Genomic DNA, 114,951 nt, shown 5'->3' with positions numbered 1-114,951 from the left:
TCCAAGGCGAACTGCACGAACGACCCGCCGCGGTGCTGGGAGTAGAACACCCAGCTGCGGGAGTACTCGAAGGCGCTGAAGACGGCCACGACCGCCGGGACCAGCAGGAAGGGGGCCAACTGGACCAGTCGCGCTGGAATCCGTCCGGCCCGGTACGAGATCGCCAGGGCAGCCACGGCGACCAGCGGGATGAGCAGTTCGAGGACGGCCAGCCGCTCGGTGAGGAAGTAGGTGCGCAGCAGCGCCAGGAAGAGGACCAGGGCCAACCGGAGCTCCAAGCCCCGGTCACGGCCGCTGGACAGCAGAACAGCAGCCAGGACGACGTAGGCGATGCCGAGCTGGGTCAACGTCGTCACCCCCGTGACGGGGGCGAACTGCAACCGCAGGGTCGAGTCGAAGGCGTCCTGGTCGGTCAGCACCGTCAGCAGCTGAGCCGGCCGGGCCCCTCGTGCCACCCCGGCCGCCGCCATGGCCAGATACCCCACCACCGTCAGCCGGAACACGACCGTCGCGGCGCGGCGGAGCCGGGACCGCTGCGCTGCGGTGAGCTGTGGCCAGCCGCCAGCTGCGGAGGCCGGGCTTCGCAGGAGCGGCCACAGCGCCCCGAGGCAGAACAGTGCCGCCCCCAGGGCGAACAGCCACGCCGTCGCCGGCGTCAGCACCTTCGGCGTGCCCCAGCTCTGCCGGAAGTACGCGTCGTCGAAGAAGACGGCGAGAACCAGCGTGGCCGGTACGACCAAGAGGACCGCGCCCGCCGGGGAGAGCCACCACACGCCCGCCCGCCCGTCCGCGGCGCTCACCCCTCGCGTGCCGCACCGCCGGACCGGGCCCGCGCGAGCGCGAACAGGAGTCCCAGCAGCGCGCCGAGCACCAAGCCGGTGACCCCGGCGCGTGCGGCCCCACCCCACCGGCTGGTCTCGACCACCACCGGGGCCTGCACCACGGTGGAACCGACGGTCGCCGAATCCGCAGCCAGCGCCAGCTCGTTGCGCTCGGCCAGCAGCCTGCTGGCTTCCGTCCCAGCCGGGTCGGTGCCGCCGGAGGCCGCGGCGAGGGCGGCCAGCTGGTCGTCCAGGACGCCGGAGATCGCGTCTGCGCGGACCGTGAGTTCGGCCGCGCGGCGCTCGTCGTAGACGGCCAGGGCCGCGGTCACCGCATCGCGGGCGGTTGCCGCCGTCGGCGCGGACGCGCTGACCTCGATGACGTCGGTGACCCCGACCTGGGTCGCGCCGAGGTCGTGGACGGTGTCGTCCCCGACGCGGTCGCGCACAGCGGTCAGGACGTCCGGGCTAGCGATGAGCAGCAGTTGCGTCTGGATGAAGCGGTCGGGTTCGGCGGCGGCCTCCTGCTCCCCCGGCAGGGTCGGGTCGGATGCTAGAAGGACTCGAGCCACGGCTTGCGGGTTTGGGACACGCACAGCGCCCACGACGACACCGACGAGGGCGCCGAGGACGGCCAGCACGAGAACGGGGAGTGCCCAGCGCGCCGGCCCCCGCCGAGGAGTACCCACCCCGGTCGCCCCTCGCTGCCCGTCGAGCCCCGCCTCCGGAGGTGTCTGCGTCACCGTGGTCCCTTCGGGTGTCGATCCGGCCGGCGGAACCGGCGACAGCACTCACCAGCGTAGGCGGTCCGGTCGCCGTCCATGACCGGAAGTCGTGGACGCGCACAATGCATGCACACCGCCATACTGGTCTGCGATCATCCTGGTTCTAATCGTCCGACCGTGCCAACGGGGAGGAGTGCGTGTGCGCGCTGGCGCGTGGGTTCTCCTCCCTCAAGCCACCTCACGCCTCGTCTCCGTAGGTGTCTTCGCTGTCGCCGCCAACCGGTGCAGCGCGTCGGAACTGGGAGCGCTCGCCCTCGCGACCGCCGTGTGCTCGGCCCCTGCTGCGCTGGCACCTGCCATGATCGGCAAGCCGATGGCAGCGCTGACCGACGAGGACGGGCGCCGACGCGCCGCCCCACTGGCGCAGTCCGCGGCCCTGTTGGCCACGCTGCTGCTGGCGGTGGTGGTTGCGGCAGCGGCCTCGATCACCAGCGGGCTGACGCAGCTCGCCCTCACGGGTGCGGCCCTGGGCTTACCAGCCGTCATGCTGGTGGAAAGCTCCTACTGGCGACGTGTCTTCCTCGACGGGGCCCGTCCGGCGGGGGTGCACCTGGCAGTGGCGTACGCCGGCCAGGCCGTCCTGGTGGCCGCCGCGGCTCCCTGGTTGCCGAGCCGTTGGGTGGTGCTCGCCCCGTTCGCCGCGCTGCTGCTCGTCGCCCTCACGGGGTTGCTGCTGATGCGTGACCGAAAACTGTCCTGGTCCGGCGCCCGGGAGTGGTGGGGCCCCCGCCGCGGCTCCTGGTGGCCCTACGTCGTCGGGGTGAGCGCCGGGGTCGCCCTCGTGCAGAGCATCCCGGTCGTGCTCTCGGCGACAGCGGGCTACACCGCCACGAGCGTCTACCGCGCAGGGGAACTGGCGTTCGGCGGCACGAACCTTCTCATCGGAGTGGCCTCTCAGACCCTGCTCACGCAGGGCAGCAGCGCCCCCCGCCGCGCGTACTCGCGCGGGGCGGCGCTCGGTGCCGCGGTCGCCGGGCTCAACGGGCTGGTGCTGGCCCTCGCGCCCGAGGGGCTCCTCCGCGTCTTCCTGGGACCGGTCACCCCCCTCGTCCTGGAGATCCTGCCCCTGATGACCACGCAGCGCGCAGCCCTGGCCGTCAGTTCCATCGGAGCTATGCTCCTCATCCCGCTGCTGTCGGCACACCGCATCGGCGTGCTGGACGTGATCGCTGCGGGGCTCGCACTGTCGATGCTGGTCGTGGGGGGTCTGGTGGATGGGCTCGACGGTGCAGTGGCCGGTCTGGCCGCCGCCGAGGTGCTGCTGGCCGTGACCTACGTCGTACTGCTGCGCAGGGCCACGTGAGCGGCGCGGAACTGCCGACCGTCGGCCTGGCGATCACCACCATCGGCCGCCCGGCGCTGGCCGGGTTGCTGCGGTCGGCGGCGGAGTCGCTCGTGCCCCCGGTGGCCGTCGCGGTGGCCGACCAGTCACCGCCCGGGACGAAGCTGCCGACTGGTCCGGTCGACCCGCCGTACGAGCTGCGCGTGGTGCCCAGCGAGGGCGGTGCCTCGGCGGGGCGCAACGACGCCGTCCGCGCGCTGCTCGGGCGCGCCGAGGTCCTGGGCTTCCCCAATGACGACAGCAGCCTGCCCGCCGGCACCCTGGGGGCCGTGGCTGCGGCGTTCCGAGCACCTGACGTGGTCGCCGTGGCGTGCACCCTGGTGGAGCAGGGCACCCCCCGCTTCCAGCTGCCCCCCGCGGGCACGGCCCTGGACGACCGGTCGGTCTGGCGGGCGATCGAACCGTCCATGTTCATCCGGGCCGCGGCCTTCGACGCCGTCGGCGGGTTCCGGGCCGACCTCGGCACGGGGGCCCCCACGCCCTGGCAGTCCGGGGAAGGCACGGACCTGCTGCTGCGCCTGATGTCGGCGGGCGGGCGCGTTCTGAGCCGGCCGGACCTGGAGGTGGACGGCCCCGGAGAGCGTCGCTCCCTGGCCCCCGACGCCCTGGTGCGCAAGCACCGCGCCTACGCCCGGGGAACGGGGCACGTCTACCGCTCGCACCCCTACTCTTCGCTGGTGCGCTGGCGGACGGTGGCCGGGCCCTGGCTGCACCCGGCCTCGCACGACCCCGACCTGCGACTGTCGCTGCGGCTGGCCATCGCCCGCTCGGTCGGCCGCGTGGAGGGGCTCCTCGGCCGCGTCCTGCCGGGGAGCACGCAGCGCTGGCAGTGACTGACGGACCGGTGGCAGATGCTCAGGCGCGGTGCAGGACCGCGGTGACCAGCAGCGGCACCTCGGGGTCGTCGGTCAGCAGCGTCGCGCGCGGCAGCTCCTCGGCCGCGGCCCCCAGCAAGAAAGCCCGCGCGGCCGCGCCGTTGCCGACGGCCCGGACGTCCCCGGCCCCGCCCGCCGCCGCGACCAGGTCGCTGAACCCCCGCGCCGTCCAGCGCCAGCGGTCGCCCTCCCCGGCCAGCCGGCTCAAGCAGGGGACGGTGACGAGCAGCCGGCCCTGCGGCCGCAGGGCCACCAACAGGTTGCGCAGGGCGGCGCGCGGGTCGGGGACGTACTGCAGCGTCTGGGTCACCACTGCTGCGTCGTAGGTGCCCGCGGCCAAGGTCACCTCGTCGCAGAGGTCTCCGACGACCGTGGCCAGCGGGTTGGCGGGGTCGATGTCCAGGACGTCCACGGCCGAGGCTCCCGACGCGGTCGCGTACTGGTCCTCCTTGACCTCCAGGACGCGGCCGTGGACGTGCTCCCGTTGTTCCTGGAGGAACCGTTCGATGTAGAAGCGGTCGACGGGCGTCCCGCGCTCGAACCCCCACTCGCTGAGCGGGTCGGCGCGCCGCAGGTCCACCGAGCGCAGCAGCAGGGTCACCCGCCGGGCGAGCGCGGACCGGGCGACCGAACGGCGGCCCAGGGCTGACTTGGCACGACGCAACTCCTGCTTCAGCACCCTGTCGACAGTAGCCTGCGACGGTGCGACCTCGGGGGAACCGGCCCGCCTACCGGTTGTCGGTGGCGACCGACGCGCAAGTGCTGGGGGGCGCGGAGGTCTTCCTGCAGCACCTGCTGCGAGGACTGCCCGACGACGTCGAGGTCTCCGTCTTGGGCAGCTCCCCGTCCGTGCTGCGCGCCGTGTGCGCCGGCACCCCGGTCCGCTGGGCCGTGCCCGCCCCGGGTCCGGCCGGGACGTTGCGGGTGTTGCACGCGCAGCGTCCCGACGTCCTGCACGTCAACCTCACCGCCTTCACCAGCTGCCGTCCGGTGCTGCTTGCCGCAGCCGCGGCACGAGTGCCCAGCGTCCTGGTCGACCACCTGCCCACCCCCGGCCTGACGTGGCGCGGCCGGAGCCTGCAACGCCTGGTGACGACGTGGGCGGCAGCCCGGGTCTCGGTCAGCGCCTCCTCCGCCCGGGCGGTCGAGCAGCTGGGCGGGTTGCGTCCGGGATCCGTGCTGGCCATCCCCAATGGCGTCCCGGTTCCTCGCGTGCGGCCCGCGCCGCAGGTGCGGCGGCCCGCGCTGGGCGTGCTGGCCCGACTGGAGCCGCAGAAGGGGGTCGACGTCCTGCTCGAGGCACTGACCGCCCTGCCGGGAGTGGAACTGCACGTGGCCGGCGAAGGGTCTGGCTGCGCGGACCTGCAGCAGCAGGCCGCGGCGCTGGGGTTGACCGACCGGGTGCGCTTCCGCGGCCGTGTGCCTGACGCGGCGGACCTGCTCAGCGACGTCGACGTCCTGGTAGTTCCCTCCCGGTTCGAGGCCCTGCCGCTGGTCGTGCTGGAGGCGATGCACGGCGGTGTCCCCGTGGTGGCCAGCCGGGTCGGCGGCATCCCGGAGGCGGTCCTGGACGGGCAGACCGGTCTGCTGGTCCCCGCCGGCGACGCCGTCGCCCTGGCCGGAGCGTGCCGCACGCTGCTGGACGACCCCGGTCTGCGGGCCCGGCTGGCGACCCGAGCCAGGGTTCGAGCGGACGAGCTGTTCTCGGTCACCGCCATGGCGAGGCGCTACGACGGGCTCTACCGGCGGGTCGTCGGCCTCAGCGCGTGAGAGGGGCGCTGCGCAGGGTGCGACTGCCGCCCCGGACGGTCGCGGCAGCGGGCACGGCCGGGGTGGTGGCCGACAGCGTGTCGGCGACCGCGCTGCCGTTGACCGTCCAGCCGACGAGCGAGCACGCGGCCGTCCCGAGGTTGCTGCTGAAGGGCGCGGGGGCTCCGTGGACGTCGAACCGGGCGAAACGGAGGTCCTGCACCGAGCTCCCCCGCTCGCCGACGACCCCGACCTGCCAAGGGGCCGTGGTGCGGGTGCTGCGGACGGTGACCGAGGACAGGGAGATCTGGGACGGCGAGTGGTTGGGACGCCCCGCGTACACCAGGACGGCGCCGTGGCCGACCGATGCGTTGATGTTCGCGCCTTCCAGCAAGGCTCCCTCCACGGTCACCCGGCGCGGGGCGAACGTGAAGTAGGGAGCCCCTTCGGAGGCGATGTAGACGGCGGCGGCGTTGGAACGGCGGACGGTGACGTCGCGGTAGGTGATGTCCTCGCCGCCCACCACGGTCACCCCTCGCCCCCAGGTGGTGTCGGAGACGTTGGGGGAGTCCACCAGCACCCGGCGCACCGGGACGCCGTCGCCCTGGTAGGACACGACCGCCACGCCGTCGTCCCCGCTGCGCTGCACGACGGGCCGGCGCACGACGCCGTCGTGAGCTCCACCGGTGATGTGGATGCCGTCGGCACGGGTGCCGCGGACCACGACGTCCTCCAGGAGGAAGTCGTGGGCGCCGGTGCCGACGTAGACGCCAGCAGCGGCGGCGCCCTCCACGGTGACCCGGCGCACGACGACCCCGTTGGCGGCGATGCGCAGCTTCATCTGCTCAAAGGCGTCCCAGCGCCGAGTGGTGGGGCCTGCGCGCAGGACCAGCCCCCCGTCCAGGACGACCCGGTCGGCGGCCACGAGGACGGCCGAGCGGGACTCCGCGGTGGCCAGCAGCACGCCCGGACCGGTCACTCGCACCCCGGCCACGCCGATGCGCAGGACATCGGTGTGGCGGAAGGTGCGCCCGGCCGGCAGCGCGAGCGTGTCTCCGGCCCGCAGGGCGTCGAGGGCGTGCTGCAGGGCCGCCGTGTCGTCGGTGACACCGTCACCGCGGGCACCGAAGGTCAACGGCGAGAGCGTGCGTGCAGCCGTGCCGGTCGTCGGGGTCGCGCTGGAGGCGGCCACTGGGGCGGCTGCGGTGGCGGCGGCCGCCGGGACGCTCGAGATCAGGCCCACGAGGACCAGGATGGTGACCAGGCAGGCACGGCGCATGCTGAGAACCTCGGCGCCCCGGGACGCCGACTGGAGCCCTGGCAGCAACTCAGCCGCCTGGACGAGCGGTCCGGGCCGGCGCGGCTAGGGTGCTGAGGTGCCCACTGCAGCCCCCGGTGTCGAGTGGACGGAGAACTCGCCGGACCTCAAGCGCTCGTTCCGCCCGCTGCGGGAGCTCTGGTCGGCGCGCGAACTCATCGGCTTCTTCGCGTTGCGCGACCTGCGGGTGCGCTACAAGCAGGCCGTCCTGGGAGTCGTGTGGGCTGCAGCGCAACCCGCGGCCGCCGTGCTCGTCTTCACGCTCGTCTTCCACCACGTCGCCCGCACCGCGACCGATGGCATCCCCTACCCCGTCTTCGCGATGGCTGGTCTCGTCACCTGGACGTACTTCGCCGCCGTCGTCAGCCAGGGCAGCCTCGTCCTCGTCGACAACGCCTCGCTCATCACGAAGGTGCACTTCCCCCGGCTCGCGGCTCCCGCGTCCGCCTTGCTGCCCCCGCTGGTCGACCTCGGCGTTGGCCTGGCACTGCTCGCAGTGTTGGCCGTCGTGTACCGGCAACCCCCGACGTGGAACCTGCTGGCGCTGCCGGCGTGGCTGCTGCTGCTGGTGGTGACGGCCCTGGGGGTGTGCCTGTGGCTGTCGGCCCTCAACGTGCGCTACCGCGACGTCAAGCACGCCCTGGGCCCGGTCATGCAGCTGTGGCTCTTCGCCAGCCCGGTGGCGTACTCCTCGGGCTCCCTGCCCGAGGGAGTCCGTTGGGTCTACGTGGTCAACCCCGTGGCAGGGGTCGTCGAGCTCGGCCGCTGGTCCTTGCTGGGGACCCCCTGGCCGGGCTGGCAGCTGGCCGTCTCCGTCCCGGTCGCCCTGGCGCTCTTCCTCAGCGGCAGCTGGTACTTCCAGCGCGCCGAGCGATCCTTCGCGGATGTGGTCTGATGGCCGACCGCGTCGAGTTCCGCGGAGTCAGCAAGCGGTACGTGCTGGGGCGCAGTGGGACGACGGCTCGGGAGGCGATCTCGGCCGCCGCAGGCCGCTTGCGCGGAGTGCCCGCCCCCACCACGCGGGAGCTGTGGTCGCTGCGGGACGTCGACTTCGAGCTGTCCAGCGGCCAGTCCTTGGGAATCGTGGGTCGCAACGGGGCCGGCAAGAGCACGATCTTGAAGATCCTGGCCCGCATCACCTCCCCCACCCTGGGGGTCTCCCGCACGCGCGGACGGGTGGCAGCCCTGCTGGAGGTCGGCACCGGCTTCCACCCCGAACTCAGCGGACGCGAGAACGTCCTGCTCAACGGGGCGATCCTGGGGATGGGCCGGCGCGACATCATCCGGCGGTTCGACTCCATCGTGGAGTTCGCCGGGGTGGAGCGCTTCCTGGACACCCCGGTCAAGCGCTACTCCAGCGGCATGTACTTACGCCTGGCCTTCGCAGTCGCCGCGCACCTCGAACCGGACATCCTCGTCGTCGACGAGATCCTGGCCGTCGGGGATGCGGAGTTCCAGCGCCGCTGCCTGGGCCGGATGGCCGAGGCCGAGGCCGAGGGCCGCACCGTGGTGTTCGTCAGCCACGACCTGGAAGCGCTCAGCCGGTTGTGCGAGCGGTCGTTGTGGCTGGATGCCGGGCAGGTGCGCGAGGAGGGTCCCACCCGACAGATCGTGCGCCGGTACCTCGCCTCAGGGCTGGCGAGCGCCGAGGGTGGAACGGGACTGCTCGAGCGCGGTCCGGTGCGGGTGGAGGCCGTGCGACTGACTCCGGAGGGCGGGGTTGCCGGGGACCCGGTGCTGCGGGACACCAGCACCACGGTCGAAGTGGACCTGACACTGTCGGAGGAGGTGCGCGACCTGGACGCGGCGGTCATCGTGACCACGGCATCCGGGGTGCGCCTGCTCGATGAGGCCTTGGATCGTGACCAGGTCGCCCGGCGGCTGCCGGGCCGGTACCGGCTGAGGATGCTGATTCCGCCGGTGCTGAACGTGGGTGAGCACACCTTGGGGTTGTGGCTGGGCACCCCGTACAGCGACATGCTCGACGAACCTTCCCTCGTCCCGTTCACCGTCCACGGCAGCGACCAGGGGCGGCCGGCGCGGGTGGTGGCCCTGGAACTGCCCGTGACTCTGCGCCCCCGAGACGTCGGAGCGTGACGTTCCCCGTCCCCCGCTCCACCACTTGCATTCTCGGTGGCAGGGCGCGTGGGCTGTTGCGGAGGGTGATGCCGTGTGCACGTGTGTGGCTTGACTGCGGCGGCGGACTGACCGCGGCCCGTGGGGTGGTCCAGTCCGCGGTCAGTTCGACCTAGAGCCTGCCCGAGGGTGACAGCCGGCTTACCCCGATCGCCATTGGTCGTCCTGACGGGGGGTTGCTTCGAAGTCGAGAAGGACGTGTCGGTCTACACGGACATCCACGTCTGCGTGCACGGGGAGGACATCCTGCGCTCGGCAGCGGTTTCGCCGACGATGCACTGCGACTGTCGTCCCACCGGTGGATCGCGACGTCGCGGTCGGGGGACGGGTGACCGTGCAGGACGACGTAAGCCACCGGGTCCGAGACGAGCTGCAGCGATGATCACTTCTGGATGAGGTCAAAGGCCGCGGTCCTCGGGAGGTGACGATCGGCAAACGCTCGATCGTCGCAGCCCACGCCGTCCTGACGCGCGATGTGCACCTGAGACGTTGGTGGCCGTCGCCCCGGCTCGAGTAGCAGGTACGGGTCCCAGCTGAGGTTGAACGAGCTAGCCCGCACTACTCGATCAGAAGGATCCGACCGAGTAGTGCGGGGCTGCGGGCGGTCAGTCCAGGTAGTCCCGCAGGACTTGCGAGCGCGACGGGTGGCGTCGCCTCAACATCGTCCTGGACTCGATCTGGCGGATCCGCTCGCGGGTCGCGCCATAGACCATGCCGATCTCGTCGAACATCTTGGGCGGGCCGTCGGTCAGCCCAAGACGCTTGCCCCTCCTGCTCGGCGCGGTCCTCGGCGTCGTGGGGTTCTTCGCCGTCCCCGTCGTGGGACTGCCGCTGGGCTTCGTGCTCGGCGTCTTCCTCGGCGAGCTGGCCGGGACCGGCCGGGGCCCGCACCGGGCGCGCTCGGCCTAGCGCTCGACCGTCGTGGCCCTGAAGAACGTCGGGCTCGGCGTGGCGATCGAGGCGGGCGCCGGGACGCTCGCCGCGATCGTCTGGGCCGTCGGGGCGCTCAGCCTGCGCTGAAGGCCACGGCCTGGTCGATCACCCAGGTCACCCCGAACCGGTCGGTGAGCATGCCGTACAGCGGGGAGAACGGCGACGGCCCCAGCGGGGTCCGGACGTGCCGGGCCCCGCGGGCGAGCCCCGTGTAGGCCGCCTCGACCTCCTCGGCGCTCCCGCAGCGCAGCGAGACGTAGACCGCGTGCACGCCCGGGTCGAAGTCCCGGTCGGTCTGGACGTCGTAGGCCATGACGTGGAAGCCGCCCGGGCTGCGCACCTCGCCCCACAGGACGTGCCCCGGTTCCCCCTGCGGGTCGTGCGCCTGCCCGTAGGTGACGAGCGTCGGCTCCGCGCCGAAGACGTCGCCGTAGAACGCCAGGGCCTCGCCGGCCTCGCCGCGGAAGTTCAGGTGGGTGGTGGTGACGGTGCTCACGGTGGGCTCCTCCGGTTCGGCCGCCGGGTCTGTCCCGGGGTCAGGAGGAACTCTGCCGGGGGTGGCGGTCAGGTCCTGGCCTCTTCTGCGGCCATGATGGAACCGTGAGCGGGACCCCGGGACGTCTGCTGTCGCTGCTGTCGCTGCTGCAGGCACGCCGCGACTGGCCCGGCCCGGTGCTGGCCGACCGGCTGGAGGTCAGCCCGCGGACGCTGCGGCGCGACGTCGAACGGCTGCGCGGCCTCGGCTACCCGGTGCGGGCCACTAAGGGACCCGACGGCGGGTACCGCCTCGACGCCGGTGAGGACCTGCCGCCCCTGCTGTTCGACGACGAGCAGGCCGTCGCGCTGACCCTCGCGCTGCGGACCGCCGCCGCGGCCGGCTCCGGGACCGGCGAGGGGGCGGCCCGGGCGCTGACCACCGTGCGGCAGGTCCTGCCGTCGCGCCTGCGGCACCGCGTCGACGTCCTCGCCGAGGCCACCGTCGTCGACGACCCGGGCGCCGGGGCGGACCCCGGGGTGCTGCTGGCCCTCGGGCGTGCCGTGCAGGCGCGCGACCTGCTGCGGCTGGACCTGCGCGGGGAGCCGCGCCGGGTCGAACCGCACCACCTGCTGCACCGCCGCGGCCGCTGGTACCTGCTGGCCTGGGACCTCGACCGCGACGACTGGCGCACGTTCCGGGTCGACCGCATCACCCCGAAGCTGCCCACCGGTCCCCGGTTCACGCCACGACGGCTCCCCGGTGACGACCCGGCCGCCTTCCTCGAGGCGCGGTTCAAGGGGTCCGCGGTCCGTGACGCGTGGCCGTGCTCGGGGCAGGTCGTGCTGCGCCGGCCCGCCGCGGAGGTCGCCGCCCTCCCCGGCGACGCGACGGTCGAGGCGCTCGACGCGGACCGCTGCCGGGTCGCCCTGGGGTCCTGGTCGTGGATCGCGCTGGCGGCCGCCGTCGGGCGGTTCGACGCGCCGGTCGAGCAGGCCTCCCCCGCAGCGCTGCGGGCCGCGTTCGCGACGCTGGCGGACCGGTTCTCCGCCGTCGGGGGCCCGGTGCGACCGGGGCGGACGCACGACGGCCCGGCCGGGGAACCCGACCGGGCCGTGCGTGTCCCGGGCGATCAGTCCAGGTAGTCGCGCAGCACCTGCGAGCGCGAGGGGTGGCGCAGCTTCGACATCGTCTTGGACTCGATCTGGCGGATCCGCTCGCGGGTCACGCCGTAGACCTTGCCGATCTCGTCGAGCGTCTTGGGCTGGCCGTCGGTCAGCCCGAAGCGCATGGAGACCACACCGGCCTCGCGCTCGGACAGCGTGTCCAGGACCGAGTGCAGCTGCTCCTGCAGCAGCGTGAAGCTCACCGCGTCGGCCGGGACGACCGCCTCGGAGTCCTCGATGAGGTCACCGAACTCGGAGTCGCCGTCCTCGCCCAGGGGGGTGTGCAGCGAGATGGGCTCGCGGCCGTACTTCTGGACCTCGACGACCTTCTCCGGAGTCATGTCGAGCTCCTTGGCGAGCTCCTCCGGAGTGGGTTCGCGGCCCAGGTCCTGCAGCATCTGCCGCTGGACGCGGGCGAGCTTGTTGATGACCTCGACCATGTGCACCGGGATGCGGATGGTGCGGGCCTGGTCGGCCATGGCGCGGGTGATGGCCTGGCGGATCCACCACGTCGCGTACGTCGAGAACTTGTAGCCCTTGGTGTAGTCGAACTTCTCCACCGCGCGGATGAGCCCGAGGTTGCCCTCCTGGATGAGGTCCAGGAAGAGCATGCCGCGGCCCGTGTAGCGCTTGGCGAGGGAGACGACCAGGCGGAGGTTGGCCTCCAGGAGGTGGTTCTTGGCGCGGCGGCCGTCCTCGCTGATCCACCACAGCTCGCGCTTGAAGATCGGGTCGATGTCGTCGCCGGAGTGGAGCTTCTCCTCGGCGAACAGACCGGCCTCGATGCGCTTGGCGAGCTCGACCTCCTGCTCGGCGTTGAGGAGGGCGACCTTGCCGATCTGCTTGAGGTAGTCCTTGACGGGGTCGGCCGTGGCGCCGGCGGTCGAGACCTGCTGGGCCGGGGCGTCGTCCTCGTCGTCGTCGCGCAGGACGAACGCGCCGCCGGTCTTCTTGGCGGTGCCCTCCTCCTCGGGCGCGTCGGCGGCCTCGGTGGTGGTCTCCTCCTCCACCACGACCTCGTCGTCCTTAAGGTCCTCGGTGAGGTCCTCGAGGGGCTCGTCGGCCTCTTCGGCGGCGGGGTCGTCGTCCTTGGCCGTCTTGGCCGTGACCTTCGACGTGGCCTTGGTGGCGGTCTTGGCCGCAGCCTTCGTCGCCGTCTTGGCGGCGGACTTCGCCGGGCCCTTGGCCGCGGCCTTGGCGGCGGGACGGGCCGGGGCGGCCCCGTCCTCCCCGTCGACCGGCGCGGCGGCGCGCTTGGCGGCCGGGCGGGCCGTCTTGGTGGCCGTGGCGGTGGAGGTGGCGCGGCGGGCGCCGGCGGCGGCGACCGCGCGCTTGGGCGCGGCCTCGGGCACCTTGACGGTGATCCCGTTGTCGTCGAGGGCGCGCAGGACGGCCTTCATGCGCTGCACGGGCAGCTGGGCGTCCTCGCAGGCCACACGAACAGCCATCGCGTCGACGTAGCCGTGGGCGGTGCCGTGCGCGAGGAGCTCCTGGAAGGGAGCGGAGGCGAACTCTGGCGGGAGCGGCCGGGAGGTCGGTACCGACGACACGGACTGCCTTTCGTCGTGGGCGGAACGAGGCTGCGCGGGCAGCAGCCGACAACGTCAACACCGGCGGGCGAGTGCTTATGCCCACGTGGGAGACAAACCCCGATTCTTGCACGGATCGGCGCCGGGGGGCGCACGACACCACCCGTGCGCCCCAGCCGGGGCGCACGGCGGGCGGCTCAGTCCTCGGGCTTGACCGCCAGGACCGGGCAGGGGGCGTCGAGCAGGATGCGCTGCGCGCTGGCCCCCAGGATGAGCTTGCCGACGGGGGTCCGGCGGCGCAGACCGATGACGATGAGGGAGGCGCCGGTCTCCTCGGCTGCCGTGATCAGGTCGTCCGCCGGGTCGTCGGAGTCGGGGACGTCGCGCAGCTCGACGCCCAGCCCGGCCGCCGTGACCTGCTCGCGCACGCGCTCGTGCACGGCCTTCAACGCCTCGGCCTCCTCGGCGTCGACCTCGCGGCCGGGCCGCTGGCTGTGCACGACGACCAACGGCGCCGACAGCCGCACGGCGGCCGCCCCGGCGCGCTCGAGGGCCGCACGGCCCTCGGGGTTGGCCACGTACCCGACGACGATCCCCATGCCGCGCCCTCCAACGTCGTAGACGATGGGTGACCGTACTACGCCGCCGCGGGGGCGGCGTCACCGGTGCGGCGCCACGGCCCGGTGCACGGCCTGCGCGACCAGCCCCGCGAGGCGGTGCCGCGGGTCCAGCCGCAGCGCCTGCTCCACGCACGCCCCGGCGCGGGCCGACCGGCCCCCCTGCCACTCCAGCCAGGCCGCGGCGGCCCACGCGGCGGCCGCCCGCGGGCCCGCGGCGTGCCGGGCGACGTCGACCGCGAGCGCCGCGGCGACGGCCGCCCGGAGCGGGTCGAACTCCCGCGCCAGGGCCTGCTCGAGCAGTTCGCCGGCACCGGGCCGCCCCGCGAGCGCGGCGTCCTGGGCCGCGCCGGTGGCCGGACCGTGCCCGCAGGTCAGCAGGACGGCGTCGCGCACGCCGACGTCCTGCAGCCCCTCCAGGACGCGGCCGCACCAGGCGGCGGGGGGCGGTCCGGGGTGTGGGCTCTCCAGCCGTTCCCCGACGGCGGTCGCGAAGGCGTCGACGACCTCGCGGCGCGGACGCGCCCCGGTGCGGGCGGTCCGGGCGGCTCGGGCGGCGGCCTCCCGCCGGGTGGTGCCGACGGGCCGGGTCGGGGGCAGGGTCGCGTCGCGGTCGGGGGCGGCGGTCATCCCCCGCCAGACGGCCTCGGCGGCCACCCGCGCCGCACCGGCGTCGGTGCGCGGGCGGCCGGCGGGCGGGCAGCAGGGCCGGTCGCAGCTCAGCGACCGCCACCGCTCGCCCGTCACGAGCAGCACCTCGTGCAGCTCGCCGCCGGTCAGGGACGCCCGCAGGTGCGCGAGGGCGGCGGCCGCGCGGGGACCCGGGTCCAGGCTCCCGGCGCGCTCGGCGGCGTCGGGGTCGTGCAGCAGCACCCGCAGGTGCGTGCCGGGTTCCCGGTGCCGGTGGGCGAGGTCGAGCAGCGGGGCGACCGCCGCGGCGACGTCCTGGGCACGGGTCGTGGACGGCAGGTCGGCCCGGCCCAGGAGGAGCAGCGGCTGCCGGCCACCGGCTCCGGGTGGGCCCAGCGCCAGGACGACGAGGCTGTCGGCGGGGTGGAACCCCAGGGCGAAGGGCACCAGCGCCACGAGCTCGCCCGCGTCGCGGGCGACGACCGGGCCGGGTGGCTCCGGGAGAGCGGGAGGGAGTGCGGGAGGAGGTGCGGGGGTCATGCCGCCAGCCTGGGCGGCGTGGTCCCCCGGCCCGGCCCGCCGTCCACAGGCGGGGGCCCGGTTCAGCCCCGCGGCCCCCTGTGCACCCGCGGGTGGTCCCCCGCGGGCCGGCGCACGCGGTCCTGTACGTACTGCTCCGTCGCGGCACGGACCGAGGCGGCCACGGCGGTGGCCACGAGGCCGTCGTCGAGCCAGCCGACGAACGGCAGCCACAGCTCGGGCACGGCGTCGACCGGGGCGATCAGGTAGAGCGTCCCCGCGGCGGCGGCCGCCAGCCGACGGCGCCCGGGCCCGGTCCAGCGGCCGGTGACGGCGTCGCGGGCCATGGCCGGCAGGAGGCGCAGCCGGCCCGCGGTGCGGACGTCGACGACGGGCACCGCCCGCAGGGGTGCCCTCACGCGAGCTGCTCGGGGGTGCGCGGGGGCAGCGCGTGCTCGGCGGCCTTGGCGATGCGCCGGAACATGACGGTGTCGACGCCGGCCCCCACGACGCCGCCGACCACGGGCAGCGCGCGCTGCGGCAGCCGCAGCAGCCCCTGGGTGCCGAACCGGGCGATGATCCGGAACCCCACGCCCTTGTTGACGAGCATGAGGACGGGCCGGGGCACGCGGGAGGTGAGGAGCCCGGTGAGGCGGCCGCCGGTGGGCAGGCCCGCGCTCTTGAGGACGTCGGTGGCGTCGGCGCCGACCAGGGTCAGCAGGACCGTCGAGCGCACCTCGGGGCGGCTGGTGTCGTGACCGCGCAGCTCGGCGACGGCGGCGACGGCGCGCACGGCCAGGACGTGGAAGGCGAAGACGTTGGCCGGGAGCGCGACCGGCAGGGTCAGCAGCCCGCCGAGGCCGGTGACGAACCCGTTGCCGGCGATGAGGCGGGAGTGCTGGCGCACGACGGCGTGCACGGCCGACTCGGTGGTGGGGTGGGCCTCGCGCGCGGCGCGGGCGACCTCCGCGGCCCCGTCGAAGGGGCCGAGGCCGTCGATGCCGACGGCCAGCAGGCGCTGGACGAGGTCGGCGGCGCGCCGGTCCAGGCCGGAGGCCTGGGCGTCGGGGGCTGCGGCGGGGGTGGGTTCGTCACGGGGAACGTCGGGGCTCACGACTCCGACGCTAACCGCTGGCCCGCCGCCCGCAAGCACAGGAGCGGAGCGGACCGGGCGGGGCCGGGGTCAGCGCGCGGGGTCCTGCTCGTTGAGGTAGGCCGCGACCTCGGCGACGCCGGCGTCGACGTAGCGGCGGCGGGCCCACCCGCGGGGCAGGCGCTGCGCGGCGGCGACCGGCGGGCGGTCCAGCTGCGGGAAGCGCGAGGCGTCGAGGCGGCGGCGCATCGCCCGGCGGTCGCGGACGAAGGGCACGACGAACAGGGCGAGCAGGCACATCTCCAGGAAGGTGGACATGCTCAGTACCTCGGCAGGACGCTCGCCGGACTCAAGCGCCCCCCGCGCCTGGTTGGATCGCGGGGTGCCCGACCGCCCCTCCCCCCGCCGCCAGCGGGCCCCCCGGTCCCCCCAGCCCGTCCAGCCCGTCGAGGGCGAGGAGCCCATCGCGACGGGCACCGTCCGCTTCGAGCAGGACCGCGACGACCCCGACGGCTGGACGGTGCTGGTCAACGGCGTCCCCAGCTCCTACGTCGACGTGGGCGACCCGACGCGGCTGGTCTTCGAGTACCAGCAGTGGACGGCGGCGGTGATCGACGCGGTGCACCCGCCCGGGCCGCTGCGGGCGGTGCACCTGGGTGGGGCCGGGTGCGCCTTCCCCCGCTACCTCGCGGCGACGCGGCCGTCCTCGCGGCAGCTGGTCCTGGAGGTGGACGCCCAGCTCGTCGACGTGGTGCGCCGCAGCTTCGGCGCCGCCGGCGCGGCGGGGTTCAAGCTGAAGGTCGCCGACGCCCGCGCCGGGCTGGCGGCGGTGCCCGCCGGGACGCAGGACGTCGTGGTGCGCGACGCGTTCGCCGGCGACCAGGTGCCGGCGCACCTGCGGACGGTGGAGTTCCTGCGGGAGGTGGACCGGGTGCTGGCCCCGGGCGGGCTGTGGGTCGCGAACCTGGCCGACCGGCCGCCGATGCCGAACTCGCGGGCGGAGCTGGCGAGCGCGCTGGAGGTCTTCGCGCACGCGGGGGTGCTGGCCGAGCCGGGCGTGTTCCGGGGCCGGCGCTACGGCAACGCCCTGGTGGTGGCCTCGCAGGTGCCGCTGCCGGAGCAGGCCCTCGTGCGGGCCCTGTCGGGGGGTGCGGCGCCAGCGCGGCTGCTGCTGGACGACGACGCCCGGCACTTCTGCGCGGGGTCGGGCGTTCTGCGGGACGAGACCGTGCCCGAGCCCGAGCCCGATCCCCAGGAGGACTCCCCCGCATGAGCACCACGGCCGAGACCGTCAGCACCGACACGGGGGGCCTGACCGGGTTCGTCCTCGGCACCGTCGAGGCCCTCGGCGCCCCGGGGGTGGGGCTGCTGAGCCTGGCGGAGGTGGTGTTCCCCCCGATCCCCAGCGAGGTGGTCCTGCCGCTGGCGGGGTTCCTCGTCCAGACCGGCGCGATCGGGCTGACGGCGGTGCTGCTGCTGTCGACGCTGGGCTCGTACGTGGGGTCGCTGCTGCTGTACTGGCTGGGGCGGGCGGTGGGCCTGGAGCGGGCGGCCCGCGTCGCCGACCGCATCCCCCTGATGGACGCCTCGGACGTCACGAGGTCGGCCGACTGGTTCCACCGCCACGAGGGGGCCGCGGTGTTCACCGGCCGGTTCGTGCCGGGCGTGCGCAGCCTCATCTCGCTGCCGGCGGGGGCGGCGGGGATGAACCTGGTGAAGTTCTCGCTCTTCACGGTGGCCGGCAGCGGGCTGTGGAACGGGCTGCTCATCGGCCTGGGCATGGCCCTGGGCACCCAGTACGAGCTCGTCGAGCGGTACGGGCACTTCCTCGACTACGCCTTCTACGCCGCGATCGCCGGGGTGCTGGTGTGGGCGGTGGCGCGCCGGGTGCGCCGCCGCCGCGCCGAGCGGGTCGGCTGAGGCGCGACGACGGCGGTGGTCCCGGGCCGGGACCACCGCCGTCGTCGCGCGCTCCGGGAGCCGCGAGGGGTCCGGAGCGGGTCAGGGACCGGTCAGGACCGGACCTCGGTGCCGTCGCTGGACCACTGGACGTGGAAGGAGCCCTCGCGGTCGGTGCGCTTGTAGGTGTGGGCGCCGAACAGGTCGCGCAGTCCCTGCACCAGCGCGGCCGAGGACCGCTCGCGGCGCAGGCCGTCGTAGTAGGCCAGCGCCGAGGCGAACCCGGGGGCGGGGATGCCGGCGGTCACCGAGTGCACCACGACGCGGCGCCAGGCCTCCTGCCCCCTGGTCACGGCGTCGGCGAAGTACGGGTCGAGCAGCAGCGAGGGCAGCTCGGGGTTCTTGGCGTACGCGTCCTTGATGCGGTCGAGGAACTTGGCGCGGATGATGCAGCCCCCGCGCCAGATCGTCGCCATGGCGCCGGGGTCGACGCCCCAGCCGTACTCGAGGGACCCGGCGCGGATCATGTCGAAGCCCTGGGCGTAGGCGACGACCTTGGAGGCGTACAGGGCCGCGCGCACGTCGTCGACGAACGCGTCGGCGTCGGCCTCGGCGACGAACCCGCCGGTGCCCTCGGCGCCGGCGCCCGGGCCGGGCAGCACGCCCTGGGCGGCCCCGCGCTGCTCGGCGTGCCCGGACAGGGCGCGGGCGAAGACGGCCTCGGCGATGCCCGAGACGGGCGTGCCCAGGTCCAGGGCGGTCTGCACCGTCCAGCGGCCGGTGCCCTTCTGCTCGGCCTCGTCGAGGATGACGTCGACGAGGGCGACGCCCTCCTGGGTCGGGTCGTCCTTCTCCAGCACCCGGGCGGTGATCTCGATGAGGAAGGACTCCAGGTCCCCGGAGTTCCAGGAGGTGAAGACCTCGGCGAGCTGCTTCGGGGTGCGGCCCAGGCCGTGGCGCAGCAGGTCGTAGGCCTCGGCGATGAGCTGCATGTCGGCGTACTCGATGCCGTTGTGGACCATCTTCACGAAGTGGCCCGCGCCGTCGGGACCGACGTGCGTGGAGCACGGGGTGCCGTCGACGGACACGGCGATGTCGGCGAGGATCGGGCCGAGCTTGGCGTAGGCGTGCTCGGAGCCGCCGGGCATGATCGAGGGGCCCAGCAGCGCGCCCTCCTCACCGCCGGAGACGCCGACGCCGGCGAAGTGGATGCCCTTCTCGCGCAGCGCGGCCTCGCGGCGGCGGGTGTCGAGGAAGTGGGCGTTGCCGCCGTCGACGAGGATGTCGCCCTCGCTCAGCAGCGGGGCCAGCTCGTCGATGACCGCGTCGGTGGGGGCGCCGGCCTTGACCATGATGACGATGGTCCGGGGCGATTCCAGGGAGTCGACGAACTCCTGGGCGGTGTAGCCCGGGACGAACGTGCCCTCGTGGCCGAACTCCTCGACCAGCGCCTTCGTCTTGGCGTCGGTGCGGTTGTGCACCGCGGTCACGTACCCGTGCCGGGCGATGTTGCGGGCCAGGTTGCGCCCCATCACCGCCAGGCCGGTCACGCCGATCTGCGCCTTCTGCGTCGTCTCATCGCTCACCCGCCGCATCATGCCGTGCCCGCCCCCGCACGGGAACCACGACCTCGCAGCACGTCGCGCAGCCGCGGGACGACGACGCCGTCGCGGGCCATGAGGGCGCGCGTCTGGCGGCGGCTGACGAGGATGCCGGCCACGCCGACGGCCCACAGCGGGAACTGCACGGCGAAGGCCACCTTGAAGGCGTCCAGGGAGTAGGTGCCCGGGGTCCCGGCCCCCTGGGCGTCCAGCAGGACCCCCACGAGCAGGATGAGGACGACGGAGGCGGTGAACCCCATGACGTTGGTCATGCCCGTGGCGCCGCCGAGGCGGTGGGCCGGGTTGGAGGTCCGGGCGTAGTCGAACCCGATCATCGACCCGGGCACCCCGGTCGCGGCGACGACGACGAGCAGCCCGAGCAGCACCAGCGGGGCCGGTCCGGGCCACAGCAGCACGAGGGCCCACACGAGGGCCTGGGACCCGACGATCGCCAGGACCAGCCACGAGCGGCGCAGCGGGTGCCGGGCCACGAACGCGCCGAACAGCGGTCCGGTGCCGGCCGCGGTGACGGTGTACAGGGTGAGCACCGCGCTCGCGGTCCCGGTGCTCAGGCCCTGGCCGGAGACGAGGAACGGGTAGCCCCACAGCGTGGCGAAGGCGTTGCCGGAGAACGGCGTGGCCCAGTGCGACCACAGCCCCAGGCGGGTGCCGGGGTGGCGCAGGGCGGCCCGCAGGTCCCCGCCGACCTCGCGCAGCGTCTTGGTGGCGCGGGGGTTGTCCCGGCCCGGCGGCACGTCGCGCAGCACGATCACCGACAGCGCGGCGGCCAGCAGCGTGAACGCCCCCATCCCGGTGTAGGCCGGTCCCCAGCCCGGCCCGTGCAGGAGGGCGACGAGCGGGACGAAGCTGAACACCTGCCCGAGCTGGCCGAAGAGGCCGACGAGCTGGGTCATCACCGGCACCCGGTGCGGGGGGAACCAGTTGGTGACCACCCGCAGGACGCTGACGAAGGTGGCCGCGTCCCCCGCGCCGACGAGGACGCGGGCCAGGACCGCCTGCCAGGTGTCGGTGCTCAGGGCGAGCACGACCTGGCCGGCGCCCATCGTGGTGGCGCCCAGGACGACGAGGCGGCGCGGGCCCCACCGGTCGATGAGGACGCCGATGGGCACCTGCAGGACGGCGTAGACGAGGAACTGCAGGACGGCGAAGCTGGACAGGGTGCCGGCGGCGATGCCGTAGCGGTGCTGGGCGTCGAGCCCGGCCGCGGCCAGCGACGTGCGGTTGGCGACGGTGACGACGTAGGCGAGCGCCCCGACGGCGAAGACGACCCAGGCGCCCTTGACGGAGCGGGCGCTCACGCGCGCACCGCCCGCAGCCGCTCACCGGCGCGGCGAACGTGCCGGCGCACGAGGTCGACCCAGCCGTCCTCGTCGTCGCGGCCCAGCGCGGCGCGCAGCTCCTCGTGCTCGGCGAGCGCGGCCGCGGTCCGCTCGGGGGACCCGGCCACGCCGGCCACGCCCATGCGCATCTGCCGGTCGCGCAGGGAGTCGTGCAGGGCGGACAGGACGTCGTTGCCGGCGGCGCGGACGACCTCGGCGTGGAAGGCGCGGTCGGCCGCCGAGAAGGCCCAGGCGTCACCGGCCGCGGCGGCGCGGCGCATGGCGAGCAGGTGCGGGGTGAGCCGGTGGGTGAGTTCGCGGCGCGCGGGCCAGGCGCGGCGGGCGGTGTGGACCTCGACGAGCTCGCGGGCCTCCAGCACGTCCTCGACCTCCTGCGGGGAGACGGGGACGACGAGGGCGCCGCGCTTGGGGATGAGCTGCACGAGCCCCTCGGACTGCAGCTTGAGCAGGCCCTCGCGCACGGGGGTGCGCGAGACGCCGACGCGTTCGGCGATGTCGCCCTCGGTCAGCAGCTGCCCGCCGGGCAGGGTGCGGTCGAGGATGGCGTGCTTGACGTGGGCGTAGACCCGCTCAGCAGCGGGGAGCGCAGTGTCCATGGTGTATCCATGCTAGCCGTTTGTCAGCACAAGCCCGCCGCGGGTCAGCCCAGGGCGGCCGCCGCCGTCCGCAGGTCGGCGACCAGGCCGGCGTACGCCGCGTCGCGGTCGGCCTCGGGCACCCGCAGCACCGCCGAGGGGTGGATCGTGCCCATGAAGGTCTTCTCCCCCCGGGACGTGGTCTGCACGATCAGCTGACCGCGGTGCTTGGTCACCCGGAAGTCCTTGGGCAGCAGCGCCTTGGCGGCCGTCGCCCCGAGGCACACGATGACGTCGGGGTTGACCACCGCCAGCTCGGCGGCCAGCCACGGCCGGCAGGCGTTGACGTGGCCGACGTCCGGCGAGGCGTGGATGCGGCGGCTGCCGGGGTCCTTCTGCGTGAACCGGAAGTGCTTGACGGCGTTCGTCACGTACGTGGTCGCCACGTCGATCCCGGCCTCGGCCACGGCCTTCTGCAGCAACCGGCCCGCCGGGCCCACGAAGGGCACCCCGCGCCGGTCCTCCTGGTCCCCCGGCTGCTCCCCCACCAGCGCCAGCCGGCCGTCGGGAGCCCCGGCGGAGAACACGACCTGCGTCGCCGGTTCCCACAGCTCGCAGCCGCGGCACGCCGGGGCGGCCTGCCGCAGCTGCTCCAGGTCGGCGCCCTCGGGGACGAACCCGGCCGCGCCGGGACGTTCGGTGCTCACCCCCCGATCATGACCGCCCGCAGGCCGGTGCGCGCCTCAGAAGGACGCGCTGCCACCGGTGGGCAGGTCGTTGCGCACGGCCAGGGTGGCGCTGGCGCGCCGCAGCGCGCCCCGGGTGCTGGGGTGCCGCTTGAGGACGTCGTCGAGGAACCCGTACTGGCGCACCAGCTGCGACGTCGCCGACGTGCGCGGTCCCCGGCGCAGGTGCGACCACCAGTCGGCGATGTCCCCCCAGCCCGGCGCCGACAGCGACCCGCCGAACTGCTGCACCGACAGCCCCGCGCACAGGTTGGCGAACGAGAGCCGCTCGGCCAGGGCCCACCCCTCCAGGGTCGCGGTGAGGAAACCCGCCCCGAACACGTCCCCGGCGCCCGTGGCGTCCAGCGCCTCCAGGCGCAGCCCGGGCACCTCGGCGCGCTCACCGGTCCCGCCGTCCACGCCGACGGCCCCGTCGGGCCCGCACGTCACCACCGCCACCTGCACGCGCTCGGCCAGGGCCCCCACGGCCGCGACGGCCGAGTCGGTGCGGGTGTAGCGCATGGCCTCGACGTGGTTGGGCAGGAACGCGTGGCAGTGCTCCAGACCGGCCAGCACGTCGGGGTTCCACTGCGTGGAGGAGTCCCAGCCGACGTCGGCGAACACCAGCGACCCCTGCTCGCGGGCCCGCAACACCCACGGCTGCGGCACGGCGGCGAGGTGGACCAGGACGCTGCGGGCGGCGGGAACCGCCTCCGGCTCGTCCACCGGGGCCGGGTGCTCGTGGGTGACCATCGCCCGGTCCCCGCCGTAGGCCAGCGAGACCGTCACGGGCGAGTGCCAGTCGTCGACGCGGTAGGACGTGGACAGGTCGACGCCCTCCTGCTCCCCCAGCGTCTGCCAGCAGAACTGCCCGTAGGCGTCGGTGCTGAACGCCGCCGACAGCGACGTCGACAGCCCCAGCCGGGACGCCGCGACCGCCATGTTCGCGATGCCGCCGGGGCACGAGCCCATCCCCGACGTCCACACCTCGGTGCCGAGGCGGGGTTCGGAGTCGAGGCCGGTGAGGACGATGTCGAGGAACACCGTGCCTCGGACGTGGACGTCGAACAGGGGCGGCTGCGTCAGCACCCCCCGATGCTGTCAGGCCGGGCGCCCGGTGGCAGCAGGGGTCAGGATGCGGGCATGGAGCACAGAACCCTGGGCAACAGCGGGACGTCGGTGTCGAACCTCGCGCTCGGCACCATGACCTTCGGCAGCGAGAGCGACCGCGACGTCGCCTTCGAGCAGCTCGACACCTTCCTGGCCGCCGGCGGCACCCTCGTGGACACCGCCGACGTCTACTCCGGCGGCGTCTCGGAGGAGATCATCGGCGCCTGGCTGGCCGACCGGCCCACCGACGTCACCGAACGCGTCGTCCTGGCCACCAAGGGCCGTTTCCCCACCTCGCCCGAACCGAACGGGGTGGGCCTGTCCCGCCGCCACCTCACGCGCGCGCTCGACGCGTCGCTGCGCCGGCTGGGGGTGGACGCCGTCGACCTGTACCAGGTGCACGCCTGGGACCCGTGGACGCCGATCGAGGAGACCCTCGCGACGCTGGACTCCTTCGTCCGCGCCGGCAAGGTCCACCACGTCGGCCTGTCCAACTTCACGGGGTGGCAGTTGCAGAAGGCCGTCGACGTGGCCGACGCGGGAGGTTTCTCCCCGCCGGTGACGCTGCAGCCGCAGTACAACCTGCTGGTCCGCGAGATCGAGTGGGAGATCGTGCCGGCCGCGGAGGAGAACGGCCTGGGCCTGCTGCCGTGGTCCCCGCTGGGCGGGGGCTGGCTGTCGGGCAAGTACACCCGGGACCAGGCCCCGACGGGGGCGACCCGGCTGGGCGAGAACCCCGAGCGCGGCGTCGAGGCCTACGCGCGGCGGAACGCCCAGCAGCGCACCTGGGCCGTCGTGGCGGCCGTCCAGGACGTCGCCCAGGCCCGCGGGGTGCCGATGGCGCAGGTCGCGCTGGCTTGGCTGGCCGCGCAACCGGCCGTGAGCTCGGTCATCCTCGGCGCCCGCACCACCGCCCAGCTGGTGGAGAACCTCGGGGCGGCCGACCTGGAGCTCGAGGCCGCCGAGCTCGCCGCTCTCGACGAGGCCAGCGACCCCGAACCCGCCGACTACCCCTACGGCGGGCCGGGGTCGACCCAGCGGTCCCGGAAGCTCACCGGGGGCCGCTGAGACCCGTTCCGGTCAGTCCGCCGGCGCCTGCTGCCCCTGGGAACCGGGGTGGCGGGCGTCGTCGGCCTCGTTGATCGCGGGCAGTTCCTCCCAGCCCTCGCGGGCCTCCTGCGACAGCTCCCGGGACCTGCGCAGGTGCTCGGCGGCGCTGTCCGGCGCCGCGTCGTGGACCTGCTCGTCCGCGGGACGTTCCTCTGCTGCGGGCACGTTCTGCTCCCTCACCTCTCGTGCGGCTTCCGGTCGGCGGCCACAGCTTCGCGCTGCCCCATCGGCTCCGAGGGACCCACGGTCGTGTCGCGGTTCGTCTGCTTCTCCGACTCCGCGTTCACCTCGGCCCCCAGCAGGATGGCGTAGCTGGTCAGCCACAGCCACATGAGCAGGACGACGACCCCGGCCATCGAGCCGTAGTTCTTGGCGTACGACGTGCTCCCGGCGACCGAGACGTACACCGAGAAGCCGATCGAGACCAGGAGCCACAGGACGGTCGCGACCCCGGCGCCCACCGACAGCCACTTCAGCCGCGGCGCGTCGCGGTCGGGCGCGACCCGGTACACCACGCCCAGGGCGACGACGACGAGGGCCAGCAGCAGCACCCAGCGCAGCACGTTGACGACGAGCCCCACGACGGTGCCCGCCCCCAGCGCCTTGACCGCCACCGGGACGACCCCGATGAAGGCGATGGCCAGCAGCATGAAGACGATCGCGCCGACCGTCAGCAGCAGGGCGGTGCCCTTGAGCTTGACGAACCCGCGGGTCTCCTTCTCGTCGTAGGCGGTGTTGGTGGCGGCCATGAGGTTCTGCACGCCGCTGGAGGCGCTCCACAGGGCCAGGACGATCGCGACGACGGCCGTGATGCCGGCCGCGGACTTGCCGTTCGCGACGTTCGTCACCTGGCTGGTCACCAGGTCCCGCGCCGCCTGCGGGATCGCCTCGACGCCGTTGATCTGGTCGACGATGCTCCGGGTGTCCCCGAAGATCCCCCAGACGAGGAACGCGGCGGTCAGCGCCGGGAAGATGGCCAGGAACGCCTTGAAGGCGACGCCGGCGGCCAGCAGGGGGACCTGGTCCTCCTTCGCCTCGGCCCAGGCGCGCTTGGTGACGGCCAGCCAGCCGCGGGCGGGGATCTGCTGGGGGGACTCGGCCTCCTCACCGTGGTGGTGGACGGACAGGTCGTCTCGGCGAGTCGTTCTGCTCACACCCCCCACGATGCTCCGACCTGCGCCGATGCGCACGGCGAGGCGCCGGCGGGGGGTCCGGAGCCGCTCAGGCCGCCGAGGCCCGGCCCGCCACGAAGGAGGCCCACAACCGGGCGTAGTACCCGCCCCGGTCCAGCAGCTCGGCGTGGGTGCCCTCCTCCACGACCCGGCCGCGGTCCAGGACGACGATCCGGTCGGCGCGGGCCGCGGTGGACAGCCGGTGCGCCACGACGATCGTCGTGCGCCGGCTCGCGGCGGCGTCGCTGGCCGCGGCGATCGCCGCCTCGGCGGCCGGGTCGAGAGCCGCGGTCGCCTCGTCGAGCAGCAGCACGTCGGGGTCGACGAGCTCGGCGCGGGCCAGGGCGACGAGCTGGCGCTGACCCGTGGACAGGTTCCGGCCGCGCTCGCCGACGACGAACCCGTACCCGCCCGGCAGCGCGGCGATGGCCGCGTCCGCCCCGACCGCGACGGCCGCGGCCCGCACCTGCTCCGGGCTCGCGCCCGGGCGGGCGTAGGCGATGGCCTGCGCCACCGTCCCGTCGAACAGGTACGCCTCCTGCGGGACGACGCCCAGCCGCTGCCGGAACCCCTCCAGGTCCAGGTCCCGCAGGTCCCGGCCGTCGACGAGCACCCGCCCGCCGGTCGGGTCGTAGAACCGCGCGACGAGCTTGACCACCGTCGACTTCCCCGCGCCGGTCTCCCCCACCAGCGCCACCGTCTCCCCCGCCCGCACGTGCAGGTCCAGCCCGGACAGCGCCGGGCGCGCGCTGCCCCCGTAGTGGAAGTCGACGCCCTCGAACCGCAGGTCACCGGCCAGCCGGTCCACCGGCGCGGGGTGCGCCGCGGCCGGCACGGTCGTCGGGGTGCGCAGCAGGTCGCGCAGGCGGCGCAACCCGACCGCGGCCTGCTGGTAGCCGTCGAAGACCTGCGACAGCTGCTGCACCGGGGTGAAGAACAGGTCGACGTACAGCAGGAACGCCACGAGCACCCCCACCGAGATGCGCCCGTCGCGGACCATGAGGCCGCCGGTCACCAGGACCAGGGCGGCCGTGGCCTCGTTGAGGAACTGCACGAACGGGAAGTACGTCGCGATGTACCGCTGGGCGCGCAGCCGGGCCTGCCGGTAGGCCCACCCCCTGGCCCGGAACCGCTCGGTGTCCTCGCGCGTGCGCACGAACGCCTGCGTCACCCGGACGCCGGCGACGGACTCCTGGAACTGCACGTTGACGGCGCTGACGCGCTCGCGGGCCTCGGTGTACGCCGGGCGGGAACGGGACCGGAACAGCAGCGTCGCCACCACCAGGACCGGCAGGACGCCCACCACCACCAGCGCCAGCTCCGGTTCCAGCACGAACATCGCGACGAACACGCCCACGAGGGAGAGCAGGCTGACGAGGCTCTGGGCCACCCCGCTCTGCAGGAACTGCGACAGCGCGTCGACGTCGGTCGTCATCCGGGTCATGATCCGGCCGGCCTGCTCACGCTCGTAGTAGTCCAGCCCGAGGCGCTGCAGCTGCGCGAACGTCTTCAGGCGCAGGCTGAACAGCAGCCGCTCCCCGGTGCGGCCGGTGACGCGGCCCTGCCCCCGGGTCACGAGCCAGTCCAGGACCACGACGGCGGCGGCGACCGCCGAGGCCACGCCCAGGGCGTGCAGGTCCTCGCGCGCGACGCCGTCGTCGAGGCCGTCGCGGACCAGCTGCGGCAGGAACAGCTGGGCCAGGGCGTCCCCGGCGACCAGCAGCATCCCCGCCGCCAGCGCCCAGCGGAACGGGCGCAGCAGCGACCCGAGCCCGAAGGACGGGTCGGGCCGCTCGGCCGCCGCGACGTCCACGTCGGGCACGTCGCCGGTGGCCGGCAGCGCCTCGATGCGACGCAGCAGGTCGGCCGAGACGGGCAGCCCCGCGTCCACGGCGGCCGCGGCCGCGGTCCGCCCGCCCCGGCGCGGGGCCGGGACGGGGCGGGTGGCGTGCGGGACGCGCTCGGGGACGGGCGCGGCGCCCGCCGCGTCCGGGTCGAACAGCCGGCGGAACACCGCGCAGCGCTCGCTGAGCTCGGCCTCCGTCCCGGCGTCGACGACACGGCCCTCGTCGAGCACGACGACGCGGTCGGCCAGCCGCAGCGTGGAGCGCCGGTGGGCGACGAGCAGGACCGTCTGCCCGGGCTCGCGCTCGTCGGCCAGGGCGGTGAGGATCCGCTGCTCCACCGTCGGGTCGACCGCCGAGGTGGCGTCGTCCAGGACGAGGACGCGCGGGCGCGCCAGCAGCGCCCGGGCCAGGCCGATGCGCTGGCGCTGCCCGCCGGACAGCGTCAGGCCCTGCTCACCGACCAGGGAGTCCCAGCCGTCGTCGAGGGCGTCGACGAACCCCTCGGCGGCCGCCGTGCGCAGCGCCGCGCGGACCTGCTCGTCGGTGGCCGTGGGGACCGAGTAGGCGACATTGGCGCGCACGGTGTCGGAGAACAGGAACGTCTCCTCGAAGACCATCCCGACGGCGCGGCGCAGCTCCTCGGGGTCCAGGTCGCGCACGTCGACGCCCCCCACGCGCACCGCGCCGGTGCCGACGTCGTGGAAGCGGGCCAGCAGCCCCGTCAGCGTCGACTTGCCCGACCCGGCCGTGCCGACCAGGGCCAGGGTGCCGCCGGCGGGGATCGACAGGTCGACGCCGTCGAGCACCGGCCGGTCCGGGGCGAACCCGAAACCCACCCCGGCGAACTCGACCGACAGCGGCCCCTGCGGCAGGTGGGCGCTCGGGCGGCGGTCCGGGGCCAGGATCCGCGGGGCGGTGTCGACCACCTGCAGGACCCGCTCGACCCCGGCCCGGGCCTGCTGACCCATCGTCAGCAGACCGGCCAGCTGCCGGACGGGCGCCACGAGGCTGCCCAGGTAGGTGGAGAAGGCCAGGAAGGTGCCGACCGTCAGGTGCCCGGTCAGCGCCAGCCACCCGCCGAACAGCAGGACCCCCACCTGCCCCAGCGCCGGGACGGCCTGCAGCGCGGGCCCGTAGCGGGCGTTGTACCGCACCACGCGCATCCGCTCGGTGAACAGGTCCTGCACGACGCCCTCGAGGCGGCGCAGCTCGGCGGCCTCCTGGCCGAACCCCTTGACCACCCGGACGCCGGTGACGGCGGCCTCGACGTGCGCGGCGACCTCGGCCGCGCGCGCCTGCGCGGCGAAGTTCGCGGGGAACAGGTCCCGCCGGCTGCGCCAGGCGATCCAGAACAGCGCCGGGCCGATCGCCAGCGCCACCAGCGTCAGCGGCGGCGACAGCACGGCCATGACGACGAGGGAGACCACGAACAGGACGGCGCTGCCGGTGACGTTGGGCAGCCAGGCCAGCAGGCCCTGGACGAGCTGGACGTCGCTGATGGAGCGGCTGACGACCTGGCCGGTGGACAGGCCGTCGAGCTGGCGGCCGTCCATGCGCTGGACGGCGGCGTGGACCTCGTTGCGCAGGTCGAACTGGACGTCGAGGGACAGCCTCCCGGCGGTGAACCGGCGGACGAAGCCGAGGGCGTAGACGAGCAGGCCCGCCGCGACCAGCAGCGCGGCCCACGGCCACAGGGACGCGCCGGGCGTGCCGATGACGTCGTCGACGACGTGCCGGACGACCAGCGGCAGGAGGGCGGTGACGACGTAGGCGACGACGGCGGCGCCGAAGGACAGGACGAGGTCCCGGGGGTGCCGTGCGCAGTGACCGGCGAGCCGGCGCAGCCACCCCCCGGCCGGGACGGGGGCCTGGGGACGTGACGAGGGCACGGTTGACGACACTAACCGCGAGCTGCGACACATGCCCCCGTGAGTCCCGTGCCCCTGTCCGTCCTCGACCTCTCGCCCGTGCTCTCGGGGCGGCCGCCGTCGGCGGCGCTGCGGGCCAGCGTCGACCTGGCCCGCGCCGCCGAGCGCGCCGGCTACCACCGCTACTGGGTCGCCGAGCACCACAACTCCCCCGCGGTCGTCTCGGCCCCCGCCGTCCTCGTCGCGACGATCGCCGCGGCGACCACGACGCTGCGGGTCGGCGCCGGCGGGGTCATGCTGCCCAACCACTCCCCGCTGCAGGTGGCCGAGACGTTCCGGTCGCTGGAGGCGCTGCACCCCGGGCGGGTCGACCTGGGGATCGGCCGCGCGCCCGGCACCGACGGGCGCACCGCGCTGGCCCTGCGGGGCTCGCGCGAGGCCCTCGTGCGCGACGACTTCGAGGACCGGCTCGCCGAGCTGCGCGGCCACGTCGACGGCTTCGAGCCGGGGCACCCCTTCGCGGGCGTCGTCGCCCAGCCCACCGACGTGCCGCTGCCGCCGGTGTGGCTGCTGGGGTCCAGCGACCACGGCGCGCGGGTCGCCGCCGCGCTGGGGACCGGGTACGCCTACGCGGGCCACTTCGGGACCCTGGACCCGGTGCCGCTCCTGCGGGCCTACCGGGCCGGTTTCGCGCCGTCGCGGTGGCGGTCGCAGCCGCACGCCGTCCTGGCCGTGTCGGTCGTCGTGGCGCCCACCGCGCAGCGGGCCGCCGAGCTCGCCCACGCCGCGACGCTGGCGACCGTGCGGCTGCGGCTGGGGGCCGCGGGTCCGCTGCCGACCCCGGAGGAGGCCGCGGCCCACCGGTGGACCCTGGCCGAGCGCAACGCGGCCGGCCGGCTGGAGCCGCGTCCCGTCGTGGGCACCGCCGGCCAGGTCGTCCCGGTGCTGGCCGACCTCGTCGACCGCAGCGGGGCCGACGAGCTCATGGTGCTCACCCAGGTGCACGACCCGGCCGAGCGGGCCCTGTCGTACGAGCTGCTCGCCCGGGAGTGGTCGCTGCGCGCGGTGGCTTGATGCGCCGGACGGGTGAACCGCCGCCGGCCCACTCAGGCACCCAGCGTGAGCGCCGATGGGAGGACATGATCAGCCTCGAGAGCGCCACCTGGGGCTCGCAGGCCGTCACCACGCCTGCGCCCGCCTCCGCCCACGCCCCCGCCGACCGCGAGCGCCGGCGTCGTCCCGCCCTGGTGATCCGCCGCCCCACGGCGCGCGACGCCGTGGAGGTCGGGCCCGCCGACGACCTGCACCCGGCCGGCCGGGTGGACATCTACCTCTGACGCGCCGCCCGGCCCCGGGACACCGGCCGAGGCGGGACGCGGTGCAGCTCAACCGGCGACAGGGTCCCGTCACGAACGGTGAACTCCATCCACGTCCCGGTCGGCTGGCGCCGCCGGTCGGTGGGTGAGCCGGGGTTGAGCAGCCGCAGGCCGCGCGGTGTCGTCGTGTCCCAGGGGATGTGGCTGTGGCCGAACAGGAGCACGTCGAGGTCCTGCGCGTAGGCGCTGTCGCAGCGCCGTTCCCGGCCGGCCTTGTCCCCGGTCTCGTGGACGACCCCGAACCGGACCCCGTCGAGGGTGAACGTCGCGAACTCGTCCAGGTGCGCCCGGACGTCGGCGCCGTCGTTGTTGCCGGCGACGCCCACGAGCCGCCCCGAGCGCTCCCGCAGGGCCAGCACGGTCGCCGCGTCGCACCAGTCCCCCGCGTGCACGACGACGTCGGCCGCCTCGACCGCCGCCCACACCGGCGCGGGCAGGTCCTTCGCCCGCGCCGGGAGGTGGGTGTCGGAGACCACCACGACCCTGCTCATCAGCCGAGCTGACGCACCCGGACGGTCTCGGGCAGCTCGCGCAGCCGGCGGCCGACCTCGTCGGCGGCGGGCGCGGCGATGTCGGTCACCACGTAGCCGAGGTCCCCGCGGGTCGCCAGCTGCTGCCCCTCGATGTTCACCCCGGCCTCGGCCAGGACCGAGTTGATCGCCGCCAGCACTCCAGGGACGTTGCGGTGCAGGTGGGCCAGCCGGACCGTGCCGGGGGTCGTCTCGGTGCCCAGCGTGGGCAGGTTCACCGACAGGGTCGTGGCGCCGTAGAGGGCGTAGTCACGCAGCTTGGCGGCCACGAAGCGGCCGATGTCCTCCTGGGCCTCCTCCGTCGAACCGCCGACGTGCGGGGTCAGGATGACGTTGGGCAGGCCCCGCAGCTGGGAGTCGAAGCCGTGCCCGGACCCCTTGGGCTCGGTGGGGAACACGTCGATCGCCGCCCCGGCGATGTGCCCGCTCCTGACGTGCCGGGCCAGCGCCTCGTGGTCGACGACGAACCCGCGCGAGAGGTTGAGGAAGATCGAGCCCGGCCGCATGCGGGCGAACTCCTCCTCGCCGAAGAACCCGGAGTTGGACTGCCGGCCGTCGACGTGCAGCGTCACGACGTCGGCGATCTCGAGGACCTCGTGCAGGCTGCCGCAGCGGCGCGCGTTGCCCAGGGCGAGCTTGTCGGTGCGGTCGTAGAAGAACACGCTCATGCCGAGGGCCTCGGCGACCACGGACAGCTGCGAGCCGATGTTGCCGTAGCCGATGATGCCCAGACGCCGGCCGCGGACCTCGTGCGAACCCGCGGCGGACTTGTCCCACACCCCGGCGTGCATGGCCTGGTCCTTGACGGTCAGCCGGCGGGTCAGCGCGATGATCTCGGCGAGGGCGAGCTCGACGACGCTGCGGGTGTTGCTGTACGGCGCGTTGAAGACCGCGACGCCGTGGGCGGCGGCGGCGAACAGGTCGATCTGGTTGGTGCCGATGCAGAAGGCCCCGACGGCGCGCAGGTCGGGGGCGTTCTCCAGGACCTTCGCGGTGACCTGGGTCTGCGAGCGGATGCCCAGCAGGGACACGCCCGGGAGGCGCTCGAGCAGCTCGGACTCGTCGAGGGCCCCGGACGCGGTCTCGACCTCCCACCCGGCCTCGGACAGCAGCGTCCGGGCGTCGGCGTGGATGTTCTCCAGCAGCAGCGCGCGCCCCGTGCGGGCGGGCGTCAGGTCGGGGGCGGACACGCGTGTTCCTCCAGCTCAGCGACTCAGGTGGGCCCCCAGTCTCGCGCACGAGGACCCCCCGGCGGGACCGGGTTCGCGCCGCGGTCGACCCCGTGGGCGCTTCGGGTTGCGCGCCAACGCCTCACACCCGGGCGACGGCCTCCTCGACGGGCACGTCCCCAGCGGCCAGCCCCAGCACCGGCGCGGGGGCCGGGCCGGCCACCAGCCGGTCCAGGAGCCCCAGGCACACCGCGGCGACGTCGGCGCGCGCCACGCGGCCGGTGTCGACCGCCGGGTCCAGGAGCACCGACCCCGAGGGCGGGTCGTCGGTCAGCGAGGCCGGCCGCAGCACCCCGACCCGCAGGCCCCGGCGGGCCAGCAGGTCCTCCTCGGCGGCCAGCTTGGCGCGCAGGTACGCCACGAACACCTCCTCGACGCCGTCCGGGACCGCACCGTCGCGCACCCGGTCGACCCCGATCGAGGAGATCAGCAGGTAGGCGCCCACCCCGGCCCGCTCGGCGGCGTCGGCCAGCAGCACCGCGGCCCGGTGGTCGACGCTGTCCTTGCGGGCGGCGCCGCTGCCCGGGCCGGCCCCGGCGGCGAAGACGACGGCGTCGGCGCCGGCGAGGTCGTCGGCCACCTCCGGGCCCGTGGCCGACTCCAGGTCGCGCACGACCCCCCGCACGCCCGCGGCGCGCAGGTCCTCCAGGTGGCCGGGGTCGCGGACGAGGCCCACGACCTCGTCACCGCGCCCGGCGGCCAGCGCCCCCAGCAGCAGGGCGATCTTCCCGTGTCCTCCGGCGATGACGATGCGCACCGCCCGACCGTAGGCACGGGTGCGGCCGGCCGCACCCGCACGGGCGGGCGCCGGCTCAGACCTGCTCGTCCACCAGCGTCGCGGCGTCGGGCAGCGCCTCGAGGCGCTCGGGGGGGATGGGGCGGCCGGAGACGACGGACAGGCCGTAGGTGCCCTCGTCCAGCCGCTTGAGGGCGTCCTCGACGCTGTCGAGGCGGCGGCGCGCGCCTTCCAGCAGGCCCTCGTTCTCGGCGGCCTGCTGCTCGTGGGAACCCATGTCCCCGGCGTCCTGGCCGCCCTCGGCGGCGTCGGGGGTGCTCCCGGACTCCAGCCGTGCGGTGAGGTCGTCGATGCTGGCCCGCAGGTCGCGCTGCATGGTGAGCAGCCGCTCGCGGGCGGCGTCGAGGTCGAGGGAGCTGTCGTCCATGAAGGACGTTCCTACCGTGCCGCGGCCGTTCCAGCACGACGGGGGTGCCCCGTGGGTCCATGCTGGGCGGGTGATCTCCGTCGATCTCGCCCTGCGCCTCAAGCACGCCGGCCTGCCGTGGCGACCCGCCTCGGGCGACCGGTTCGTGATCCCGAACCGGGACATGGACTCGGACGTGTTCACGCTGTCGGACATGACCATCGAGGTCCACGACCACCCCGGCGGCCAGGTCATCGGCTTCAACGGCACGACCGAGTGGGCGCTGGACTCCGTGGACCAGCCCGAGGCGTGCTGGCTGCCCGCCGAGCACCAGCTGCGGGAGCTGCTCGGGGACCGCTTCACGCGCCTGGAGCGGCGGGACGTCGGCGACGGCACGGTGCACCGGGTGCTGCTGCTCGACGAGGCGGGCGCGGACGCCTTCGAAGCCGCCGACGCCTCCGACGCCTACGCGCTGGCGCTGCTGCACCACCTGTCGGGCGCCGACGGCGGCAGCGTGGGGACCGACGGCGCGACGCTGCCGGCCTGAGACGCCGCCGGCCCGGCGGTCCCCCGCCGGGCCTCACCCCTCGTCGGTGTCCTCCTCGTGCTTGGCCAGGAACCGCTCGAACTCCTCGCCCAGCTCGTCGGCCGTGGGCAGGAAGGCGCTGGCGGCGCTCGTGCCGCGGCCCTCGTCGCCGAAGGCGTCGTACTGCTCCTCCAGGGCCGTCACGACGGCCGCGGCCTCGGGGGACTCCGCGACCTGCCGGTCCACCTCGACGCGGGTCTGGGAGGCCGCCTCCAGCAGCGACTGCACCGGGACCCCCACCCCGGTGGCCCCCGACAGCGTGCGCACCAGGACGGCGGCGGCGTCGGGGTAGTCGCTGCCGCCGAGGTAGTGCGGCACGTGCGCCAGGACCGAGACCACGTCGCGGCCGGCCTGGGAGCCGCGCAGGTGCAGCAGCGCCGCGGCGTGACCGGGCACCTGGGCCTCGACGTCCCACGTGCGGTAGCCGTCCAGCAGCTCGGGGCGGCTGGCGCTGGCGGTGACGCCGCTGGGCCGCGTGTGCGGCACCGCGGTGGGCGCGGCCGACAGGACCATCGTCAGCCCGACCCCCAGCTCGTCGGCGAGGTTCCAGACGGCGGCGGTGAAGCGCTCCCACTGCACGTCGGGCTCGGGACCGGTCAGCAGCAGCAGCGAGGAGCCCTCCTCGTCGAAGACCCGCAGCACGCGCAGGCGCGGCGGTTCGACCTCCAGCCAGTTCTGGCCGCCGAAGGTCATGGTGGGGCGCCGGGCGCGGTAGTCGTGGAGCTGGTCGACGTCGAAGGTGGCAACGACCTCGTGGCGGCAGGTCTCGAGGAGGTGGTCCACGGTCTGCCGCACGGCGTTGCCGGCGTCGATGAAACCGGACAGCGCCACGACGAGAGGGGGTTCGACCAGGGACGGGCGCTCACCCTCGTAGGAGTACAGGGAGGCGGGATCCAGCATCCGGCCATCATCGCCCCCGCCCGGTGCCGGACGGACGCGGGGTCCGCGCGGGGCCGGCGCGGGATCAGGGGGTGACTGCCGCCTGCAACCCGGCCTGGCGCTCGGTGCGCAACCGGTCGATGGCCTTCTCGAAGTCGGCCAGGGAGTCGAAGGCCTGGTAGACCGAGGCGAAGCGCAGGTAGGCGACCTCGTCGAGCTCCTGCAGGAACGGCAGCGTGGCCAGCCCGATCTGGTGGGCGTCGATCTCCGCGGCGCCCTGGGCGCGCACGGCCTCCTCGACGCGGTGGGCCAGCAGGGCGATGTCGTCCTCGCTGACGGGGCGGCCCTGGCAGGCCTTGCGCACTCCGGAGGCGATCTTGGCGCGGCTGAACGGTTCAGGAGCCCCCGAGCGCTTGACGACGGTCAGGCTCGCCGTCTCGACGGTGCTGAACCGCTTGGAGCAGTTCGGGCACTGGCGCCGGCGACGGATGGACGTCCCGTCGTCGGTCGTCCGCGAATCCACGACACGGGAATCCTCGTGCCGACAGAACGGGCAGTGCACCCCGACTTCCTCCCCCGCGACCGGACGACAGCTCTGGTCCAGCCTCGACCGTACGTCGAGCACGGTGCACCGGGCAACCGGCGGGGTCCGGCGGGCGGGGGCGGGCACGGTTCAGCCTCGCGCCGGCAGGACCAGCCGCTGACCGGCCTGCACCGTCATCGAGGGCAGGGCGTTGAGCTCGACGATCTCGTCGGCGACCTCGCGCCAGTCCTGCGCGGGCGCCCACTGCGCCGCGATCCCCGACAGGGTCTGGCCGGGCAGGACGGTGTGGACGGCGGGGACCGGCGCGCGCTCGGCACCGGCGGAGGCCCCCGTCAGCGCGCCGGTGACCGCGAGGACGGCGCCGGTCAGCGCGGTGGCGGCCGTGCACGTCAGGAGGAAGCGACCGCGGCGGGTCAGGCGCAGCGGGGCGGCCGGGCGGAGCGCGGCGGTGCGGTGGGCGCGGACGGTGCCCCGGCGGCGCGCGCCGCGGCACGCCCGCGGCGGCGCGGGGGTCAGCGCCGTGGTGAGGACCGGGGTCAGGTCGCGGGGCGAGGTGGCGCGGCGGGGCAGGGGCAGCTGGGGGGCGAGGGCGGTGGTGCTCACGAGCGCGGACCTCCATCTCGGCGGCACCGCGATCGAACGGGTGTTCGAGGCGGCGCGTCTGTTCTACCACCGCTCGAACGGCGGGACGCAACCCCCGGGAGCGGGGGCCGACGCCGGTCGACGCTGCCACCGACCACCGACACGTGGCCCGACCTGCGCGGACGCCCGGCACCGGTGCCGGGGCGGGTGCGCGGGCGGGCGCCTCAGCCGGCCCCGTACCGCCGGGCCGCCCGCTCGCGGGCCCGGGACGCCTCGACCTCCCGGTCCTTGGGCGGGGCCGTCGTCACGAGCTCGGCGAGCAGGTGCCGGGTGGCGTGGGCCACCTCGGCCACCGCGCGCTCGAACGCCTCGGCGTTGCGGGCCGACGGCCTCGTCGTCCCGGCCACCTTCCGGACGTACTGCAGCGCCGCGGCGTGGACCTCGTCGGCGGTGGCGGGCGGTTCGAAGTTGTGCAGCTGGCGGATGTTCCGGCACATGCGGCGACCCTAGGCAGCGGGTCCGACGGACACGCCGACACGCCGCGTTCGAACACGTGTTTGAGCATCGCGGGTCCGCTGGCTACCGTGGCGGTACCGGGTCCGTCGCAGGGCCCGCAGGACCTGGGACGGGAGAAGGACGTGGCCGACGTGCTGGACGGAACCGACGACGGCGGACCCGCGGCGGAACGGCTCGGGACGGTCCACGAGTTCCCCGACCCGCCCCTGGTGCGCGACGGCCTGACCAACCGGCAGCGCCGCGTCCTGGAGGCCATCCGCGAGTGCGTCGAGCAGCGCGGCTACCCGCCGAGCATGCGCGAGATCGGCCAGGCCGTCGGCCTGACCAGCCCCAGCAGCGTCGCCCACCAGGTCAAGACCCTCGAGAAGCTGGGGTTCCTGCGCAAGGACCCCCGCCGCCCGCGCACCCTGGAGGTCGTGGCCCCCGCCCAGCAGTCCGGCTGGGGCGTCATCGCCGGTGTCGACGGCACCCCCCGCGACGGCAGGCCGGCCGCCACCTACGTGCCCCTGGTGGGCCGCATCGCCGCCGGTGGCCCGATCCTGGCCGAGGAGCTCGTGGAGGAGGTCTTCCCGCTGCCCTCCCAGCTCATCGGCGCCGGTGAGCACTTCATGCTCCGCGTCGTCGGGGAGTCGATGCTCGACGCGGCGATCTGCGACGGCGACTGGGTCGTGGTGCGGCGTCAGCCGACGGCCGAGAACGGTGACGTGGTCGCGGCCATGATCGACGGCGAGGCCACCGTGAAGGTGCTGCAGCGCAGGGACGGCCACGTCAAGCTGCTGCCCCGCAACCCGCTGTTCGACCCGATCGACGGTGACGAGGCCACCATCCTGGGGCGGGTCACCGCCGTCCTGCGCTCCCTCTGACGCCCACGGGCTCGACCAGCTCGACCGCGGCCTCGACCGCCAGCCGCGGCGACGTCAGGACGGGCACGCTGAGGTCGCGCAGCAGCGGCGCGACCTCGGCCATGCTCGCCTGCGCGAGCACCACGACGTCCACGGGCGGGTCCAGCGGCAGCACGGCCCGCCGCACCGCCGCGGCGACCCCCGCGGCGTAGGTCAGCAGGTCCCCGGACTCGAACGCCGACCAGGTGTCGGTGCAGCGGACCTCCACGAACTCCACCGCGCGCCCCGTGGTCCGGGCGCACTCGTGCAGCAGGGGCATCAGGGTCGCGGCCGCCTCGTCCAGGGAGGCCACCACGGCGATGCGCCGGCCGGCGAGCACGGCGGCCTCGGCCATCGGCCGGTCCACGCGCACGACGCGCAGCCCCTGCTCGGCCCCCACGGCCTTGGCGACGGGAGCCAGGGTCGAGCAGGTGCACACCACGACGTCGGCGCCCTCGGCGACGAGCCGGCGCAACCGGTCCCCGACGGCCCCCCGGACCGCGTCCGCGCCGTGCTCGCGGGCGGCGGCCAGCAAGCCGGTGTCCACCAGGTGCCGCTCGGCGACGGTGGCGTCCCGTTCGCGCAGGAGGTCGCTGAAGGTGCGCACGTGGGCGTGCGCGGTGTGCAGGAAGCCGACGGTGGCCACGGAGCGAGCATGCCACGCCGCCCCCGGCCGGTGAACCGGGACCGCGAACGTCACCCGCTCAGCCGACGCAAGGCCGCCAGCACCGTCTCCGTCGACGTCGTGGGCCAGAAGTCCGGCAGCGACCCGCGCAGGAACCCGCCGTAGCGGGCCGTGGCCAGCCGCGGGTCGAGCACCGCGACGACACCCCGGTCCCCGGTGGCGCGGATGAGGCGCCCCGCTCCCTGGGCCAGCCGGACGGCCGCGTGCGCGACCGAGACCGTGAGGAACCCGTTGCCGCCGGCGGCGTCGACCGCCCGGGACCGGGCCGACATCAGCGGGTCGTCCGGGCGGGGGAAGGGGATGCGGTCGATGACCACCAGGGAGCAGCTGTCCCCCGGCACGTCGACCCCCTGCCACAGCGACATCGTCCCGAAGAGCGACGTCGAGGGGTCGTCGGTGAAGGCGCGCACGAGCCTCGGCAGCCGGTCGTCGCCCTGGCACAGGACCGTCGTGCCCAGGCGGCGGCGCATGGCCTCGGCGGCCTCCTCGGCGGCCCGCCGGGACGAGAACAGCCCCAGGGTCCTGCCCCCGGCGGCCTCGACCAGCGCGGCGAGCTCGTCCATCGTCGCCTCGCTCGACGCGCCGCGCCCCGGCGGCGGCAGGTGCCGGGCGACGTACAGGATGCCCTGGCGGGGGTAGTCGAAGGGGCTGCCGACGTCGACCCCGGTCCAGGGCGTCCCCGCCCCCTTCTCCCCCCGGAGCCCGAACGCCCCCGCCACGGGGTCGAAGGAGCCGCCCAGGGTCAGCGTGGCCGAGGTGGCCACGACGGTCCGCTCGCTGAAGAGCTTCTCGCGCAGCAGACCCGCGACCGACAGGGGGGCGATGTGCAGGGAGGGCGGACGCGCCGCGGGGCCGGAGCCGGCCGTCACCCACGCGACGTCGAAACCGTCCCGCGCGCCGCGGCCGACGTCCTCGGCGAGCCGCTCGGCGACGGCGAAGACCTCCTGGACGGCCGCGCGCGCCAGGTGGCGCGCGCCCCGCGACTCGGGGTCCTCCTCCTTGCCGGCGGACTCCCCCGCGTCCTTGAGGTCGGTCAGGGCCTGCCGGGAGGCGTCGCGGACGGCCACCACGGCGTCGGCCAGGGCGTCGGGCCAGCGGTCCAGCCGGCCCGGGGGCGCCTCGTCGAGGGCGGCCTCCAGCGCGACGGCCGCGTCGTCCAGGGCGTCGGAGACGATCCCCGCCGAGCGCCGCAGCCGGCGCGAGGCCGTGTGCAGGACCGCGGCGGACAGCTCGGCGGTGGCGACGGCGGTGACGCGGTCGGCCAGCTCGTGGGCCTCGTCGACGACGAGGACGTCGTGCTCGGGCAGCAGCAGGCCGCTGCTCTCCATGGCGTCGATGGCCGTCATGGCGTGGTTGGTGACCACGACGTCGACCTCGCGGGCCCGGGCCCGGACCCGTTCGGAGAAGCACTCGGCGGCGACCGGGCAGCGCTGGGAGCCCAGGCACTCGCGCGCCGAGACCGACACCTGCCGCCAGGCGCGGTCGCTGACGCCGGGGTCGAGGTCGTCGCGGTCCCCGGTGTCGGTCGTGGCCGCCCACTCCCGCAGGCGCACGACCTCCCGGCCGAGGCGGCCGGTGTCCTCCGCGGCCCCGCCGGCCGGTGCCGGCAGGTCGAACAGGGCACCGTCGTCGCCGGGGAAGCCGCCGTCGAGCTTGTTGCGGCACAGGTAGTTGGCACGCCCCTTGAGCAGCTCCCAGGTCGGTTCCCGGTGCAGCGCCGGCGCGATGGCCGCGGCCAGCCGCGGCAGGTCCCGCTCGACGACCTGGGCCTGCAGGGCCAGCGTCGCGGTGGTCACGACCACCCGGTGGCCGGTGTGGACGGCGTGCGCGACCGCGGGCACGAGGTAGGCCATCGACTTGCCCGTGCCCGTGCCGGCCTGGACGAGCAGGTGCCGGCGGGTGCGGATGGCGTCGGTGACGGCCTGCGCCATCCGGGCCTGGCCCTCGCGGCGCTGGCCGCCGAGGGCGTCGACGACGGAGTCGAGGAGGTCGGCGGCCTCGGGGCCCTCGACGTCGTGCTCGACCTCCTCGGCGGGGGCGGGTGACTCGGTGGACGTGCTCACCGGGTCATCCTCCCCCGCCCCACCGACACGGCGGGTCACCGTCCACAGGCCGGGCGCGGCGCCCGGCCCGTGGACGCGTGGGTCCTCAGGCCGTGCGCGTGAGCCGGAACTGCGCCAGCTCGGCCGCCAGCCGCGGGCGCACCCGGGCCAGCAGGCGCGTGCCCTGCGCCGTGTGCTCCTCGTCCAGGACCTGACCGGTCGTGTGGACGCGGTGGACCAGCTCGCCGCGGTCGTAGGGCACGACCACCTCGAGCTCGACGTCGGGCACGGGGAGCATCTCGGCGATGCGGGCCAGGAGCTCCTCGACGCCCTGGCCCGTGCGGGCCGAGACGGCGACGGCGTTCTTCTCCTTGCGCAGCAGACGGTCGAGGACCTCGGGGTCGGCGATGTCGGCCTTGTTGATCGCGACGAGCTCGGGCACGCCCTGCGCGTCGACGTCGGCCAGGACGGCGCGCACGGCCGCGAGCTGACCCTCGGGGTCGGCGTGCGACCCGTCGACCACGTGCAGGACGACGTCGGACTCGGCGACCTCCTCCAGCGTCGAGCGGAAGGCCTCGACGAGCTGGTGCGGCAGCGAGCGGACGAACCCCACGGTGTCGGCCAGCGTGTACGGCCGGCCCTCGGGGGTCTGGGCCCGGCGCACGGTCGGGTCCAGGGTCGCGAACAGGGCGTTCTCCACGAGCACCCCGGCGCCCGTGAGCCGGTTCAGCAGCGAGCTCTTGCCCGCGTTGGTGTACCCGGCGATGGAGACGGCCGGGACGGCGCGGGCGTGCCGCAGGGAGCGCTTCTCCACGCGGGTGGTGCCCATGCCCTTGATCTCGCGGCGCAGCTTGGCCATCCGGCTGCGGATGCGGCGGCGGTCCAGCTCGATCTTCGTCTCACCGGGACCGCGGGAACCGATCCCCGCACCACCGGCGACCCGGCCACCGGCCTGCCGGGACATCGACTCACCCCACCCGCGCAGGCGCGGGAGCAGGTACTCCAGCTGAGCGAGCTCGACCTGGGCCTTGCCCTCCCGGCTCTTGGCGTGCTGGGCGAAGATGTCGAGGATCACGGCGGTCCGGTCGACGACCTTGACCTTGACGATGTCCTCCAGGCCGCGGCGCTGGGACGCGGACAGCTCCCCGTCGCAGACCACGGTGTCGGCGCCCTCGGCGGCGACCAGGTCGGCCAGGGCCTGGGCCTTGCCGGAGCCCAGGTAGGTCGCGACGTCGGGCGTGCTGCGCCGCTGCAGGACCCCGGCCAGGACGTCGGAGCCGGCCGTGGCGGCCAGGGCGGACAGTTCCTGCAGGGACACCTCGGCCTCGGCCCGGTTGGAGTCGGCGCTGGACCAGACCCCGGCCAGGACGACGCGCTCGAGGCGCAGCTGCCGGTACTCGACCTCGGTGACGTCGGACAGTTCCGTCGACAGGCCCGCGGCCCGGCGCAGGGCACGACGGTCGGCGAGGTCGAGCTGGTCACCGTCGTAGCTGGTGTGCCCGTCCGGGTCGTCTCCGTCCACCTCCTGCGCCGCGTTCTCCCCGTGACCGCGCAGGATGCGGGCGATGGCCCGGTCGAACTCCTGGTCGCGCTCGTCGGTCGTGAGCTCCGCGGACTGCTCCGTCGCGGAGAGGTGGCGCTGGTTCATGGACCTCCTCGGTCGTTCTCTCGGTGCGCCTAGCGTTCCACTGCAACCACCGGGGCAGCCAGTTCATTTCACGCCCTAGGCTTGACCGCCGTGTCGCAGCCCGAGCCCGAGCACTACTTCTCCGCCCGGCCCGCCACGGCCGACGAGCGCCGCGAGCTGACCGTGGAGCTGGCCGGTCGCGCGGTCGACGTCACCACGGCCCGCGGCGTCTTCAGCGGCGACCGCCTCGACAAGGGGACCGCCGTCCTGCTGCCGCTCGTCGAGGCCGACGAGGCCGGGGGCGACGTGCTGGACCTGGGGTGCGGCTGGGGCCCGATCGCGCTGACCCTCGCCCTGCTGCGCCCCCGCCAGGTCGTGCACGCCGTCGACGTCAACGAGCGCGCCCTGGACCTCGTGCGGCTCAACGCCGCCCGGCTGGGCCTGACGGTGCGGGCGGCGCTGCCCGACGACGTCGACCCCGCGCTGCGCTTCCGGGAGATCTGGTCCAACCCGCCCATCCGCATCGGCAAGGACGCCCTGCACGGGCTGCTGCTGCGCTGGCTGCCCCGCCTGGCCCCGGGCGGGGTCGCGCACTTGGTGGTGCAGAAGAACCTCGGCGCGGACTCGCTGCAGGCGTGGCTGGGCTCCGGCGTGCTGCCGGGCACCACGACGACGCGCACGACGACGTCGAAGGGGTTCCGGGTCCTGTCGGTCAGGCGGGGAGCCTGAAGGTGCCCGTCGCGACGAGCCGGGCGGGCCCGGAGAGCCAGACCGTGCCCTCCGCCAGCGACGACCCGGCCCCGACGGTGACGACGAGCCGCCCGCCGGGCACGCGCACCCGCCAGACGTCGGGCGCGCCCTCACCGGCCCAGGCGCGGGTCGCCAGCGCCGCCGCGCAGGCCCCCGTGCCGCAGGAGCGGGTCTCCCCCGACCCGCGCTCGTGCACGCGCATGGCGATGTCGCCGACGTCGGGGTCGCCGTCCCCGTCGACGTCGAGGACGTCGACGGGCACCACGAGCTCGACGTTGGTGCCGTGCGGCGGGACGGGCTGGACCTCGGGGGCGCGCGTGAGGTCGGCGGCCTCCAGCTCGGCGGCGTGGGGCAGGGCGACGACGGTGTGCGGGTTGCCCAGGTCGACCGACAGCGCGGGGCGGGCCACGCCGTCCAGGCCGTGGACCTGCACGAGGGCGTCAGAGCCGTCGGCGAGCGCCCGCCGCCCGCCGGTGAGGGACCAGGGGCCCATGTCGGCGGTCCAGGAACCGTCGGCCTCGCGCCGCAGCCGCTTCAGCCCGGCCCGGGTCGCCACGGGGAACCAGTCGCCGTCCCCGGCGCCGGCGGGCAGGAACCCGCCGCGCAGCAGGAACTCGGCGAAGACGCGGACGCCGTTGCCGCACATCTCGGCGATCGAGCCGTCGGCGTTGCGGTAGTCCATGAACCACTCGGCCTGCCCGGCCAGGGCCGCGGCGTCGGGGGCGGCGGCCGTGCGGACGGCGCGGATCAGCCCGTCGCCGCCGAGGCCGGCGCGGCGGTCGCAGATCGCGGCGACGAGGGCCGCGTCGGGGTTCCACGACCCGTCGGGGTCGGCGACCAGCACGAAGTCGTTCTCGGTGCCGTGGCCCTTGGTGAAGGAGATCTCGCTGGTCACGCGGCCGATGCTACGGGCAGCAGGGGCAGCACCCGGCGGGCCAGCTCGTCGGCCGTGGTGCCGTCCGGGGCCGGCAGCCAGTGCACGCGGGGGTCGCGGCGGAACCAGGACTCCTGCTTGCGGGCGAAGCGCCGGGTGAGGCGCGCGGTGAGCTCGCGGGCCTCGTCCTCGGTGCTCGTGCCGTCGAGGACGTCGAGCACCTGGGCGTAGCCGAGGGCGCGGCCGGCGGTCAGGCCCTCGCGCAGCCCGCGCGAGGCCAGGTGGCGCACCTCCTCGACCAGCCCGGCCGCCCACATCCGGTCCACCCGCGCGTCGATGCGGGCGACGAGCTGCTCGCGGGGCACGGCGAGCGCCACCTGGACCGTGGGGCGCAGGTAGGCCGGCTCGGGCAGCGCGGCCGCGAACGGCTGCCCGGTGATCTCCCCCACCTCCAGCGCGCGGACGATGCGGCGGCCGTTGGTGGGCAGGATCCTCGCGGCGGCCTCGGGGTCGGTGCGGGTCAGGCGCTCGTGCAGGGCCCGGGGCCCCACGCGGTCCAGCTCGGCCTCCCAGCGGGCCCGCACCCGCGGGTCCTTGCCGGGGAAGCGCAGGTCGTCGAGGGCGGCGCGGACGTACAGCCCCGAGCCGCCGACGAGGATCGGCACGTGGCCGCGGGCGGTGATCGCGTCGAAGGCCGCGCGGGCCCAGCCCTGGAACTGGGCGACCTCGGCGGTCTGGGTGACGTCGAGCACGTCCAGGAGGTGGTGCGGCACGCCCTGCCGCTCGGCCTGGCCGATCTTGGCCGTGCCGATGTCCATGCCCCGGTAGAACTGCAGCGCGTCGGCGTTGACGACCTCCCCGGGGGTGCCGAGGTCGGCCAGCCGGTGGGCCAGGGCCACGCCGACGTCGGACTTGCCCGACGCGGTCGGCCCCGTGACGGCGATCACCGGGAGGGTGCCCGGGAGCGCGTCGGCGGTGTTCGGCTGGCCCACGGCGTCATCGTGGCAGATCATGGGGACCCTCTCGAGCACTGGGAAGGGAGCGACCGTGGGGACCATCGACTACCTCAAGGGCAAGCTGGGCGAGGCGGCGGGCCAGGCCAGGGGGATCGCCGACGAGGCCCTGGCCAAGGCCGGGACGTTCGCGGCCGAGCACTCCGGCACGGCGGACGGCGCGATCGGCAAGGCCGGGGAGTTCGTGAACTCGCGCACGGGCGGCAAGTTCGCCGGCCCGGTCACGCGGGTCAGCGACCTGGCCCGCAAGGGCGTCGACCTGGCCGCCGAGCAGGCACCCGCGTCGACGACCCCGGACGGCGGGACGTCGATGCGCGGCGGCCGGGCCTGGGACGGCACGCCGATGACGGGGCCGGTGCGCCGGTGACCATCCCCACGCCCCCGCCCACGCCGGTGCCGCCGAGCCCGGTGCCGACCCCGGGCCAGCCCGGGGAACCGCCGCTGCCCGACCCCGGCCCCACGCCGGGACCCGACCCCGTTCCCGACCCGGCGACCCCGCCGGCGATGCAGGTCGGGCCCGGCGGCGCGTCGTAGGTCAGACCCGGCGGCGCAGGGACGGCATGCCCAGCCCCACGGGCCGGGGACCGTCGGTCTCCGGCTCGGGGCGGGCCTGCCGGGCCTCCCACGCGTCGCCCGCGCGGGTGCGGCGCAGCGCGAAGGCCGACAGGTCGTCGGCTTCGAGGTAGTGCGGCGCCCCACGGGTGACCTGCACGGTCGCGACGTCGCCGGGACGCAGGTCGGTGCCCGCGGGCACGGCGAAGTGGACGAGCCGGTTGTCGGGGGCACGGCCGGACAGCCGCTGGGTCGCGGCGTCCTTGCGCCCCTCCCCCTCGGCGACGAGGACCTCCAGGACGCGGCCGACCTGGGCCTGGTTCTCCTCGTAGGTGATGCGGTCCTGCAGCGCGGTCAGCCGCTCGTACCGCTCCTGGACGACGTGCTTGGGCACCTGGTCGCCCATCGTGGCGGCGGGCGTCCCCGGCCGCGGGGAGTACTGGAAGGTGAAGGCGCTGGAGAACCGGGCCTGCTCGACGACGTGCAGCGTGTCCTCGAAGTCGGCGTCGGTCTCACCGGGGAACCCGACGATGATGTCGGTGGTGATGGCGGCGTCGGGGATGCGCGAGCGGACGCCGTCGATGATCCCCAGGAAGCGGGACTGCCGGTAGGACCGGCGCATGGCCTTCAGGACGCGGTCGGAACCGGACTGCAGCGGCATGTGCAGGCTCGGCATGACGTTGGGCGTCTCGGCCATGGCGTCGATGACGTCGTCGGTGAAGCTGGACGGGTGGGGGCTGGTGAACCGGACCCGTTCCAGACCCTCGACACCGCCGGTGGCCCGCAGGAGCTTGCCGAAGGCCAGCCGGTCGCCGAACTCGACCCCGTAGGTGTTGACGTTCTGCCCCAGCAGCGTCACCTCCAGGACGCCCTCGGCGACGAGGGCCTGCACCTCCGCCAGGACGTCACCGGGACGGCGGTCCTTCTCCTTGCCGCGCAGCGCCGGGACGATGCAGAAGGTGCAGGTGTTGTTGCAGCCCACCGAGATGCTGACCCAGGCCGCGTAGGGCGACTCCCGCCGCGTCGGCAGCGTGGAGGGGAACGTCTCGAGGGACTCCAGGATCTCGACCTGCGCCTCGGCGTTGTGCCGAGCCCGTTCGAGCAGGACGGGCAGCGACCCGACGTTGTGGGTGCCGAAGACGACGTCGACCCACGGCGCCTTGCGGACGATCTCGCCGCGGTCCTTCTGCGCCAGGCAGCCGCCGACGGCGATCTGCATGCCCGGCCGGCGCTCCTTGACGGGCGCGAGGTGACCCAGGTTGCCGTAGAGCTTGTTGTCGGCGTTCTCCCGCACGGCGCACGTGTTGAAGACGACGACGTCGGGTTCGACGGGGGCGCCGCCGCCCGCCTCGTCGAAGCGGACGTACCCGGCGTCCTCCAGCAGGCCCGACAGCCGCTCGGAGTCGTGGACGTTCATCTGGCAGCCGAAGGTGCGCACCTGGTAGGTGCGCTGCGGGGAACCGGTCGTCGTGCTCATCACGGGCCAGTCTAGGCGACCGGGCGGCGGCCCCCCGGGATCACTTTCGGATCACGAAAGTGCCAGCGACCGCGCGGCTCTGTGGACATCCTGCGCCCCTGCTGTACGGTCCAGCGGCATGAGTGACCACGTGCAGGCCCCTCAGTCGCCACCCCGCACCGCTGGTCGTCCCCTCGTCCGGCTCGAGGGCGTGCAGAAGCACTTCGGCGCCCTGCACGTCCTGAAGGACGTGGACCTCGCGATCGCCGCCGGGGAGGTCGTCGTCGTCATCGGCCCGTCGGGGTCGGGCAAGTCGACGCTGTGCCGCACGATCAACCGGCTGGAGACCATCGACGCCGGGCGCATCACCATCGACGGGGCGGACCTGCCCGCCGAGGGCAAGGACCTGGCCCGGCTGCGCGCCGACGTGGGCATGGTCTTCCAGTCCTTCAACCTCTTCGCCCACAAGACCGTCAAGGAGAACGTCACCCTCGGCCCGGTCAAGGTCCGCGGGGTGTCGGCGGCCGAGGCGGGCCGGCGCGCGGACGCGCTGCTGGAGCGCGTCGGGGTCGCCTCCCAGGCCGGCAAGTACCCCGCGCAGCTGTCCGGCGGTCAGCAGCAGCGCGTCGCGATCGCCCGGGCGCTGGCCATGGACCCCAAGGTCATGCTCTTCGACGAGCCGACCTCGGCGCTGGACCCGGAGATGATCAACGAGGTCCTCGACGTCATGACCGGTCTGGCCCGCGAGGGCATGACCATGGTCGTGGTGACGCACGAGATGGGCTTCGCCCGCCGCGCCGCCGACCGCGTGGTCTTCATGGCCGACGGGCGGATCCTCGAGGACACCGACCCCGAGACGTTCTTCACCGCACCGACCCACGAACGCGCCAAGGACTTCCTCTCGAAGATCCTCACCCACTGACGACCCCGCGACGCGGAAGCGACCGGGACGCACGACGAGGAAGCAACAGGAGGCACCACCCATGAGAAGCATCCGCAACGCCGTGCTGGCCGGAGCGGCCACCGCCGTACTGGCGTTGACCGCCTGCGGCAACGAGGGCTCCCCCGAGACCGCCGGCGGCGCCGGCGGCGCCACCTCCGGCGGCACCCCCGCGGCGGCCCCCACCTACGCGGTGGCCACCGACGTCGCCCTCACCGGCAGCCCCACCTACGACAAGATCAAGGCCGCGGGCAAGGTCAAGATCGGCGTCAAGGCCGACCAGCCCGGGATCGGGCAGAAGGACGCCGGCTCGGGGCAGTACGCCGGGTTCGACATCGAGATGGCCAAGCTCATGGCTGCGAAGCTGGGGCTGACGCCGGACGAGATCGAGTTCGTCGAGACCGTCTCGGCCAACCGCGAGCCGTTCCTGCAGCAGGGCACCGTCGACATGGTCATCGCCTCCTACACGATCAACGACAAGCGCAAGCAGGTCGTCGACTTCGCGGGGCCGTACTACGTCGCCGGCCAGGACCTGCTGGTGCGGGCCGACGAGGAGGGCATCACCGGCCCCGACAGCCTGGCCGGCAAGAAGGTCTGCTCGGTGGAGGGCTCCACCCCGGCCACCCGCATCCGCGACGAGCACCCCGACGCCGACCTGGTGACCTTCGACGCCTACTCCAAGTGCGTCGAGCAGCTGACCTCGAACGCCGTCGACGCCGTCACCACCGACGACGCCATCCTGCGCGGGTACGCCGCCCAGCAGCCCGACGCGCTGAAGGTCGTCGGCGAGCCGTTCAGCGAGGAGCCGTACGGCGTGGGGCTGCCGAAGGGCGACACCGCCCTGCGCAACACGCTGAACGACGCCATCGAGGCTGCCGTCACCGACGGGGACTGGAAGAAGGCGTACGACTACACCCTCGGGGGCAGCGGCACCGACCCCGAGCCGCCCACGGTCGACCGCTACTGACGCACCGCTGCCCGGGTTCCGCGACGGCGCGGACCCGGGCAGCCCGTCACCCCTCACCCGCAAGGAGCTGACGTGCAGGTCATCGTCGACAACCTCGACGTGTTCGGCCGCGGGATCTGGGGCACGGTCACCCTGTTCTTCTGGGCGACCCTGGGTTCCCTGGTCCTCGGCACCGTCCTGGCGGTGTTCCGCATCGCCCCCAGCGCCGCGCTGCGGGCCTTCGGCACCACCTACGTCAACGTCTTCCGCAACACCCCGCTGACGCTGATCATCGTGTTCTGCGTGCTGTGCCTGCCGACCCTGGGCATCACCTTCGGGGTCGGCACCGCCACGCAGTACCGGCTCTACGCGGTCCTGGCCCTGGTGGCCTACACGTCCACGTTCGTGTGCGAGGCCGTCCGCTCGGGCATCAACACCGTGCCGGTCGGGCAGGCCGAGGCCGCCCGCGCCATCGGGCTGCCCTTCACCGGCGTGCTGCGGCTGGTGGTGCTGCCGCAGGCCTTCCGCGCGGTGGTGCCCCCGCTGGGCAGCGTGCTCAACGCGCTGCTGAAGAACACCTCGGTCGCCTCGGCGGCCAGCAACTTCGAACTGATCTCCGGCATGCGCAACCTCGTCGAGCAGAACGGCAACGCCGTCATCACCGTCCTGATCGGCATCACGGTGGCGTACATGGCGCTGGCCGCGGTGCTGTTCGCCGGGGTCGGCCTGCTGGAACGGTCGCTGTCGCGGACGGGAGCGCGCGCGTGAGCCAGGTCCTCTACGACGCCCCCGGCCCTCGGGCCCGGCGCCTCAACCGCGTCCTGACCGTCGTCGGCGTCGCCCTGTTCGCCGCCGTGGCGGCCGTGGTCGTGTGGCGGCTGAACGGCGCCGGGCAGTTCGCGCCCTCGAAGTGGAGCCCGTTCAGCTACACCGACATCCAGCGCGCCCTGCTGGGGGCGTGGTGGCGCACCATGACGGTCGCGCTCATGGCGATCGCCCTGTCGATCGTGCTGGGGGCGGTCCTGGCCAGCCTGCGGCTGTCACCGGCCGCCGGCCCCCGCTGGGTCGCCTACGGGCTCATCCAGCTGTTCCGGGCCCCGCCGGTGCTGCTGCTGATGTTCTGGTTCTTGTACGGCGGGTCCGGCAACATCCCCATCTACTGGTGCGGGGTGCTGGGCCTGACCGTCTACAACGGCGCGTTCATCGCCGAGATCCTGCGCGCCGGCGTCGAGGCGCTGCCCAGGGGGCAGAAGGAGGCGGGCCTGGCCATCGGGCTCACCCAGGGCCAGACCCTGTGGGCGATCCAGCTGCCGCAGGCCGTGCGCTCCATGCTGCCCTCGCTGGTCTCGCAGGTCGTGGTCATCCTCAAGGACACCGCGCTGATCTACATCGTGGGCTTCACCGAGCTGCTGCGCTGGGGCACCCAGCTGGGCTCGCAGTACTTCAACCTCATCCCGGCGATGATCGTGATCGCCGTCGTGTACGTCGGCACGAACATGGTCATCGCCGGGATCGCGAAGGTCGTGGAGCGGCGGATGCGGGGCAAGACGTCCGGCACGACGTCGGTCGGTGTCAACACCGCCCAGGTCGGCGCCTCCAGCGCGGCCGGGTCGGCCGTCTGACCCGCAGGGCCCTCAGAGGTCGTCGTGGACCGTGTAGCGGGTGAGCTCGCGGTCCGCGGTGACCGACCCGAGCCGGTTCGCACCCTCGGGAGTGGCGCGGAAGGCGCGGTAGGCGTCGTCCGCTTCGAGCGACTCCCACCGCTCCACGATCGCCACGTGCGTCGGGTCGGTGACGTCGAACGTCACCTCGCAGCCGAGGTTGCCGGCGAAGGCGCGCGTGGCCTGCAGGGTCTCGGTGATGATGGCCGGGGCCTGCTCGAGGGCGTCGGCCTTCAGGGTCAGTTCGAGGATCGCGATGACGGTCACACCCGGAACCTACGCCTCGTCGTCGAGCTCCTCGCGCACGACCCGCAGGACGACGTCCGTGGGGAACCCGCGCCGGGCGAGCATCCCGAACAGACGGCGCTCGCGGACCGCGCGCTCCAGCCCGGCGGTCGAGCGCAGCTTGCGGCGCACGAGGTCACGGGCGGCGTCGGTCTGGCTGTCGTGGTCGACGACCTCGAGGGCCTGCTCGGCCGTCTCGTCGTCGACCCCCTTGCGCCGCAGCTCCTGGACCAGGGCCCGCCGGCCCCGGCCCGCGCTGCGCGAGCGCACGAAGCCGTCGGCGAACGCGCGGTCGTCGACGAGCCCGACCTCCTCGAACCGGTCGAGCACCTCCACGACGACGTCCTCGGGCACGTCGCGCGCGGCCATCTTCTCGGCCAGCTGGGCGCGGGTGCGGGGAGCCATCGTCAGCTGCCGCAGGGCGATCGCGCGGGCGACCTCGCGGGGGTCGGCCTCCCGGTCCGGGTTCTCGTCCGGACCGGGAGGACGCTGGTCCCGTCGGCTCAGAAGTCGACCTTCTCGTCGGCCTCGGCCGGGGCGTCCAGGCGGGCGCCGATGCCGAGCTTCTCCTTGATGCGCTTCTCGATCTCGTCGCCGAGGTCGGGGTTGTCGCGCAGGAAGGCGCGGGCGTTCTCCTTGCCCTGGCCGAGCTGGTCGCCCTCGTAGGTGTACCAGGCGCCGGACTTGCGGACGAAGCCGTGCTCGACGCCGAGGTCGATGAGCCCACCCTCGCGGGAGATGCCCTGACCGTAGATGATGTCGAACTCGGCCTGCTTGAACGGCGGGGAGACCTTGTTCTTGACGACCTTGACGCGGGTGCGGTTGCCGACCGCGTTGGTGCCGTCCTTGAGCGTCTCGATGCGCCGGACGTCCAGGCGCACCGAGGCGTAGAACTTCAGCGCCTTGCCGCCCGTCGTCGTCTCCGGCGAACCGAACATGACGCCGATCTTCTCGCGCAGCTGGTTGATGAAGATCGCGGTGGTGCCGGAGTGGTTCAGCGCACCGGTGATCTTGCGCAGCGCCTGCGACATGAGGCGGGCCTGCAGGCCGACGTGGCTGTCGCCCATCTCGCCCTCGATCTCGGCCTTGGGCACCAGGGCCGCGACCGAGTCGATGACGATGATGTCGAGCGCGCCGGAACGGATCAGCATGTCGGCGATCTCGAGGGCCTGCTCACCGGTGTCCGGCTGCGAGACGAGCAGCGCGTCGGTGTCGACGCCCAGCTTGGCCGCGTAGTCGGGGTCGAGGGCGTGCTCGGCGTCGATGAAGGCGGCGATGCCGCCCTTGCGCTGGGCGTTGGCGACGGCGTGCAGGGCGACGGTCGTCTTCCCCGAGGACTCGGGGCCGTACACCTCGACGACCCGGCCGCGGGGCAGCCCGCCGATGCCGAGGGCGACGTCCAGGGCGATGGCCCCCGTGGGGATCACCTCGATGGGCGGGCGGACGTCGTCGCCCAGCCGCATGACCGAGCCCTTGCCGAAGTTCTTGTCGATCGCGGCGAGCGCGGCGTCGAGGGCCTTCTCGCGGTCCGCAGGAGCGGGCATGTCTCCACCTCGTGGTCTGGATCCGGTGTCTGTTCGACTGACTGGGGGGAACGTTAGGACGGACCTCCGACACGACCCCGCCGGCGACGGGCCCGTGTGGACGACACGCCGTGACGACCGCCCTGTGGACACCCCGATGGTATCCGTACACGTGTTCGACCCCAAGCCCTCCGCGACCCGGCGTGTCCGGGTCACTAGGGTTCGCGCCATGACGTCGACGTCCGGCCGTGAGCCCGTCCCCGAGGTCCTCGACCCCCGCGGCGCAGCCCTGCTGCCCGCCGGGGCCGTCCTGGAGCACCTGGGCTCGGGCAGCACCTGGGCCGAGGGCCCGGTCTGGCTGCCCGCCGAACGCGCCGTGGTCTTCAGCGACATCCCCGGCGACCGGGTCCTGCGCTGGGACGAGAGCTCCGGCGCCGGGGGCGGGCTGACCGTCCACCGCGACGGCGTGGAGTTCACCAACGGCCGGACCCTGGACCACCGGGGCCGCGTCGTCGCGTGCTCCCACGGCCGGCGCGCCATCGAGCGCACCGAGGCGGACGGAACCACGCACGTGCTCGTGGACCGCTTCGGCGACAAGCGGTTCAACTCCCCCAACGACGTGGTCGTCGCCTCCGACGGAGCCGTCTGGTTCACCGACCCGCCCTACGGCATCAGCGTCGAGGTCGAGGGCCACGAGGGCTCCCGCGAGTACGGGGACAACTTCGTCTTCCGCCTCGACCCGGCGACCGGTGAGCTGCGCGTCGTCGTGACCGACGTGGAGGAGCCCAACGGGCTGGCCTTCTCCCCCGACGAGTCGCTGCTGTACGTCGCCGACACCTCCGCGGCGCCCACCCCCGGCAACGGCACGCACCGGCTCATCCGCGTCTACGACGTGCTGACCGGTGTCCGGGGCGGGCGCGGCCCGCAGGCCGTGCCGTCCGGCCCCGTCGTGAAGAACGGCCGGGTCTTCGTCGAGGTCGACCGCGGGCTGGCCGACGGGTTCCGGGTGGACACCGGCGGCAACGTGTGGACCTCCAACGGCGACGCCGTGACGGTGTTCGCCCCCGACGGCACGCGGCTGCTCGAGGTGGTCGTCGGCGAGGTCGTCGCCAACGTGTGCTTCGGCGGCGCGGACGGGACCGACCTGTTCGTCGCGGCCTCCACCAGCCTGTACCGGCTGCGCACCACGGCCGTCGGGGCGGACCTGAAGTGGCGGTGAGCTTCCGCGTCCCGCCGGCCCCGCCGCGCGACGAGCCGCCCCTGGTCGCCGGTGAGCGCGAGACGCTCGCGGGCTTCCTGGACTACCAGCGGCTCACCTTCGCCCGCAAGGTCGAGGGGCTCAGCGCGCAGCAGCTGCGCCTGCGCTCGGTCGAGCCGTCGTCGATGTCGCTGCTGGGACTGGCCCGGCACCTGGCCGACGTCGAGCGGCTCTGGTGGCGGGCGGGGGTCGCCGGCGAGGACGTCGGGCCCCGCTACTGGTCGGCGCAGGACCCCGACGGGGAGTTCGACCGCGTCGACGAGGCCGACCCGGCGGCCGACCTGGCCGAGCTGGCGACCCAGCAGGACCTCGCCCGCGCGGTCCTGGCGGCGCACTCCCTCGACGACACCTTCGAGCACCACCGGCAGGGCACGACCAGCGTCCGCTGGGTGCTGGCGCACCTGCTGGAGGAGTACGCCCGGCACAACGGGCACGCCGACCTGCTGCGCGAGCGGATCGACGGCGCGACGGGCGAGTGACTCAGCGCCTCCCGGGCCGCCGGTCCCGGCCCAGGCGCCGGGACTCCGGCACGTCCATCGCGTCGCACAGGGCCAGCCAAATCGCCTTGGGCTCCACCCCGGCGTCGAGGGCCTCGCGGGCCGTCCGGTCCTCCAGCGCCAGCAGGTGCTGGTCGGCGGCCAGCGAGCGCCCGTAGGCGTCCCCGAACTCGTCGGTGACCAGGGTCCAGAACTCGCTGACGCGCATGGGCCCCAGGGTGCCACGGCCCCCGGCCACGCCGGGCACGTGTCGGAGGCGGGTGGTCTCATGACGGGATGAGCCCGGAGCGCACGAGCGGACCGACCCCCGAGGACGTCCTGGGACGGTTCTCCGAGGCCACCCGGGCCTGGTTCACGGGCGCCTTCGCGGCCCCCACGCCCGCCCAGCTCGGCGCGTGGGACGCCGTCAGCCGCGGTCAGCACGCCCTCGTCGTGGCCCCCACGGGGTCGGGCAAGACCCTGTCGGCCTTCCTGTGGGCCCTGGACCGGCTGGCCGGCGAACCGGTGCCCGAGGACAAGGACCACCGCTGCCGGGTGCTGTACGTCTCCCCGCTCAAGGCGCTGGCCGTCGACGTCGAGCGGAACCTGCGTTCGCCGCTGACCGGCATCCGCCAGGCCGCCCAGCGGCTGGGGCTGCCCGTGCCCGACGTCCGCGTCGGGGTGCGCTCGGGGGACACCTCCGCGGAGGAGCGCCGGGGGTTCACCCGCACCCCGCCGGACGTCCTCATCACGACCCCGGAGTCCCTCTTCCTGCTGCTGACGTCCAAGGCCCGCGAGCAGCTGCGCGGGGTGCGCACCGTCGTCCTCGACGAGGTCCACGCCATGGCCGGGTCCAAGCGCGGGGCCCACCTGGCGGTCTCCCTCGAACGGCTGGACGCCCTCGTCGCCGCCGCCGGCGGCGAGCCCACCCAGCGGGTCGGGCTCTCGGCCACCGTCCGGCCCGTGCAGACCGTCGCCGAGTGGGTCTCCGGCGGCCGCCCGGTCACCGTCGTCCAGCCGCCGTCGACCAAGGAGTTCGACCTGCGGGTCGTCGTCCCGGTCGAGGACATGAGCGACCTCGACGCCTCCGGCCGCGGCGGGGAGGACCCCGACGACCTGTCCGGGCAGGCGGCCGGGAACCCGCGCCGGGCGAGCATCTGGCCGCACGTGGAGGAACGCATCGTCGACCTCGTCGCCGAGCACCGCTCGACGCTGGTCTTCGCCAACTCCCGCCGGCTGTCCGAGCGGCTCACGGCCCGCCTCAACGAGGTCTGGGACGAGCGGCTGCACCCGGGCACCGACGAGGAGGCCCCGCCCCGCCCGCCCGCCGAGCTGATGGGCCAGGCCGGGGCCGCCGGGAGTGCGCCCCCGGTGCTGGCCCGCGCCCACCACGGGTCGGTCTCCAAGGAGCAGCGCTCGCTCATCGAGGAGGACCTCAAGGCCGGCCGGCTGCCCGCGGTCGTCGCGACGTCCAGCCTGGAGCTGGGCATCGACATGGGGGCCGTCGACCTCGTCGTGCAGGTGGAGTCCCCGCCCAGCGTGGCCAGCGGCCTGCAGCGCGTCGGCCGCGCCGGCCACCAGGTCGGCGCCGTCTCGCGCGGGGTGCTGTTCCCCAAGTTCCGCGGCGACCTGCTGCAGACGGCCGTGGTCGTCGAGCGCATGCGCGACGGGCGCATCGAGGAGCTGAAGGTCCCCGCCAACCCCCTCGACGTCCTCGCCCAGCAGGTCGTCGCGATGGTCGCCATGGACGAGTGGACCGTGCCGGACCTGCTGGCGCTGGCGCAGCGCGCCGCGCCGTTCGCCACGCTGTCGCGGCCGGTGCTGGAGGCCGTCCTCGACATGCTCTCGGGCCGCTACCCCAGCGACGAGTTCGCCGAGCTGCGCCCGCGCCTGGTGTGGGACCGCGTCACCGACACCCTCACGGGACGGCCCGGGGCGCAGCGTCTCGCGGTGACCAGCGGCGGCACGATCCCCGACCGGGGCCTGTTCGGCGTGTTCCTGGCCTCCGGGGAGGGACCCGGCCGGCGGGTCGGGGAGCTCGACGAGGAGATGGTCTACGAGTCCCGCGTCGGCGACGTCATCACGCTGGGGTCCTCGGCCTGGCGCGTGGAGGACATCACCCACGACCGGGTCCTGGTGACGCCCGCCCCCGGCCAGCCGGGCCGGCTGCCGTTCTGGCACGGGGAGGCGCTGGGCCGCCCGGCCGAGCTGGGCCGCGCCCTGGGCGAGTTCGTGCGCGAGCTGGGGTCCCTCGCCGGCGGTTTCACCGGCGAGGCCGCGCGGGGGCGCGTGCTCGCCGCGGGCCTGGACGAGTGGGCCGCGCAGAACCTGCTCGCCCACCTGCGCGAGCAGCAGGAGGCCACGCGGCACGTGCCCGACGACCGCACGGTCGTCGTCGAGCGGTTCCGCGACGAGCTGGGCGACTGGCGGGTGTGCATCCACTCCCCCTTCGGCGGCCAGGTCCACTCCCCCTGGGCCCTGGCGCTGGGCGCGCGCATGCGCGAGCGGTTCGGCGTGGACGTGCAGGCCATGCCGGCCGACGACGGCATCGTGCTGCGGCTGCCGGACCTGGACCTGCCCGAGGGGCAGGCCCCCGACGTGGCCGACCTCGTGGCCCTGGAGGCGAACGAGGTCGCCGAGCTCGTGACGGCCGAGATCGGCGGGTCGGCGCTGTTCGCGTCCCGGTTCCGCGAGTGCGCGGCGCGGGCCCTGCTGCTGCCCCGCCGCCAGCCCGGGCGCCGCCAGCCGCTGTGGCAGCAGCGGCAGCGGGCCGCGTCGCTGCTGCAGGTCGCGAGCCGGTACGCGACCTTCCCGATCGTGCTGGAGACCGTGCGCGAGTGCCTGTCCGACGTCTTCGACGTGACCGGGCTGGAGCAGCTCATGAAGGACCTCGCGGCGCGCCGGGTCCGCGTCGTCGAGGTCGAGTCCCCGCAGCCGTCGCCGTTCGCGCGGGGGCTGATGTTCGGGTACGTCGCGCAGTTCCTCTACGAGGGGGACTCCCCGCTGGCCGAGCGGCGGGCCGCCGCGCTGGCCCTGGACCCCAGCCTGCTGGCCGAGCTCCTGGGCCGCGGCGAGGGCGCGGCCCTGCGGGACCTGCTGGACCCCGAGGCGGTGCAGCGCACCGAGGACGAGCTGCAGCGCCTGGTCCCCGAGCGCCGGTCGGCCGACGCCGAGGACGTCGCGGACCTGCTGCGGGTCCTGGGCCCGCTGACGACGGCCGAGGTCGCGGCGCGCAGCCAGGGCGAGCCCTCCCGCTGGCTGGCGGACCTGGAGGGGGCCCGCCGGCTCATCCGGGTGCGCATCGCCGGGGAGGAGCACTGGGCCGTCATCGAGGACGCCGGCCGGCTGCGCGACGGGCTGGGCACCCCGCTGCCGGTGGGGATCCCCGAGGCGTTCACCGAACCGGTCGCCGACCCGCTGGCGGAGCTGCTCGGCCGGTACGCGCGCACGCGCGGGCCGTTCACGGTCGCCGACGCGGCGGCCCGGTTCGGCGTGGGGCGCGCCGTGGCCCACGACGCGCTGCGCCGCCTGCAGGCCAGGGGCCGCCTGGTCGAGGGTGAGCTGCGGCCCGGCGGCACGGGATTGGAGCTGTGCGACGCCGACGTCCTGCGCATCCTGCGCCGGCGCTCGCTGGCGGCCCTGCGCGCCGACGTCGAACCGGTCCCGCCACGGGACCTCGCGCGCTTCCTGCCCGCCTGGCAGGGCGTCAGCACCGGGCTGCAGCGGCGGCTGCGCGGCGTCGACGGCGTGCTGCGGGCCGTGGAGCAGCTCGCCGGGGCCGTCGTGCCCGCCAGCGCCCTCGAACCGCTCGTGCTGGCCTCCCGCGTGGAGGACTACCGCCCCTCGATGCTCGACGAGCTGACCGCGGCCGGGGAGGTCGTGTGGTCCGGGCACGGCAGCCTGCCCGGCGACGACGGCTGGGTCTCGCTGCACCCGGCCGACCTCGCCCCGCTGACGATGCCGGACCCGGCCGAGTCGGAGGTGGAGACCGGCACCGAGCTGCACCGGGCGGTCCTCGACGCGCTCGCGGGCGGGGGCGCGTACTTCTTCCGGGCGCTGTCCGACGCGGTGGGCTCGACGGACGACACCGGCCTGACGGGCGCGCTGTGGGACCTGGTGTGGGCCGGTCGGGTCACCAACGACACCCTGGCCCCGCTGCGCAACCGCCTCGGGGGCCGCGGCGCCCACAAGCCGCGCGCCGCCGCCCCGCGGACGCGGTACGCCCGGCCCTCGCGGGGCGTGCGGCGGGTGGAGCTGCCCGCGCGCAGCGGCCCGCCGTCGGCGGCGGGCCGCTGGTCGCTGCTGCCGGAGGTGGAGACGGACGCCACGGTGCGCGCCCACGCCAGCGCCGAGGTGCTGCTGGACCGGTACGGGGTCCTGACCCGCGGGGCGGTCGGCAGCGAGCGCGTCCCGGGGGGCTTCGCCGCGGTCTACAAGGTGCTGTCGGCCTTCGAGGAGGCCGGCCGGGCGCGGCGGGGGTACTTCGTCGAGGGGCTGGGCGCCTCGCAGTTCGCCACGGCCGGAGCGGTGGACCGCCTGCGGGACACGGCCCGGCCGGTGGGCGGGGCGAGCCCGTCGCAGCAGCGGGGCGCGGCCCGCGACACCGGTCCGGGAGCCCTGGTCCTGGCGGCCACCGACCCCGCGAACCCGTACGGGGCGGCCCTGCCGTGGCCCGAGCGGCCGGAGGCGAGCACGGGGGCCACCGGGCACCGGCCCGGCCGCAAGGCGGGGGCCCTCGTCGTCCTCGTGGACGGCGACCTCGCCCTGTACGTCGAGCGCGGCGGCCGGTCGGTGCTGTCGTGGACGGTGGACGAGGACGTGCTGCAGCCGGCGGCCGACGTGCTCGCGCTGGCGGTCCGCGAGGGGGTGCTGGGCAAGCTCACCGTAGAGAAGGCCGACGGCAGCGGGGTGCTGTCGGCGGGGTCGGCGCTGGGCACCGCGCTGGAGGCCGCGGGGTTCCACGCGACCCCGCGGGGCCTGCGGATCCGGGGCTGAGGGGTGCCCGAGGGCGACGTCGTGTGGCGCACCGCGCAGCGGCTGGACAAGGCGCTGTCGGGCCGGGAGCTGCTGACCAGCGACCTGCGCTGGCCGAGCCTGGCCACCGTGGACCTGTCCGGGCGGCCGGTCCTGGGGACCGTCAGCGCCGGCAAGCACCTGCTGACGCGGCTCGCGGCGCACGGCGAGGACCCGGCGCTGACGCTGCACAGCCACCTGCGAATGGAGGGGTCCTGGTACGTCGAGCGGACCGGTGAGCGGGGCCACCGGCGGTCGGCGTCGGGCACCCGGGCGGTCCTGGTGACGCGGGACTGGACGGCGGTCGGGCACAAGCTGGGGATGCTCGACGTGGTGCCCACCGACCGCGAGCACGAGCTCGTCGGCCACCTCGGCCCGGACCTGCTGGGGCCCGGCTGGGACCCCGCCGAGGCCGAGCGGCGGCTCACCGAGGATCCCGGCCGCGAGCTGGGGGCGGCGCTGCTGGACCAGCGGGTCCTGGCGGGGGTGGGCACGTTCTACATGGCCGAGGCGTGCTTCCTGGCCCGCCTCACGCCGTGGTCCCCCGTCGCGGACGTGGAGGACCCGACGGCGTTCGTCGCCCTCGTGCACCGGCTGCTCGACGTCAACAAGGAGCGCGTCGACCAGGTGACGACGGGTGACCTGCGGCGGGGCCGGCAGAACTTCGCGCACGCGCGGTCGGGGCTGCCGTGCCTGCGGTGCGCAGCGACGGTGCGGGTGGCACCCATCGGCACCCCGCCGAAAGACCGCACGGCGTTCTACTGCCCGGGGTGCCAGCGCGGCCCGGCCCCGACGGACGACGGCCGCCCGCAGCGCCCGCTGGGCAGCTCCGGACGGCCGTCGGGCCGGGCGGTCCCGGCGCGGTCCTACCGGACCCGCCGGTAGACCTCAGGCGGCCGAGACGAGCCGGCGGCGCAGGATGAGCTCCAGCTCGTCGGGCAGGCCCTCGAGCTGCACGGCGAACTCCCGGCCGCCGGTGGGGACCTCGTGCAGGGCCGAGTCGATGGCCTGGTCGACGACGGAGTCGACGGCCTGCTCGACGAGGGTATCGAGGTCGTCGTCGGCGGGGACCGGGGCGACGGCCGGAGCCGGGGCGGGGACCGGGGACGGGACGGGGGTGGGGACGATGCCCTCGGCGGCGTAGCGGCGGCGGCCGACACCCTCCTCGTCGGCGATGCGGCGCGTCACCTCGCCCAGGACCTGGGACAGCGGGACGTCGAGGGCGGTGCAGATGGAGGCCAGGAGCTCGCTGGAAGCCTCCTTCTGGCCCCGTTCGACCTCGCTGAGGTACCCGAGCGAGACCCGGGCGGTGGAGGACACCTCGCGCAGGGTCCGCTGCTGCCCGCGCCGTTCATCGCGCAGCACGTCACCGATCGTCCGGCGGAGCACGACCATGCGGCGGCCTCCCTCAGGGAGTCGAGGTGGCAGGCTTCGCAGAGCGGGACGTCCGTCCTGGACTGCTCGGTCGCTGCCAGTGGTGGAACCACCACCGTACCCCGGCCGGGCCGCGGAGGTGGTGGTGGGAGCAGAGTTGCGCACGACTGGCTCAACTCCCGGGCGCGGCATCCTGTTCCGCGTCCCGGCCGCGCAGGAGCCGGGAGACCTCGGCCAGCGCCCGCTCGACGCTGTCGCGGCGGATCGCCGGCCGGTCCCCCTCCAGCGCGAGCCGCACGTGCCGGGCCCCGCCCGGCAGCCAGTCCGCGGCCAGCCCGAGGAACACCGTCCCGGCGGGGAAGCCGTCCGCCGGGCCCGGGCCGGCGACGCCCGTGGTGGCGACCCCCACGTCCGCGCCCAGCACCGCCCGCGCGCCGCGCGCCATCTGCTCGGCCACGAACCCGTCGACCGGCCCGGTGCGGGCCAGGGCGTCGGCGGGCACCCCCAGCACGGACGCCTTGAGCTCGGTGGCGTAGGCCACGACCCCGCCGCGCACGACGGCCGAGGCCCCCGGCACGTCCACGAGGGTCGCGCAGAGCAGCCCCCCGGTCAGCGACTCCGCCGTGGCGACGGTGAGGCCGGCGGCGGTCAGCCCGCCCACGACCTCGCGCGGGTCGGTCACCGGCGCAGCAGCTTCGCCCCGGCCACGAAGTACGCCCAGGCGCTCCAGATCGTCAGCACGACCGCGACGCCCATGACCGCCAGGCACAGCGGGTCCAGGGCCGCGGGCAGCGGCAGCGTGAACAGCCCGACGGCGACGGTCTGCACGACCGTCTTGACCTTGCCGCCCTTGGCGGCCGGGATGACCCCGCGCCGGATGACGAGGAAGCGCAGCAGCGTCACGAGCAGCTCGCGGGCGAGGATGACGATCGTCATCCACCACCACAGCCGCCCCTGCAGCGACAGGACGACCAGCCCGGCCCCGATGAGCGCCTTGTCGGCGATGGGGTCGGCGATCTTGCCGAAGTCGCTGACGACCTCCCAGCGCCGGGCCAGGTGCCCGTCGTAGCGGTCGGTGATGCTCGCGGCGATGAACACGGCCGCGGCCGCCGTGCGCCACTTCCAGTCCGTGCCCCCGTCGGCGGCCAGGAACCACACGAAGACGGGGACGAAGACCAGCCGCAGGACCGTCAGCGCGTTGGGGACGTGCCCCCGGTGCACGCCCAGCCGCTCCGACCCCGTCCTGGTGCTCATGCTCAGACCGTAGTCCCGACCGGTTCGGCGAGCAGGTCAGCGCCCGCCACGCCCGTCACGCGGGCCCGCACGAGGTCGCCCACGGCGACGGTCCAGCCGGCCGGGAGGTCGAGCTCGGTCTCGCCGTCGACGTCGGGCCCCTGGTGCGCGGCGCGGCCCACGACGTGCGGGTCGCCGTCCTCGTCGACCACGGACTCCACGAGCACCTCGACGACCTCGCCGAGGCGCTCCTCGGCGCGCTGGGCCACGAGCTCCTCCACGAGGCGGCTGACGCGGTCGACCCGGGCCGCGACGACGTCGGCGGGCAGCTTGCCGTCGAGCGTCTCGGCCTCGGTGCCGTCCTCGTCGGAGTAGCCGAAGACGCCGACGACGTCGAGGCGGGCCTGCTCCAGGAACGAGCACAGCTCGTCGAGGTCGGCCTCGGTCTCGCCGGGGAAGCCGACGATGACGTTGGAGCGGACGCCGGCCGTGGGGAACCGGTCGCGGACCTGCTGCAGCAGGGCGAGGAAGGACTCGGTGCTGCCGAAGCGGCGCATGCGGCGCAGGACGTTCGGCGCGGAGTGCTGGAAGGACAGGTCGAAGTACGGGACCACGCCCGGGGTCCGCGTCAGGGCGTCCAGCAGGCCCGGGCGCACCTCGGCGGGCTGCAGGTAGGAGACCCGGACCCGTTCGACGCCCTCGACGGCCGCGACGCGCGGCAGCAGCGCCTCCAGGGCCCGCAGGTCCCCCAGGTCCTTGCCGTAGGAGGTGGTGTTCTCCGAGACGAGGAACACCTCCTTGACGCCCTGCTCGGCCAGCCACTGCGTCTCGGCGACGACCTCGTCGCCGGGACGGGAGACGAAGGAGCCGCGGAAGGCGGGGATGGCGCAGAACGAGCAGCGGCGGTCGCAGCCGGCGGCGATCTTGACGGGCGCCCAGGGGCCGGAGCCCAGGCGGCGGCGCACGACGCGCGGCCCGCTGGCCGGGGCCAGCCCCTCGGGCAGGTCCGGTGCGGCGGCGAGGGCGGCGGCGCGCGCGGCCTGCCGGTCCACGGGGGCCAGCGGCAGCAGCGACCGGCGGTCGCGGGGCACGTGAGCCTGCGGCTTCTCCCCGTGCAGGACCGCCTCGAGGTGGGCGGACAGGTCGCCGTAGGAGTCGAAGCCGAGGACTGCGTCGGCCTCGGGCAGCGACTCGGCGAGGTCCTTGCCGTAGCGCTCGGCCATGCACCCGACGGCGACGACGGCCTTCGTCCGGCCGGCCTCCTTGAGGTCGGCGGCGGCCAGGACAGTGTCGATGGAGTCCTTCTTGGCCTGCTCCACGAACCCGCAGGTGTTCACCACGGCGACGTCGGCGCCGTCGGCGTCGTCGACGAGGGTCCACCCGGCGTCGGCGAGCCGCCCCGCGAGCTCTTCGGAGTCGACGTCGTTGCGGGCGCAGCCCAGCGTCACGAGCGCGACGGAACGCGGGGGTCCGGGGAGGGGAGGCACCCTCCCAGGGTACGGGCCGGGCGGGGCCCGCCGGGATCAGGCGCTGCGCACCCGCTGGGGGTGGGCGCCGTGGACCCGGCCGACCTCGCCGACCTCGGGGGCACCGGTGCCGGGCGGTTCCGCGACGGGTGCGGCGGCGGGTGCGGCGACCGGTGCGGGGTCGGGCGTCCGCTCGGGCTGCTGGTCGGCGCCCGGTGCGGTGCGCAGCGGCTCGGCGGGCACGGGCGGGTGCTCCAGCGGGCCGCCGTCCTCCAGCAGGGCCCGCATGGGACGGGTCGGGCGGAACCACCCGCCGCCGGGGGGCAGCGCCGTGAGCCGGGTGCGGCCGAGGGAGACCTGGAACGCGCCGGGCACGTCCTCCAGGTCCACGAACTCGATGAGCGGTGACTCCTGCGCGTACCCGGCGACCTCGGCGAAGGACAGCACGACGACGCGGACCCCGGCCCGGTGCAGCTCCTCCAGGGGGGCCAGGAAGTTGCGGCCGTCACCGCTGGCGACCACGACCCGGCGCAGCCGGTGGGAGGCCTGCCGGGCGGCGATGTGCTGCAGCATGGCGTCGTCGACGTCGTCCTCGGGGTGGACCTTGGGCCGGGCGAAGACGGCGTAGCCGAAGTTGCGCAGGGCCTCGATCCAGCCGCGCAGGGACACCGCGCTGGTGGGGTGGACGTTGGTGAAGACGCAGCCCTCGACCTCGTGGTCGGCCGCCTCGGACAGGAACCACCGCGCGATGGCGTCGAAGCGGGGGCGGTCGGAGGAGGCCGGGCGCGAGCCCAGGATGGACGACAGGGTCATGTCGATGTTGGGCGCGTCCCACACGAGCAGGTCCAGGTCGCGCCGCTCGCCGGGCCGTTCGCTGGACGGGCGGGCCGGCTCGTGGGGTCGGGGCACGTCCATGACTCAAAGTTACACGGAGAGTCACCGTTACGCGACAGACTGCTCGCTCTCCGTGACGCGTCGTGTCGCCCGCTCAGCGCTGGTCGAGCAGCTCCCAGGCGTCCTCGCCGCCCTCGACCTCGACGACCTCGGGGTCACCCGTCGGCTCCAACGCCGTCGGCGGTTCCTCACCGCGCATCAGCGCCAGCGTCGCCGGCAGGTCCTCGGGGCGGACCAGCACGTCGCGCGCCTTCGAGCCCTCGCTCGGGCCCACCACACCGCGCGACTCCAGCAGGTCCATCAGCCGGCCCGCCTTGGCGAACCCCACCCGCAGCTTGCGCTGCAGCATCGACGTCGACCCGAACTGGGTCGTGACGACCAGCTCGGCCGCCTGCAGCAGGACGTCGAGGTCGTCCCCGATCTCCTCGTCGACCTGCTTCTTCTGCGCCGCCACCACCACGTCGTCGCGGTAGACCGGCTGCAGCTGCGACTTCACGTGCGAGACGACGGCCTCGATCTCGCTCTCGGTGACCCACGCCCCCTGCACGCGCATGGGCTTGGACGCACCCATCGGCAGGAACAGCGCGTCACCCTGCCCGACGAGCTTCTCCGCGCCCGGCTGGTCCAGGACGACGCGGGAGTCGGCCAGCGAGCTCGTCGCGAACGCCAGCCGGGACGGCACGTTCGCCTTGATCAGCCCCGTGACGACGTCCACCGAGGGGCGCTGGGTGGCCAGCACGAGGTGGATGCCCGCCGCGCGCGCCAGCTGGGTGATGCGCTGGATCGAGGCCTCGACGTCGCGGGGGGCGACCATCATGAGGTCGGCCAGCTCGTCGACGATCACCAGCAGGTACGGGTAGGGGTGCAGGACCCGCTGGGAACCCTCCGGCGGGTGCACCTTCCCCGCCCGGACGGCCTTGTTGAAGTCGTCCACGTGCTTGAAGCCGAAGGCGGCCAGGTCGTCGTAGCGGATGTCCATCTCGCGCACGACCCACTCCAGGGCCTCGGCGGCCTTCTTCGGGTTCGTGATGATGGGCGTGATGAGGTGCGGGATGCCCTCGTAGATCGTCAGCTCCACGCGCTTGGGGTCGACCAGCACCATGCGCACCTCGTCGGGCGTGGCCCGCATGAGGATCGAGGTGATCATCGAGTTGACGAAGCTCGACTTCCCGGCGCCCGTGGCCCCGGCCACCAGCAGGTGCGGCATCTTCGCGAGGTTGGCCACGACGAAGCCGCCCTCGACGTCCTTGCCGACGCCCATGACCATGGGGTGCTCGGTGGAGGTCGCCACGTGCGAGCGCAGCACGTCGCCCAGGGAGACCGTCTCGCGGTCGGAGTTCGGGATCTCGATGCCGATGGCCGACTTGCCCGGGATGGGCGACAGGATGCGGACGTCGGCGCTGGCCACCGCGTAGGCGATGTTCTTGGACAGCTGCGTGACGCGCTCGACCTTGGTCCCCGGGCCCAGCTCCACCTCGTAGCGGGTGACCGTCGGTCCGCGGGAGAAGCCGGTGACGCGCGCGTCGATGTCGAACTGGTCCAGGACCCCCGACAGCGCCTCGACCACGCGGTCGTTGGCGGCGCTGCGCTCCTTGGGCGGGGTGCCCGGGGTCAGGGCGGCCGGCTCCGGCAGGGCGTAGGTGACGTCGGGGGCCAGCGTGAGCTGCTCGATGCGCGGCGGCAGCGGCGTCGAGGCCGGCGGCTGCAGGTCCTTGGGCTTGCTCGCCGGCACCGAGGCGGCGTCGACGCGGGGGGTGCCGACGCGCGGGGTGTCCGCGCGCGGGGCGTCCTCGAGCTGCTCGCGCACGGAGGGCACGTCGGAGGCCACGGGCCGGCGCTGCCCCGGCCGCGGCCGCGGACCGGCCTCGGCGGGCCCGTCGGTCAGGGCCGCCTGCTCGAACGCCTCGTCCCCGACGCGGTCCCCGGTCACGGGCTCCACCGCGGCGCGGCGGCGGCGGGGCTTGTCCGGCACCTCCCCGGCGTCGTCGGCGTCGCCGGCCTCCAGGGCGCGCGCGGCGCGCTGCCGGGCCAGCGCGCGCGCCGGCAGGTCCCCGCGCTCGGCCGGCGCCGGGCGGTGCGGGTGGTGGGTCAGCCGCTCGTAGGCCTCCTGCAGCCGGGAGGGGATGGCGTGCACGGGGGTCGCCGTGAGCACGAGGACCCCGAAGAACCCGAGCAGCACGAGGATCGGCACCACCACCCAGGCGGTGAGCGCCGTGGTCAGCGGGCCCGCGACGAGGAACCCGAGCATGCCGCCGGCGTCGGTGACGACGCTCGCGCCCTGCGGGCCGGTCGGCGAGGGGGCACCGGTGGCCAGGTGGACCAGGCCCGCGGCGGACAGGGTCAGCGCGAGGGAGCCGACGACCGCGCGGGTCGTCGTCTGGGTGTGGTCGGGGTGGCGCAGCAGGTGCACCGACAGCCCGACCAGGACGACGGGCAGCGCCAGCGCGACCTCGCCGAAGGTGCCCGCGACGACGGTGTGGACCACCGCACCGCCGCGGCCGGGCAGGCCCCACCACTCGCGGGCGGCCACGACGATGGCGAGGGCCAGCAGCGCGAACCCCGCGCCGTCGCGGCGCAGCTCGGGGTCGAGGTCGCGGGCGCCGTCGCCCACGCGGCGGGCGGCGCCGCCGACGAGGTGCGCGCAGCCCATCCAGACCGCCGACAGGGCGCGCAGGGGCCAGGGGGGACCGCTGCGGGCGGGCCGCGCGGGCGTGCGCTGGGCGGTGCGCTTGGCGGGGGCGCGGCCGGCCGCCGGGCGGGACCCGCCCCGCGACGCCGTCGAACGGGCCGGCGCCTTCGCCCCGGACTTCGTGCCACCCCGCGAACCGGTCGCCACCTTGGTGGACCCTCCCCTACCGCTGGTCGTGCGCGCGTTCGTCGGGGTGGCCATGCGATCACGGTACCCGGGCGCGAGTGCTCCGACCGGGCGAGCGCCCAGCCGGTCCCCAGCGTCTCCCGGGGCTGCGCGGGACCACCGCAGACACGCCGGGTCCGGCCCGACAGACTGGCCCCGTGCGCCCCCGACCCGACCCCCGACGCGTCGTGGGCGTGGACCTGGCCCGGGCCGTGGCGGTCGTGGGCATGATGGCCGTGCACGTGCTGCCCGGCGAGGACGCCCCCGGCCTCGCCGGTGCCCTGTACGCCGTCGCGCACGGCCGGGCCTCGGGGCTGTTCGCGGTGCTGGCCGGTCTCTCCCTGGGCCTGGCCACCCGCCGCGCCGGCGCCGCCCGGGCGGCGGCCCGGACGAGCGTCGTGGTCCGCGGGCTGGTCATCGCGCTGCTCGGCCTGCTGCTGGTCGACGCGGGCAGCCGGATCGCGATCATCCTGCCGTACTACGGCGTGGCCTTCGCCGTCGTGCTGCCGTTCCTGTGGTGGCCGCTGCGGCGGCTGGCGGTGCTGGCCGGGGCGTGGCTGGCGCTGGCGCCCGTCCTGTCCTTCGCGCTGCGCGAGGACCTGGGGCTGCCCGCGCAGTACGAGCAGCCGACCCTGGACTGGCTGGCCCGGCCCGCGGACCTGGCGCAGGCCCTGCTCCTGACCGGCTACTACCCCGTGGTCGGGTGGGCCGGGTACCTGCTGCTCGGGCTGGCCGTCTCGACGCTGGACCTGCGCCGGCCCGCGGTGGCGCTGCGCGTGGGCCTCGCCGGTGCCCTCGTCGCGGCCGGGGCGTGGGTGGTCAGCGCGCTGCTGCTGGGCCCGGGCGGCGGGCGGGCGGCGCTGGAACCGCTGGCCGGGCCGCTGGGGTCGGTGGACCTCTACGGCACCGTGCCCACCGACGACCCGTGGTGGCTCGCCGTCGCGGCACCGCACTCGGGGACGCCGTTCGACCTGCTGCACACCGCCGGGACGGCGGTGGCCGTCATCGGGGCGGCGTGCCTGCTGCCGGCCGCGGTGACGCGGTTCCTGGTGCCCGTGGCGGCGCTGGGCGCCCTGCCGCTCACGGTCTACACCGCGCACGTCCTGGCGCTGTCGCGCACCGACGACGACTCCCTCACCCTGCTGGGCCTGCACGTGCTGGGGGGTGTGCTGCTGGCCACCGCCTGGCGGCTGCTGGTGGGCCGCGGACCGCTGGAGGCCCTCGTGGGGCAGGTCGCGGCGGCGGCCGGGCGCGCGGTCCCGCAGCGCGCCGGGCGGGTCAGTTGACGATCTCGGCCCGCTCGTCCGCGAGCAGCGCCGCCAGGCGTTCCTGCCAGGCCCGCAGCGCTTGCGGGGTGAGCCGGGGCCAGTCGGCGACCTCGCCGAGGACCCGCAGCGGGGCGGTGCTGCGGTAGGACAGGGTGGGGTTGCCCGGGTACTTCTCGTCCGTCACGTTCGGGTCTTCCTCGAAGGGACCGGTCGGCTCGACGCGGTAGACCCGCGGCGCGCCGGGGTCGGCCGCCGGGTCGGCCTGCCGGGCCAGCGCCACGGCCAGCTCGGCCGCCAGCCCCGCCCCGTCGACGAGCGCGGTGAAGTAGACGTGGTTCATGACGACCTCGGGCCGGTAGTTGGACCGGCGGCCGGCGGTGAGGAGGTCACCGGCCCGCAGGTCGGCCCGGGTGCCGTGGAAGAACGGTCCGGGGTGCGGTGCGGGGCTCACCCCGCCCAGCGTAGGCGCGGCCCCGTCCGGTGAGGACCGGACGGGGCCGCGCCCCGCGGGTCAGGCGGTGACGACCACCGGCACGATCATCGGCCGGCGGCGGTGCGTCTGGGACACCCAGGTCCCCACGGTCCGGCGCACGATCTGCTGCAGCTGGTACGTGTCGACGGGGCCCGTCGAGGCCTCGTTGAGCGCGTTCTCGACCCGCTTGCGGATCGTGTTGAACCGGTCGTCGCCGTCGCCGATGAACCCGCGCGCGTTGAACTCCGGCCCGGAGACGACCTTGCCGGTGACGGAGTCGACGGCGACGAAGATGGAGATGAACCCCTCCTCGCCCAGGATCCGCCGGTCCTTCAGGTCGGCCTCGGTGATCTCCCCGACGCTGGAGCCGTCGACGTAGACGTACCCGACGGGCACGGACCCGACGATGCTGGCCTTCCCGTCGACGAGGTCGACGACGACGCCGTCCTCGGCGATGACCACGCGCTCGCGCGGCACCCCGGTCTTGACGGCGAGGTCACCGTTGGCCAGCAGGTGGCGGATCTCCCCGTGGACCGGCATGACGTTGCGGGGCTTGAGGATGTTGTAGCAGTACAGCAGTTCCCCGGCGCTGGCGTGGCCGGAGACGTGGATCTTCGCGCTCTGCTGGTGCACGACGGTCGCGCCGAGCCGGGCCAGCCCGTTGACGACGCGGAACACCGCGTTCTCGTTGCCCGGGATGAGCGAGCTGGCCAGGATCACCGTGTCACCGCGGTCGATGGAGATGCGGTGGTCGCGGTTGGCCATGCGCGACAGCGCCGCCATCGGCTCGCCCTGCGAGCCGGTGCACATCAGCACGACGCGGTCGTCGGGCAGGTCGTCGACCTGCTTGAGGTCGATGAGGATGTTCTTCGGGACCTGCAGGTACCCCAGGTCCGCGGCGATGCCCATGTTCCGGACCATCGAGCGGCCCACGAGCGCGACCTTGCGGCCGTGCGCGTCGGCGGCGTTGAGCACCTGCTGCACGCGGTGCACGTGGGAGGCGAACGAGGCCACGATGATGCGGTGCTCGGCGCGGCCGAACAGCTGCTCCAGCACCGGGCCGATGTCGCGCTCGGGAGCGGTGAACCCGGGGACCTCGGCGTTGGTGGAGTCGACGCAGAACAGGTCCACGCCCTCGTCCCCCAGCCGCGCGAACGCGTTGAGGTCGGTGATGCGGTTGTCCAGCGGGAGCTGGTCCATCTTGAAGTCACCGGTGTGCAGGGCCAGGCCCGCGCCGGTGCGGATCGCCACGGCGAGCGCGTCCGGGATGGAGTGGTTGACGGCGATGAACTCGCAGTCGAACGGCCCGAGCTGCTCCTTCTGACCCTCGCGCACCGCGTGCGTGTAGGGCCGGATCCGGTGCTCCTTGAGCTTGGCCTCGATGAGCGCCAGCGTCAGCTGCGACCCCAGCAGGGGGATGTCGGACCGGAGCTTGAGCAGGTACGGGACGGCCCCGATGTGGTCCTCGTGCCCGTGGGTCAGGACGAGGGCGACGATGTCGTCGAGCCGGTCGGCGATGGGGCCGAAGTCCGGCAGGATCAGGTCGACCCCGGGCTGGTGGTCCTCGGGGAACAGGACCCCGCAGTCGACGACGAGCAGCTTGCCGTCGTACTCGAAGACGGTCATGTTGCGTCCGACCTCGCCGAGACCGCCGAGGCCGAAGACGCGCAGGGCGCCCTTCGGCAGCTTCGGCGGCGCCGTGAGTTCGGGGTGGGGGTGGCTCATGCGGCTCCTCCTGCGGCCGTGGTGGCCGCGACCGTGGGAAGGGGTGGATCAGGCGTCGTGGGTGGCCGGTGCCAGACCGGCCAGGGCGAGGTCGGCGGCGATGGCCTCGACCTCGTCGGCGGTGGCCGGCAGCAGCGGCTGCCGGACCGTGCGACCGGGCAGCACCCCGGTCAGCTCGAGGGCGGCCTTGACGGCCACGGCGCCCTGGGTGCGGGTCATGATCCCCCGGACCGCGGGCAGCAGCCGGGCGTTGACCGCGCGCGCGGTGGGCAGGTCGCCGGCGTCGAGGGCGGCGATGAGCTCGGCGTAGGCGCGCCCGGCGACGTGGCTGACGACCGAGACGATGCCCGAGCCGCCCAGCGACAGCAGCGGGAGGTTCAGCGCGTCCTCGCCGGAGTAGTAGGCCAGGTCGGTGCGGGCCAGGACCTGCGCGGAGGCGAACAGGTCGCTCTTGGCGTCCTTGACGGCCAGGATGCGGTCGTGCTCGGCGGCGCGCACGAGGGTCTCGGTCTCGATCGGCACCCCGGACCGGCCGGGGATGTCGTAGAGCATGACGGGCAGGCCGGTCGCGTCGGCGACGGTCGTGAAGTGCGCCAGCAGCGCGGCCTGCGGGGGCTTGTTGTAGTACGGCGTGACGACGAGCAGCCCGTGCGCGCCGGCCTTCTCGGCGGCGCGCGCCAGCTCCACGGTGTGCCGCGTGTCGTTGGTGCCGACCCCGGCCACCACGGTGGCGCGGTCCCCGACGGCCTCGAGCACCGCGCGCAGCAGCGCGTCCTTCTCCTCGTCGCTCGTGGTGGGCGACTCCCCCGTCGTGCCGCTGACGACGAGGCCGTCGTGGCCGTCGGCGACGAGGTGCTCGGCCAGCGACGCCGCCGCGGTCAGGTCCAGCGACCCGTCGGGGGTGAAGGGGGTCACCATCGCGCTCAGCACCGTCCCGAAGGGACGCGGGGGCACTGCGGTGGTGGCGGTGGGCATGGGGGGAGGTTACCGCGCGGGGGCCCCGCACCGGCCCACCAGACCCCCGACGTGGAGGAGCCCGGTCGCTGCCCGCTCGGGGGTCCGGGCAGCGACCGGGTCCCGGGAGCACATCGGCGCCGGCCGACCCGGCGTTACACGGCCACCGCGGCGTCGGCCGGGAGCACCCGCAGACCCTCGGGACCGGCGCTGACCCGCACCCCCGACAGCAGCGGCACCACCAGGTCCGCGTCCAGGGGGCCCTCGGGGTGGGTCGTGCGCACGGCCAGGGTCGCGCAGCCCGCCGCGCGGGCCGCGGCCAGGCCCGCGGGGGCGTCCTCGACGACGAGGCAGTCGGCGGGGTCGACCCCCAGGCGCTCGGCGGCCAGCAGGAAGCAGTCGGGGGCGGGCTTGCCGCGCTCGACGTCGTCGAAGGTCACGAGGACGGCGGGTTCGGGCAGGCCCGCGGCGTGCCGGCGGGCGTCGGCCAGCGGGGCCGAGCAGGACGTGACGACGGCCCACGACCCGGCGGGCAGGGCGGCCAGCAGCTCCGGCACGCCGGGCAGCTGCACGACGTCGTCGACGTCGGCGACCTCCAGCTCCAGGATGCGGGCGGCGGCCGCCACCGACCGCCCGGGCCCGAGGAGGTCGGCGACGATCTCGGGGGCGGGCCGCCCGTGACCGGCGGCGGCGGCGAGCTGCTCGGCGGTGACGCCGTGCTCGAGCGCCCACGTCGTCCAGCTGCGGGCGATGGCCGCGGTGGAGTCGACGAGCGTGCCGTCCATGTCGAACAGGACGGCGGCGAACGGGCGGTCGAGCACGGGGTGCGTCACGACCGCACCCTACGTCGGGGACGGCGCGTGACAGGGTGGGGACCGTGCGCACCTCGATCGCCACCGTGAGCCTGGCGGGGACGCTGCCGGAGAAGCTGCGCGCGGCGGCCGCCGCGGGCTTCGACGCCGTGGAGGTGTTCGAGCCGGACCTGCTGGCGTGCCCGCTGCGCCCGGCGCAGGTGCGGGCGCTGGCCGAGGACCTGGGGCTGGGCATCGCCCTGTTCCAGCCCTTCCGCGACCCCGACGACGTCGACGCCGCCGTCGTGGCCAGGACGCGGGAGCGGTTGCGCCGCAAGGCCGCGCTGACGGCCGAGCTGGGCTGCGACCTGGTGCTCGTCTGCTCGGCCGTGCACGCCGGCGCGGTGCGCGACGACGACGAGCTGGCCGCGCAGCTGGCGGCGCTGGCCGACGTGGCGGCCGGGCACGGCGTGCGGCTGGCGTACGAGGCGCTGGCCTGGGGCGCGCACGTGGCCGACTACCGGCACGGCGCCCGGGTCGTGGCCCTGGCCGACCACCCGGGGCTGGGGACGTGCGTGGACTCCTTCCACGTCCTGTCCCGCGGCGACGACCCCGACGCCATCGCGACCCTGGACAAGCTGTTCTTCTGCCAGGTCGCCGACGCGCCGCTGCTGGGCATGGACGTGCTGCCGTGGTCGCGCCACCACCGGCTCTTCCCGGGCCAGGGCGGCTTCGACCTGGCCCGGTTCCAGCGCGCCGTCACCGCGGCCGGCTACGACGGGCCCGTGTCCCTGGAGGTCTTCAACGACCTGTACCGGCAGAGCGACCCCCGTCGCGCGGCCGTCGACGCGATGCGCTCGCTGCGGCACCTGGCCGACCTCACCGTCCCCGGGACGCTGCCCGCCGCGCCCGCGCCGGCGGGCTGGGCCTTCGTCGAGGTGGCCGCCTCCGGTCCGGGGGCGCCGGCGGTCGCCGACCTGCTCGGGGCGCTGGGGCTGGTGCGGACCGGGACGCACCGCCGCGGCGACGTCGACCTGTGGAGCGCCGGCGAGGACGTGCAGGTGGTCGTCAACCACCGCGCGACGTCCGAGCGGGCCCGGCTGTCGTCGCTGGGCCTGCGCGCCCCCCGCCCGCACCTGCTGGCCGAGCGCGCCCGCGAGCTGCTGGCGCCGGTCGTGCACCGGCCCGTGGGGCCGGGCGAGGCGGAGATCCCCTCCCTCGTCGCCCCCGACGGGACGTGGGTGCAGTTCTGCGGGCCGGCCCCGGACTGGCGCGACGACTTCGTCCCGACGGGGCTGGGACCGGCCGGGGAGCCGTCGCTGCTGGCCGTCGACCACGTCGCCCTCCCGCAGCCGTTCGCGGGGTTCGACTCCGCGGGCCTGTTCCTCACCACGGTGCTGGGCATGGAGCCCGGTGAGCTGGTGGAGGTCGGGGCCCCGGACGGCCTGCTGCGCTCGCGGGCCTACCGCTCCGGCGACGACACGGTCCGGATCGCCCTGAACGTCGGGCCCACGTCGGCGACCCTGCGCGGGCGGCCGCTGGCGGCGGGCCACGTGGCCTTCGCCACGGACGACGTGTTCGCCACCGCGCGCCGCTTCGCCGCGGCCGGCGGGCACGTGCTGGCGGTCCCCGCCAACTACCACGACGACCTCGCCGCGCGGTTCGGGCTGGAGGAGGCGTTCTGCGACGCGCTGCGCGAGCACGGCCTCTTCTACGACCGGGACGACTCCGGCGGCGAGCTGCTGCACTTCTTCACCCGGGCCGTGAGCCGGGAGTTCTTCGTCGAGGTCCTCCAGCGCCGGGGCGGGTACCGCGGGTTCGGCTCCGCCGGCACGGCCGTGCGGCTGGCGGCGCAGCGGGAGCACCCGGCGGGCTGACCGGGCGGGCTGACTGGGCCGGGCGCCGGTCCGCTCAGGGCAGCAGGACGATCCGGCCCTGCCGGTGCGGTCGCTCGGCCGTGGCGAACGCCTCGACGACGTCGCTGAGCGGGAAGGACCCGGCGATGGGCACGTGCAGCCGGTCGTCGGCGACGAGCTCGACGAGCTCGGCCAGCACCTCGGCCCGCCGCTCCGCGACCGGCCCGAACTCCAGGTCCGCCTCCAGCGGCAGGGTCGCCACGCAGCGCGCCACGGGGACGCCCAGCGCCTCGGCGAGGTGCTCCACGTCGGCGCCCGTGGTGTCGACGATGACGTCGACGCGGCCGCGGCGGTCGTGCACGACCCGGGCCAGCGCCCCCGCGTCGGCCGGCAGCACGGCGTCGGCCCCGTGGGCGTGCAGCCAGTCGTGGTGCACGGCGTCGGCCACGCCGACGACCTCGGCGCCGCACAGCCGGGCCAGCTGCACCGCGAGCGTCCCGGCGTCCGAGGCCGCGCCCACGACGAGGACGACGTCACCGTCGCCCACGCCGGTGTCCGTCACGCAGGTCCACGCCGTCACGCCCGCCACGTACAGGGCGCCGGCGACCTCCCAGGACACGACGGCCGGTTTGAGGACCAGCGCGGTGTCGGGCACGACGACGACGTCGGCGTGACCGGCGTGCTCGGGGCTCCAGCCCAGCACCTCCTCCCCGACCGCGAAGCGCGACCCGGGCCCGGTGGCGGTGACGACGCCGGCGAACTCCGAGCCCGTGGCGGCGGGGAAGGCCGTGGGGTACAGCTGGGCGAGCGCGCCCTCGCGGGCGGCGGACTCCCCCGCGGTGATGCCCGCCGCGCGCACCGTCACGGCCACCTCGCCGCGGCCGGGTGCGCGGGCGGGGACCTCCACGACCTGCAGCACGTCGGGTCCGCCCCAGCGCTCGAAGCGCACCGCTCTGTTCACGCGGGCAGCCTGTCGGGAACCCGGGGTCGAGGCAACCGTGCGCGGTGCCGGGTTGTGCCGCGCGGGTGGCCCGGACCGACGGCCTCCTCCGACCGCACCCCGGGCGGACGGTGCGTCGTCGTGCGGGCACCGGGCGTGGGGGCGGGCAGCGGCCGGCGTTCCACCGCGCACCGCCCGCGGTGCGGGGCCAGGCTGGGGGTGTGAGCGACACCGCACCGAACGAACCCGTCGACGAGACCACCGACCCCGACGCCGACCCCGGTCAGCTGAACCCCCGCGACACCCGGGGCGAGCCCACCGGCGACGGCGCCGCCGCCGACGGCTCCGACGGCGACCCCGACGCCGACCCCGAGCAGCTCAACCCCCGGGACTGACCCGGGCTCAGCCCCGCAGGACCTCCGGCTCGTCCGGGATCCCCGGCGGGAGCCGGCGGGGACCGGCCGCGACGGGGCGCGGCCGGTCCTGGCGGTGCAGCCGGACGGCGATGAGCGCGACGTCGTCGACCGGCTGCCCCGGCAGGACCCGGGCGACGAGGTCGTCGCAGAAGGCGTCGAGGTCCTGCCCGAAGCCGTCGGCGTCCCGTTCCTCGCCGGCCGCGGCGGCGCGGGCCGCGGCCCGCAACCGGTCCAGCCCGGTGTCCAGGGACTCGGTGCGCCGCTCCACCAGGCCGTCGGTGTAGAGCACGACGGTCGACCCCCGGGGGACCTCCAGCACGTGCTCGTCCCGGGGCAGCGAGGGTTCGATGCCCAGCAGGAGGTCGGGCCGGTGCTCGTCCAGCAGCCGCACCCGCCCGTCGGGCAGCACCAGCACGGGCGGCGGGTGACCGGCGTTCGACCAGCGCAGGGTGGTCGTGCCGCGGGCGACCTGCTCCGGTTCCTGCTCCAGGCGCGCCACCACGCAGGTGGCCGTCGTGCCGACCGACAGGGTGCGCATCGCGCCGTCCACCGCCGACAGCGTCGCGGCCGGCCCCCGGGCGGGCATCACCGCGGCGGCGCGCACCAGCGTGCGGACCTGCCCCATGGCCGCGGCGGCGGTCGTGTCGTGCCCGAGCACGTCGCCGATGACCAGCACGGTCGCGCCGTCGTCCTGCAGGAAGGCGTCGTACCAGTCGCCGCCGACCTGCACGACGTCGGTGGCGGGGGTGTAGCGCGCCACCACGTGCGCGTGGTCCGGTTCGGGCGGGTCCGTCAGCAGCGAGCGCTGCAGCTGCTCGGCCGCCCGCAGCTGCTGACGCACCAGCTGCGCCTCGTCCAGGGCCGCGCCGATCCGGTCGGCGACGGTCTGCACGAACGCCAGCACGTCCGCGTCGGGGGTGGCGGCCGCCCGCGCGGTCGGGGTGGCCACCGGGTCCGCGCCCAGCTCCGAGGCCGGGCTGGCGCTCGCCGAGGCGTGCGGCGGGGCACCGGGGGGCCGCCGGTCCCAGCACAGCGTCAGGACGCCCAGCACCCGGCCGCGGGCCCGCACCGCGACCGCGACGGCCGCGCGGGGGTCCAGGACGGCCAGGGCCCGTGCCGCCCGCCCGGGCGCCAGGGTCGCCTGGACCTCCGGCGTCGCGTCCCCGCCGACCACGGTGGCCTCGGCGGCGACGAGCGCGCGCACGAGGAAGGGCGGGGGCACCGGTCCCGGCGCGGTCCGGGCGCGGTCGCGGTAGGAGTCCAGCCGCGTGCGGGCGTACTCCTGCACCCACGCCCCCGCGGCCGGGTCGGCGTGGTGGGCGGCGACGTCGCGCAGGTGCGCCAGCACGTCGGCGACGACGGCGGGTTCGGCCTCGGCGAGGTCACCGGACCGGGAGCGGGCCGTGAGGTGGCGGACGGCGGCCTCGGCGCGCTCGGACTCCTCCAGCAGCGTCACGACGCACCAGTCGGCGACCCCGGGCGCGAGCAGCCGGGGCAGCGCCTGCAGGGCCTGGTCCAGGTCGCGGTGGCCGGCGAGCTCACCGCTGAGCCGGGCCAGCAGCTGGGCGCGGCGGGCGACCGTCTCGGCGTCGCGGCGGGCCTGCACCCGCTCGGTGACGTCGAGGAAGTACAGCGCCACCCCGGGCGGGTCGGGCACGGCGCGGACCTCGAACCAGGCGTCCAGCGGCGGCGGGTAGTACGCGTCGAAGACGACCGCCTCCCCCGTCTCGGCCGCCCGCCGGTACCCGGCCTCGAAGGCCGTGCCCACCGTCGCGGGGAACAGCTCCCAGATGACCCCGCCCACGAGTTCCCCGCCCGGCCGGCCGAGGGCCTCGGCAGCGTGCCGGTTGGCGAAGGTGATGCGCCAGTCGGCGTCCAGGGCCAGGTACCCGACGGCCATGTTCTCGGTGATCTGCTCGATGCGGCGGGCCGACTCGGCCAGGGTCCGCGCCAGCTCGGTCTCGCTGGTCACGTCGGCGACGACGACGCACAGCCCGACGACCTCCCCGTCCTGGCGGACCGGGTGGAACGTCGTGCTCCAGTGCCGCACCTGCCCCGGCCGGGCGCTGACCTCACCGGTGAGCCGGACGTCGCGCATGGGCACACCGCTGTCCATGACCTGCCGGTAGAGCGCCTCGGCCTGCGCCCCCACGACCGGGTTGACCTCGCTGGGGGTGCGGCCGACGAGCTCGTGCGCGGGGCGGCCGTTCATCTCGGCCAGCACCGCGTTGACCCGCACGTGCCGCAGGTCCCGGTCGAAGACCCCGATCCCCAGCGGTGCTCCCGCGAGCAGCGAGTCGAACTGGGCGGCCATCGCCGACAACTGCCCCTGGCCGGTCGGCTGCACCACGAAACCCGCTCCGCTCCCGTCGGTGGCCGCACGGCGGCCGGCCCGGCGATCGGGCCCGGTCAGTATCCCCCACCGGCCTCCTCCCCGGTGCCCGCCGGGGACCGCCCGGCCCACCCGTCACCCGGTTGACCGGCACCGGACTCGGGTAGGGGCACGGCGCGCACGACCCGCGCACCCACCCGAGGAGGCCACCGTGCAGATCGGCTACAAGCTCGCGACCGAGGCGTTCGACCCGAAGGAGATCGTCCGGCAGGCCGTCGCGGCCGAGCGGGCCGGGTACGACTTCGTCGAGATCAGCGACCACTACCACCCGTGGCTGGACGTCCAGGGGCACTCGGCCTTCACCTGGGACGTGCTGTCGTACATCGCGGCCCGCACCGAGCGGATCGGCCTGGTCACCGGGGTCACCTGCCCGTCGGTGCGGTACCACCCGGCGATCATCGCCCAGGCCGCCGCGACCCTGGCCATCCTGTCCGACGGCCGGTTCACGCTCGGCGTCGGCGCGGGGGAACGCCTCAACGAGCACGTCGTGGGCCGGGGTTTCCCCGGCGTCGCCGAACGGCACGAACGGTTCCGCGAGGCCCTGGAGATCATCCGGCTGCTGTGGCGGGGCGGCTACCGCAGCTACGAGGGCAAGCACCTGCGGCTGGAGGACGCCCGCGTGTTCGACTTGCCCGCGGAACTGCCGGTCATCGCCGTCGCGGCCAGCGGCAAGGCGTCGGCGCGGATCGCCGCCGACCTCGGCGACGGCCTGTTCGCCACCGAGCCGAAGGGCGAGATGGTCGCGGCCTGGAAGCAGTTCGGCGGATCGGGTCCGGCGTACGCCGAGGTGCCGATGGCGTGGGCGCCCGACGAGCAGTCCGCGATCGACGCGGTGCTGGAGAAGAGCCGGTGGGCGGTGACCGGCTGGAAGGTCATGGCCGAGCTGCCGAACCCGGTGAACTTCGACGCCGCCTCCCGGACCGTCACGGCCGACCACGTGCGCGCGCAGTTCGCCCTCGGGCCGGACGTGTCGGCGTACGTGCCGGTGGCCCAGCAGTTCGTCGACGCGGGTTTCGACCACCTGGTGACCCAGAACGCCGGCCCGGACCCGGACGGGTTCCTGGAGTTCGCCGCCTCCGACCTGCTGCCCGTGCTGCGCGGGCTCAGCGCCGGCGGCGCAACCGCCGGCTGACGACCACGAGGTCGACCGCGGCCAGCGCGGCGAGGACGGCCAGGACCCAGCCCGGGGCCCGGCTGTCCCCCGGCGGCTCGTCCACCGCGAACCACGCCACGGCCAGGACGGTGCAGACCACCAGGCCGAACAGGGCCAGGACGAGGCGCAGCCGCAGCGGCGACCGGGCCGTGCGGGCCTCGTCGCCGGTCCGGCCGCGCGGCTGGCCGGGGTCGGCGCGCGGGTCGGGGCGGGCGGGACGGTCGGTGCGGTGGTCACGGGCCATGGTGGGGACCTACCCGCTCGCCCCGGTGTCCACGCGCGGCCGTGGGGGACGTTTCAGCCCGCGGCGGGACGAGCGGCCCGCACGTCGTCGCGGAGGCTGGCGAGGGTTTCCTCCGGCCACAGCGGGCCGACGCGGCGCAGTTCGGCCAGCCCGGCCGAGACCAGCAGCGCCGCGCCACCGCCGTAGGCGAGGGTCCCCGCGAACGCGGCCGTGGTCGGCGGCAGCACCTTGCCGAGCAGCCGGACCGTGAACGCGGCCGACGTCCCGGCGGCCAGCGCGCCCAGCACGGCGCCCCCGCCGAGGAGCGAGGCGGCCTTGGAGGCCTGCTTGGCCTTGGCCAGCAGTTCCTGCTGGCCGCGCCGCACCTCGGCGCGCACGAGCGCGGCGGTGTCGGCGGTGAGCTCGTCGACGAGTTCGCCCGCTGTCCGGTTGGTGTGTTCGCTCATCGTGTTCCTCCCACGGGTCGTCTGGGGCCGCGTCCGCCCGGACCGCTCGGCACGGCCGGCGGGAGCGTCCCCGGGAACCGCCGGGCCCTGGTGGTCGCAGGCCGCGCCACCGGCCGGGGAGCCGTCGCCGCAGCGGACGCTACGCGCGGCCCGGGGAACGCGCACATCGGGCCGGTGCCCACCGGGCCGCAGCGCCGGACGATCGCCGGCCGACCACGCGGGGGTTCCCGGTTGAACGCGCGACCACCTCGCCGCGGGGTGACCATCGGAACGACCACGAGAGAACACATCGCCACCAGGGAGGTTCGACCGTGAAGGCCGTCGTCTACCAGGGTCCGGAGGACGTCGCGGTGAAGGAGGTCCCCGACGCCCGCGTCGAGAACCCCACCGACGCCGTCGTCCGCATCACCACGACCAACATCTGCGGTTCCGACCTGCACATGTACGAGGGACGCACCAGCGTCGAGGAGGGCAAGGTCCTCGGCCACGAGAACATGGGGGTCGTCGAGGCCGTTGGCGCGGGCGTCTCGCGCCTGAAGGTCGGCGACCGCGTCTCGGTGCCCTTCAACATCGGCTGCGGCACCTGCCGGAACTGCGTGCACGGCTGGACGTCGTTCTGCACGCGGATGAACCCGATCGAGGGCATGGACGGCGCGGCCTACGGCTACGCCAACATGGGCCCCTACGACGGCGGGCAGGCCGAGTTCCTGCGCGTCCCGCACGCCGACTTCAACCTGCTCGAACTGCCCGAGGGCCGCGAGCACGAGAACGACTTCACCATGCTCTCGGACATCTTCCCCACCGGCTGGCACGGCGTGGAACTGTCCGGCATGGTCCCCGGTGACGACGTCGCGGTGTTCGGCGCCGGTCCGGTGGGGTTGATGGCCGCGCACAGCGCGCTGCTCAAGGGCGCCGCGCGGGTGTTCGTCGTCGACAAGGAGGCCGACCGGTTGCGGCTGGCCGAGAGCATCGGCGCGATCCCCGTCGACTTCTCCGCCGGTGACCCCGTCGAGCAGATCACCGAGCAGACCCGCGGGCGCGGCGTGGACCGCGGCGTGGAGGCCGTCGGCTACCAGGCGCACGACCCCGCCGGCGACGAGCACCCCGAACTCGTCCTCGACAACCTCGTGAAGGTCGTCCGCTCCACCGGTGGGATCGGCGTCGTGGGGGTCTACGTGCCCCAGGACCCGGGCGCCGTGACCGAGGGCGCGAAGCAGGGGCGCATCGGCTGGGACTACGGCACGTTCTTCACCAAGGGCCAGTCGATGGGCACCGGCCAGGCCCCGGTCATGCGGTACAACCGGCAGCTGCGCGACCTCATCGTCGCGGGCCGGGCGACGCCGGGGTTCATCGTGTCCCACGAGCTGCCGCTGGACCAGGCACCCGAGGGGTACCGGAATTTCGACGACCGCGTCGAGGGCTGGACGAAGGTCCTGCTGCACCCCTGACCCGCTGCCGCGAGGGCACCCCGGGCACCTGCCCGGGGTGCCCTCGCGGCCCGGTCAGCCCGCGTCCTGCACCCCCGGGACGGGGGTGGTCCCGGTGAAGGCGTCCTCGAGCAGGTCGACGCCGCGCTGCGGGCGCGCCGCGGACCGCAGCTGCGCGCGGGTCTCGCGCTTGGCGGCCGAGTCCAGGCCCAGCGAGGACTCGAAGTCGGTCCGCAGCCCCTCGTCGGCCTCGCCGTCGCGGTTGAACGACCACATGAGGTTCGCCCCGCCCAGCGGCAGGTCGTGCCCCGGAGCGGCGTGCGTGCCGGTGTGCCAGGTGTGCCAGGTCTTGCCGTAGCTGTTCAGCAGCTGCCGCATGAGCGACGTCTCCACCGCCTGCGGCAGCCCCGGCGCCGACAGCTGACCCGAGAGCACCTCGTAGTTGTGCGGGTGCCAGTACCCCTTCTCCTCCTCGGGCAGCCCGTCGAACAGCTCCCCCGAGACGATGTACTCGATGCCGATGAGGTTGGCGTCCGCGGTGTTGCCGTCGAAGATGACGCACTGCAGCAGGTCGCCGTTGACGACCTTGGCGTAGTGGTGCGCCTCCATCTGCATCGCCGGGTCGTCCCGGCCGCAGTGCAACCCCGCGACGTAGACGTCGAACGCCTTCAGCGGCGCCGCCGGCTGCAGCACGTCGGCGCCCTTGTCGAGCAGGGTGAGCCACGCCCCCTTCGGCCCACCGGCCGCCCGCACGGGGCTCGGCCGGTGCTCCACGCCGGGGCTCACGACGGACCCCCGGCGCCACCGGTCCCGCGAGCTGTCCTGGTCATGCTGCCTCCCCCTGGGTGCCTGGCGGGACGCGGCCGCCCCGTGCCCGCCGCCTACCCCGCCAGGCACCGGCCGAACCCCACCGTGCGGCGCCCCCACCGCCCCTCTACGGTCGGTCGTGCCGAGACGAGGCACCGGGACGTGGACGAGGACGGGAGTGCAGAGGTGCTGGGACTGCCCGACGGGGTGACCGCCTGCTTGTTCGACCTCGACGGGGTCCTGACGAACACGGCCGCGGTGCACGACAAGGCCTGGAAGGCCACGTTCGACGGCTTCCTGCGGGCCCACGTCGAGCGCACCGGGGAACCGTTCCGCGAGTTCGACCCCGACGCGGACTACAGCACCCACGTCGACGGCAAGCCCCGCGCCGACGGCGTCCGCGACTTCCTGGCCTCCCGCGGCATCCACCTGCCCGAGGGGGGCCCCGACGACCCCGCCGACCAGCCGTACGAGGACACGACGGTCGCCGGGCTGGGCAACCGCAAGAACGCGGACCTGCTGCGTCGCATCGACGCCGACGGGGTCGAGGTCTACGAGGGGTCGCGCCGGTACCTGCGGGCCGCCCGCGACGCCGGGCTGCGGCGCGCGGTCGTCTCCTCCAGCGCGAACACCCGCCAGGTCCTGGAGGTCACCGGCCTCGCCGAGCTCGTCGAGGCGCGCGTGGACGGGGTGACCCTCCAGGAGGAGCACCTGGCCGGCAAACCGGCGCCCGACAGCTTCCTGGCCGGGGCCCGGGCGCTGGGGGTGGCGCCGGAGCAGGCGGCCGTCTTCGAGGACGCCCTGTCGGGCGTGCAGGCCGGCCGGGCCGGGGGGTTCGGCGCGGTCGTCGGCGTCGACCGCGTCGGCCACGGCGCCGCCCTGCGCGAGCACGGCGCCTCCGTGGTCGTCACCGACCTGTCCCAGCTGCTGGGTGAGGACCGGTGATCGCCCAGCACGCGTTCCCCGTCGAACCGTGGACGGTGCGCGAGGCCGCCCTGGACCTGAGCCTGCTCGCTCCCGCCGAGTCCCTGTTCGCCCTGTCCAACGGGCACATCGGCTTCCGCGGCAACCTCGACGAGGGCGAGCCGCACGGGCTGCCCGGCACCTACCTGAACTCCTTCTACGAGGAGCGGCCGCTGCCCTACGCCGAAGCCGGGTACGGCTACCCGGAGGTGGGGCAGACCGTCGTCAACGTCACCGACGGCAAGATCGTGCGCCTGTTCGTCGACGACGAGCCCTTCGACGTCCGGTACGGGCGGCTGCTGGCCCACGAGCGCGTGCTCGACCTGCGCGCCGGCACCCTCGTGCGGACCGCCGACTGGGTCTCCCCCGCCGGCAAGCGCGTCCGGGTGCGCTCCACCCGGCTGGTGTCCTTCGTCCAGCGGGCCGTGGCCGCCGTGGAGTTCACCGTCGAGGCCGTGGACGACGAGGTCCGCGTCACCCTGCAGTCCGAGCTGGTCGCCAACGAGGCCCTGCCGCAGCAGTCGGCCGACCCGCGCGTCTCGGCGGTGCTCAAGGCCCCGCTGGTCTCGGTCGACCACGACTGCGGGCGCGCCGGGGCCACCCTCGTGCACCGCACGCGCGCCAGCGGCCTGCAGATGGCCGCCGGCATGGAGAACCACGTCGAGGCCCCCGGCCGCGTCGACGTGGAGACGCACGACGCCGACGACTGGGCCCGCACCACGGTGGTGTGCGTCCTGGGCGCCGGGGAGCAGGTGCGGCTGCAGAAGTACCTGGCCTACGGCTGGTCGGGGCTGCGCTCGCACCCCGCGCTGCGCGACCAGGTCGCCGGCGCCCTCAGCGGCGCCCGCTTCACGGGGTTCGAGGGCCTGCTGCGCGAGCAGCGGGAGTACCTGGAGGAGTTCTGGGACGCCGCCGACGTGCAGGTCGACGGCGACGCCGAGGTCCAGCAGGCCGTCCGGTTCGGCCTGTTCCACGTGCTGCAGGCCGGGGCCCGCGCCGAGCAGCGGGGCATCCCGGCCAAGGGCCTGACCGGTCCCGGCTACGACGGGCACATCTTCTGGGACACCGAGGCGTACGTGCTGCCGGTCCTGACGTACACGGCACCGGAGGCCGCGGCCGACGCGCTGCGCTGGCGGGCCAGCACCCTGGACCAGGCGCGCTCGCGCGCGGCGGAGCTGCGCCTGGCCGGGGCCGCCTTCCCGTGGCGCACGATCCGCGGGGAGGAGTCCTCGGGGTACTGGCCGGCCGGGACGGCCGCCTTCCACGTCAACGGCGACATCGCCGCCGCCGTGGAGCGCTACCGGATCGCCACCGGGGAGACGACCCTGGAGACCGACGGCGGGCTGGCCGTCCTGGTGGAGACCGCCCGGATGTGGCGGTCCCTGGGGCACCACGACACCGCCGGGCGCTGGCACGTGGCCGGCGTCACCGGGCCCGACGAGTACACCGCCGTCGTCGCCGACAACGTGTTCACCAACCTGGTCGCGGCGCAGAACCTGCGGGTGGCCGCCGAGGCCTGCCACCGGCACCCCGACCTTGCGCGGTCCCTGGGCGTGGACCTGGAGGAGACGGCCGCCTGGCGCGACGCGGCCGACGCCGTGCACGTCCCCTACGACGAGGACCTGCGGGTGCACCAGCAGTGCGAGGGCTTCACCCGGCGCCCGGAGTGGGACTTCGAGGCGAACCCGCAGTACCCGCTGCTGCTGCACTCGCCCTACTTCGACCTCTACCGCAAGCAGGTCGTCAAGCAGGCCGACCTGCAGATGGCGCTGTTCTGGTTCGCCGACCGGTTCAGCGACGAGGACAAGGCCCGGGCCGTCGACTACTACGAGCGGCGCACGGTGCGGGACTCCTCGCTGTCCGCGGCCGTCCAGGCGGTCACGGCCGCCGAGGTGGGGCACCTGGAGCTGGCGCACGACTACGTCTACGAGGCGGCGAGCGTCGACCTGCGCGACCTGCACCACAACACCGGCGACGGGCTGCACATCGCGTCCCTGGCCGGGACGTGGCTGGCGCTGGTCAACGGCTTCGGCGGCATGCGGGACGTCGGGGGGTCGCTGGTCTTCCGGCCGCGGCTGCCGTCGGGGATCTCCCGGCTGCGGTTCTCGGTGCGCTGGCGCGGGACGAAGCTGACCGTGGACGTGCGACCGGAGCAGGTGGAGTACTCGGTGCGCGACCACGACACGGCGGTGGAGTTCAAGCACGGCGACGAGACGCTCCACCTGCGCGCGGGGCAGTCGGTCACCCGCCCGGTGTCGGTGCCGGAGCCGTTGCTGCCGCGGCCCGTGCAGCCGCCCGGCAGGGCCCCGCTGCACCGCGGCGGCGACCACTGACCGGCGACCACTGATCGGCGACCACTGACCGGCGCCGTCGCGCGTCAGCGCCCGCGGTGCAGCCGGACGGCGTGCCGGGCGGCCGCGCGGCCGCGGCGGCGGTCCCCGGCGGCGTCGTAGGCCAGCGCCAGCCGGTACCAGGCCCCGGCGTCGCCCGGGGCGGCGTCGACCTCGGCCTTGGCCCGCTCCCACGCCGCGGCGCCGGCGGCGCGGTCGACGCGCCCGGCGGCCGTGCGGTCGAGGTCGTCGACGGGCAGCTCACCGCGCCCGGCCAGCTCACGGCCCAGCTTCTCGGTCGCCACGCCGAACATCAGCTCGCGCACCACGGCCCACAGCCCCACGAGCGGCAGCAGGAACAGCGCGATCCCGAGGGCGATGCCGGCCCAGTTCCCGGTGCCGACGAGCGCCGCCCCGAGGCGGCCGAGGAACACGAAGTAGAACAGCAGCGCGGCGACGCTGACGGCGATGACGACCTTCGTGCGCACGGCGCTCAGTCCAGGTCGAGGTAGTGCTCGAGCCCGACCGTGACCCCGGGCCGGGACGCGACCTGGCGGATCCCGACGAGCAGGCCCGGCATGTACGCGGCGCGGTCGTAGGTGTCGTCGCGGATGGTCAGGGTCTCCCCCGGCCCGCCGAGGACGACCTCCTGGTGCGCGGTCATGCCCCGCATCCGGACGGCGTGGACGTGGATCCCGTCGACGACGGCCCCGCGGGCCCCCGGCAGCGACGTCTCCGTGGCGTCCGGCGAGGGCCCCAGCCCCGCGGCCTCGCGGGCGCGGGCGATGAGCTGCGCGGTCCGGATCGCCGACCCGCTGGGCGCGTCGACCTTGCCGGGGTGGTGCAGCTCGACGACCTCGACGGACTCGAAGAACCGCGCCGCCTTGGCGGCCAGCTGCATCACCAGCACCGCGCCGATGCCGAAGTTCGTGGCGATGAGCACGTTGCGCTGCGCGGCCGCGGCCCACCGCTCGACCTGGGCGACCCGCTCGGGGGTGAACCCCGTGGTGCCGGTGACGACGTGCATGCCCCGGGCCAGGGCCTGCTCGACGTTGCCCATGACCTGGTCGGGCACCGTCAGGTCGACGAGCACGTCCGAGCCCTGCGCCGCGGCGAGGTCGTCGCCGCGGCCCAGGGCCGCGACGAGCTGCAGGTCCGCGGCCGCCTCGACGGCGGCGACGGCCTGCGAGCCCATCCGGCCCCGCGCACCGGCGACGGACACCTTCACCGCACGACCCCGGCGAAGGCGCTGTCGTCGTCGAAGGGCCCCACGACGGTCACCGACCGCGGCCGGTCGAGGAGCTCGCGCGCCAGGTCCTGGACCTGCCCGGCCGTGACCGCGCGGATCCGGGCCAGGACGGCGTCGACGTCGAGGAACTGCCCGTGGGTCAGCTCGGACTTGCCGAGCCGGTTCATCCGCGACCCCGAGTCCTCCAGCCCCAGCACCAGCCCGCCGGTGAGCTGCCCGATCCCGCGGCCGAGCTCCTCGGCCTCCAGCGGGGTCTCGCCCAGCTTCACCAGCTCGGCCAGCATGAGGTCGGCGACCTGCGGCGCCTTGGCCGGCGAGCAGCCCGCGTACAGGCCCACGTAGCCGGAGTCGGCGTAGTTGGCGTTGAAGGAGTACACCGAGTACGCCAGGCCCCGCTTCTCGCGGACCTCCTGGAACAGCCGGGAGCTCATGCCGCCGCCGAGGACCGCGTTGAGCACCGACAGCGTGAAGCGGCGCTCGTCGGTCGCGGTCAGGCCCAGCATCCCCAGCAGGACGTGCGCCTGCTCGGTCTGGCGGTCCACGACCAGTGCGCGGCCCGCCTCCAGGCCCCCGGCGACCTGACCGCTGACGCGGCGCGGGCGCGGTGCGGCCTGGCCCAGGTCGCCCGCGGCGCGGTCCAGCTCGCGCTGCACGGTCGCCACGACCTCGTCGTGGTCCAGGCCCCCGGCCGCGGTGAAGACCAGCGAGGAGGGCTGGTAGTGCTCGCGGTAGTGCGCCCAGACGTCGTCGCGGCCGACGGCGCGGATGGTGTCGGGGGTGCCGCCGATGGGCCGGGCCAGCGGGTGCTGCCCCAGGACCAGCTCGGCGAACTTCTCGTGCGCCACGTCGCCCGGGTCGTCGTCGTTCATCGCCAGCTCCTCGAGGATGACCTCGCGCTCGCTGGTGAAGTCGTCGTCGTCGAGGACGGCCGAGGTGACCATGTCGGTGACGACGTCGATCGCCATCGGCAGGTCGGAGTCGAGCACGCGCGCGTAGTACGTCGTGTGCTCCTTGCCGGTGGCGGCGTTGGCCTCACCGCCGACGGCGTCGAAGGCCGAGGCGATGTCCATCGCGTCGCGGCGCTCGGTGCCCTTGAACAGCAGGTGCTCGAGGAAGTGCGTGGAGCCGAAGTGGCCCCGGGTCTCGTCGCGGGAGCCGACGCCGACCCAGCAGCCGATGCTGGCCGAGCGCTGACCGGGCATGGCCTCGGTCAGCACCCGCGCGCCGCACGGCAGCACCGTGCGCTTGACGACGGCCCCGTCGAGCTCGGACAGGACGGTGGTAGCGGGAACCCCGCCGGCCGCCTCGGTGGGCAGCTCGACGGGGTTCCCGGTGGGGTTGGGCGTCACGTCAGGCGTCGGTCGGTTCCACGGCGGCGGCGTCGGCCTCGGCGGCTTCCTCCGCGACCACGGGGACCAGCGACAGCTTGCCGCGCGGGTCGATCTCGGCGATCTCCACCTGGACCTTCTGGCCCACCGAGACGACGTCCTCGACGTTGTCGACGCGCTTGCCGCCGGACAGCTTGCGCAGCTGCGAGATGTGCAGCAGGCCGTCCTTGCCGGGCAGCAGCGAGACGAACGCGCCGAAGGTGGTCGTCTTGACGACGGTGCCGAGGTAGCGCTCGCCGACCTCGGGCATCGTCGGGTTGGCGATGGCGTTGACCGCAGCGCGGGCCGCCTCCGCCGAGGGACCGTCGACGGCCCCGATGAACACCGTGCCGTCGTCCTCGATGGAGATGTCGGCGCCGGTGTCCTCCTGGATCTGGTTGATCATCTTGCCCTTGGGCCCGATGACCTCGCCGATCTTGTCCACGGGGACCTTGACGGTGATGATGCGCGGCGCGGTCGGCGACATCTCGTCCGGGGTGTCGATGGCCTCGGCCATGACGTCCAGGATGTACAGGCGCGCGTCGCGGGCCTGGGTCAGCGCACCGGCCAGGACCGAGGCCGGGATCCCGTCGAGCTTGGTGTCGAGCTGGATCGCGGTGACGAACTCCTTGGTGCCGGCGACCTTGAAGTCCATGTCGCCGAAGGCGTCCTCGGCGCCGAGGATGTCGGTCAGCGCCGCGTACTGCGTCTGGCCGTCCACGGTGTCGGAGATCAGGCCCATGGCGATGCCGGCGACGGGCGCGCGCAGCGGGACACCGGCGTTGAGCAGGGACAGCGTCGAGGCGCAGACCGAGCCCATCGAGGTGGAGCCGTTGGAGCCCAGCGCCTCGGAGACCTGGCGGATCGCGTAGGGGAACTCCTCGCGGGCCGGCAGGACGGGGACGAGGGCGCGCTCGGCGAGGGCGCCGTGCCCGATCTCGCGACGCTTGGGCGAGCCCACGCGGCCGGTCTCACCGGTCGAGTAGGGCGGGAAGTTGTAGTTGTGCATGTAGCGCTTGCGCGTCACCGGGGACAGCGTGTCGAGCTGCTGCTCCATGCGGAGCATGTTCAGCGTGGTGACGCCCAGGATCTGGGTCTCGCCGCGCTCGAACAGCGCCGAGCCGTGCACGCGGGGCAGGACCTCGACCTCGGCGGACAGGGTCCGGATGTCGGCCAGGCCGCGGCCGTCGATGCGGACCTTGTCCTTCAGGACGCGCTGACGGATCAGCGACTTCTGCACCGAGCGGTACGCGGCGGAGATCTCCTTGTCGCGACCGGCGAAGGCCTCGGCCAGCTCGCCCTTGACGCGGTCCTTGATCTCGTCGATCCGCGCCTCGCGCTCCTGCTTGCCGGCGATGGTCAGCGCGGCGGCCAGCTCGGTCGCCGAGGCGTCGAGGACGGCCTGGTAGGCGTCGTCGGCGTAGTCGGGGAACAGCGGGAACTCACCGGTCGGCTTGGCGGCCTTGGCGGCGACCTCGGCCTGCGCCTTGACCAGCTTGGCGATGTGCGGCTTGGCGGCCTCCAGGCCCTGGGCCACGACCTCCTCGGTGGGGGCGGTGGCGCCCTGCTCCTTGATGAGGTTCCAGGAGCCCTCGGTCGCCTCGGCCTCGACCATCATGATCGCGACGTCCTCGGTGCCGTCCGCGGCGGTCACGACGCGGCCGGCGACGACCATGTCGAAGACGGCGCGCTCGATCTCGGAGTAGCGCGGGAACGCGACCCACTGGCCGTCGATGAGGGCGACGCGCACGCCGCCGATCGGGCCGGAGAACGGCAGGCCGGCGAGCTGGGTCGACATCGAGGCGGCGTTGATGGCCACGACGTCGTAGGCGTCGTCGGGGTGGATCGCCATGACCGACACGACGACCTGGATCTCGTTGCGCAGGCCCTTGACGAAGCTGGGGCGCAGCGGGCGGTCGATGAGGCGGCAGGCCAGGATCGCCTCGGTCGAGGGACGGCCCTCGCGGCGGAAGAACGAGCCGGGGATCTTGCCGGCGGCGTAGGACCGCTCCTCGACGTCCACCGTGAGGGGGAAGAAGTCGAACTGGTCCTTCGGGGACTTGCCGGCGGTCGTGGCGCTCAGCAGGAACGTCTCGCCGTCGAGGTAGACGCTCGCGGAACCGGCGGCCTGCTTGGCGAGGCGGCCGGTCTCGAAGCGCACGGTGCGGGTGCCGAACGAGCCGTTGTCGAGGACGGCTTCGGCGGCGGTGATCTCAGGACCCTCCAAGGGGTTCCTCCTCCGGGTAGGTGCGGTGCGCGGCACCCGCGCGCCCCGGCCTTCGATCGAGGCCCACGGGAGCTGGGAGCTCCCGGAGGCCACTACCGAGGACCGGTGCAGCGCTGCGCGGTGCCGCGTCTCGTCACGGGTGAGTCTGCCGCGAGTGCGGCGTGGATGCGCAACAGGGGTGGTCCCGTGTGTCGGGACCACCCCTGTCGCGTCAGGCCCCTGACTCGGTCAGCGGCGGATGCCGAGCCGCTCGATGATCGAGCGGTAGCGGTTGATGTCCTTCTTGGCCATGTACTTCAGCAGGTTGCGGCGCTGACCGACCAGCAGGAGCAGACCACGACGGCTGTGGTGGTCGTGCTGGTGCTGCTTCAGGTGCTCCGTGAGGTCGCGGATGCGCTGGGTCAGCATCGCGACCTGGACCTCGGGCGAGCCGGTGTCACCTTCGGAGGTGCCGTACTCGGCGATGATCTTGCTCTTGACGTCGTTGGTGAGGGGCACTCGACTCTCCTGATCACTCGTTGCGCGGTGCCTCGGGGCTGGTTCACCCGGGCGCTCTGGGTCCGCGGCCGATCGAACGGCAGCCACCAGACTACCAGCGCTCCCCCACGCCCCCGACCGGGGTGATCACCGGGGGGCCGGGCCCTCCGCGGACGGGCCGAGCAGCAGCTCGCGGCAGCGGGCGACGTCGCGCTCCATCTGCTCCACGAGCGCCTCGACGCCGTCGAAGCGCAGCGTGGGGCGCAGGCGGGCGACGAGGTCGAGGTCGACCCGCTCGCCGTACAGGTCCAGCCCGCCCGGGCGCCCCTCCTGGTCCAGGCAGAACGCCTCGACCTGCCGGCGCACGCCGTCGAACGTGGGGTTGGTGCCGATGGAGACCGCGGCGGCCAGCCGCTCCCCGCCGGGCCGGGTCAGCCAGCCCGCGTAGACGCCGTCGGCCGGGACGAGGCCCTCGGCGCCGTCGGTGTCCAGGTTCGCCGTGGGGTAGCCCAGCTCGCGCCCGCGGTGGTCGCCGTGCACGACGGTCGAGGTCACCCGGTGCGGGTGCCCCAGCATCCGCGCCGCCCGGTCCACCTCACCGGCCGCCAGGGCCGCGCGCACGGCCGTGGAGCTCCACCGGGGGGCGTCGTCGCGGTCGCCGAGGTCCTGCAGCACCCGCACCTCGAACCCCCACCGGGCGCCCAGCTCCTGCATGGTCGCCAGGTCCCCGGAGTTGCCCTCCCCGAAGCGCACGTCGTGGCCCACGACGACGACCCGGGCGCGCAGCGCGTCCACGAACACGTCCCGGACGAACCGCTCGGGGCTCCAGGCCGCCAGCTCCCGCGTGAACGGCATGACGAGCACGGCGTCCAGGCCGGCCCCGGCCAGCAGGTCCAGGCGGTGCTCCAGCCCCGTCAGCAGGCCCGGGGCGCGCTCGGGGTGCAGGACCTGCAGCGGGTGCGGGTCGAAGGTGACGGCGACCGCGGCCAGGCCGCGGTCGCGGGCCAGGCCGACGACCTCGCCGAGCACCGCCGCGTGGCCGCGGTGGACGCCGTCGAAGTTGCCGATGGTGACGACCGAGGGGCCGAACCCGGGTCCGACGTCTGACAGGTCATCCCACCGCTGCACGCAGACACTGTGCCAGCAGCCGGTGGCGCGCCCCGCACGCGGGCTGACTAGCGTTCGGTGCATGAGCACTGGACCCGTCGATCCCACCACCACCCCCGCGTGGGCGTCGTTGAGCGCGCACCAGGCCGCGACCACGCCCGACCTGGCCGGCTGGTTCGCCGCCGACCCCGAGCGCGCCGAGCAGCTGAGCTTCACGGCCGCCGACCTGTTCGTCGACCTGTCGAAGAACCTCGTGACCCCCGAGACGGTGGGCCTGCTGCTGCAGCTGGCCGAGCAGACGGGCGTCCTGGCCCGCCGGGACGCCATGTTCGCCGGTGAGCACATCAACGTCACCGAGGACCGCGCCGTCCTGCACACCGCGCTGCGCCGCCCCCCGGGGGCCTCCTCCGCGCTCGTCGTCGACGGGCAGGACGTCGACGCCGACGTGCAGGCCGAGCTGACCAAGGTCTTCGCGTTCGCCGACGCCGTGCGCAGCGGGCAGTGGGTGGGCGTGACGGGCAAGCGCATCACGCACGTCGTGAACATCGGCATCGGCGGGTCCGACCTCGGGCCGGTCATGGCCTACGAGGCGCTCAAGCCGTACGCGCAGGCCGGGCTGGAGTGCCGGTTCGTCTCCAACATCGACCCGACCGACGTGGCCGAGACGACGAAGGACCTCGACCCGGAGACGACGCTGTTCATCGTCGCCTCCAAGACGTTCGGGACGCTGGAGACGCTGACCAACGCCCGCCTGGCGCGCGCGTGGCTGTGGGCGGGGCTGTCCGCGGCGGGCGTCCTGGCCGACGACGACGAGGCCCGCAAGGACGCCGTCGCCAAGCACTTCGTCGCGGTGTCCACGGCGCTGGAGAAGGTCGCCGCCTTCGGCATCGACCCGGCCAACGCCTTCGGCTTCTGGGACTGGGTGGGGGGCCGCTACTCGGTCGACTCCGCGATCGGCACCTCGCTGGCCGTCGCGATCGGCCCGGACGCCTTCCGCGAGTTCCTCGCCGGCTTCCACGCCGTCGACGAGCACTTCCGCACGACCGACCCCGCGCGCAACGTCCCGCTGCTCATGGGCCTGCTCAACGTGTGGAACGTCAACTTCCTCGGCGCCCACACCCACGCGGTGCTGCCGTACTCGCAGTACCTGCACCGGTTCGCCGCCTACCTGCAGCAGCTGACCATGGAGTCGAACGGCAAGTCGGTGCGCTACGACGGCGAGCCGGTCACGACCGACACCGGCGAGGTGTTCTGGGGCGAGCCGGGCACCAACGGCCAGCACGCCTTCTACCAGCTGATCCACCAGGGCACCCGGGTCATCCCGGCCGACTTCATCGCCTTCGCCACCCCGACCCACCCCCTGGTGGACGGGGAGGCCGACGTGCACGCCCTGTTCATGGCGAACTTCTTCGCCCAGACCAAGGCGCTGGCCTTCGGCAAGTCCGCCGAGGAGGTCCGCGCCGAGGGCACGGCCGAGGACGTCGTGCCCGCGCGCGTGTTCTCCGGCAACCGGCCGACGACGTCGATCCTCGCGCCGTCGCTGACGCCGTCCGTGCTCGGGCAGCTCATCGCCCTGTACGAGCACATCACCTTCGTCGAAGGTGCGGTCTGGGGCATCGACAGCTTCGACCAGTGGGGCGTGGAGCTGGGCAAGAAGCTGGCGCTGGAGATCGCCCCGGCCCTCACCGGGGACACCGCGGCGCTCGAGGCGCAGGACCCCTCCACGGGGTCGCTCATCCGGTACTACCTGGAGCACCGCGCGAACTGACGCGCACCGGGCCGGGGACCCTCGCGGTCCCCGGCCCGGGCCCGTTCACCAGCCCTCGACGAGCACCCGTTCGAGCGCGTCGACGAAGAAGTCGACCGACTCCCGGGCGATGCACAACGGGGGTTTGACCTTCAGCACGTTCTGGTGGTCGCCCGTGGGCTGCACGACGACCCCCAGCTCCAGCAGCCGGTCGCAGATCGCGGCGGTCTCGGAGGTGGCCGGTTCCAGCGTGGTGCGGTCCCGGACGAACTCCACACCCAGGTACAGCCCGTCGCCGTGCACGGCGCCGATGAGCTCGTGCCGGCCGGCGAGCCCGGTCAGCCGCTCCCTCAGGTGGTCCCCGACGACGGCGGCGTTCTCCTGCAGCCGTTCGGAGACGATGACGTCCAGGACGGCCGACCCGACGACGCTGGACAGCGGGCTGCCCCCGGTGGAGGAGAAGAAGTACCCCTGGGTGCGGTACCGGTCGGCGACCTCGCGGCGGGTGACGACGGCGCCGACGGGGAAGCCGTTGCCCACCGACTTCGCCACGGCCACGACGTCGGGCACGACGCCCTGCTGCTCGAAGCCCCAGAACCAGTGCCCGAGCCGGCCGTAGCCGACCTGCACCTCGTCGGCCACGGCCAGGCCCCCGGCCTCGCGCACCGCCGCGTAGACGGCCCGCAGGTACCCCGGCGGCAGCGCGACGCCCCCGGCGTTGCCGAAGTACGTCTCGGCGACGAAACCCGCGAGGTCCACGCGGGAGGCCAGCTCGCGGATCGTCGCGACGGCCTCGGGGGCGTAGCGGTGCGCCTCCTGCCCGCGGTGCCGGCCCCGGTAGGAGTTCGCCGCCTCGACCGTGTGCACCCAGTCGGGGCGGGTCTCCAGGGCGTTCGGGTTGTCGGCGATCGACGTCGAGACGGCGTCGGTGGCGAACGTCCAGCCGTGGTACGCCTCGCGCATCGCCACGACGTGCCGTCGCCCGGTCGCGGCCATCGCGATGCGCAGCGCGAGGTCGACGGCCTCGGAGCCGGAGTTCACGAGGAACACCGTGTCCAGCTCGTCGGGCAGGGTCGCGGCGACCTTCTCGGCGAACTCGGCGACGGCCGCGTAGTGGAACCGGGAGTTGGTGTTCAGCAGCCGCAGCTGCCGGTGCGCGGCCTGCTCCACGCGCGGGTGCGCGTGCCCGATCGAGGTGACGTTGTTGACCATGTCCAGGTACACCCGGCCGTCGACGTCGGCGAGGTGCTCGCGCCAGCCGCGCTCGACCTGCGGGGGCTCGGCGTAGTAGTGCTCCTGGACCTCGGCCAGGACCCGCTCGCGCCGGCGCAGCACCTCCCCGGCGGACGTGGGCACCACCGGGGCCAGCCCGAACAGCGGGGCGGGGTCGTGCACCTGCGCGAGCCAGCCGGGGGCGTGCGCGGCCCGCACCCGGGCCGGGACGTCCAGGGCGGGGTCGCGCACCAGCTGCGCGTGGACGGCGCGGCCGGCGGGGACCGCGGCGAACGGCTGGCCGGGCTCGACGCGGGTCGCCCCCGGGACCGCACCGGGCCCGGGCGCGGACAGGCGCAGGACGGCCTCGGCGCCGGTGAGCTCCACGCCGCCGTCGACGGGGCGGACCTCGCCCGCGAAGGGCGCGAGGGCGCTGAAGCCCCGCCTGGACCAGAAGGTGGCGCCGGTGGGGACCGTGGCGGGCTCCTCGGCGCTGAGGGCCGGTGAGCCGGTCAGGACGGGCGCGGCGTGCGGCAGGACCACGACGTCGGCGGCCCCCAGCCGCCGCTCGGCCTCGCGCTGCAGCGTCCCCGCGTCGGTCCAGGCGCCGAGGTCGTTGACCTCCGAGCGGGTCCCGGCGTCCAGGACGTCGACCGTCGTGCCGGCCGGCAGCAGCGGGGCGAGGCGGGGGGCGGGGCGGGGGGCGGGGGTGGTGCGCGGGCGCCCCAGGGCGTGGCGGACCAGGGCGGTGACGACCGGCACGGGCAGTTCGGTGGCCACCTCCAGGATGCGCCACTCCCGGTCCAGCCCGTCCTGGGCGTAGGCGTTGCCGGGGTCCAGGACGGCCTGGTCGCGGCCGGACAGGACGAGGACGGCCCCGCGCAGCACGACCAGCGGCCACAGCGCCTCGACCTCGTCGTCGGTCAGCGACCGCACGGCGTCGAAGGCCCGGACGGCGGGCAGGGTGGTGCGCGCGTCGGCCCCGGCGTGGTGCAGGACCGAGGAGATGGTCACGGCCAGCTCCCCCACCCGCCAGGAGCGCAGCACGTCGCCGAAGTCGACGATCCCGTCGGGCAGGCGGCCGCCGGGAGGGACGACGACGTTGTCGTCGGTGAGGTCGAAGTGCCCCAGCTGCGCCGGCAGCCGGTCCGCGAGGGGTTCGAGGACCGCGAGCGCCGCGGTGGCGGCGGCCACGACGCGCTCGCGCACGGCGGTGTCGGGTTCGCCGGGGGCCAGCAGCTCGACGACCCGGCGGGCGTGCTGCAGGTCCCACTGCAGGACGCGGTCCTGGGCGGGGTGCTCGACGTGCTCCAGGCCGCGGCTGACGGCCGCGGCCAGCGCCCCCATCCGCTCCACGACGGCCGGGGCCAGGTACCGGGAGCCGTTGAGGGTCCGGCCGTGGACCACGGTGAGCAGGCGCAGGTGCAGGCGGCCGCGGGAGGTGTCGAACCAGCCCGCCAGGTCCCGCCCGTCGCGCTGGAGGACGTGCGCGACGCGCAGGTCGGGCAGCTCGCGCGCCAGCAGTGCGGCCACCCGGTCCTGCAGGTCGACCTCGGCGGCGCTGAAGGCCGGGTTGCTGATCTTCAGGACGGCGACGGGCTCGTCGTCGGCGACGGCGTGCGCCATGAAGTTCTGGTCCTGCTGGCTGCCCAGGGACCGCAACCGCACGTCGAGGCCGAACTCGCGGGCGACCAGCCGGGTGAGCTCGTCGGCGGGCACGTCCGGGGCGGGCAGGGAGGGCTGGGCGAAGAAGTCGAACAGGGGTGCCCCGGCGGCGGGGTTCGACACGTCAGCTCCGATCGTCGGCGTGACGCGGAGCTTAGGGCGCGGGTCGGCCGCGGCCCGGCGGGGGCACGGGGCCCCGCCGGACCGCGGCGCGGGCCTAGACGCCGCGCAGGTCCAGCGGCAGTTCCGCGGCGGCGCCGTCGACGAGGCGGACGGGGATGCCCCAGTCCTGCTGGTAGAGGTGGCAGGCGGCGAACTCGGGCACCTCACCGGTCTCGGGGTCCCCGTCGCACGCGGCGGCCTGCACGCTGACGTGCAGCACACCGCCCTCGGCGCCCTCGGCGAACCGCAGGGTCCGGCGCAGCCCCTCGGCCGACCCCGCCCCCTCGGTGAGCAGGTCCGGCGGGGTGGAGGCCACGACGAGGCGCGTGGGGTCGCCCCAGCGGTCGTCGAGCTTCTGGCCCGAGGGCGGGGTGAAACCCACGGTGAGTTCCACGGTCCCGGGCGCGAGGTCCGTCGGGGGACGCTGCACGCGGTGGGCCCCGGCGTCGACCCGCAGGGCCGGCGGGGTCAGCTCGCGGGTCAGCCGGTGCGCGGCGCTCTCGACGACGACCAGCGTGTCCCCGTCGACGAGCACGTCGGACGGTTCGGCGAGGTCGCGCAGGACGGTGGTGACCTCCCCCGTGGCGGGGTCGTAGCGGCGCACGGCGCCGTTGTAGGTGTCGGCGACGAGGATCGAGCCGTCGGCGGCGACCGCCACGCCCAGCGGGTGCTGCAGCAGCGCCTGCGCGGCGGGACCGTCGCGGAACCCGAAGTCGAACAACCCCTGCCCGACGTGGGTGCGCACCTCGTACCCGGCGCCCGCCACGGACTGCACGTTGGCGAGCCGGTCGTCGGTGACGACGGGCACCGACCGGTCGGGGTCCCCGGTGCGGCGCAGCGAACGCAGCGCGGAGGTCTCGGCGTCGACGAACCACAGCACCTCGCCGTCGGCCGTCGCCTGCACGGCGAACCCGGACGTCTGGGCGAACCACGCCTGCTCGGCCGGCCCGTCCTTGACGCCCTCGGCGGTGGTCCCGGCCAGGACCCGGACGACGCCCTCGACGGGGTCGAAGGCCCACAGCTGGTGGACCCCGGCCATGGCGACGACGACCTGCCCGTCGAACCACGCCACGTCCCACGGCGTGGACAGGTCCTGCTCCAGCGCCGGGCCGCCGCCTTCCCTGCGGCGCAGCTGGTTCCCCGTCCCGGCGACGGTGCGGACGGTGCCGTCGGCCAGCGAGAGCCCGCGCAGGGCGTGGTTGACGCTGTCGGCCACCACGACGTCGTACCCGACCCGGGCGGCGACCTCCGGCGGCAGGAGCGCGGCCCCCTGCGGTTCGGCGAACGTCGCGCCCGGGCCGTCGGACAGGCCCCGCCGCCCCGTGCCGAACCGGCGCCGCTCGGTCTCCAGGTCGGGTTCGAGCTCGACGAGCTGGTGGTGGGCGGTGTCCGCGACGAGCACCGCCCCGTCGGGCAGCCGGACCGCCCGGGCCGGGAACCGCAGCGCGGACCCGGCCGCGGGCGCGGGCACGTAGGGGCCGGTGCCGCGGTGCAGGGTCCCCTTCGCCTCGTGCTCGGCCACGAGCTCGCCGACCAGGACGTCGAGGCCGTGGGCGTGCCCCTCCCCCGACATCGACGCCACGACGTACCCCTGGGGGTCGACGACGACGAGGGTCGGCCACGCCCGCGCGGCGTACGCCTGCCAGGTCGCCAGCTCGGGGTCGTCGAGGACGGGGTGGTGCACGCCGTAGCGGTCGACGGCGGCGTCCAGGGTGGCGGGTTCGGCCTCGTGCGCGAACTTCGGCGAGTGCACCCCGACGGTCACCAGGACGTCGGCGAACTTCTCCTCCAGGGGGCGCAGCTCGTCCAGGACGTGCAGGCAGTTCACGCAGCAGCTGGTCCAGAAGTCGAGCAGGACCACCTTGCCGCGCAGGTCGGCCAGGGAGAGGTCACCGGCGGTGTTGAGCCAGCGGCGACCGGTCAGCTGCGGGGCGCGGACACGGGCACGGGGAGTCACCCGGACATCCTGCCCCGCCCGCCGGGCTCACCGGTGCCCGGGGCACCCGCCCCCCGCGCGCACGGCGCGCACCTCGGCGGCCAGCTCGGGGTGGACCGCTTCCAGCTGCCGGGCGACGTTCTCCGCGACCTCGGGGGTCTTGGTCTGGCTGAGCTTCCAGCGCGCCTCGAACCGGGTGACCCGCAGCCGCAGGCCGCGGGTCCCGCGCGCGGCGCGGCGGGTGGCGGCCTCGTCCTCGCGCAGGTCCCGGCCGCCGGGGCGGCCGCGCTCGAAGTGCTCGGTGAGCCGGCACAGCACCTCGTAGTTCTCCTCCTCGCCGAGGACCTCGGGGACCCCCCACAGGTGCGCGGTGAGGTGGTTCCAGGTGGGGACCAGGTCGCCGGGGGCGTACCAGCTGGGCGAGACGTAGCCGTGGGGGCCGGCGACGACGACGAGGACCTCGTGCCGGCCGAGCTCGTGGTGCTCGTCGTCGGGGCGCCCGACGTGGCTGAGCAGCACGATCTCCTCCTGCCCCGCCTCCTCCAGCAGGACGGGGTAGTGCGAGGCGACGAGGCCGGTGGTCGTGGGCGAGACGATCGTGGCCCAGGGGTGGGCGGCGATCAGCCGCCGCACCTGCGCGGGGTCCTCCACGCGGTAGTGCGCGCTGCGCAGCATCAGTCGGTCTCCTCGGGACGGGTCGGGACGGGGTCGGTCGCGGGGGCGGGGCGGGACAGCCGGGTGCGGACGGCGAGGGCGGCGCAGCCGACGACGGCCAGGCCGCCGGCGACGGTGGCCGCGGTGAGGGGCTCGCCCAGGAGCAGCACGGCCCAGGCGATGGTGAGGACCGGCTGCAGGAGCTGGACCTGGCTGACGCGGGCCATGGGGCCGATCGCGAGGCCGCGGTACCAGGCGAAGAACCCCAGGTACATGCTGACGACGGCGAGGTACCCGAAGGCGGCCCACTGCCCGGCCGTGGCGTGCGGCGGGGCCGCCGCGAGGGAGGCGGCGGTCAGGGCGAGCACGACGGGTGAGCTGAGGACCAGCGCCCACGACACCGTCTGCCACGGGCCCAGCTCCCGCGCCAGCAGACCGCCCTCGGCGTAGCCGACGGCGGCGGCCGCGACGGCCCCCAGCAGCAGCAGGTCCGCCCCGCGCAGGCCGCCGCCGAGGCCGCCGGACCCGGCCGCGGCGAAGGCCACGGCGGCCAGCGCCCCGGCGAGGGCGCAGACCCAGAACCGGCGGCCGGGCCGTTCCCCGGTGCGCAGCACCGCGGCGAGCGCGGTGGCGGCGGGCAGGACGGCGATGACCACGGCGCCGTGCGCGGCCGGGACGGTGGTCAGGGCGTAGGAGGTGAGCAGCGGGAACCCCAGGACGATCCCGGCGGCGACCACGCCCAGGCGCAGGACCTGCCGCCGCGAGGGCCGGCGCTGGCGGGTCAGGCGCAGCGCGAGGGCCGCGAGCGCCGCGGCGACCACGGCCCGGCCGGCGCCGATGAGCAGCGGGGGGAAGCCGCCGACGGCGACGCGGGTGAGGACCACCGTGAACGAGAACGCGAGGACGCCGAGGGAACCCCAGGCCAGGCCGGCGGGACCGGGCGGCAACACCGCGCGCGGTGACACCTCGCCTGATAACACCGTGGGCGTCCGGGGAGTAACGCTACTCTGCACCGTCATGGATCAGGGTAGCGCAGAGCGGATCGTCGCGAGCCTGCGCGAGTGGGTCGCCACCGTGCCGGCGGGCACGCAGGTCCCCTCGAACCGGGCCCTGTGCCGCACCCACGGCGCCAGCCCGGTGACCGTCCAGCGGGCCGTGCGCACCCTCACCGGCCTGGGGCTGGTGGAGAGCCGGCCGGGGGTCGGGACCTTCGTGCGCGCCGCGCCCACCCACCGGCCCGTCGACCACGGGTGGCAGAGCGCGGCGCTGGGCGCACGCCCCCTGCTGCCCGCCGGCGCCTCCGCCCAGCGCGCGGTGGCCCCCGGCGCGGTCCAGCTGCACTCGGGGTACCCGGTGGCCGACCTGCTGCCCGGGCGCCTCGTGCGCGCCGCGCTGGCCCGGGCCGCGCGCACCGACGCCGCCGTGACGCGCGCCCCCGTCGGCGGGGACCCCGCGCTGCAGGCGTGGTTCGCCGGCGAGCTGGCCCGGCACAGCCCGCCGGGGGTGCAGCCGCCGAACCCGCGCGACGTGCTGGTGCTGCCCGGCAGCCAGAGCGGGCTCAGCTCGATCTTCCGCGCCGTCGTGGGCCCCGGGCACCCGATGCTCGTGGAGTCCCCGACGTACTGGGGCGCGATCCTGGCCGCGACGCAGGCGGGCGTGGAGCTCGTGCCGGTGCCCGTCGGGCCCGAGGGCCCCGACCCGGCCGCCCTGGACCAGGCGTTCGGCCGGACGGGGGCGCGCGCCTTCTACGCCCAGCCGACGTACGCCAACCCCACGGGGGCGCAGTGGACGCCGCAGCGCGGCCGGGCCGTGCTGGACGTCGTCCGCGCGCACCGCGCGTTCCTCGTCGAGGACGACTGGGCGCACGACCTGGCCATCGACACCGAACCCCGGCCGCTGGCCGCGCACGACGACGCCGGTCACGTCGTGTACCTGCGCTCGCTGACCAAGAGCGTCTCCCCCGCCCTGCGGGTGGCCGCCGTCATCGCCCGCGGCCCGGTCCGCGAGCGCATCGGCGCCGACCGGGGCGCGGAGACGATGTACGTCAGCGGTCTGCTGCAGGCCGCCGCGCTCGACGTGGTCACCCAGCCCGCCTGGCGCCAGCACCTGCGCCGCACGCGCCAGCAGCTGCGGGTGCGCCGGGACCTGCTGGTCGAGGCCGTGCGCGAGCACCTGCCCCCGGCGCGGTTGGAGCACGTCCCGGCCGGGGGGCTGAACCTGTGGGTCCGGTTGCCCGACGGGGCGGACCCGGCCGACCTGGTCCGGCGCTGCGAGGCGCGCGGGGTCGTCATCGCCGACGGGGCGGACTGGTTCCCGGCCGAGCCGTCGGGGCCGTTCGTGCGGCTGAACTACTCCGGCCCGGACGCCGACCGGTTCGGCGAGGCCGTGCGCGTCGTGGGGCAGGTCCTGGGCTGAGGCCCGCCCGCGTCCCTCACGCCGTGCGGCGCACGAGCCGGCGCGCCAGGTGCACGTCGGTGACCAGGGAGTTCAGCAGGCCGGCGCGCAGCAGGGCGTGCACGGCGGTGGTCTTGCCGCGCCCGCCCCCGACCCCGATGACGTCCGGCACGGCGCGCAGCTGGGACTCGGTGATCGCCACCCGGCGGGCGTCCAGGCCCAGGACGCGCCGGCCCTCGGCGTCGACGAGCAGGGCCCCGGTCTCGGCGACCACGCCCGCGGCGGCGAACCGGGCGAACTCGTCCTCGGCCAGCAGCCCCGGGATCTGCGACAGCTCCGGGGACCACGCGCCGATCGCGACGACGGCCTTGGTGACCCGCGCGTACGCGGCGAAGGTGGCCCGGAAGGCGCGGTGGGCGCGCATGGCCTCGGCGGTGCGCGCGTCGGCGACGACCAGGGGCGCGAAGAGGGAGAACACGCGCCCGCCGCTGGCCTCGCTGACGACCCGGGTGATGTCGGTGGCCGTGTCGCCCAGCTGGCCGCCCATTCCGGTGATCTGGACGACGTCGCAGCCGGCGATGCCGCCGAGGTGGCCGGTCATCGCCCGCAGCGTGCGGCCGCAGTCGATGCCCAGGACGTCGTCGGCGGTGACGATCTCGCGCAGCAGGTCCCCGGCGACCTGGCCGAGCGGTTCGCGCACGTGCGTCTCGTCGGCGGTCTGGACGGCCAGCGCGCGGCGCAGCCCGTACCGGGTGCGCAGCTCCTCGGACAGCTCGTAGTCGATGCCCGCCGGGGCGCGGACCTCGACGCGCACGATCCCCGCCTCGCGCGCGGCCTGCAGGATGCGCCCGACCTTGAACCGCGACAGCCCGCGCTCGGCGGCGATGTCGATGCGGGAGACGCCGTCGACGTGGTGCCGGCGGGCGATGGCGACCAGCTCGGTGAGTTCTTCCGGGCCCATCCGCTCATGGGAGCAGACGACGGCTCACGTGCGCACACCGGCTGCTCACGTGAGCAGCCGTGTTGACCCGGTGAGCAGCGGCGGACAGCATTCCCGCCGGGTTCGCGCCGCCGGGTCCACCCCACCGGGGTGGGACGGCGGACACGGGGTTCCAGGGCCGGGACCCCCACCGCCGGGCGAGGACGCCGGGGGCGGGCCCGCCACGCACCCCTGGACCCGGAGGACGCCATGAGCACCGAACCCACCGACGAGGCCGTCGACCTGTCCTTCCGCCTCGAGGGCCGGACCGCCCTCATCACCGGCGGCGCCTCCGGCATCGGCAGCGCCATCGCCGGCGCGTTCGCCGAGGCCGGCGCGCGGGTCGTCGTCGTCGACCTGAACGCCGAGGCCGCCCGGGCCCGGGCCGACGCGCTGCCCCGCTCGGCCGCCGGTGAGCACCTGGCCCTGGCCGGGAACGTCGCCGACCCCGGGTCGGTCGCCGAGTTCGCCGCGGCCGCCGGGCCCGTCGACGTGCTCGTCACCTGCGCGGGCATCGTCGACCTCGCCCCGGCCGAGGAGCTGGACCCCGCGGTGTTCACCCGCACGCTGTCCATCAACCTCACCGGGACGTTCCTCACCGCCCAGGCCGTCGGGCGCGGAATGCTCGAGCGCGGTCGCGGGAAGGTCATCACGATGGCCTCCCAGGCCGCGACGGTGGCCCTCGAGGGGCACGCCGCCTACTGCGCGTCCAAGGCCGGGGTCGTCGGCCTCACGAAGGTCCTGGCGACGGAGTGGGCCGGGCGCGGGGTGACCGCGAACTCCATCTCCCCCACCGTCGTCCTGACCGACCTGGGCCGCAAGGCCTGGGAGGGGCCCAAGGGCGAGGCCGCCAAGGCGCAGATCCCCACGGGGCGCTTCGCCCTGCCCCGCGAGATCGCCGGTGCCGCGCTGTTCCTGGCCTCCGGCGCCTCGGACATGGTCAACGGCGCCGACCTCGTCGTCGACGGCGGGTACACGATCCGCTGACCCCGGCGGGTCCCTGCTCACGTGAGCAGCCCGATTGACACCTGAGCGCGGTCCCGGAAACCCTGGCCGCTCCCGTGCACGGCAGCACGGTCCACCCCACGTCCTCCGCTCTCGACTGGAGCACCCCCCATGACCCGTGCGGTCCGGCGGGTCGCCGCGGACAACCCCGGCGACCCGCGGTTCGACACCCGCCCCTCCCCCGACCCGGCCGGTGAGGCCGCGTGAGCACCCAGACCGGGACCGCCGTCCTGGAGTGCCGCGACCTGCGCAAGTCCTTCGGCGGCGTCCCCGTCCTCAAGGGCGTCTCCCTGCGCCTGGAACTGGGGACCGTCACCGCGCTGGCCGGGGAGAACGGCGCCGGCAAGTCCACGATGATGAAGATCGCCGCCGGGCAGTACCGCGCCGACGAGGGGTCGGTGCTGGTGCGCGGCGAGGAACTGGCCGCGGGCAGCATCCGCGACTCCCACCGCCTCGGCGTCGCGATCGTGCCGCAGGAACTGGCCTCCATCGCGCACATGACGGTCTACGAGAACCTGTTCGTCGGGCGCGAGCTGAAGACCCGGCTCGGCACCCTGGACCGGCGCCGGATGGCCTCGGAGGCCACGCGGATGCTGGAGGTGTTCGGCGTCGCCATCGACCCCGGCGCCCGGATGGGCACCCTGCCGGTCGGGTTGCAGCAGATCGTCGAGATCGTCAAGAACTCCAGCCGCGGCGCGAAGGTGGTGCTGCTGGACGAACCGTCCTCGGCCATCTCCGAGCGCGAGGTCGAGGGCCTCTACCGGGTCGTGCGGCAGCTGCGCGACTCCGGGGTGGCGCTCATGTTCACCACCCACAAGATGGCCGAGATCCGCGACCTGGCCGACCGGGTCGTCGTCCTGCGCGACGGCGGCCTCGTGCTGGACGAGGCCATGACCGACGTGTCCGACGACGACATCGTCACCGCCATGATCGGCCGGGAGCTGGAGGACCTGTTCCCGCCCGTGCGGACGGTCCCCGCCGACGCCGAACCCGTCCTCACCGTGCAGGACCTCGCCGTCGCCGGCCAGCCCGGCGCGGTGAGCCTGCAGGTGCGCCGCGGGGAGATCCTCGGCCTGGCCGGGCTCGTCGGGGCCGGGCGCACCGAACTCCTGGAGGGGATCTTCGGGGTCCGGCCCAGCACCGCGGGACGGATCACCGTCGCCGGCCGCGACGTGCGCCGCAAGGACCCCGCCGCCGCCATCACCGCCGGGATGGCCCTGGTCCCCGAGGACCGCAAGCACGCCGGGGCCGTCATGGGGTTGTCCGTGCTGGACAACGGGACCCTGCCGCGGCTGGGGAAGTTCTCCGTCGCCGGCTGGCTCAAGGGCGCCTCCCGCAGCCGCGCCGTGGGCGAGGCGATGGACTCGGTGCGGCTGCGCTCGCGGGGGCTGTCCCAGGACGTCGGCACCCTCTCGGGCGGGAACCAGCAGAAGGTCGTCCTGGCCCGCTGGCTCACCGAGCACGTCGACGTGCTGCTGCTGGACGAACCCACCCGCGGCGTCGACGTCGGCGCCCGCTCGGAGATCTACCGCATCATCGCCGACCTGGCCGCGGCCGGGATGGCCGTCGTCATGGCCTCCTCGGACATGACCGAGGTCCTGGGCCTGTCGCACCGGGCCCTGGTCCTGCGCGACGGCGGCGTCGTCGGCGAACTGGACCGCACCGAGCTCGACGACCCCGGGGTCCAGGAACTCATCTTCCGGCTCAGCTCGGGCCTGTCCCCCCGCACCGACACGAAGGAGGCGTGATGGCCACCACCCAGATCGACACGACGGCGGTCCCCGCGCAGCGGAGGCGGTTCTCCCGCGAGTGGATCGTCGCCCAGCTCATCCGCCGCGCGATGCTCATCGTGATGCTGCTGGTCATCGCGTTCTTCTCCTACCGCTCCCTGCGGTTCTCCTCCCCCGAGAACCTGCAGAACATCCTCATCGCCGCCGCCCCGTTCGCCCTCATCGCCCTGGGGCAGACGCTGGTCATCCTCACCGGCGGCATCGACCTGTCCGTGGGCTCGGTCATCGCCGTGGCCGCCATGACGTCCGCGGCCGTGGCCAAGGCCAACCCCGGGCAGGTGTGGCTGACGGTGCTGTCCGCGATGGCGGTCGGCCTGCTGGCCGGGACCGTCAACGGGATCCTCGTCTCCCGGGTCGACGTGCCACCGTTCATCGCCACCCTCGGCATGCTGACCGCCGGGTCGGGGATCGCCTACGTCATCGGCGGCGGCGCCCCGATCAACGGCCTGCCGGCCGAGTTCGGATCCATCGCCAACACCAAGGTGCTGGGCCTGCAGATCCCCGTCATCGTCATGATCGTCGGGATCGTGCTGCTCGGGATCGTCATGCGCCGCACCTCCTACGGCATGCGCGTCTACGCCGTCGGCGGCAACCGCGTCGCCGCCGAGATCGCCGGCGTCAACGCCCGCCGCACCCTGTTCAGCGTGTACGCCCTGTCGGGCGTGCTGGCCGGGCTGTCCGGCGTCATGCTCGCCTCCCGCGTCATCTCCGGCCCCCCGAACCTGGGGCAGGGCTACGAGCTGGACGCCATCGCCGCCGTCGTCATCGGCGGCGCCTCCCTCATGGGCGGGCGCGGCACCGTGTGGGGCACCGCCCTGGGGCTGCTGCTCATCCAGACCCTCAACAACGGCCTGGACCTGCTGCTGGTCCCCGCCTACTGGCAGGACGTCATCAAGGGCGTCCTCATCGTCGCCGCCGTCGCCGTCGACGTGTGGTCCACCAAGCGCCGGGCCTGACGCACCACCGCGCCCAGGCCCGCACCCTCCACCCGAACCCGAGGAGCCCCACGATGTCCGCAGACCGCACCCTGAACCGCCGCACGCTGCTCAGCGCCTCCTTCGGGGTCGGCGCCCTGTCCCTGGCCCTGGCCGCCTGCGGCGCCGGCGACCCCACCGCGAACAAGGGCTCCGGCTCCGGCGACGGGGAGTCCGGCGGGGCGCAGCAGCTGCGCATCGGCGTCAGCGTGTACGACATGAGCTCGTTCATCACCGCCGGCAAGGAGGGCATGGACGCCTACGCCGAGGCCAAGGGCATCGAACTGCTCTGGAACTCGGCGAACCTGGACGTCAACACCCAGGCCTCCCAGGTCGACCAGTACGTCAACGCCGGCGTCGACGCCATCATCGTCGTCCCCGTCCAGGCGGACTCCCTGCAGCCGCAGGTCGCCGCGGCCAAGGCCGCCGGGATCCCCATCGTGCCGGTCAACGCCGAGCTGAACTCCACCGACATCGCCGGCAACGTCCAGCCCGACGACGTCGCCGCCGGTGCCGCCGAGATGCAGATGATGGCCGACACCCTCGGCGGCAAGGGGAACATCGTCGTCCTGCAGGGCCCGCTGGGGCAGTCCGGGGAGCTGAACCGCACCAAGGGCATCAAGCAGGTCCTGGCGAACTACCCGGACATCAAGGTGCTCGCCATGGACACCGCGAACTGGAAGCGCGACGAGGCCGTCAACAAGGTCAAGAACTGGATCTCCGCGTTCGGCGACGACCTCGACGGGGTCGTGTCGGAGAACGACGACATGGGGCTCGGCGCCCTGCAGGCGCTCAAGGAGGCCGGCAAGACGATCCCCATCGTCGGGATCGACGGCATCGAGGACGGCCTGAACGCCGTCAAGAGCGGGGAGTTCATCGGGACGATGCTGCAGAACGGCACCGTCGAGCTGTCCGCGGGCCTGGCGGTCGCGGCGGCCATCGCGGCCGGGACGGACGTGAACACCGAGCCCGTCTACAACATGCCGAAGATCACCAAGGAGAACGTCGACGTCGCCATCCAGCACGTCGTCACCGACCGGGCCGCGTTCCTGGCGCAGCTGCCGGAACTGACCGAGAAGAACCTGGCTTCCGGCGACATCGCCGACGAGGGGATCCCGGGGCAGTGACGAGCCCGGCCGTGGACCCGGCCGTGGACCCGCCCGCCCGCGTCGCCCTCGTCACCGGGGGCGCCGGCGGCATCGGCGCGGCCGTCGTGGCGGCGTTCGAGGCCGAGGGCACGGCCGTCGCCGTCCTGGACCGCGACGAGCGGGCCCTGGCCGGAGCCGGCGGCCGGTTCCACGTCGCGGCCGACGTCACCGACCCCGCGTCGGTGGCCTCGGCCGTCGACCGGGTCGTCGAGCGGGCCGGCCGGCTGGACGTGCTCGTGAACTGCGCCGGGACCGCCACGATCGCCCCGGCGCTGGACATCGACCTCGCCGGCTGGTCCAGCACCCTGGCGGTGAACCTCACCGGCAGCTTCATCGTCACCCGGGCCGTCGCGCGGCACCTCGCCGCGCACGGCGGGGGCCGCGTCGTGACGATCGCCTCGCAGGCCGCGACCGTCGGGCTGGAGGGGCACGTCGCCTACGCGGCCTCCAAGGCCGGGCTGCTGGGCATGACGCGGACCCTGGCGCTGGAGTGGGGACCGCTGGGCATCACCGTGAACACCGTCTCCCCCACCGTCGTGCTCACCCCCCTGGCCCGGCCGAACTGGGACAACCCCAGGGGCGAGGCGCTGCGGGCGCAGATCCCCGTCGGCCGGTTCGCCGAACCCGAGGAGGTCGCCGCCGCCGTGCTGTACCTGGCCAGCCCCGCCGCGGCGATGGTCACCGGCCACGACCTCGTCGTCGACGGCGGGTACACCGTCCGCTGACCCCCTCCCGCCGGCCGCACCGGGCGGGCACGCTCGTCCCCGCACCACCGCGCACCACCCCGCAGCACCAGCACCCCGAGGAGAGCCGCAGATGACCACCGGAACGATCCCGACGACCATGCGAGCCAGCGTCCTGCTGAAGCAGGGCGTCATCGAGATGCAGGAACGGCCCGTGCCGACCCCGGGTGAGGGGGAGGTGCTCGTGCGGGTCGGGTCGGTCGGCGTCTGCGGCTCCGACGTCCACTACTACAAGCACGGGCGGATCGGCGACATGGTCGTCACGGCGCCGATCGTGCTGGGCCACGAGGTCTCCGGCACCGTCGTCGGCGTCGGCCGCGGCGTCAGCGAGGACCGCGTCGGGGACCGGGTCGCCATCGACCCGCAGGTCCCGTGCCGGCAGTGCCGGCAGTGCAAGACGGGCCGGTCGAACCTGTGCCCGTTCATGGAGTTCTACGCGACCCCGCCCTTCGACGGCACGTTCTGCGACTACGTCACCGCGCCCGCCGACCAGGCGTACACGGTGCCCGACAGCCTGTCCGACGAGTCCGCCGCGCTGCTCGAACCGCTGTCGGTCGGGCTGTGGGCCGCCCACAAGGCCGACGTCGGCCCCGGCGACCAGGTCCTCATCGCCGGGGCCGGGCCCATCGGCGCCATGTGCGCGCAGGCCGTGCGGGCCCGGGGCGCCACCGACGTCGTCGTCACCGACTTCGTCGACTCCCGCCGCGAGCGCATCACCTCCTTCGGCGCCACCCGCGCGCTGCACCCGGTGGCCGACGCCGAGGAGATCGCCGCGCTGCGGGCCGACGCCTTCATCGACTGCTCCGGGGCCACCCCGGCGGTGCTCTCGGGCATCGCCTCGACCCGCGGCGGCGGCACCGTCGTGCTCGTGGGCCTGGGCGCGGAGGAGATGCCGCTGCCCGTCCAGCTCATCGCCACCCGCGAGATCAACGTCACCGGGGTGTTCCGCTACGTCGACACCTGGCCCCGCGGGATCGCGCTGACCACCTCCGGCGCCGTCCACCTCGACGACATGGTGACCGCCCGGTACCCGCTGGAGCAGGTCGAGGAGGCGCTCAACGCCGACGCCGACCCGCTGAGCATGAAGGCCGTCGTCGTCGTCACTCCCCCCGAGAGCAACTGAGGAGCCCCCCGTGACCGTGCTGGACAAGTTCTCCCTCGAGGGCAAGGTCGCCCTGGTCACCGGCGGCTACCGCGGGCTGGGCCGCGCGTTCGCCCAGGCCCTGGCCGAGGCCGGCGCCGACGTCGTCGTCGCCGCGCGCGACGAGGCGCGCTCGGTGGAGGCGGCTGCGGAGATCGCGGCCTCCACCGGCCGCAAGACCCTGGGCCTGCGCCTGGACGTCACCTCCCGCCCCGAGGTGGAGGCGGCCGTGGCGCGCGTCACCGGGGAGCTGGGCCGCCTCGACGTCCTGGTCAACAACGCCGGCACGTGCGTGCACCGCCCGGCCCTGGAGGTGACCGACGAGGAGTACGACGACGTCATCACCACCAACCTCAAGGGCGTCTGGCTGCCCAGCGTCGTCGCGGCGGCGTGGATGGCCGAGCACGGCGGCGGGAACATCGTCAACATCGGCTCCATCAGCGCGCAGATCGTCAACCGGCCGCAGCTGCAGCCCGTCTACAACGCCTCCAAGGCCGCGGTGCACCAGCTGACGAAGTCCCTCGCCGCGGAGTGGGCGCCGCTGGGCATCCGGGTCAACGCCATCGCCCCCGGGTACGTCAAGACGGAGATGGCGCCGGTGGACCGGCCGGAGTTCCGGCGCATGTGGATCGAGGACGCCCCCATGCAGCGGTACTCCACGCCCGAGGAGGTCGCCGCGACCGTCGTCTACCTGGCCTCGGAGGCGTCGAGCTTCTCGACCGGGGCCGTCGTCGTCACCGACGGCGGGTACACGCTGTTCTGACCCGCTGCCCCGGCGGAGCCGCTGACCCGGCTCCGCCGGGGCCCCCGGGAACAAGTGCTCTGGTGAAACCGTTGCAGGTGCCGCGATGGACACCGGATGGGACCTCACCGAACGCCTGCACATCGACCTGCAGCGGACGGCGAGCGCGAGGTAGCGGGACGAGCACGTGCTCGTCCCGCCACCCACCCCACCCCTGGAGCCCCCCTTGCTCACCCGCCTGCGCCGCACGCCCTTCGGCGTGCAGGTCCTCGTCGGTCTCGTCCTCGGCGTCCTGCTCGGCGCCCTCGCCCGCTCGATGGGCGGCACCACCGAGGACCCGAACTGGCTGACGACCACCCTCACGACCGTCGGCTCGATCTTCGTCACGATGCTGCGCGCGCTCGTGCCGCCGCTCGTCGTGCTCGCCGTCATCACCTCCATCGCCAACCTGCGCGAGGTCACGAACGCGGCCCGCCTGGCCTGGCAGACGCTGCTGTGGTTCGCGATCACGGCGCTGATCGCCGTGGCCATCGGCATCGGGCTGGGCGTCGCGACCGATCCCGGCGCCCGGTCGTCGGTGGACGCGGCCGCCGCGGAGGCCCCGTCCTCCACCGGTTCCTGGCTCGACTTCCTCCAGGGCGTCGTCCCGGGCAACTACCTCGGCCTGCAGGCCTCCGGCGGCGACGACGGCAGCGTCTCGCTGAGCTTCAACGTCCTGCAGCTGCTCGTCATCGCCGTCGTGCTCGGCGTCGCGGTCCTGAAGGTCGGCGAGAAGGCCGACCCGGTCCTCAACGTGGCGCGTTCGGGTCTGGCGATCGTGCAGACCGTCCTGTGGTGGGTCATCAAGCTCGCCCCGATCGGCACCGTCGGCCTGCTGGGCAAGGCGGTCGCCACCTACGGCTGGGACGCGCTGAGCCCGCTGGGCGTGTTCGTCGTCGACGTCTACGTCGGCCTGGCCCTGGTCGTCTTCGGGGTCTACCCGGTGCTGCTGCGCGCCCACGGCCTGAGCGTGCGCGGCTTCTTCGCCAAGGTCTGGCCGGCCACCCAGCTGGCGTTCGTCTCGCGCTCCTCCATCGGCACGCTGCCGGTGACCCAGCGCGTCACCGAGGACCTCGGCGTCCCGCGCTCGTACGCCTCCTTCGCCGTCCCGCTGGGCGCGACGACCAAGATGGACGGCTGCGCGGCGATCTACCCGGCGCTGGCCGCGATCTTCGTCGCGGGCTTCTTCGGGGTCCACCTGTCGATCACCGACTACCTGCTCATCGCCTTCGTCTCGGTCGTGGGGTCCGCGGCCACCGCCGGGCTCACGGGCGCGACGGTGATGCTGACGCTCACCCTCTCGACGCTGGGGCTGCCGCTGGCCGGTGTCGGGCTGCTGCTGGCGATCGACCCGATCCTCGACATGGGCCGCACGGCCGTCAACGTGACGGGGCAGGCCCTCGTCCCGGCCCTGGTGGCCAAGCGCGAGGGCATCCTGGACCTGGCCCGGTTCCGCGACCGGCACACCGCCCGCGAGACCGTCGACGCCTGAGGGCGCTCCTCGGACGACGTGCCGCCCCGGCGCCGGTGCGCCGGGGTGACACGCGTCCACGGCTGCCGCGAGGATGACCCGCGATGGCTCAGCGCACCCGGCACCTGCCCGAGATCGACGTCGTGCGGACGACCGGCTTCGCCGCCGTCGTCGGCCTGCACACCCTGGGCTCGGTGGGCACCGGTGAGCTGGGCACCGGGCTGGGGCTGCAGCTGCTGCACTTCGGCCGGGAGACGTTCTTCATCCTCACGGCGTTCGTCCTGACCCGCTCGGCCGCGACCCGGCCCCCGGCCCCGGGGGCCGGGTTGCTGCGCTTCTGGCGCCGGCGGTTCGCGCTGGTGGGGCTGCCCTACACGGTGTGGACGGTCCTGTACTGGCTGACCCGGCTGGAGGGCCGGGACCCGTGGAGCGCCGACGCCCTGCGCGGCCTGAGGCACAGCCTGGTGATGGGCACCGGCATGTACCACCTGTACTTCCTGCAGGTGGCGCTGCAGGCGTACCTGCTCTTCCCGCTGCTGCTGCTGCTCGTCCTGCGCACGCGCCGGCACCACGCCGCCCTGCTCGGGGTCGCGGGGGCGGTGCAGGCGACGTACCTGGCGGTCCTGCGGTGGGTGCCCGCCCCCGGCGGGTGGGCGCAGAACCTGTGGCTGTCACCCAACCAGCTCGTCCTGACGTACGTGTTCCCGCTGCTGGTGGGGGCGGTCGCCGCCTGCCACCACGAGGCGGTCCTGGCGTGGGTCGGCCGGCACCGGGCGGCGGTGCCCGCGGTCGTGGGGGCCGCGCTCGCGCTGGACCTGGGGACCTTCGCCGCCCAGGTGCTGGCCGGCGCCGACCCCGTCCGGGCCTCCGAGCCGCTGCAGCCGGTCTCGGTGGTGTGGGGGCCGGCGGCGGCCCTGGGGCTGCTCGCCCTCGGCGCGCGCCTGCGGCGGGGACCGACGCCGGTCACCGCGCCGGTCACCGCGATGGTCACCGCGCTGGCCCGGGAGGGCGCGCGGGTCTCGTTCGGGGTGTACCTCGTGCACCCCCTCGTGCTGTCGGTGCTGCTGGGGGCCTCGGGCTGGGCGCACGGCGGCTCGGCGTGGCCGCTGCCCGTGGTGTTCGTGCTGACCTGGGTGGGCACGCTGCTGGGCTCCGTCGCGCTCGTCCAGCTGCTGAGCCGGCTGCCGCTGGCCGTGGCGCTGACCGGGCGCCCGCGGGTGCGGCCCGCGCCGCCCACCCCCGTCCCCACCTGAGCGGCGGGGCGGGGTTCACCCGGCCGGGGCGAGCACCAGGAGGGGCTTGGCCCCGCGGGGGGTGTCCTGGACCAGGGCCAGCAGCGTCCCGTCCGGCGCGAAGGCCCCGACGGGACCGTCGACCCCGGTGGCGGTGAGGAACCCGCCGTGGGCGAGGTTGTCCGCCTCCCGGTCGTCGACGTCGCGCACCGGGAACAGCCGTCGCGCCACGGCCGCGAGGGGCTCGACGCGCGGCTGCGCCTCGACCTCCTCGAGGGTGAGCGCCTCGGCGAGGGTGAAGGGCCCGGACCGGGTGCGCCGCAGCGCCGTGAGGTGCCCGCCGACGTGCAGGGCCCGGCCGAGGTCGCGGGCCAGCGCCCGCACGTAGGTGCCGCTGGAGACGGCGACGACGACGTCGAGGTCGAGGTACGGCCCCTCGGGCCGGCGGGCCAGGACGTCGAAGCGGGAGACCGTGACGGGCCGGGCGGGCAGGTCGACCTCCTGGCCCCCGCGCACGCGCGCGTAGCTGCGGCGGCCGTCGACCTTGATGGCGCTGACCGAGCTGGGGACCTGCTGGATCGGGCCCGTCAGGGCCGCGACGGCCCGGGCCAGCGCGTCCGGGTCCACCCCGGTGGCGTCGACGGGGTCGGTGAGGGGTTCGCCCTCGGCGTCGTCGGTGAGGGTCGCGACCCCCAGCCGGACGGTGGCCGTGTACTCCTTGTCGTGGGCCACGAGGTGCGTCAGGAACTTCGTCCCGCGGTTGGCGCCGAGGACCAGGACGCCCGTGGCGGCCGGGTCGAGGGTGCCGGCGTGCCCGACGCGCCGGGTCGAGAGCAACCGGCGGCAGCGGCCGACGACGTCGTGGCTGGTCCAGCCGGCGGGCTTGTCGACGACGAGGATCCCGTCCCCCACCCCGGTCCCCGCCCGGTCACCGGCGCCCCTCACGCGAGCTTCGCCTGCAGCTCGGCGGCCGTGGCGGTCATGTTCGCGAGCGCCGTGAGCGCGTCGAGCTCGGGGTGGTTCCAGGAGTCCATGGCCAGCAGCACGTTGAGCAGCATGCCGTGCGCGATGAACCGGGTCGCCACCACGTCGTCGCCGAGGCGTTCGCGGGTGATGCGGTACACCGTGTCCATGCAGCGCCGGGTGGCCTCGCCGATGCCCGGCTCGGCGCTGGCGGTGAACCCGTGCATGAGCACGAGCAGGACGTCGCGGTCCTCCACCAGGCGCATGTACGCCCGGCCCAGGCACACCTCGGGCGGCCCGTCGGTCGGGGCGTCGGCGAAGGCCGCGACGATGCGGTCGGCGACGCGGGCGAAGAGGGCGTCCAGGAGGGGTTGCTTGCCGCCGAACGTCCGCACCACGTAGGGCTGGGACACCCCTGCCTCGCGGGCGATGACGTCGGTGCTGGCCCCGGTCAGCCCCACCTGGGCGACCACGCGCCCGGCGGCGGTGAGGATCTGCTCGCGCCGGTCCTCCTTCGACATCCGTCTGACGGGTTCGGTGTTCACGGTTGACAAGGTATCAGTCGATGCCTAACGTCCGAGGTAATCATCCGATGCCTTCCTCTGGGGGTCCCCGTGTCCACCACCACCCTCGAACCCGGTCCCACCGGGCCCACCCGGGCCCGCCGCCGGGTGCACCCGGCGCTCGCGATCGTCGCCGCCGCGCTGCCCGTCTTCATGGCCACCCTCGACAACCTCGTCGTCACCGGCGCGCTGCCGGTCCTGCACCGCGACCTCGGCGCCTCCCTCGACCAGCTGCAGTGGGTCGTCAACGCCTTCAGCCTCACCTTCGCCACGCTCATGCTGGCCGCGGCCTCCGTGGGTGACCGGTTCGGGCGCCGCCGAGTCTTCGTGGGCGGCGTCGTCGTCTTCACCCTCGCCTCGGCCGCCGCGGCCCTGGCCACCAGCCCGGAGCTGCTCATCGCCGCCCGAGCCGTGCAGGGCGCCGGGGCGGCCGCCATCACCCCGCTGTCCCTGGCGCTGCTGGCCGGGTCCGTCCCGCCGCAGCGCCGGGCCGCGGCCATCGGCATCTGGGGCGGGGTCAACGGCCTCGGGGTCGCCCTCGGGCCCGTCATCGGCGGAGCCGTCATCGACGGCCTGAGCTGGCACTGGATCTTCTGGCTCAACGTGCCCGTCGCCGTCGTGGCCCTGCCGCTGATCCTGCTGGCCCTGCCCGAGCAGCACGGACGCACCGGCCGCGTCGACGTCGCCGGGCTCGGGCTCGGGGGCGCCGCGGTCTTCGGGGTCGTCTGGGCGGTCCAGCACGCCGACGCCCACGGCTGGGGGTCGGCGGCCGTGCTCGTGCCCCTGCTCGCCGGGCTGGCCCTCCTCGCCGGGTTCGTCGCCCGCCAGGCCACCGCGGCCGCGCCCCTGCTGCCCCTGCGGCTGTTCCGCTCCCGCAGCTTCAGCGTCGCCAACGTCGTGATCTTCGCCTTCACCCTCGGCGCCATGGGGTCGGTGTTCCTGCTGACCCAGTACCTGCAGGTCTCCGGCGGGTTCACGCCGTTCGAGGCCGGCCTGCGCACCCTGCCCTGGACGGCGGCCCCCATGGTCGTCGCCCCGGTCGCCGGGATCCTCGGCGGACGCACGGGGTCCCGGCCGCTGCTGGTGGCCGGCCTGACCGCGACCGCGGCGGGGCTGGCGTGGATGGCCGTCGAGATCGGTCAGGGCGCCGGGTACGGCGCCCTGGTCCCGGCCCTGACGCTGGCCGGCGTCGGCACCGGACTGGTCTTCGCCCCCGCCTCGACGGCCGTGCTGGCCGGTCTCGACGAGCACGACCACGCCACCGCCAGCTCGACCAACAACACGCTGCGCGAGATCGGCGTCGCCCTCGGCGTCTCGGTCCTCACGCTGGTCTTCCA

Annotated in this window: 107 protein-coding genes and 2 pseudogenes (2 of these 109 only partly in view); 43 read left to right on the top strand and 66 right to left on the bottom strand. The window is 74.8% G+C overall.

Annotated elements, in window-relative coordinates; genetic code table 11:
* Both BJ968_RS20040 and BJ968_RS20035 read right to left on the bottom strand, forming a co-directional pair.
* Positions 1-800, bottom strand: partial view of an oligosaccharide repeat unit polymerase gene (locus BJ968_RS20040; RefSeq protein ID WP_179754816.1) — the 5' portion only. It extends 514 nt beyond the left edge of the window; only the first 800 of its 1,314 coding nucleotides appear in the window; the start codon lies at positions 798-800; its stop codon lies off the left edge, out of view.
* Positions 797-1,462 (bottom strand): hypothetical protein, encoded by a 666-nt coding sequence (locus BJ968_RS20035; RefSeq protein WP_179754814.1) that lies wholly within the window; start codon positions 1,460-1,462, stop codon positions 797-799. The genes BJ968_RS20040 and BJ968_RS20035 overlap by 4 nt, the downstream gene beginning before the upstream one ends.
* Before the next feature lie 457 nt (positions 1,463-1,919).
* Here BJ968_RS20035 and BJ968_RS20030 point away from each other — a divergent pair, with 457 nt between their 5' ends.
* Both BJ968_RS20030 and BJ968_RS20025 read left to right on the top strand, forming a co-directional pair.
* On the top strand, positions 1,920-2,909 hold the full coding sequence (locus tag BJ968_RS20030) for a hypothetical protein (protein WP_179754812.1): 990 nt from the start codon (positions 1,920-1,922) through the stop codon (positions 2,907-2,909).
* Positions 2,906-3,781: a glycosyltransferase family 2 protein gene (locus BJ968_RS20025; protein WP_179754810.1), complete on the top strand. Its 876-nt coding sequence runs from the start codon at positions 2,906-2,908 to the stop codon at positions 3,779-3,781. The genes BJ968_RS20030 and BJ968_RS20025 overlap by 4 nt, the downstream gene beginning before the upstream one ends.
* A 22-nt stretch (positions 3,782-3,803) precedes the next feature.
* Here BJ968_RS20025 and BJ968_RS20020 read toward each other — a convergent pair whose 3' ends face one another.
* Positions 3,804-4,502: a methyltransferase domain-containing protein gene (locus BJ968_RS20020; protein ID WP_179754808.1), complete on the bottom strand. Its 699-nt coding sequence runs from the start codon at positions 4,500-4,502 to the stop codon at positions 3,804-3,806.
* Positions 4,503-4,525: 23 nt separating this feature from the next.
* Here BJ968_RS20020 and BJ968_RS20015 point away from each other — a divergent pair, with 23 nt between their 5' ends.
* Complete coding sequence (locus BJ968_RS20015) at positions 4,526-5,593, top strand: glycosyltransferase (RefSeq protein ID WP_179754806.1); 1,068 nt, start codon at positions 4,526-4,528, stop codon at positions 5,591-5,593.
* On the opposite strand, the gene BJ968_RS20010 is transcribed toward BJ968_RS20015, so the two are convergent.
* Positions 5,583-6,851: a glycosyl hydrolase family 28-related protein gene (locus tag BJ968_RS20010; RefSeq protein ID WP_179754804.1), complete on the bottom strand. Its 1,269-nt coding sequence runs from the start codon at positions 6,849-6,851 to the stop codon at positions 5,583-5,585. The two genes, BJ968_RS20015 and BJ968_RS20010, sit on opposite strands and share 11 nt — an antisense overlap.
* A gap of 97 nt (positions 6,852-6,948) precedes the next feature.
* Between BJ968_RS20010 and BJ968_RS20005 the strand changes: the two genes are divergently transcribed.
* Together BJ968_RS20005 and BJ968_RS20000 are read left to right on the top strand one after the other, a co-directional pair.
* Positions 6,949-7,785, top strand: a complete 837-nt coding sequence (locus tag BJ968_RS20005) for an ABC transporter permease (RefSeq protein ID WP_179754802.1) — start codon at positions 6,949-6,951, stop codon at positions 7,783-7,785.
* Positions 7,786-7,892: 107 nt separating this feature from the next.
* Positions 7,893-8,987: an ABC transporter ATP-binding protein gene (locus tag BJ968_RS20000; RefSeq protein WP_218885195.1), complete on the top strand. Its 1,095-nt coding sequence runs from the start codon at positions 7,893-7,895 to the stop codon at positions 8,985-8,987.
* Between the two features lie 644 nt (positions 8,988-9,631).
* Here BJ968_RS20000 and BJ968_RS19995 read toward each other — a convergent pair.
* A pseudogene (locus tag BJ968_RS19995) lies at positions 9,632-9,787 on the bottom strand (sigma factor-like helix-turn-helix DNA-binding protein); the annotation flags it as partial.
* Between the two features lies 1 nt (position 9,788).
* On the opposite strand from BJ968_RS19995, the gene BJ968_RS19990 reads away from it, so the two are divergent.
* Positions 9,789-9,935 carry a DUF456 family protein gene (locus tag BJ968_RS19990; protein WP_218885194.1) on the top strand — a complete coding sequence of 49 codons (147 nt, stop codon included), beginning with the start codon at positions 9,789-9,791 and terminating at the stop codon, positions 9,933-9,935.
* A gap of 97 nt (positions 9,936-10,032) precedes the next feature.
* Here BJ968_RS19990 and BJ968_RS19985 read toward each other — a convergent pair whose 3' ends face one another.
* Positions 10,033-10,455: a VOC family protein gene (locus BJ968_RS19985; RefSeq protein ID WP_179754794.1), complete on the bottom strand. Its 423-nt coding sequence runs from the start codon at positions 10,453-10,455 to the stop codon at positions 10,033-10,035.
* 104 nt (positions 10,456-10,559) lie between these two features.
* Between BJ968_RS19985 and BJ968_RS19980 the strand changes: the two genes are divergently transcribed.
* Positions 10,560-11,579 carry a WYL domain-containing protein gene (locus BJ968_RS19980; RefSeq protein ID WP_179754792.1) on the top strand — a complete coding sequence of 340 codons (1,020 nt, stop codon included), beginning with the start codon at positions 10,560-10,562 and terminating at the stop codon, positions 11,577-11,579.
* Here BJ968_RS19980 and BJ968_RS19975 read toward each other — a convergent pair.
* The 6 genes from BJ968_RS19975 to BJ968_RS19950 all read right to left on the bottom strand — a co-directional run bounded on the left by BJ968_RS19975 (position 11,567) and on the right by BJ968_RS19950 (position 16,306).
* Positions 11,567-13,150 carry an RNA polymerase sigma factor gene (locus BJ968_RS19975; RefSeq protein ID WP_179754790.1) on the bottom strand — a complete coding sequence of 528 codons (1,584 nt, stop codon included), beginning with the start codon at positions 13,148-13,150 and terminating at the stop codon, positions 11,567-11,569. The two genes, BJ968_RS19980 and BJ968_RS19975, sit on opposite strands and share 13 nt — an antisense overlap.
* 176 nt (positions 13,151-13,326) lie before the next feature.
* Positions 13,327-13,728 (bottom strand): universal stress protein, encoded by a 402-nt coding sequence (locus BJ968_RS19970; RefSeq protein WP_179754788.1) that lies wholly within the window; start codon positions 13,726-13,728, stop codon positions 13,327-13,329.
* A gap of 60 nt (positions 13,729-13,788) precedes the next feature.
* A complete protein-coding gene (locus tag BJ968_RS19965) occupies positions 13,789-14,832 on the bottom strand; it encodes a DUF4192 family protein (RefSeq protein ID WP_218885193.1) in 1,044 nt (347 codons plus the stop codon).
* A 146-nt stretch (positions 14,833-14,978) separates the two neighbouring features.
* Positions 14,979-15,314: a DUF1232 domain-containing protein gene (locus tag BJ968_RS19960; protein WP_179754784.1), complete on the bottom strand. Its 336-nt coding sequence runs from the start codon at positions 15,312-15,314 to the stop codon at positions 14,979-14,981.
* Positions 15,311-16,009 (bottom strand): EcsC family protein, encoded by a 699-nt coding sequence (locus BJ968_RS19955; RefSeq protein ID WP_179754782.1) that lies wholly within the window; start codon positions 16,007-16,009, stop codon positions 15,311-15,313. Before BJ968_RS19955 ends, BJ968_RS19960 begins: the two co-directional genes overlap by 4 nt.
* 69 nt (positions 16,010-16,078) lie before the next feature.
* Positions 16,079-16,306 (bottom strand): hypothetical protein, encoded by a 228-nt coding sequence (locus BJ968_RS19950; protein ID WP_179754780.1) that lies wholly within the window; start codon positions 16,304-16,306, stop codon positions 16,079-16,081.
* Between the two features lie 64 nt (positions 16,307-16,370).
* Here BJ968_RS19950 and BJ968_RS19945 point away from each other — a divergent pair, with 64 nt between their 5' ends.
* Positions 16,371-17,261 (top strand): fused MFS/spermidine synthase, encoded by an 891-nt coding sequence (locus tag BJ968_RS19945; protein WP_218885192.1) that lies wholly within the window; start codon positions 16,371-16,373, stop codon positions 17,259-17,261.
* The gene (locus BJ968_RS19940) at positions 17,258-17,908 is read left to right on the top strand and encodes a DedA family protein (RefSeq protein ID WP_179754776.1); all 651 of its coding nucleotides are present in this window, start codon (positions 17,258-17,260) and stop codon (positions 17,906-17,908) included. The genes BJ968_RS19945 and BJ968_RS19940 overlap by 4 nt, the downstream gene beginning before the upstream one ends.
* A gap of 92 nt (positions 17,909-18,000) precedes the next feature.
* On the opposite strand, the gene gndA is transcribed toward BJ968_RS19940, so the two are convergent.
* From gndA to BJ968_RS19915, 5 genes are read right to left on the bottom strand one after another with little or no spacing between them, the layout of a single operon-like run.
* The gene (gene gndA, locus BJ968_RS19935) at positions 18,001-19,482 is read right to left on the bottom strand and encodes an NADP-dependent phosphogluconate dehydrogenase (RefSeq protein WP_179757086.1); all 1,482 of its coding nucleotides are present in this window, start codon (positions 19,480-19,482) and stop codon (positions 18,001-18,003) included.
* Positions 19,482-20,807 carry an MFS transporter gene (locus tag BJ968_RS19930; protein ID WP_179754775.1) on the bottom strand — a complete coding sequence of 442 codons (1,326 nt, stop codon included), beginning with the start codon at positions 20,805-20,807 and terminating at the stop codon, positions 19,482-19,484. Before BJ968_RS19930 ends, gndA begins: the two co-directional genes overlap by 1 nt.
* A complete protein-coding gene (locus BJ968_RS19925; protein ID WP_179754773.1) occupies positions 20,804-21,445 on the bottom strand; it encodes a GntR family transcriptional regulator in 642 nt (213 codons plus the stop codon). Before BJ968_RS19925 ends, BJ968_RS19930 begins: the two co-directional genes overlap by 4 nt.
* Positions 21,446-21,489: 44 nt before the next feature.
* The gene (locus tag BJ968_RS19920; RefSeq protein WP_179754771.1) at positions 21,490-22,131 is read right to left on the bottom strand and encodes a UdgX family uracil-DNA binding protein; all 642 of its coding nucleotides are present in this window, start codon (positions 22,129-22,131) and stop codon (positions 21,490-21,492) included.
* Between the two features lie 36 nt (positions 22,132-22,167).
* Positions 22,168-23,238: a PfkB family carbohydrate kinase gene (locus BJ968_RS19915; protein WP_179754769.1), complete on the bottom strand. Its 1,071-nt coding sequence runs from the start codon at positions 23,236-23,238 to the stop codon at positions 22,168-22,170.
* Positions 23,239-23,292: 54 nt separating this feature from the next.
* Here BJ968_RS19915 and BJ968_RS19910 point away from each other — a divergent pair, with 54 nt between their 5' ends.
* Positions 23,293-24,327, top strand: a complete 1,035-nt coding sequence (locus tag BJ968_RS19910) for an aldo/keto reductase (protein ID WP_179754767.1) — start codon at positions 23,293-23,295, stop codon at positions 24,325-24,327.
* 12 nt (positions 24,328-24,339) lie between these two features.
* Here BJ968_RS19910 and BJ968_RS19905 read toward each other — a convergent pair whose 3' ends face one another.
* From BJ968_RS19905 to BJ968_RS19895, 3 genes are all read right to left on the bottom strand, one after another.
* Positions 24,340-24,534 (bottom strand): hypothetical protein, encoded by a 195-nt coding sequence (locus tag BJ968_RS19905; RefSeq protein WP_179754765.1) that lies wholly within the window; start codon positions 24,532-24,534, stop codon positions 24,340-24,342.
* Positions 24,535-24,545: 11 nt separating this feature from the next.
* Positions 24,546-25,523: a YihY/virulence factor BrkB family protein gene (locus BJ968_RS19900; RefSeq protein ID WP_343078175.1), complete on the bottom strand. Its 978-nt coding sequence runs from the start codon at positions 25,521-25,523 to the stop codon at positions 24,546-24,548.
* Positions 25,524-25,590: 67 nt separating this feature from the next.
* Entirely contained in the window at positions 25,591-29,310 is a 3,720-nt protein-coding gene (locus BJ968_RS19895) for an ABC transporter ATP-binding protein (protein ID WP_179754763.1), read from the bottom strand.
* Positions 29,311-29,316: 6 nt separating this feature from the next.
* Here BJ968_RS19895 and BJ968_RS19890 point away from each other — a divergent pair, with 6 nt between their 5' ends.
* A complete protein-coding gene (locus tag BJ968_RS19890) occupies positions 29,317-30,330 on the top strand; it encodes an MsnO8 family LLM class oxidoreductase (RefSeq protein WP_179754761.1) in 1,014 nt (337 codons plus the stop codon).
* Between the two features lie 65 nt (positions 30,331-30,395).
* Entirely contained in the window at positions 30,396-30,593 is a 198-nt protein-coding gene (locus BJ968_RS19885; RefSeq protein ID WP_179754759.1) for a hypothetical protein, read from the top strand.
* Here BJ968_RS19885 and BJ968_RS19880 read toward each other — a convergent pair.
* From BJ968_RS19880 to BJ968_RS19865, 4 genes are all read right to left on the bottom strand, one after another.
* Positions 30,584-31,123, bottom strand: coding sequence for a metallophosphoesterase family protein (locus tag BJ968_RS19880; protein WP_179754757.1), 540 nt, complete (start codon positions 31,121-31,123; stop codon positions 30,584-30,586). The two genes, BJ968_RS19885 and BJ968_RS19880, sit on opposite strands and share 10 nt — an antisense overlap.
* Positions 31,123-32,352: a phosphoglycerate dehydrogenase gene (gene serA, locus BJ968_RS19875; protein ID WP_179754755.1), complete on the bottom strand. Its 1,230-nt coding sequence runs from the start codon at positions 32,350-32,352 to the stop codon at positions 31,123-31,125. The genes BJ968_RS19880 and serA overlap by 1 nt, the downstream gene beginning before the upstream one ends.
* 121 nt (positions 32,353-32,473) lie before the next feature.
* Positions 32,474-33,148: an NAD(P)H-binding protein gene (locus BJ968_RS19870; RefSeq protein ID WP_179754753.1), complete on the bottom strand. Its 675-nt coding sequence runs from the start codon at positions 33,146-33,148 to the stop codon at positions 32,474-32,476.
* A 55-nt stretch (positions 33,149-33,203) separates the two neighbouring features.
* Positions 33,204-33,554, bottom strand: coding sequence for a TraR/DksA family transcriptional regulator (locus tag BJ968_RS19865; RefSeq protein ID WP_179754751.1), 351 nt, complete (start codon positions 33,552-33,554; stop codon positions 33,204-33,206).
* A 70-nt stretch (positions 33,555-33,624) separates the two neighbouring features.
* Here BJ968_RS19865 and BJ968_RS19860 point away from each other — a divergent pair, with 70 nt between their 5' ends.
* Positions 33,625-34,080 carry a pilus assembly protein CpaE gene (locus BJ968_RS19860; RefSeq protein ID WP_179754749.1) on the top strand — a complete coding sequence of 152 codons (456 nt, stop codon included), beginning with the start codon at positions 33,625-33,627 and terminating at the stop codon, positions 34,078-34,080.
* Between the two features lie 33 nt (positions 34,081-34,113).
* On the opposite strand, the gene BJ968_RS19855 is transcribed toward BJ968_RS19860, so the two are convergent.
* The 4 genes from BJ968_RS19855 to BJ968_RS19840 form a co-directional block, all read right to left on the bottom strand.
* A complete protein-coding gene (locus BJ968_RS19855; protein WP_179754747.1) occupies positions 34,114-35,019 on the bottom strand; it encodes a proteasome assembly chaperone family protein in 906 nt (301 codons plus the stop codon).
* 64 nt (positions 35,020-35,083) lie between these two features.
* A complete protein-coding gene (gene nrdR / locus BJ968_RS19850; protein WP_179754745.1) occupies positions 35,084-35,560 on the bottom strand; it encodes a transcriptional regulator NrdR in 477 nt (158 codons plus the stop codon).
* A gap of 111 nt (positions 35,561-35,671) precedes the next feature.
* Positions 35,672-36,145, bottom strand: coding sequence for a LysM peptidoglycan-binding domain-containing protein (locus BJ968_RS26950; protein WP_179754743.1), 474 nt, complete (start codon positions 36,143-36,145; stop codon positions 35,672-35,674).
* 203 nt (positions 36,146-36,348) lie between these two features.
* Positions 36,349-36,621, bottom strand: a complete 273-nt coding sequence (locus tag BJ968_RS19840; protein ID WP_179754741.1) for a DUF2277 domain-containing protein — start codon at positions 36,619-36,621, stop codon at positions 36,349-36,351.
* A gap of 60 nt (positions 36,622-36,681) precedes the next feature.
* Between BJ968_RS19840 and lexA the strand changes: the two genes are divergently transcribed.
* Positions 36,682-37,503 carry a transcriptional repressor LexA gene (lexA, locus tag BJ968_RS19835; protein WP_425491533.1) on the top strand — a complete coding sequence of 274 codons (822 nt, stop codon included), beginning with the start codon at positions 36,682-36,684 and terminating at the stop codon, positions 37,501-37,503.
* Here the strand turns inward: lexA and BJ968_RS19830 are convergent.
* The 3 genes from BJ968_RS19830 to hflX all read right to left on the bottom strand — a co-directional run bounded on the left by BJ968_RS19830 (position 37,478) and on the right by hflX (position 41,896).
* The gene (locus BJ968_RS19830) at positions 37,478-38,167 is read right to left on the bottom strand and encodes an aspartate/glutamate racemase family protein (protein WP_179754739.1); all 690 of its coding nucleotides are present in this window, start codon (positions 38,165-38,167) and stop codon (positions 37,478-37,480) included. The two genes, lexA and BJ968_RS19830, sit on opposite strands and share 26 nt — an antisense overlap.
* Before the next feature lie 50 nt (positions 38,168-38,217).
* Positions 38,218-40,269, bottom strand: a complete 2,052-nt coding sequence (locus tag BJ968_RS19825; protein WP_343078171.1) for an ATP-dependent DNA helicase — start codon at positions 40,267-40,269, stop codon at positions 38,218-38,220.
* An 85-nt stretch (positions 40,270-40,354) separates the two neighbouring features.
* On the bottom strand, positions 40,355-41,896 hold the full coding sequence (gene hflX, locus BJ968_RS19820; protein ID WP_179754737.1) for a GTPase HflX: 1,542 nt from the start codon (positions 41,894-41,896) through the stop codon (positions 40,355-40,357).
* Between the two features lie 90 nt (positions 41,897-41,986).
* On the opposite strand from hflX, the gene BJ968_RS19815 reads away from it, so the two are divergent.
* Positions 41,987-42,604, top strand: coding sequence for a methyltransferase (locus tag BJ968_RS19815; RefSeq protein ID WP_179754735.1), 618 nt, complete (start codon positions 41,987-41,989; stop codon positions 42,602-42,604).
* Here the strand turns inward: BJ968_RS19815 and dapF are convergent.
* Entirely contained in the window at positions 42,588-43,520 is a 933-nt protein-coding gene (gene dapF, locus BJ968_RS19810; protein WP_343078170.1) for a diaminopimelate epimerase, read from the bottom strand. The genes BJ968_RS19815 and dapF overlap by 17 nt on opposite strands.
* Positions 43,517-44,512 carry a tRNA (adenosine(37)-N6)-dimethylallyltransferase MiaA gene (gene miaA, locus BJ968_RS19805; RefSeq protein WP_179754733.1) on the bottom strand — a complete coding sequence of 332 codons (996 nt, stop codon included), beginning with the start codon at positions 44,510-44,512 and terminating at the stop codon, positions 43,517-43,519. Before miaA ends, dapF begins: the two co-directional genes overlap by 4 nt.
* Positions 44,513-44,546: 34 nt before the next feature.
* Here miaA and BJ968_RS19800 point away from each other — a divergent pair, with 34 nt between their 5' ends.
* Positions 44,547-44,879, top strand: a complete 333-nt coding sequence (locus tag BJ968_RS19800) for an Rv0909 family putative TA system antitoxin (protein ID WP_218885190.1) — start codon at positions 44,547-44,549, stop codon at positions 44,877-44,879.
* Positions 44,880-45,047: 168 nt separating this feature from the next.
* Here BJ968_RS19800 and miaB read toward each other — a convergent pair whose 3' ends face one another.
* Positions 45,048-46,541 carry a tRNA (N6-isopentenyl adenosine(37)-C2)-methylthiotransferase MiaB gene (miaB, locus tag BJ968_RS19795; RefSeq protein WP_179754732.1) on the bottom strand — a complete coding sequence of 498 codons (1,494 nt, stop codon included), beginning with the start codon at positions 46,539-46,541 and terminating at the stop codon, positions 45,048-45,050.
* Positions 46,542-46,659: 118 nt separating this feature from the next.
* Here miaB and BJ968_RS19790 point away from each other — a divergent pair, with 118 nt between their 5' ends.
* From BJ968_RS19790 to BJ968_RS19775, 4 genes are all read left to right on the top strand, one after another.
* Complete coding sequence (locus BJ968_RS19790; RefSeq protein ID WP_179754730.1) at positions 46,660-47,442, top strand: amino acid ABC transporter ATP-binding protein; 783 nt, start codon at positions 46,660-46,662, stop codon at positions 47,440-47,442.
* A 61-nt stretch (positions 47,443-47,503) separates the two neighbouring features.
* Complete coding sequence (locus BJ968_RS19785; protein WP_179754727.1) at positions 47,504-48,427, top strand: glutamate ABC transporter substrate-binding protein; 924 nt, start codon at positions 47,504-47,506, stop codon at positions 48,425-48,427.
* 72 nt (positions 48,428-48,499) lie between these two features.
* Complete coding sequence (locus BJ968_RS19780) at positions 48,500-49,174, top strand: ABC transporter permease subunit (RefSeq protein WP_179754725.1); 675 nt, start codon at positions 48,500-48,502, stop codon at positions 49,172-49,174.
* Entirely contained in the window at positions 49,171-50,028 is an 858-nt protein-coding gene (locus BJ968_RS19775; protein ID WP_179754723.1) for an ABC transporter permease subunit, read from the top strand. The genes BJ968_RS19780 and BJ968_RS19775 overlap by 4 nt, the downstream gene beginning before the upstream one ends.
* Positions 50,029-50,040: 12 nt before the next feature.
* Here BJ968_RS19775 and BJ968_RS19770 read toward each other — a convergent pair whose 3' ends face one another.
* The 3 genes from BJ968_RS19770 to recA form a co-directional block, all read right to left on the bottom strand.
* The gene (locus BJ968_RS19770) at positions 50,041-50,334 is read right to left on the bottom strand and encodes an antibiotic biosynthesis monooxygenase (RefSeq protein WP_179754721.1); all 294 of its coding nucleotides are present in this window, start codon (positions 50,332-50,334) and stop codon (positions 50,041-50,043) included.
* A gap of 9 nt (positions 50,335-50,343) precedes the next feature.
* Positions 50,344-50,778 (bottom strand): regulatory protein RecX, encoded by a 435-nt coding sequence (locus BJ968_RS19765; protein WP_425491592.1) that lies wholly within the window; start codon positions 50,776-50,778, stop codon positions 50,344-50,346.
* Positions 50,779-50,855: 77 nt separating this feature from the next.
* Positions 50,856-51,896 (bottom strand): recombinase RecA, encoded by a 1,041-nt coding sequence (gene recA, locus BJ968_RS19760; protein ID WP_179754717.1) that lies wholly within the window; start codon positions 51,894-51,896, stop codon positions 50,856-50,858.
* Positions 51,897-52,104: 208 nt separating this feature from the next.
* On the opposite strand from recA, the gene BJ968_RS19755 reads away from it, so the two are divergent.
* On the top strand, positions 52,105-53,094 hold the full coding sequence (locus BJ968_RS19755) for an SMP-30/gluconolactonase/LRE family protein (protein WP_179754715.1): 990 nt from the start codon (positions 52,105-52,107) through the stop codon (positions 53,092-53,094).
* On the top strand, positions 53,091-53,612 hold the full coding sequence (locus BJ968_RS19750) for a DinB family protein (protein ID WP_343078169.1): 522 nt from the start codon (positions 53,091-53,093) through the stop codon (positions 53,610-53,612). Before BJ968_RS19755 ends, BJ968_RS19750 begins: the two co-directional genes overlap by 4 nt.
* 1 nt (position 53,613) lies before the next feature.
* On the opposite strand, the gene BJ968_RS19745 is transcribed toward BJ968_RS19750, so the two are convergent.
* The gene (locus tag BJ968_RS19745) at positions 53,614-53,838 is read right to left on the bottom strand and encodes a DUF3046 domain-containing protein (RefSeq protein ID WP_179754711.1); all 225 of its coding nucleotides are present in this window, start codon (positions 53,836-53,838) and stop codon (positions 53,614-53,616) included.
* A gap of 68 nt (positions 53,839-53,906) precedes the next feature.
* Here BJ968_RS19745 and BJ968_RS19740 point away from each other — a divergent pair, with 68 nt between their 5' ends.
* On the top strand, positions 53,907-58,604 hold the full coding sequence (locus BJ968_RS19740; RefSeq protein WP_179754708.1) for an ATP-dependent helicase: 4,698 nt from the start codon (positions 53,907-53,909) through the stop codon (positions 58,602-58,604).
* 3 nt (positions 58,605-58,607) lie between these two features.
* Positions 58,608-59,507, top strand: coding sequence for a DNA-formamidopyrimidine glycosylase family protein (locus tag BJ968_RS19735; RefSeq protein WP_179754706.1), 900 nt, complete (start codon positions 58,608-58,610; stop codon positions 59,505-59,507).
* 126 nt (positions 59,508-59,633) lie between these two features.
* On the opposite strand, the pseudogene BJ968_RS27190 reads toward BJ968_RS19735, so the two are convergent.
* The 6 genes and pseudogenes from BJ968_RS27190 to BJ968_RS19705 all read right to left on the bottom strand — a co-directional run.
* Positions 59,634-60,017: pseudogene (locus BJ968_RS27190) on the bottom strand (helix-turn-helix domain-containing protein); the annotation flags it as partial.
* 151 nt (positions 60,018-60,168) lie between these two features.
* Positions 60,169-60,678: a nicotinamide-nucleotide amidohydrolase family protein gene (locus tag BJ968_RS19725; protein ID WP_179754703.1), complete on the bottom strand. Its 510-nt coding sequence runs from the start codon at positions 60,676-60,678 to the stop codon at positions 60,169-60,171.
* On the bottom strand, positions 60,675-61,250 hold the full coding sequence (pgsA, locus tag BJ968_RS19720) for a CDP-diacylglycerol--glycerol-3-phosphate 3-phosphatidyltransferase (protein ID WP_179754701.1): 576 nt from the start codon (positions 61,248-61,250) through the stop codon (positions 60,675-60,677). The genes BJ968_RS19725 and pgsA overlap by 4 nt, the downstream gene beginning before the upstream one ends.
* 2 nt (positions 61,251-61,252) lie before the next feature.
* Positions 61,253-62,716 (bottom strand): 30S ribosomal protein S12 methylthiotransferase RimO, encoded by a 1,464-nt coding sequence (gene rimO, locus BJ968_RS19715; RefSeq protein ID WP_179754699.1) that lies wholly within the window; start codon positions 62,714-62,716, stop codon positions 61,253-61,255.
* Positions 62,717-62,752: 36 nt separating this feature from the next.
* Positions 62,753-63,610 carry an NYN domain-containing protein gene (locus tag BJ968_RS19710; RefSeq protein WP_246314172.1) on the bottom strand — a complete coding sequence of 286 codons (858 nt, stop codon included), beginning with the start codon at positions 63,608-63,610 and terminating at the stop codon, positions 62,753-62,755.
* Positions 63,611-63,683: 73 nt separating this feature from the next.
* Positions 63,684-66,479: an FtsK/SpoIIIE family DNA translocase gene (locus BJ968_RS19705; RefSeq protein ID WP_246314171.1), complete on the bottom strand. Its 2,796-nt coding sequence runs from the start codon at positions 66,477-66,479 to the stop codon at positions 63,684-63,686.
* A gap of 122 nt (positions 66,480-66,601) precedes the next feature.
* On the opposite strand from BJ968_RS19705, the gene BJ968_RS19700 reads away from it, so the two are divergent.
* Positions 66,602-67,729, top strand: coding sequence for a heparan-alpha-glucosaminide N-acetyltransferase domain-containing protein (locus tag BJ968_RS19700; protein ID WP_179754697.1), 1,128 nt, complete (start codon positions 66,602-66,604; stop codon positions 67,727-67,729).
* Here the strand turns inward: BJ968_RS19700 and arr are convergent.
* From arr to BJ968_RS19680, 4 genes are all read right to left on the bottom strand, one after another.
* Positions 67,722-68,162 (bottom strand): NAD(+)--rifampin ADP-ribosyltransferase, encoded by a 441-nt coding sequence (gene arr, locus BJ968_RS19695; RefSeq protein ID WP_179754696.1) that lies wholly within the window; start codon positions 68,160-68,162, stop codon positions 67,722-67,724. The genes BJ968_RS19700 and arr overlap by 8 nt on opposite strands.
* A 60-nt stretch (positions 68,163-68,222) precedes the next feature.
* On the bottom strand, positions 68,223-69,908 hold the full coding sequence (locus tag BJ968_RS19690; protein WP_179754695.1) for a ribonuclease J: 1,686 nt from the start codon (positions 69,906-69,908) through the stop codon (positions 68,223-68,225).
* 48 nt (positions 69,909-69,956) lie between these two features.
* Positions 69,957-70,883, bottom strand: a complete 927-nt coding sequence (gene dapA / locus BJ968_RS19685; protein WP_179754694.1) for a 4-hydroxy-tetrahydrodipicolinate synthase — start codon at positions 70,881-70,883, stop codon at positions 69,957-69,959.
* A gap of 134 nt (positions 70,884-71,017) precedes the next feature.
* Positions 71,018-71,695, bottom strand: a complete 678-nt coding sequence (locus BJ968_RS19680) for an HAD-IA family hydrolase (RefSeq protein ID WP_343078168.1) — start codon at positions 71,693-71,695, stop codon at positions 71,018-71,020.
* Between the two features lie 44 nt (positions 71,696-71,739).
* Between BJ968_RS19680 and BJ968_RS19675 the strand changes: the two genes are divergently transcribed.
* Complete coding sequence (locus BJ968_RS19675) at positions 71,740-73,530, top strand: TIM barrel protein (protein ID WP_179754693.1); 1,791 nt, start codon at positions 71,740-71,742, stop codon at positions 73,528-73,530.
* A 34-nt stretch (positions 73,531-73,564) separates the two neighbouring features.
* Here the strand turns inward: BJ968_RS19675 and BJ968_RS19670 are convergent, their stop codons facing one another.
* Complete coding sequence (locus BJ968_RS19670) at positions 73,565-74,470, bottom strand: zinc-binding dehydrogenase (RefSeq protein ID WP_179754692.1); 906 nt, start codon at positions 74,468-74,470, stop codon at positions 73,565-73,567.
* 200 nt (positions 74,471-74,670) lie between these two features.
* Between BJ968_RS19670 and BJ968_RS19665 the strand changes: the two genes are divergently transcribed.
* Positions 74,671-74,844: a hypothetical protein gene (locus BJ968_RS19665; RefSeq protein WP_179754690.1), complete on the top strand. Its 174-nt coding sequence runs from the start codon at positions 74,671-74,673 to the stop codon at positions 74,842-74,844.
* Between the two features lie 7 nt (positions 74,845-74,851).
* Here BJ968_RS19665 and BJ968_RS19660 read toward each other — a convergent pair whose 3' ends face one another.
* Entirely contained in the window at positions 74,852-77,215 is a 2,364-nt protein-coding gene (locus BJ968_RS19660; protein WP_179754688.1) for a SpoIIE family protein phosphatase, read from the bottom strand.
* A gap of 193 nt (positions 77,216-77,408) precedes the next feature.
* On the opposite strand from BJ968_RS19660, the gene BJ968_RS19655 reads away from it, so the two are divergent.
* Positions 77,409-78,389, top strand: coding sequence for a TIGR03557 family F420-dependent LLM class oxidoreductase (locus BJ968_RS19655; protein ID WP_179754686.1), 981 nt, complete (start codon positions 77,409-77,411; stop codon positions 78,387-78,389).
* Here the strand turns inward: BJ968_RS19655 and BJ968_RS19650 are convergent.
* Both BJ968_RS19650 and BJ968_RS19645 read right to left on the bottom strand, forming a co-directional pair.
* Positions 78,361-78,654 carry a DUF6343 family protein gene (locus BJ968_RS19650; protein WP_179754684.1) on the bottom strand — a complete coding sequence of 98 codons (294 nt, stop codon included), beginning with the start codon at positions 78,652-78,654 and terminating at the stop codon, positions 78,361-78,363. The two genes, BJ968_RS19655 and BJ968_RS19650, sit on opposite strands and share 29 nt — an antisense overlap.
* Positions 78,655-78,707: 53 nt before the next feature.
* Entirely contained in the window at positions 78,708-79,100 is a 393-nt protein-coding gene (locus tag BJ968_RS19645) for a phage holin family protein (protein WP_179754682.1), read from the bottom strand.
* A 311-nt stretch (positions 79,101-79,411) separates the two neighbouring features.
* Between BJ968_RS19645 and BJ968_RS19640 the strand changes: the two genes are divergently transcribed.
* Positions 79,412-80,548: an alcohol dehydrogenase catalytic domain-containing protein gene (locus BJ968_RS19640; protein WP_179754680.1), complete on the top strand. Its 1,137-nt coding sequence runs from the start codon at positions 79,412-79,414 to the stop codon at positions 80,546-80,548.
* 54 nt (positions 80,549-80,602) lie between these two features.
* Here the strand turns inward: BJ968_RS19640 and BJ968_RS19635 are convergent, their stop codons facing one another.
* Positions 80,603-81,313, bottom strand: a complete 711-nt coding sequence (locus BJ968_RS19635; protein WP_179754678.1) for a DUF1264 domain-containing protein — start codon at positions 81,311-81,313, stop codon at positions 80,603-80,605.
* Positions 81,314-81,520: 207 nt separating this feature from the next.
* Here BJ968_RS19635 and BJ968_RS19630 point away from each other — a divergent pair, with 207 nt between their 5' ends.
* Positions 81,521-82,279 (top strand): beta-phosphoglucomutase family hydrolase, encoded by a 759-nt coding sequence (locus BJ968_RS19630; protein WP_179757069.1) that lies wholly within the window; start codon positions 81,521-81,523, stop codon positions 82,277-82,279.
* A complete protein-coding gene (locus BJ968_RS19625) occupies positions 82,276-84,630 on the top strand; it encodes a glycosyl hydrolase family 65 domain-containing protein (RefSeq protein ID WP_179754676.1) in 2,355 nt (784 codons plus the stop codon). Before BJ968_RS19630 ends, BJ968_RS19625 begins: the two co-directional genes overlap by 4 nt.
* A gap of 44 nt (positions 84,631-84,674) precedes the next feature.
* Here the strand turns inward: BJ968_RS19625 and BJ968_RS19620 are convergent, their stop codons facing one another.
* From BJ968_RS19620 to BJ968_RS19595, 6 genes are all read right to left on the bottom strand, one after another.
* Complete coding sequence (locus BJ968_RS19620; RefSeq protein WP_218885188.1) at positions 84,675-85,115, bottom strand: hypothetical protein; 441 nt, start codon at positions 85,113-85,115, stop codon at positions 84,675-84,677.
* Between the two features lie 5 nt (positions 85,116-85,120).
* Entirely contained in the window at positions 85,121-85,822 is a 702-nt protein-coding gene (dapB, locus tag BJ968_RS19615; protein ID WP_218886501.1) for a 4-hydroxy-tetrahydrodipicolinate reductase, read from the bottom strand.
* Between the two features lie 29 nt (positions 85,823-85,851).
* On the bottom strand, positions 85,852-87,225 hold the full coding sequence (locus BJ968_RS19610) for a M16 family metallopeptidase (protein WP_179754674.1): 1,374 nt from the start codon (positions 87,223-87,225) through the stop codon (positions 85,852-85,854).
* 1 nt (position 87,226) lies between these two features.
* The gene (locus tag BJ968_RS19605) at positions 87,227-89,470 is read right to left on the bottom strand and encodes a polyribonucleotide nucleotidyltransferase (protein ID WP_179754672.1); all 2,244 of its coding nucleotides are present in this window, start codon (positions 89,468-89,470) and stop codon (positions 87,227-87,229) included.
* 228 nt (positions 89,471-89,698) lie between these two features.
* Positions 89,699-89,968: a 30S ribosomal protein S15 gene (gene rpsO, locus BJ968_RS19600; RefSeq protein ID WP_106207037.1), complete on the bottom strand. Its 270-nt coding sequence runs from the start codon at positions 89,966-89,968 to the stop codon at positions 89,699-89,701.
* 126 nt (positions 89,969-90,094) lie between these two features.
* A complete protein-coding gene (locus BJ968_RS19595; protein ID WP_179754670.1) occupies positions 90,095-91,075 on the bottom strand; it encodes a bifunctional riboflavin kinase/FAD synthetase in 981 nt (326 codons plus the stop codon).
* Positions 91,076-91,136: 61 nt separating this feature from the next.
* Between BJ968_RS19595 and pgi the strand changes: the two genes are divergently transcribed.
* Positions 91,137-92,822, top strand: coding sequence for a glucose-6-phosphate isomerase (gene pgi / locus BJ968_RS19590; RefSeq protein ID WP_179754668.1), 1,686 nt, complete (start codon positions 91,137-91,139; stop codon positions 92,820-92,822).
* A 45-nt stretch (positions 92,823-92,867) separates the two neighbouring features.
* On the opposite strand, the gene BJ968_RS19585 is transcribed toward pgi, so the two are convergent.
* From BJ968_RS19585 to BJ968_RS19570, 4 genes are all read right to left on the bottom strand, one after another.
* On the bottom strand, positions 92,868-95,801 hold the full coding sequence (locus BJ968_RS19585) for an aminotransferase (protein ID WP_218885186.1): 2,934 nt from the start codon (positions 95,799-95,801) through the stop codon (positions 92,868-92,870).
* A gap of 94 nt (positions 95,802-95,895) precedes the next feature.
* Positions 95,896-97,797: a thioredoxin-like domain-containing protein gene (locus tag BJ968_RS19580; protein WP_179754666.1), complete on the bottom strand. Its 1,902-nt coding sequence runs from the start codon at positions 97,795-97,797 to the stop codon at positions 95,896-95,898.
* A gap of 27 nt (positions 97,798-97,824) precedes the next feature.
* Positions 97,825-98,451: an FMN-binding negative transcriptional regulator gene (locus BJ968_RS19575; protein ID WP_179754664.1), complete on the bottom strand. Its 627-nt coding sequence runs from the start codon at positions 98,449-98,451 to the stop codon at positions 97,825-97,827.
* Positions 98,451-99,380, bottom strand: a complete 930-nt coding sequence (locus BJ968_RS19570; RefSeq protein WP_343078167.1) for a DMT family transporter — start codon at positions 99,378-99,380, stop codon at positions 98,451-98,453. Before BJ968_RS19570 ends, BJ968_RS19575 begins: the two co-directional genes overlap by 1 nt.
* 67 nt (positions 99,381-99,447) lie before the next feature.
* Here BJ968_RS19570 and BJ968_RS19565 point away from each other — a divergent pair, with 67 nt between their 5' ends.
* Positions 99,448-100,845, top strand: a complete 1,398-nt coding sequence (locus tag BJ968_RS19565; RefSeq protein WP_179754660.1) for an aminotransferase-like domain-containing protein — start codon at positions 99,448-99,450, stop codon at positions 100,843-100,845.
* 16 nt (positions 100,846-100,861) lie between these two features.
* Here BJ968_RS19565 and BJ968_RS19560 read toward each other — a convergent pair whose 3' ends face one another.
* Positions 100,862-101,785, bottom strand: coding sequence for a sugar-binding transcriptional regulator (locus tag BJ968_RS19560; protein WP_179754658.1), 924 nt, complete (start codon positions 101,783-101,785; stop codon positions 100,862-100,864).
* Between the two features lie 228 nt (positions 101,786-102,013).
* Here BJ968_RS19560 and BJ968_RS19555 point away from each other — a divergent pair, with 228 nt between their 5' ends.
* The 9 genes from BJ968_RS19555 (at position 102,014) to BJ968_RS19515 (ending at position 112,109) form a co-directional block, all read left to right on the top strand.
* Complete coding sequence (locus BJ968_RS19555) at positions 102,014-102,790, top strand: GolD/DthD family dehydrogenase (RefSeq protein ID WP_179754656.1); 777 nt, start codon at positions 102,014-102,016, stop codon at positions 102,788-102,790.
* A gap of 221 nt (positions 102,791-103,011) precedes the next feature.
* Positions 103,012-104,556, top strand: a complete 1,545-nt coding sequence (locus BJ968_RS19550; protein WP_179754654.1) for an ATP-binding cassette domain-containing protein — start codon at positions 103,012-103,014, stop codon at positions 104,554-104,556.
* Positions 104,556-105,554: an ABC transporter permease gene (locus tag BJ968_RS19545; RefSeq protein WP_218885185.1), complete on the top strand. Its 999-nt coding sequence runs from the start codon at positions 104,556-104,558 to the stop codon at positions 105,552-105,554. Before BJ968_RS19550 ends, BJ968_RS19545 begins: the two co-directional genes overlap by 1 nt.
* Positions 105,555-105,607: 53 nt before the next feature.
* Entirely contained in the window at positions 105,608-106,699 is a 1,092-nt protein-coding gene (locus BJ968_RS19540; protein WP_179754650.1) for a substrate-binding domain-containing protein, read from the top strand.
* A gap of 11 nt (positions 106,700-106,710) precedes the next feature.
* Positions 106,711-107,445, top strand: a complete 735-nt coding sequence (locus BJ968_RS19535) for a GolD/DthD family dehydrogenase (RefSeq protein ID WP_343078165.1) — start codon at positions 106,711-106,713, stop codon at positions 107,443-107,445.
* A 91-nt stretch (positions 107,446-107,536) separates the two neighbouring features.
* Entirely contained in the window at positions 107,537-108,586 is a 1,050-nt protein-coding gene (locus BJ968_RS19530; RefSeq protein WP_179754648.1) for an NAD(P)-dependent alcohol dehydrogenase, read from the top strand.
* A gap of 10 nt (positions 108,587-108,596) precedes the next feature.
* On the top strand, positions 108,597-109,367 hold the full coding sequence (locus BJ968_RS19525) for a glucose 1-dehydrogenase (RefSeq protein WP_179754646.1): 771 nt from the start codon (positions 108,597-108,599) through the stop codon (positions 109,365-109,367).
* A 205-nt stretch (positions 109,368-109,572) separates the two neighbouring features.
* Complete coding sequence (locus BJ968_RS19520) at positions 109,573-110,877, top strand: dicarboxylate/amino acid:cation symporter (protein ID WP_179754645.1); 1,305 nt, start codon at positions 109,573-109,575, stop codon at positions 110,875-110,877.
* A gap of 83 nt (positions 110,878-110,960) precedes the next feature.
* Positions 110,961-112,109 (top strand): acyltransferase family protein, encoded by a 1,149-nt coding sequence (locus BJ968_RS19515; RefSeq protein WP_179754643.1) that lies wholly within the window; start codon positions 110,961-110,963, stop codon positions 112,107-112,109.
* 15 nt (positions 112,110-112,124) lie between these two features.
* Here BJ968_RS19515 and truB read toward each other — a convergent pair whose 3' ends face one another.
* Together truB and BJ968_RS19505 are read right to left on the bottom strand one after the other, a co-directional pair.
* Positions 112,125-113,033, bottom strand: coding sequence for a tRNA pseudouridine(55) synthase TruB (truB, locus tag BJ968_RS19510; RefSeq protein WP_179754641.1), 909 nt, complete (start codon positions 113,031-113,033; stop codon positions 112,125-112,127).
* Positions 113,030-113,596 carry a TetR family transcriptional regulator gene (locus BJ968_RS19505; protein WP_179754639.1) on the bottom strand — a complete coding sequence of 189 codons (567 nt, stop codon included), beginning with the start codon at positions 113,594-113,596 and terminating at the stop codon, positions 113,030-113,032. The genes truB and BJ968_RS19505 overlap by 4 nt, the downstream gene beginning before the upstream one ends.
* 69 nt (positions 113,597-113,665) lie before the next feature.
* On the opposite strand from BJ968_RS19505, the gene BJ968_RS19500 reads away from it, so the two are divergent.
* Positions 113,666-114,951 carry the 5' portion of a DHA2 family efflux MFS transporter permease subunit gene (locus tag BJ968_RS19500; RefSeq protein ID WP_425491530.1) on the top strand. Its footprint extends 124 nt past the window's final position, so 1,286 of the gene's 1,410 nt are visible here — the first part of the coding sequence; its start codon is at positions 113,666-113,668; its stop codon lies beyond the right edge, outside the window.

The sequence above is a fragment of the Kineococcus aurantiacus genome (genome assembly GCF_013409345.1).
Taxonomy (GTDB): Bacteria; Actinomycetota; Actinomycetes; order Actinomycetales; family Kineococcaceae; genus Kineococcus; species Kineococcus aurantiacus.
This window is presented reverse-complemented; position numbering and strand designations above follow the sequence as displayed.

Coding starts and splice junctions, on each gene's coding strand:
- BJ968_RS19530 (WP_179754648.1), top strand. CDS start 107,537: ATGACCACCGGAACGATCCCGACGACCATGCGAGCCAGCGTCCTGCTG.
- BJ968_RS19885 (WP_179754759.1), top strand. CDS start 30,396: ATGATCAGCCTCGAGAGCGCCACCTGGGGCTCGCAGGCCGTCACCACG.
- BJ968_RS19865 (WP_179754751.1), bottom strand. CDS start 33,554: ATGGACGACAGCTCCCTCGACCTCGACGCCGCCCGCGAGCGGCTGCTC.
- dapB (WP_218886501.1), bottom strand. CDS start 85,822: ATGGGCTCGCAGGCCGTCGCCGCCGTCGAGGCGGCCGCGGACCTGCAG.
- BJ968_RS19705 (WP_246314171.1), bottom strand. CDS start 66,479: ATGGCCACCCCGACGAACGCGCGCACGACCAGCGGTAGGGGAGGGTCC.
- BJ968_RS19740 (WP_179754708.1), top strand. CDS start 53,907: ATGAGCCCGGAGCGCACGAGCGGACCGACCCCCGAGGACGTCCTGGGA.
- pgi (WP_179754668.1), top strand. CDS start 91,137: ATGAGCACTGGACCCGTCGATCCCACCACCACCCCCGCGTGGGCGTCG.
- miaA (WP_179754733.1), bottom strand. CDS start 44,512: ATGATCTGCCACGATGACGCCGTGGGCCAGCCGAACACCGCCGACGCG.
- BJ968_RS19950 (WP_179754780.1), bottom strand. CDS start 16,306: ATGTCCACCTTCCTGGAGATGTGCCTGCTCGCCCTGTTCGTCGTGCCC.
- BJ968_RS19785 (WP_179754727.1), top strand. CDS start 47,504: ATGAGAAGCATCCGCAACGCCGTGCTGGCCGGAGCGGCCACCGCCGTA.
- dapA (WP_179754694.1), bottom strand. CDS start 70,883: ATGCCCACCGCCACCACCGCAGTGCCCCCGCGTCCCTTCGGGACGGTG.
- BJ968_RS19560 (WP_179754658.1), bottom strand. CDS start 101,785: ATGGGCCCGGAAGAACTCACCGAGCTGGTCGCCATCGCCCGCCGGCAC.
- BJ968_RS19575 (WP_179754664.1), bottom strand. CDS start 98,451: ATGCTGCGCAGCGCGCACTACCGCGTGGAGGACCCCGCGCAGGTGCGG.
- hflX (WP_179754737.1), bottom strand. CDS start 41,896: ATGAACCAGCGCCACCTCTCCGCGACGGAGCAGTCCGCGGAGCTCACG.
- recA (WP_179754717.1), bottom strand. CDS start 51,896: ATGCCCGCTCCTGCGGACCGCGAGAAGGCCCTCGACGCCGCGCTCGCC.
- BJ968_RS19910 (WP_179754767.1), top strand. CDS start 23,293: ATGGAGCACAGAACCCTGGGCAACAGCGGGACGTCGGTGTCGAACCTC.
- gndA (WP_179757086.1), bottom strand. CDS start 19,482: ATGCGGCGGGTGAGCGATGAGACGACGCAGAAGGCGCAGATCGGCGTG.
- BJ968_RS19755 (WP_179754715.1), top strand. CDS start 52,105: ATGACGTCGACGTCCGGCCGTGAGCCCGTCCCCGAGGTCCTCGACCCC.
- BJ968_RS19925 (WP_179754773.1), bottom strand. CDS start 21,445: ATGGACACTGCGCTCCCCGCTGCTGAGCGGGTCTACGCCCACGTCAAG.
- BJ968_RS19515 (WP_179754643.1), top strand. CDS start 110,961: ATGGCTCAGCGCACCCGGCACCTGCCCGAGATCGACGTCGTGCGGACG.
- BJ968_RS19855 (WP_179754747.1), bottom strand. CDS start 35,019: ATGCTGGATCCCGCCTCCCTGTACTCCTACGAGGGTGAGCGCCCGTCC.
- miaB (WP_179754732.1), bottom strand. CDS start 46,541: ATGAGCACGACGACCGGTTCCCCGCAGCGCACCTACCAGGTGCGCACC.
- BJ968_RS19840 (WP_179754741.1), bottom strand. CDS start 36,621: ATGTGCCGGAACATCCGCCAGCTGCACAACTTCGAACCGCCCGCCACC.
- BJ968_RS20030 (WP_179754812.1), top strand. CDS start 1,920: ATGGCAGCGCTGACCGACGAGGACGGGCGCCGACGCGCCGCCCCACTG.
- BJ968_RS20010 (WP_179754804.1), bottom strand. CDS start 6,851: ATGCGCCGTGCCTGCCTGGTCACCATCCTGGTCCTCGTGGGCCTGATC.
- BJ968_RS19565 (WP_179754660.1), top strand. CDS start 99,448: ATGGATCAGGGTAGCGCAGAGCGGATCGTCGCGAGCCTGCGCGAGTGG.
- pgsA (WP_179754701.1), bottom strand. CDS start 61,250: ATGAGCACCAGGACGGGGTCGGAGCGGCTGGGCGTGCACCGGGGGCAC.
- BJ968_RS19940 (WP_179754776.1), top strand. CDS start 17,258: ATGAGCACCACGGCCGAGACCGTCAGCACCGACACGGGGGGCCTGACC.
- BJ968_RS19690 (WP_179754695.1), bottom strand. CDS start 69,908: ATGAGCCACCCCCACCCCGAACTCACGGCGCCGCCGAAGCTGCCGAAG.
- BJ968_RS19545 (WP_218885185.1), top strand. CDS start 104,556: ATGGCCACCACCCAGATCGACACGACGGCGGTCCCCGCGCAGCGGAGG.
- BJ968_RS19555 (WP_179754656.1), top strand. CDS start 102,014: ATGAGCACCGAACCCACCGACGAGGCCGTCGACCTGTCCTTCCGCCTC.
- BJ968_RS19650 (WP_179754684.1), bottom strand. CDS start 78,654: ATGGCCCGTGACCACCGCACCGACCGTCCCGCCCGCCCCGACCCGCGC.
- BJ968_RS19790 (WP_179754730.1), top strand. CDS start 46,660: ATGAGTGACCACGTGCAGGCCCCTCAGTCGCCACCCCGCACCGCTGGT.
- BJ968_RS19645 (WP_179754682.1), bottom strand. CDS start 79,100: ATGAGCGAACACACCAACCGGACAGCGGGCGAACTCGTCGACGAGCTC.
- BJ968_RS19710 (WP_246314172.1), bottom strand. CDS start 63,610: ATGGACGTGCCCCGACCCCACGAGCCGGCCCGCCCGTCCAGCGAACGG.
- BJ968_RS19880 (WP_179754757.1), bottom strand. CDS start 31,123: ATGAGCAGGGTCGTGGTGGTCTCCGACACCCACCTCCCGGCGCGGGCG.
- BJ968_RS19970 (WP_179754788.1), bottom strand. CDS start 13,728: ATGGGGATCGTCGTCGGGTACGTGGCCAACCCCGAGGGCCGTGCGGCC.
- BJ968_RS19745 (WP_179754711.1), bottom strand. CDS start 53,838: ATGCGCGTCAGCGAGTTCTGGACCCTGGTCACCGACGAGTTCGGGGAC.
- BJ968_RS19895 (WP_179754763.1), bottom strand. CDS start 29,310: ATGTGTCGCAGCTCGCGGTTAGTGTCGTCAACCGTGCCCTCGTCACGT.
- BJ968_RS19540 (WP_179754650.1), top strand. CDS start 105,608: ATGTCCGCAGACCGCACCCTGAACCGCCGCACGCTGCTCAGCGCCTCC.